Raw genomic sequence first — 113454 nt, 5'->3', positions numbered from 1 at the left:
CGTCCGACCCGGACTGCAGGGCGCGCAGGGACACCAGGTAGCTGTCGCCCACGGGCGTGCGCTGCAGCACGCGGGCCCGCACCCAGGAGACGGCGCCGTCGATCACGGGTTCGCCCGAGGGCAGGGCGGTCCACCCGCCGGCCGCGAAGCGGTCGATGCCGCTGGTGGCGAACCGGGCGGAGAGGTCGTCCTGGTGGTCGGCGAGGAAGCTCACCGCGAGGGTGCTCGCCCGGGAGACCGCAGGCCACGACGACGAGGTGGACGCGAGCGAGAACGCCAGGAGCGGCGGGGCGGCGGACACGGAGATCACCGACGTGGCGGTAAAACCGACGGGGCGGCCCTCGTGCGCGAGCGCGACGACGGCGACGCCCGCGGGGTGCTGGCGGAACACCGTCTTGAAGGCGTCGGGCGACAGCTGGGGCTCGTCCTGCTGGGACAGCAGCTCCTCGATCCCGGAGAGCGCGGACAGGTCGGTGTGCAGGTCGGTGTGCTCCGTGGTCACAGGACGGCTCCCGTCAGCTCGGGGGTCTCGGTGGGCGTGGCGGTCGTCGCCGCTCCGGCGGCTCGCCGCAACGGCGTCGCCCAGCGGGCGAACCAGGGGTCGAGGGCCGCGCCGAGCTCCGGCAGCTGCGCCTCGGTGAGGGCGAGCGTGCGGGTGGGGACGACGGCGCCGAGCTCCACCAGGACCGGACGGAGGTGGACCTCGCCGGCGAGGGCGTGCGCCGGGTTGCCGGACACGACGAGCGGCACGACCACGACGCCGGCCAGGCCGTCCGGCCCGTACAGGTCGAGGAACGCCTTGAGCAGGCCGGTGTACGAGGCCTTGTAGACGGGGGTCGCGACGACGGCGACCGTGGCACGGGCCAGGCGCTCCTTGGCCTCGTCGGCCTCGGGGTGCGTCGCGGTGAGGAGCTCGCCGGCGAAGGCCGCCAGCTCGATCGTGCCGATGTCCGGTCCGGGTGCGCCGAGCAGCTCGGCGATGCGGCGTCCGGCGGCCTCGGCCGCCGCGAGCGTCCGGGAACCCTCGCGGGGGTTGCCGGAGACCACCACCACGGAGGGGGTGGCGGGGCGGGTGGGTGCGGTCATGGGTCGTACCTCGCAGTCCGTCGATCACGCTTGCCGCGCGGCGTCTCGGCCCGCGTGCGCGGGCCGGCCGGCGGCCAGGTCATCTCCCGGAGCACCCCGCCGTGACGTGGGGGTTGCTGCCCAGCCAGCCGGGGCTTCGCACTGGGGCTCGTGACCTGGGCGGAGGTATAGCAGCGGATCGTCGGAACGCCAGGCCGCTCCGGAGACTTCTCACGATCCGGACGCCGGTCCGGACGCACGGGAGCCTCCGGCCGGGGGACGGCCGGAGGCTCCGTGGTGGTGGTGCGGGTACGGGTGAGGCGCGGCGTCAGGCTTCGAGGCGGAGCCGGGCGCCCAGGGCGACGGCGGCGACGACCGAGGCGCCCGCGACCAGGACGACGTCCTTGAGCACGTACTGCCCGAGCAGGCTCATGCCGTGCCCGAACAGCTCGTCGCCGAAGAGGGCGACGGGGGACAGGATCCCGACCATCGCGACGGCGAGGACGACCAGCCCGACCCGCAGCAGGCGGCCGGAGATGAGGGTGAGGCCGATGAAGGTCTCCATGACCGCCACCAGGATCACGGCCGTCGTGCTCGGGACGAGGCCGAGCGTGAGCGTCTCCACGGTGCGGCCGGCGATCTCCTCGGCGGGGCTGGCGCCGGGGAAGAACTTCAGGACGCCGAAGCCGAGGAACACGAGGCCGAGCGCGACGCGCAGCGCGGGCACGGACCACCGGGTGAGGAGCTGGGCGAGTGCGGTGACGGCGACGTCGAGCCGCGGCGCGACCTGCTCGGCGAGCGCGTTCGGGAGGCGACGGGTGGCGGGGACGTCCGGGGCGCGGGTGCCGGCAGTCGTGCGGTGGGTCGGGGCGGAGACGGACATGGTGGTGCTCTCTTCCAGGGGGAGGTGCGACCCGGGGGTGGTCGCCCTGGGAGAGAGGCCCTCCGGCGCTCTCCGATGCGGGCTCGGCGCGTTTTCGCCCGGTCCTCACCCGCTCGACCCCGCACTGCCGACCGCCTAGCGTGCGGGCATGGATCATGAGCCGATGCGCCGGGTCGCCGAGTTCCGCGAGGCGTTCGACCTCGAGGCCGACCCCACCCGCCCCGGGCTGGCGGAGCACCGCCGGGCGTTGCTGACCGAGGAGGCGGGGGAGGCGGCGGAGGCCCTCACGGACCTGGCGACGGCGCTGGCCGAGGGCGGTGACACGGCCGCCGCCTACCGGGCGTCGGCGAAGGAGCTCGCCGACGTCCTCTACGTCACCTACGGGGCCGCGGACGCGCTGGGGATCGACCTGCCGGCGGTCTTCGTCGAGGTCCACCGGTCGAACATGAGCAAGGTGGACGCCGACGGCCGGGTGCTCCGACGTGCCGACGGCAAGGTGCTCAAGGGGCGGGGGTACCGGCCGCCGGACCTGGACGACCTCGTCGTGCCGCCCTCCGCCACCGCCTAGGCACGCGGCCGTGCGGACCCGGCGGGCGCGCCGCCCCCGCGGGTCGTCGGGCTACGTCGGGGCCCGCGGGGTCGCGAGCATCCGCGACGCCTTGACACGGGCGGGGGCCGGTGCCAGAGTGACGCCATCCGGAAACGTTTCCAGCGGGTCGCCGAGACCGGGCTGGAAACGTTTCCAACGCCGTCGACGATGAAGGTGGAGCGACAGTGACGTCATCACGCGCCACGTTGATCGAGGTGGCCCGGCACGCCGGGGTCTCCCTCGCATCGACGTCGCGGGCCCTGCACGGCACCGGGGCCAGCCCGGCCATGGTGGAGCGCGTGCGCGCCGCCGCCGAGGAGCTCGGGTACAGCCCCGACGTGACCGGCCGGTCCCTGCGGATGAAGAAGACCTTCCAGGTCGCCTTCGCCGTCGCGGACATCGGCAACCCGGTCTACGTCGAGATGCTCACCGCCATCCACGAGGTCCTCTCGCCCCACGGGTACCGGGTCGTCGTCATGACCACCGGCGACACCGCCGGCGCGGCCACCGACCTCGTGCGCAGCCTCGGCAGCGGCTTCGTGGACGCCCTCGTGATCAGCCCGCTGCGCGCCGACGACGCGCTGGCGGACGAGATCCGCCGCGCCCCGGTGCCGGTGGTCGTCGTCGGCCGTTCGCTCGACGACGGGGCGATCGACTCGGTCTCCACGGACTCCGCGGACGGCATCGGCCAGGCCGTCGACCACCTGGTGCGGTCTGGCCGGCGGCGCATCGGGTTCCTCAACGGTCCGCTCGACACGACCCCGGGCCGGGCACGGCAGCGGGGCTTCGACGCCGCGGCCCGGGCGAACGGGTTCCCGGCCGAGCGCACCACCGTCGAGGTCGCCGACGACTTCACCGTGGCGGCCGGGCTGCGCGCCGCGCGGGCCCTCTTGGCGCCCGCTGCGGACGGCTCGCGGCTCGACGCGGTCGTCGCCGCCAACGACCTGCTCGCCATCGGCGCCGTCCGCGCCGCACGCGAGGCAGGCCTGACCGTCCCGGGCGACGTCGCCGTCACGGGGATGGACGACACCGAGCTCGGTCGCGTCTACGAGCCGAGCCTCACGAGCGTGTCGCTCGGCTCCTCCGAGCGTGGGGCCGCCGCGGCGCGTGCCGTGCTCGCCCGCCTGGAGGACGGCGAGGCGCCCGCCCAGCACGTCGTCATCGGCCCGCGCCTGCTCGTGCGTGAGTCCACCGCCGCCGAGGGGAGCTCGCGATGAGCGCCCCCACCGCGCCCGCGGCCGGGCCCACGACGTCCACCGCCGGTCGTCCGGCGCGTCCGCTGCGCCACCGCGGCGGCCTCGAGCGAGGGCGTCGCCGCGAGGCCGCCGCCCTGGTGATGCCGTCGCTGCTGCCGATCCTGGTGCTCTCCGTGGCGCCGCTCGTCATGGGCATCGCCCTGGCGTTCACCGACGCCCGCCTCGTGCGGCACCCGGACTACCAGTTCGTGGGCGTCGACAACTTCGTGCGGCTCGCCGACAACTCGTTCTTCTGGGACTCGTTCCGCATCGGCATGATCTGGGCCGTCTCGGTGACGGTGCTGCAGCTCGTGCTGGCGCTCGGGCTCGCGCAGCTGCTGAACTCCGGGCTCCGGCTGCAGGGGCTCACCCGTGTGCTGGCGCTGATCCCCTGGGCGATGCCTCCCGTCGTCGTGGCGATCATGTGGAAGATGATCTACTCGCCCAACGCGGGGCCGCTCAACGCGTTCCTCGGGGCACTGGGCCTGCCGGACGACATCAACTGGCTCGCCGACTTCTCCACCGCGCTGCCGGCGGTCATCGTCGTCGGAGTCTGGGTCGGCATGCCGCAGACCACCGTGACGCTGCTCGCGGGCCTGCAGCAGATCCCGGGAGAGCTGCACGAGGCCGCATCCATGGACGGGGCGAACGCGTGGCGCCGGTTCACCGCGGTGACCTGGCCGAGCCTGCGCCCCATCGTCGCGTCGATCACGTCGCTGAACTTCATCTGGAACTTCAACTCGTTCTCGCTGGTCTACGTCCTTACCGAGGGCGGGCCGGGCGGCCGCACCATGCTGCCGATGCTGTTCACCTACCTCGAGGCGTTCAAGAACCGCAACATCGGGTACGCCGCGGCGATGGGCGTCGTCCTCGTCGTGGTCGTGGTCCTGCTCCTCGCCGTCTATCTGCGGTCGCAGTTCCGCGACGACCGCGCCGTGAAGAAGGGCTGAGCCGATGCGCGTCCTCGTCCGCCCCGCCCAGTACGTGGCGCTGGCCGGCTACATCGTCTTCCTGGGCTTCCCGCTGCTGTGGCTGATCTCCGCGTCGGTGAAGTCCTCCGCCGAGCTCAACTCCCTCACGGTCAGCCTCCTCCCGTCGCAGTGGCACTGGGACAACTACGCCCAGGCGCTCGCGCGGCAGGGCCTGATGAGCTCGGCGGCGAACAGCCTCGTGGTGGCGCTCGCCTCCACCGTGCTGGTCATCCTCATCGCGATGCCCGCGGCCTACGTGCTCGCCCGGCTCAAGGGGGCGATCCGGGTGGCCGGCGTCGGATGGATCCTCGTGAGCCAGGTGTTCCCGGTGATCCTCATCATCCTGCCGCTGTTCCTCATCCTGCGGACCATGAACCTCACCGACAGCCTGGTGGGGCTGACGCTGGTGCACACCACGTACACGCTGCCGTTCGCGCTGTGGATGCTGCAGGGGTACGTCGTCGGCATCCCGACCGAGCTCGAGGAGGCCGGGTCGATGGACGGCGCGACGCGGCTCACCGTGCTGCGCCGCATCGTGTTCCCGCTGCTCGCGCCGGGCATCGTCGCCACCGCGATGTTCAGCTTCGTCTCGTCGTGGAACGAGTTCTTCTTCGCCCTGGTGCTGCTCCAGTCGCCCGAGAACTACACCCTGCCGATCACGCTCACGTCGTTCATCGGCGGCGAGGGCAAGGTCGCGCTGGGACCGCTCGCGGCGGGGTCGTTCCTCGCCGCGATCCCCAGCATCGTCTTCTTCTCGATCATGCAGAAGAAGCTCACCGGGGGCCTCATGGCGGGGGCGGTCAAGGGCTGACCCGACCTCGCTCCACCGCATCTGACACATCGCCCACCGACTCACGAAAGGCAGACCCATGAAGACTCGTGGAGTGTCCACCGCCGCATGCCTCACGGTCACCGCCCTGCTCGTCGCCTCCTGCAGCGGCGGGGGCGGCGACGAGGGCGGGGACGGCGGCCCGGTCACGCTGAAGTTCCAGTCGCTGTCCGACCAGCCCGCGGCCATCGAGGCCACGGAGAAGATCGTCGGCGAGTGGAACGACGCGCACCCCGACGTGCAGGTCGAGATCGTCCCGACCGGGTGGGACGGCGTCTACGACAAGCTCATCACCCAGTTCAACGGCGGCGCCGCGCCGGACGTCATCCACTACGAGGCCGCGAGCATCGTGCCGTTCGCCCGCGACGGCTACCTCGCGGACCTGTCCGAGTACATGTCCGACGAGCGCAAGCAGGACATCCCCGAGGGCGTCCTGGACTCGGTGACGGTCGACGACCAGATCGTCGCCTACCCGACCGAGCTGCAGTCCTACATGGTCTTCGCGAACAAGAAGCTCCTCACCGACGCGGGCGTCGAGATCCCCACGGGCGACACCATGACGTGGGACCAGCTCCGGGAGATCGCGAAGGCCACCACGAAGGGCAAGACCTACGGCCTCGGCTGGGGCCTTTCGAGCCCGACCGCCGCGTTCATGACGCTGGCGCCGGGCTTCGGCGGCGAGTACTTCTCGGGCACCGGCCAGGACGCGCAGATCACCGTCGGCGACGGCGAGATGGCCCTGCCGGAGCTCGTGGACGCCATGGCCTACCAGGACAAGTCGATCCTGCCGGTCACGCTCACTCAGTCCGGGTCGGAGGCGATCGCGTCGTTCTACGCGGGCCAGACGGCGATGACGGTACAGGGCTCCTACCAGGCGGCGAACATCGCCAAGGACGCGCCGAAGGACCTCGAGTGGGTGGTGCTGCCGCCGCTCGCCGGGCCCGAGGGCGCCGGCCAGGCCGCCAACCCGCAGACCCTGTCGGTGAACATCGACTCCGAGCACGTCGAGGAGTCGGCCGAGTTCATCGAGTTCTTCACGGAGGCGGACAACCTGGCCGCGCTCAACGAGGCGGACGCCCTGATCCCGGCGACGACGTCGGCCCAGAAGGTCATGGCCGACAAGCTCGGCGACGAGAACGGGTGGAGCACCATCCTCGCCTCGGGCCAGCACTTCGTCTCCGCGCCGTACCTGTTCGCCGACGCGTACGCGCAGTGGAAGGACACCGTGGCCACGCCGGCCTACCAGCGGTTCCTGGCGCAGGAGACCGACGCCGCCGGGCTGCAGACGCAGCTCACCGACGGGTGGGACGAGATCACGCAGTGACCGTCGTGCGGGCGGCACGCCGCCGCCCGCACGACCGCCCGCTCGCGGGCAAACCGGGGCGCGAGACACGTGCCCCGCAGGACGACGAGGGAGTGACCGTGACCTGGCTGGACGACCGATCGATGGCCGTGATCACCGGCGCGGCCGTGGGCGACGCGCTCGGCGGTGCCGTCGAGGGGTGGACCCCCGAGCAGATCGAGGAGCGCCACGGCGGCCGGGTGACCGGGATCGTGGGCCCCTGGTACCCGAACTGGCGCGACGCCCGCCCCATCGCGCCGTACCACAAGGGCGACGGGCACATCACCGACGACACCCTCATGACCCGGGCCGTCGTGGAGGTCTACGCCAAGCGCCGCGACCACCTCGACGCGTACGCCGTCGCGGAGGACCTGGTGCCCCTGATGATCGGCGAGCCGCGCTGGATCCCCGAGCTCGAGTCGACGGCGCTGCTGCTGCAGCGGGTGTTCCTCGCCGAGAAGTGGATGGTCGCGCGCCTGCACTACGGGCACGTGGACCCGCGCGAGGCGGGCGTCGGCAACGTCGTCAACTGCGGGGCCGCGATGTACGTCGCGCCCGTCGGCCTCGCCAACCCGGGCGACCCCCGCGGCGCGTACGCCGAGGCGATCGACTTCACGGGCGCCCACCAGTCGAGCTACGGGCGCGAGGCCGCGGGCGTGTTCGCCGCCATGGTCGCGGCGTCGGTGGCGCCCGGAGCCACGCTCGACGACGTCGTGCACGCGGCGCTGGACGTCGCGCACGACGGCACGGCCGACGCCCTGCACGCGATGGTCGACGCGTTCGACGGGTGGACGACGGCGCCCACGACGGACGAGGAGGAGCGCGAGCTCGGCCGCCTGGTGCGCGACACCGTCGCCCCGTTCGACTCGGTCGGGCCCGCCTACCGGCAGATGTCGATGGACGCGCGCCGCCCCTCGCGGACCAAGTCGATCGAGGAGCTGCCGGCGGCGCTCGGCATGCTGCTCGGGCACCGGGGGGACTTCCGCGGCGCCGTGCTCGCCGCCGTGAACTACGGGCGGGACGCCGACTCGATCGCCGTCATGGCCGGCGCGGTCGCGGCCGGCCTCGGCGGCACCGGCGTGGTCCCCGCCGAGTGGCTGGACGAGATCGAGGAGGCGAGCCGCACCGACGTCCGCGAGACGGGGCGCCTCATGGCCTCCGCGGCGGCGGACATCGTGCGCGCGGACGCCGAGCGGGCGCGCGCCCGCCTCGCCGGGATGGACGCGCTCGACGCCGCGGAGCCGGCCGGGTACGACGCGGCCGGACGCGGCGCCGTGGGGGAGCCGGCGTGAGGCTGACCTGGGCCCAGCCGGAGGACCTGCTCGCCCACGAGCTCGTGCAGTCCGCCGCCGAGGGCAAGGAGACGGCCGACGTCCGCGAGCGCTGGACGGCCGCCGGGGGAGACCCGGTGCCCGCGGTGAGCGGCGCCGGCCCGGTGCCCGCGACGCCCGAGCTGCGCGCGCTGGCCCGCGAGCTGCTGGACGAGCTCGACGCCCGACCCGCTGCCGCGGCGCCGCAGGAGCCGGACGGCTGGGACGCGATCGTCGCCCTGCTGCCGCCCGCGCCGCGGCTGCCCCGCCCCGGCGCGGACCTCGACGCCCGCGTCCTCGGCGCCTGGACGGGCCGCGCCGCCGGCTGCCTGCTCGGTAAGCCCGTCGAGAAGATCCCGCGCGAGGGCATCGAGGAGATCCTGCGCGCCACGGACCGGTGGCCGCTGGATCGCTGGTTCACCGCGGTCGGCCTGCCCGACGACGTCGCGGCCCGCTGGCCGTGGAACCGCCGCTCCGCGCCGACCTCGCTCGAGGAGAACATCGACGGGATGCCGGAGGACGACGACCTCAACTACCCGATCCTGGCGCTCGAGCTCCTCGAGGCCCGCGGCCGCGGGTTCACCACCGACGACGTCGCGCAGCTCTGGCTCGACCTCATGCCCGCCGGCCGGTCGTTCACGGCCGAGCGCGCGGCGTACCGCAACATCCTCGACGCACGACCGGTGCCGGAGACGGCGACGCACCACAACCCGTTCCGCGAGTGGATCGGCGCGCTCATCAGGACCGACCTGCTCGGCTGGGTCAGCCCGGGCGACGTGCGCGGGGCCGCGCGCCTGGCGTGGACCGACGCCCGCCTCAGCCACACCCGCAACGGGGTGTACGGGGCCATGTGGGCCGCGGCCCTCGCGGCGGCGGCCGTCGTGGTGGACGACGTCGAGGAGGTGCTCGACGCAGCCGACGGCGTCGTGCCGCCGGGCAGCCGCCTCGCCGCGGCCGTCCGCCTGGGCCGCGAGCTGGGCGTGGCCTCCGACGGCTCGGAGCCGGCGGTCCGCGCCGACCTCGACCGGCTGCACACCGCCTACGGCGACCTGCACTGGGTGCACGTGCTGCACAACGCCGCCGTGATCGCCTACGCGCTCGCGGCGGGGCGCGGCGAGTTCGGCGCGAGCGTGTCGATCGCCGTGACGGCCGGCTGGGACACCGACTCCGCGGCCGCCACGGTCGGCGGCGTGGCCGGCGCCCTGCGCGGCGCGGACGGGATCGGCGAGCGGTGGGCGGCGCCGCTCGACGGGCGGATCGCGACGTCGCTGCCCGGCGGCGAGCGGAGCATCGCCGACCTCGCCGCGCGGACGACGGCGCTCGCGCGCCGCGCCCCCGCACCGCAGGCTGGCGACATGACCGACGAGGGAGGACGGGCGTGAGCACGGACGGGCGCGTGGTCGTGGTCGGGTCCGCCAACGTGGACCTGGTCGTCGACGTGCCCCGTCATCCGGCGGGCGGCGAGACCATCCTGGGCGGCGACCTGCGTCGCAGCCCCGGCGGCAAGGGGGCCAACCAGGCCGCGGGGGCGGCGCGCGCGGGAGCGGCGGAGACGTCGTTCGTGGGCGCCGTCGGTCGCGACGACTCCGCCGACCTGCTCCTCGCCTCGCTCCGGCGCGCCGGGGTGAAGACCGACCTGGTCTGGCGCCTCGACGTGCCCACCGGCACCGCCCTCATCACCGTCTCCCCGGACGGCGAGAACGCGATCGTCGTCGCTCCGGGGGCGAACTCCCACCTCGCGGTCGAGGCGCCGCAGGCCGAGCGGATCGCCGCCGCCGACGTCGTCCTCGCCCAGCTGGAGATCCCGCTCGACGTGGTGCGCGCCGCGGCGGCCGCCCGCCGGCCCGGCGCGCTCTTCGTGCTCAACGCGGCGCCGTCACGCCCGCTGCCCGAGGAGGTGTGGGAGGCGGTCGACGTGCTCGTGGTGAACGAGCACGAGGCCGCGGACCTGGCCGGGCCGTCTGTCGGCGTCGACACCGAGGCGCTCGCGGACGCTCTGCTGGAGCGCGTGCCCGCGGCCGTCGTCACGCTGGGCGGTCAGGGCAGCCTGGTGGCCCGCCGCGGCGAGCCTCCGGTACGCGTGCCCGCGCACCGGGTCGTGGCCGTCGACACCACCGGCGCAGGCGACACCTACTGCGGCGTGCTGGCCGCGGCCCTCGCCCGCGGGGAGGCCCTGCCCGAGGCGGCGCGGCTCGCCGCGGCCGCCGGCGCGCTCGCGGTGACCCGGCCGGGGGCGCAGGACGCCGTCCCCGCCGCGTCCGAGGTCGCCGCGCTCGCCGGCACCGCCTGAACCCCCATCCGACAGACCCGCGCGACCCCGTCCGCAGAGAGCAGCCATGACGTACACGTTCGACCCCCTCGTCCCGCGGCCCATCGACCGGCCCACCGACGTGCCGCTCGACGGCCCGCTCACCCCCGAGCAGAGCGTCGCGCTCGACGAGGCGAAGATCTTCGTCGGCCCTGCTGACCCGGCCGCCCGCCCGGAGTGGCGCGAGCGCCTGACGGCCTGGCGGTCGGACGCCCGGGAGCGCCACGGCTACACGGGCACCGCCTACGACCGGCCCGAGGCGGCGTGGGCGGCGGGCTGCCGGACCGTGGCACAGGTGTGGCTGTGGGACGAGCTGCTGTACTCGTTCGACGAGCGCCGATTCACCCCCGAGCGCTTCCTCGCCGACGCGCGCGAGCGGTTCGCGGGGCTGGACGCCGTCGTGCTGTGGCACGCCTACCCGGTGATCGGGATCGACGACCGCAACCAGTGGGACTTCTACCGCGACGTCCCCGGCATCGTCGACCTCGTGCAGGCGTTCCACGACGCCGGCCTGCACGTCTTCGTCGACTACAACCCCTGGGACACGGGCACCCGCCGCGGCGACGACGACCCCACGGAGCTGGCCGCGCTGGTGCGCGACCTCGGCGCGGACGGCGTCTTCCTCGACACCCTGAAGAAGGCGGAGCCCGAGCTCGTGGCCCGGCTGGAGGCCGCCCGTCCCGGCATCGTGCTCGAGGGCGAGTCGAAGCTGCCCGTCGAGCGCATCGAGGACCACTCGTCGTCGTGGGCCCAGTTCTTCGCCGACTCGCCGGTGCCGGGCGTGCTGCGCGCGCACTGGTACGAGCGGCGGCACATGCAGCACCACGTGCGGCGCTGGCACCGCGACCACAGCGAGGAGCTGCAGTCCGCGTGGCTCAACGGCGTGGGCGTCATGGTGTGGGAGGTCGTCTTCGGGGTGTGGGTCGGGTGGTCCGCCCGCGACGCCGCGACCGTGCGGCGCATGGTGACCGTGCAGCGTGCGGCGCGCGAGCTGCTCCTCGGCGGCGACTGGACGCCGCTCGCGGAGCTGGCCCCCGAGGCCGAGGCCGCAGGGGTGTACGCGTCCCGGTGGGAGGCCGACGGCGTCACGCTGTGGACCCTCGTCAACCGCGGCGAGGAGGACTACGCCGGGCCGGTGCTCGCCGACGGCGACGAGCGGGTCACCGTCCCCGCCCGGGGCGTCGCGGCGCTGCTGCGCACCGGCGCGGACGAGCCGTCGTGGGCGGCCGGGCTGCGCGCGGTCGTGGACGGCCTGGACGAGGGCGCCGACCGCCACGACCCGGACGCCCGCTTCCCGCACCGCATCGCCCGCCGGCTCAGGCCGGACGTCCCCGCGGATCTCGCGCCCGACGCGGGGCCCGACCGCGGCGCCGTCGTCGTGCCCCCCGGGGCGTACGTGCTCACGGTGCGGCACCGTGCGCGCGAGACCGGCATGTACCAGGGCGCGCCGTACGTCGACGAGTGGAAGCCGCTGCCCCCGCGCCTGCACGACGCCCGCACGCTGCAGCGTGACGGCGAGCTCGCCGCTCCCGTCGCCGTCGGCGCGACCGAGGTGACCAACGCGCAGTTCGCCGCGTTCCTCGACGCCACCGGCTACGCGCCGGCCGTGCACCACCGCTTCCTGGCGCACTGGGCGGACGGCCGCCCGGCGCCGGGTACCGAGGACGAGCCGGTGACGTTCGTCGACCTGGACGACGCGCGGGCGTACTGCGCCTGGCGCGGGGGGCGGCTGCCCACCGAGGACGAGTGGCAGCTCGCGGGGGAGTCGCCCGGCTTCCGCCGCGGCACGCCCGCCGTCTGGGCCTGGACCGACAGCGAGCACAGCGACGGCCGCACCCGGTACGTCATGATCAAGGGAGGCAGCGACTACCGTGCCGAGGGCTCGGACTGGTATGTCGAGGGCGGACGGCACGCGCCCGACTACGCGGTGAAGCTGCTGCTGCCCGGCCTGGGCCTCGCCCGCGGGGCGACGCTCGGGTTCCGGTGCGCCTGGGACCTGCCCGACGCGCTGGGCACCGTGGACTCGACGGAGGTGACTCGATGACCGTCTCCCGCGATCCGGGCGCCGGCGCGCTCTCCGGGCTGCGCGTCGTGGACGCGTCCACCCTGTTCGCCGGCCCGATGGCGGCCATGCACCTCGGCGACATGGGCGCGGACGTCGTCAAGGTGGAGCACCCGGAGAAGCCCGACCCGTCGCGCACGCACGGCGCGGCGAAGGACGGCGTCAACCTCTGGTGGAAGACGCTAGGGCGCAACAAGCGCACGATCACGGCGAACCTCGGGAGCGACGGCGGCCGGGAGGTCTTCCTCGCGCTGGCCGAGCGCTCGGACGTGGTCATCGAGAACTTCCGGCCGGGCACGCTCGAGCGGTGGGGGCTCGGCTACGACGAGCTGTCGGCCCGCAACCCGCGGCTCGTGCTGGCACGGGTCAGCGGCTTCGGCCAGGTCGGCCCGTACCGCACGCGCCCCGGCTTCGGCACCCTCGCGGAGGCGATGAGCGGGTTCGCCGCGATGACCGGCGAGCCCGACGGCGCGCCCACGCTCCCGCCCTTCGGCCTGGCCGACGGGGTCGCGTCCCTCGCGACGGCCTTCGCGGTCATGGTCGCCCTGTCCACGCGGGAGGCCACGGGCAAGGGGCAGGTGGTCGACACCGCCATCGTGGAGCCGATCCTCGCGATGCTCGGTCCGCAGATCACCCGCTGGGACCAGCTGGGCACGGTGCAGCCGCGCACCGGCAACCGTTCGGCCAACAACGCGCCGCGCAACACCTATCGCACCAGCGACGGGCAGTGGGTCGCCGTGTCCACCTCGGCGCAGTCGATCGCCGAGCGGGTGATGCGCCTCGTGGGCCGCCCCGAGCTGATCGACGAGCCGTGGTTCGCCCGCGGTGTCGACCGGGCGCAGCACGCCGACGAGCTCGACGAGGCGGTGGGCGGCTGGATCGCCCGGCGCACCAGGGACGAGGTGGTCGCGGCGTTCGAGGAGGCGCAGGCCGCGGTGGCACCGATCTACGACGCCCACGACATCGTGGACGACCCCCAGTTCCGGGCGCTCGGGACGATCCACGAGATCGACGACCCGGAGCTCGGGCCGCTGCTCATGCAGGGGCCGCTGTTCCGGCTGTCCGGGAACGACGGCGTCATCCGGCACACCGGCCGCGCCCACGGAGCCGACACCGACGCGGTGCTGGGCGAGCTGGGCTTCTCGCCCGAGCGGGTCGCCGCCCTGCGGGCCGAGGGGGCGGTGTGACGGCGCCCGCGGGCCCCGACATGCCGGGCGACGCGCCGGGCGCGCCGCCGCTCACGCTGCTGTACGTGCCCGCGGACCGGCCGGACCGCGTGGCCAAGGCGCTGTCCTCGGGGGCGGACGCGGTGCTGGTGGACCTGGAGGACGCCGTCGCCCCGGCGGCGAAGGACGCCGCCCGCGGACACCTGGTACGGCTCCTCGGCGGCGAGGGCGACGGACCGGCCGTGCAGGTGCGGGTCAACCACGCGTCCACGCCGTGGCACGCGGAGGACGTGGCCGCCCTCGCCGCGCTGCCGCGCGGCGTCGGCGCCCGGGTGCCGAAGGTCGAGTCGGTCGCCGAGGTGCGTGCCCTCGCCGACGCGCTGCCCGGCCGGCGACTGCACCTGCTGCTGGAGTCCGCGCTGGGCGTCGAGCGGGCGTTCGAGCTCGCGACGGCGTCGCCGCGGGTCGCGTCGGTCGGGCTCGGGGAGGCCGACCTGCGGTCCGACCTGCGGGTCGACGACGACGCGGGGCTGACGTGGGCGCGGGCCCGGGTCGTCGTGGCGGCGCGGGCCGCGGGGCTGCCCGCGCCCGCGATGTCCGCGTACACGCACGTGCGCGACCTGGAAGGCCTGGCCGCGTCCTGCCGCGCCGGCCGCGCGCTCGGCTTCTGCGGTCGCACGGCGATCCACCCCGCGCAGCTCGCGACCATCCGCGAGGCGTTCGCGCCACGCCCGGACGAGGTGGCCCGCGCACGCGAGGTCGTGCGCGTCGTGGCCGACGCCGCCGACGCCGGGACCGGCACCGTGGTGCTGCCCGACGGCACGTTCCTCGACGTCGCGATGGTCGAGCGTGCCCGGTGGACGCTGGCGCTCGCGGAGCGTACGGCGTCCCTCCGGGAGCCGTGAGGCGCCCGAGCCGCCGGTGAGCGTGGCCGGGGTGCCGTAGCGCAGACTCGGGGCATGGGCCCGCGCTCCTTCCGCTGGGTGTTGCATGTCGACCTCGACCAGTTCCTGGCCGCGGTCGAGATCCTGCGGCGCCCGGAGCTCGCCGGACGCCCGGTGATCGTGGGCGGTCGGGGCGACCCGAACGAGCGGGCCGTGGTGTCCACCGCGTCGTACGAGGCGCGGGCGTACGGCGTCGGGTCGGGGACGCCGCTGCGGGTCGCGGCCCGCAAGGTCCCGGACGCGGTCATCCTGCCGGTGGACCACCAGGTGTACGACGCGGCGTCCGCGCACGTGATGGACACGCTCCGCGGGCTCGGCACCGTGGTGGAGGTCCTCGGCTGGGACGAGGCGTTCCTGGGGAGCGACGCGCAGGACCCGGAGGCGTTCGCCCGCCGCGTCCAGCAGGCGGTGCTCGACGCGACCGCACTGCACTGCTCGGTCGGCATCGGCGACAACAAGATCCGCGCCAAGATCGCGACCGGGTTCGGCAAGCCCGCGGGCGTGTACCGGCTCACCGCGGACACCTGGTCCCAGGTGATGGGGGAGCGGCCGACGCTCGACCTGTGGGGCGTGGGCGCCAAGGTGTCCCGGCGGCTGGCGGCGCACGGCATCGACACGGTCGCGCAGCTCGCCGCCGCCGACGGCGCCGTCCTGGTCGGCGAGTTCGGGCCGCGGATGGGCGCCTGGTACGGGGAGCTGGGCCGCGGGCACGGGTCCGCCGTCGTCGACGACACCCCGTGGGTGGCCCGCGGGCACAGCCGCGAGACGACGTACCAGCGCAACCTCACGACAGCCGAGCAGGTCACGGCGGCGCTGCGGGAGCTGGCCGCGCAGGCGCACGCGGACACCGAGGCGGAGGGCCGGCCGGTGTTCCGGGTGGGGCTCAAGGTGCGCTACGCGCCGTTCTTCACGCGGACGCTCTCGCGGAAGCTGCCCGCGCCGACGCGCTCCCTCGAGGAGGTGACCGCGGCGGTGCTCGACCTCGCGGCCGGGATGGAGCCCGGCCGCGAGGTGCGGCTGCTCGGCGTCCGCGCCGAGATGGTCATGCCCGAGGGCGGCTCGGACGCCGAGACCACGCCGGTGCGCGGGCGGATCTGAGCCGGGTGGGCACGAGGGCTCAGCGCCAGTACCGCTCCGGCACCAGCCCCAGCCGGCGCAGCTCGCCAGCCACGAGGTCGGCGTACACCGTTGCGCCGTGCTCGGACGTGTGGGTGCGGTCGCCGTTCTCCCGGATCAGGTAGATCGGCTGGGCATCCACGGGTCCGAGTCCTTCGACCAGCTCCTCGCTCAGGGCGGTGAGGTCGATCAGGTGGACGCCGAGGTCGGTGGCGACGTCGCGCATGTGCCGCGGGAGGCTGCCGGCGGCGGTCTCGATCATGCCTGTCGAGTTCAGCTGGTCGCCGTCGAACCGGAGCCGGACGATCGGGGTCACCAGCACGGGCGTGGCTCCCGTGGCCCGCACCCGGTCGACGATCTCGGTGAGGTTGGCGCGGTACTGCTCGGCGGTCGTCTCCTTGTCGTTGTGCGCGAGCTGCACGAGGGCGAGGTCGCCGGGGCGCAGCTGGGGCACCAGGGCGTCGAACATCTCGGGTTTGGCCAGCACTGACACGGTGCTCTCGCCGGAGCCGGAGTGGTTGACGACGCTCACCCCGAGCCGGAAGTGGGCAGGCAGTCGCTGGCCCCAGCCGGTGTAGGGCGCCCCGCCCTGGTCGGTGACGGTGGAGTCACCGAGCAGCGCGAGGCGCGGGGTGCGCGCGTCGGCGGGCCGGATCCCGATCCCGGCCACGTGCGGCGCGTCGCCGGTGAACGTCAGGGTGAGGCCGGGGGTGCCCTCGCCGGCGGGCTGGTTCTACTGGCTCTCGGGGTCGCGCACGTCGACGGTGAACGTGCGCCGTGCGAGCTCGCCCTCGGCGGTGTCGACGGCGGCGACCATGAGGCGGCGGGCCTCGGCCTGCACCTCGGTGCCGGCGGGTCCGTGGCGGTCGCCCAGCACGACGGTCACGTCGTAGGGGCCGGGCGGCAGGTCGGGGTACGTGCACACCACGGGCGCGGTGCCGGTGCACCGCTCGAGCAGTGCCGCGTCCGGGCGGGGGCCGTCGAGCCCGGGGCTCGCGACGGCGCCGTGCGCGGCAGGGGCGACGACGCCGACGACGCCGATGACGGCGGCCGCCGCCGTCGCGCCGACGACGAGCGCCCGCCGCGGGCGGCGTGCGGCGCTCACGACAGCTTCTCCCCGATTAGGGCGAGGCACTGGATGGCGGCCAGGCCGTACTGCGCGGAGGCGTTGGAGGAGAAGCCCGCCTCGTCGACGGCGTGCAGCACCGCGGGCGGCTCGATGCGCCGCGTGCTCCAGTCCATGCCGTCGGGGTAGCCGGCGTGACCGGTCGCCAGCTCCTTCCAGGCGCGGGCGGCCAGTGCGTCGTCGTCCAGCCGGACGGCGGCGTACGCGGTGGCGCGGGAGTACGACTGCTTGAGGTTGAGGCTGCCCCAGTCCGAGCCGGTCGCCTCCTTCTGCTCGGCCTTGGAGCTGTTGTACAGGCGGCAGAACTCGACCCACCGCGCCTCGACCTCGGGCTCGTCGACGAGGTCGAGCAGCTCGGTCATCACCTCGATCAGGCCGAACACGGAGCTGAGGCTGCCGACCTCGACCGCCTTCTGGGGCCCCGAGCTGAAGGTCGCCGTCTCCAGGTCGTAGGTGGAGCCGGCCTGCACCCACGCGTTCGGCAGCGCCGCGATCGACCGTGCGCTCGCCAGCAGGCGCTCGCGGGCCCGGGGGTCGCCGCCCCGCTCCCACTCCGTGAGCCACGCCCCGGCGACGGCGCCCCAGTCGGTGGTCTTGCTCAGCGGGAGGGCCGTCGGGTCGGGGTCGTACTCCCCGGTGGAGCCGTCCACCTTGCGGCCGGCGTTGAGCACCAGGTAGGTGCGGTCCGAGTCGACGAGCTCGCGCAGCAGGTCGCCGGAGCGCTCGTCCCCGGTGAGGTAGTAGACGAAGCGCCGGTAGTTCGCGTTGCTGATGCGTACCTGCTTGGCGCTGTCGCCCCAGTGCAGGACGCCGTGCCGGGTGCCCAGGCCCTTCCACTCCCCGAGGTGGTACTGGTCGACCTCGCCGGTGTGCCGGCTCATCGCCTCCGCGAACCGGAACGCGGCGGCGTCGCCCGTGCGCAGGTAGTGGTACCAGAGCCACAGGTCCGTGGACAGCTCGGAGTTGTCCCACGCGTAGCCGCCGACGTCGTAGGACCACTGGTGCCGGTCCCGGTCGTAGGAGTGCATGACGTCGCCGTAGTCCCAGAACCCGTACCAGGACCGCTGGTCCACCTGCTCGACGTGGTAGCGGTGGATGGCGTCGAGCCGGTCCTCGATCGTGGCCCGCGCGGCGGTGGAGCGGTCGACCGGCGACCAGGAGCCGAAGACGCCGGCGGCGTGGTGGTGCCCGGGGCTGCCGGCCGGCAGCGGCGGGGTGGCGTTCGCCTCGGCGAGCTCGGCGAACCGGGCGGCCGTGGGCGTGGCGGCCAGCGCCCAGAACGTCAGCTCCGTGGTGCGCGCGACCCCGTACGGGGTGCCGAACCCGGGCTCGTAGTCCTCGTAGGTGATCTCGAGCGCGTCGAGCTGCTCCGGGTAGGTGTCCTGGTCCATGCCGTCGTGGTAGAAGCGCAGGTCCATCGCCTCGGCGCGCGGCGACCACATCCACACCGTGGCGTCCGCCTCGTCGGTCGCGGCGCCGGTGATCTCCAGCTCCGTGGGGTGCAGCTGCCAGAAGTTGCGCATCCCGAACGCCAGCCCGCCCGACGGCGAACCGACGTAGCCGAGCCCGGGGGCCCGCGTGCCGGCGTCCGACCGGATCCACGAGTGCCCCGCGCCCGTGCGCTTGCGGATCTCGAAGCCGTGCGCGTTGAGCTGGGCCAGGCTGTGGTCGCCCCAGGCCGGGATCCACTTCAGGCGCGTGGTGACGCGCTGGTCCCAGGTGGCCGGGTCGGGCAGCGCCCGACCCTCGACCTGGGCGGTGCGGACCGCGGCACCGGGGTCGCGGCGCAGGCCCGTCACGCCGCGCACCGCCTCCGCGAGGACGCCGCCGTCCGGGCCGGCGAAGCGCACGTGCCGGTCGTACAGCTCGCCGCGCATCGGCACGGTGAACCGCACGCCCAGGCCGGTGACGAAGTCGCTGTCCTCGTCGCCGTCGACGAAGAACGTGTGCACGAGCCGGATGCCGTCCGAGCCCGCGAACAGCGCGAACCGCAGCACGAACGGCAGCCATGCGCGGCGCCCCTTGCGGTGCGTGCCCTCGACCTTGATCACCGCGCGCACCGGCCCGGACTGCTCGACCGTCACCTTCCCGACGGTCCCCGAGAAGGACTCGACGCCGACCGTCGCGCCGCGGTCCGTGTCGGCGGAGTCCTGCCGGTGCGCGACGAGGCGGCCGTCCTTGGCGATCACCTGGCCCCCGCGCCGGATCGCGCGGACCACCTTGTCGCCCTGCCGGCCGAACTCGACCTGCACGACGCCGGTGTCCACGAGGACGCGTCCCGGGTTCTCCTGCACGCTGATCTCGTGCGCGCCGCGCGCCGGGGCACCCGGCGTGAGCCGGTACGACTCGTCCCGTGGGGCGGACTCGCTGACGGCGTGCGCAGTCCACTTCAGCGAGCCGTCGGGCCACCACGCGGTGGGCCACGTCTGCACGGGCACGGCCTCGCCGGCCGCGGTGGCGAGGGCGAACCGCTGGTCGCCAGGCAGCGCCCCGCGCGGCCAGGGCACGCCCCAGGTCGTGCCGCCGGCCAGGGCGGCAGGGGTGCCACCCTCCAGCCAGCGCACGTCGACCGGGTCGTGCCCGGTGAGGGCGAGGGGGACCGCCGACGGTGCGGCGGCGCTCGCGGTGCGTGCGCTGAGCGCGGCGGCAGCTCCGGCGGCGAGGGCGGAAGTGAGGACGGTACGGCGGCTGACGTCGACCACGATGGCCACTCCTTCGTGACGGTGGGGTGCGTTGTCCGTCGGTGGACGGCCCCATCGTGCGAGGAGTTCGAGCATCCGATCGTGAAACGTGCAAAACCGGACCCTCGGCGCGGCTCAGGCGGTGGTGCGCAGATCCTCGGCCCGGACCTCGTGCTCGAGCGGGGCCCCCGCCGCGAGCAGCTCGACCTCGCGCACGGCGAGGTCGCCCAGCCGGCGCAGCTCGTTGCCGAGGGAGCCGGCGACGTGCGGCGTCAGCAGGACCCCGGGGGCGTCCCACAGGGGATGGTCGGCGGGCAGCGGCTCAGGGTCGGTGACGTCGAGGACGGCCCGCAGCCGGCCCGAGACCACCTCGCGGGTGAGCGCCGGGGTGTCGACGAGCCTCCCGCGCGCCGTGTTCACCAGCGTGGTGGCGTCACGCATGAGGGCGAGCTGGCGCGGCCCGATCATCCGGTACGTCTCCGGCAGGTCGGGCGCGTGCACGGTGACGACGTCGCTTGCGCGCGCGAGGTCGTCGAGCGTCACGGCCGCGGCGCCGAGGGACCGCGCCTCGTCGTCGTCCACCCACGGGTCGTGCAGCAGGATCTCGACGTCGAACGGCTGCAGCAGGCGCATCACCTGCCGGCCGATCCGCGAGGCCCCGACGACGCCGACCGTCAGGCCGTGGTTGCCGCGCGGCTCCGGCAGCGCCCAGCCGCCGAACGCGCGGTGCGCCGCGAAGGCGTCGGCGGCCTCGAGCACCCGCTTGCCCGCCAGCAGCACCATGGCCAGCGTGTACTCCGCCACCGGCCGGGCGTTCGCGCCGGCGGCGCTGGAGACCTTCACGCCCCGCTCCCAGAGCGCGGGCGTGACGAGGGGCTTGACCGAGCCGGCGGCGTGCACGACGGCGCGCAGCCGCGGCGCACGTGCCAGCAGCGCGTCGTCGAGCCGGGGCGCACCCCATCCGGTGAGGAGCACGTCCACGTCGGCCAGGGGGTCGAGCGTCGCGTGAGACGTCGCGTCGCCACGGTGGGGCTCGGCCAGGTGGGGCTCGGCCGAGTTGAGCTCCGCCGGGGTGAGCACGTGGTCCGTGACGTCGGCGACCGCCCGCAGGCGCGTCAGCGCCGCGTCGTCGAACAGGTCGGGCCGCAGGGCGGCGTCGCGCATGACGAACGCTGCGCGCAGCCGGCTCACTCCGCGGTCCCGGTCGGTGCGCCGGTCGGCGCGTCTGTCGCTGCATCTGTCGGCACGATGTCGACGCGGCCGTCGGGCCACCGCACCTCGACGCCGCCGAGCCCACCGTCCGCGGTGCGGCGCAGGTGGACCGCGGGTGCCGGGCGACGGTGCGCGCCCTCCTCCGCCGTGAGGACGACGAGCGCCGCGACCACCTCGGCCGGGCCGACGGGGGCGGACGTGCGCAGCCAGGGGACGGCGGACGCCGGGCCGAACGGGTCCGCACCCCGCCGGCGCCCCGCCCCCGCCCTGTCGAGCGGCACGTCGAGCGGCACGTCGGCCTGCGCGTCCGGCCGTGCGTCGGCGTCGGTGCGGACCGGCAGGGCGCGCACGTGGGACGTCGTCCCGTCGTCGCGCACGACCCGGACCCGGTCGTCGGAGCGCTCGACGTGCAGGGCGCCGTCCCGCGCCGCCGCGAGCGGCCACCCGCCCACGTGCAGCGTCCACGGGCCGGTGTCGGCGGGCCAGGCGGCGTCCTGGTCCAGGTCGGCCGCCGTGGTGCCGGGACGCGGTGCCCGGCCGGGTACCGCGCCGGCGACGGGCGTCCACCAGGCGAGGCGGACCTCGTCGGGGCCGTGCACCACGGACGCGGTGGTGAGCACCGGGCCCCGGCGCAGCCCGGCCCAGCCGGCATCGTCCCCGTGTCTGTCACCGCGCCCGCCAGTGCTCCCGTCTGGGCCGGGGACGTCGAGCCAGCAGACCCGGGACCGGGACACGGCCACGGCGTCGTCGAGGTGGACGCGCTCGACGGTGTCGCGGTGCGAGGGCACGCCTCGGGCGTCGAGGAGGGCGGTGTGCGAGTCCAGCGGGGCGGCGACGTCGCCGGGCGCCAGCTGGGGCGACGTCGCGCCGGAGTAGCCGAGGCGGCGGTAGAACGGGTCGTCCGCCCGGGGGGCGAGGGCATGCTCGATGGCGCGGTCGGAGCCGTGGTTGAGCAGGCGCACGATCCCGTCGGCTGGAGTCGCGCTCACGAGCCACCCCGGGGCGCGCAGCGCCAGGGAGCGGGGCTCGCGCCAGGCCTCGGGCAGCTCCGGTGCCGCCGTCCAGACGGGATGGTCGGCACCCAGGAGCAGGCCGAGGAAGCCCTTGCTCGCCCAGTACGGCGACGACCCGCCCGTGTAGAGCTGGCGCACGCGGTCGTACGGGCCGTGCCAGCCGACGGGCAGCAGGCCGCGGTCGTCGACGGCGCCTGCGGCGTCGAAGTGCTCGGCGACGGCGGCGGCGAGGGCGCGGGTGGCACCGGGGGACAGCGGCGTGGCGTCGGCGATCGCACCCGCCCAGAACGGGGCGAGCACGGCGTGCCGGTAGGTCACCGACCGGCCCTGCAGCATCGGCGCGCCGCGCGAGCCCACCAGGTGCCGGGCCTGGTCGAGGTAGGCGCGCAGGCGCTCGGCGTGCACGGGCTCGAGCGGACGCCCCAGGATCCGGGCGTGCAGCAGCGGGTAGACGTGCCAGGCCCAGCCCGCGTAGTGGTCGAAGTTCTGCCGGCGCCCCCCGCGGCCGCGACCGTCGGAGTACCAGCCGTCGCCGACGTACAGGGCCTCGGCGGTCTCGGCGTTGTGGTCCAGGTCGGCCTGCTCCCACGGGCCGCCGACGGAGGCGAGGAACGCCTCGATCACGTTCTGGAACCACAGCCAGTTGTTCGTGTACCCGCGGGTGCCGACCACGCCCGCCAGCCAGTCGACCGTCCGTCGGCGGGTGCCGTCGTCGAGCCGGTCCCACAGCCAGGGCCGCGTCTCGGACAGCGCGATCGCGACCGACGCGGCCTCCACCACGGCCTGTCGCCGCTCGTCGACGCGCGGCCAGCGCTCGTCGCCCGCCGGGTCGGTGCCGTGCCGCAGCCCGTCCGCGTACCGCTCGAGGAGGCCGTGCGGGTCACGACCGTCCTCGCCGCGCAGGCGGAACGCCGCGAGCAGGAACGTGCGCGCGTATCCCTCGAGGCCGTCGCTCCAGAGCCCGGAGCCGCTGACCGGGCCCGGCAGCGTGATCAGCGAGCCGCCCGGGGAGGCGAAGGGGCGGACCGCGTCGAGCAGGGCGTCGGCGGTGGCGAGCCAGCGATCCCGCGTCCAGCGCCGCGCGGGGGCGAGGCGAGGGTCGCTCGCGGGGCCTCCCGCCGCGGCGAGGTGCGTGCTCGAGGTGGGGGGTGGCGTCGTCGCAGCGGGTGTCACCCCGGCATCCTCGCCCGGCGTCCGGCGGCGGGGGAAGGTCCGAGCATTTCCGATCATCCCCGGACATCGTCCGCTACGGTGCTGCCTCATCGAGCGGTCGACGACGACGGAGGACGCATGCACCTGCCCACGGCCCGGCACGAGTACCTGCTGCGCGAGCTCGAGCTGCGGGGGAGCGTCCGCTCGGCGGAGGCCGCCGCGATGCTCGGGGTGGCGGAGGTGACGATCCGCCGCGACATCGTGGAGCTGGACCGCGCGGGCCGGCTGGCGCGTGTGCACGGCGGCGCGGTGGCGCTGCGCTCGGCCCGCGAGCCGCGGGCCGCCCGGGTCCTGGTCGGGGTCGTCGTGCCGAGCTCCACGGTGCACTTCCCGCCGCTGGTGCGGGGCATGGAGGCGCTCGCCCCCAGCCTGCACGTGCGCCTCGTGCTGGGGGTCTCGCACTACCGGCCGGACGTGGAGGCGGCCCAGGTGGACCGCCTCGTGGGGCTGGGCGCGCAGGGGATCGTCGTCGCGCCCACGACCAGGGACCGCTCGCCCGAGGAGCTGGCGGCGTGGCTGCGGTCGGTGCCCGTGCCGGTCGTCGTGGTGGAGCGCCGCGTGCACGGCCTGACCGCGCTGAGCGAGCTCGACCAGGTGCGCTCCGACCACGCGCACGGAGCCGTGCTCGCGGTGGAGCACCTCGCAGGCCTCGGGCACCGGCGGGTCGGGCTGGCGGTCTACGACCGGACCCCGACCGCCCCGCACGTGCGGGAGGGGTTCGCGACGGCGGTCGCCCGGCTGGGCGTCGCGGCCGGACCGGACGTCTCGCTGCCGAAGGGTGAGGGCGACCCGACCGGTCTGGGGCGAGAGCTCGCCGCGTTCCTCGACCGGTGCCGCGAGACGGGCACGCGGGCCGTGCTGGTGCACACCGACGACCATGCCGCCCGTCTCGTCGAGGCCGCCCTCGACCGGGGTCTGCGGGTGCCCGAGGACCTCGCGGTCGTCGCGTACGACGACGAGAACGCCGAGCTCGCCGTCGTGCCCCTGACGACGGTGACGCCGCCGCGCCGGGAGCTGGGCCGCGAGGCGCTGCGGATGCTCGTGGGCCGGATCGTCGGGGACGAGGGCGGCGAGGTGCCCGGGGTGCTGGGCGCGCCGCGGCACGTGGCCCTGCTGCCCCGTCTCACCGTCCGCCGCTCGTGCGGGGCGGCCTGACCCGGCGGCGTGCCCGGCGCCGCGCGCTACAGCTCCTTGGGGAAGGTCAGCACGACCACGGTCGAGACGACGAACAGCACGACGGCGACGCCCAGCAGCCCGCGCCGGGCGGTGCGATGCACGAGCTTGGTGCTCAGCGCCGCGAACAGCGCGACGGACGCGAACAGGATCGACGTCAGCACGTAGTTGTCGCCCGTCTGGTTGGCCTGCCGTGCCGTGGCCGAGAGGTCCTCGGCGCGTTCCAGGCCGGCGTCGGCCCGCTCCTGCGCCTCGAGCCGGTACTGCGGCATGAGGAACGGCGTGCGTGGTGCCGAGTCGTCGTGCAGCGGGTCCGCCGCGAGCCAGGCGTCGAACGCGGGGACCATCTCCGGCCGGAACCGTGTGTACAGGAACTCCGACCCGGTACCGTCCACGGGTTCGTACGACCCGTCGTCGCCGAGTCCCGAGTCCTTGCCCGCCCGGGTCTCGGCGGCCACGGCGTCGATCCAGGACGCGAACGCCGTGACGTCCATGATCGTCAGCTGGCCGGCCTCCGTCGAGGCCCGCGTCGACTCGGCGCGGGCCGCGCCCGCGGCGGCGTAGCTGTTCGCCTGCACGCCCGACCACTTGGTGCTCTGGAACGCCGACCACGCCGTCACGACGGTCGCGAGGGCGAGCAGCACGGTGGCCACGAACTCGACCCGACGGCTCACCGTTCCCGTGGCCGGCCCGATCTCGTCCCGTCTGCCGCTTCGCGTCATCGCGCCACCCTCCCGTGCCCGGACGCCTGTGCCGGTCACCGCACATCGTGTCCGATGACCTGCGACTTCGCCTGCCGAGCGGGGCCGGAGGACGACATGTGCCGTCCCGCATGCGGACCGCTCCGAGCGATGCCAGAGTGTGCCGCAGGACGGGCTCAGGACGGCAGCTGCGCACCGTCCGCACCCCGCCGGAAGCCGACTGAGAGGCAGGACATGCGACCCACCGGACCCGTGGAGCTCGTGCTCATCGAGTTCCCCCGGAGCGACTTCAAGGGCGAGATCGTCGCCGAGCTCGGGCGTCTCGTCGATGCCGGCACGATCGACGTGCTCGACGCTCTGCTCATCCGCAAGGCCGACGACGGCTCCGTCGAGTGGCTCGAGGCCACGGAGGGCGGCGACGCCGAGCTGGCACGCATCGTCGGGGAGCCCGCGGGCCTGCTCGCGACGGAGGACGTCGACGACATCTCGGCGGAGCTCGCGCCGGGCGCGGCCGTCGGCATGATCGTGTTCGAGCACGTGTGGGCGCGCGGCCTCACCGGCGCGGTGCGCGGCGCCGGCGGACAGGTGCTCGACTGGACCCAGGTGCCGCCGGCAGCGCTCGAGGCCCTCGCGGCCGAGATCGAGGAGGAGAACTGAGATGCCCCCCATGCGACGGATGGGCCGACCCGGCCTGATCGGCACGATGGCACGCACGGCCGTGATCACCGGCACCGCGAACGCGACGAGCCGGGCGATGAACCGCCGTGCCACGTCCCGCGACGAGCAGCGCTACGCCGCCGACCAGTACAACGCCCAGCAGGAGCAGCAGGCCCAGCTGGCGCAGCAGCAGGCGTACGCCCAGCAGCAGGCGCAGCTGCAGGCCCAGCAGCAGGCGCAGGTGACGGCAGCTCCCGCCGAGGACGACCTCATCTCGCAGCTCAAGCAGCTCGGTGACCTGAAGGCGGCCGGCGTCCTGTCCGACGCCGAGTTCGCGGCCGCCAAGGCCAAGCTGCTCGGCTGAGCATTCCGCGCGCGGGGCGGGTGCGGGCACACACGGATGTCCGGGCCCGCCCCGCGGCGCGAGCGGGCGTACGCACCCATCGAGCGCGCGACGAGGAGATGCCGTGGCAGGAGCAGCACCGCAGGAGGTAGCGCAGACCCCGACGTGGCGTCCGTACGTCGCGCTCCTCGGTACGTCGGCGGTCCTCGGCGTCGTCGTCTCGGTGGTGGCGTTCGCCTTCCTCGCGCTCCTGCACGGGCTCACGCACGCGGTGTGGGAGGAGCTGCCGCAGGCGTGGGGGTTCTCGGACGTGCCGTGGTGGTGGCCGCTCCCGTGGCTCGCCGTCGCCGGCGTGGTGGTCGGGCTCGCGGTCCGGTCGCTGCCGGGCCACGGCGGGCACGTCCCCGTCAAGGGGTTGAGCATGGGCCCCGTCCCGGCGTCGTACGTGCCCGGCGTCCTGCTCGCGGCGCTGGCCGGCCTGCCGCTCGGCGTGGTCCTGGGCCCGGAGGGGCCGCTGCTCATGCTCGGTTCGGCCGTCGCGCTGATCCTGGTGCGGCCATGGGGCGCCTCGCTCGGCGACCCGGCCCGCCACGTGCTCGCCCTGGCCGGTGCGGCGGCCGCGGTCTCCGCGATCTTCGGCAGCCCCGTCGTGGGTGCGGTGTTCGTCGTCGAGGCGACCGCCGTGTCCGGCGTCGCAGGACAGGCGCTCGTACGCGCCGTGCTGCCGAGCGTGCTGTCGTCGGGCATCGGTGCGCTCGTCTTCACCGGGGTCGGCAGCTGGACCGGGTTGGAGATCTCCTCCCTGACCCTTCCCGACCTCGACGTCCCCGCTCGTCTCGACGTGCTCGACATCGTGTGGACGGTCCCGCTGGCGGTGCTGGTCGCGGTCGGCATGCGGCTCGTGCACGGGCTGGGCTTCGCCGTGGCCCGTCAGGCGGCGACCCGGCCCTTCTGGACGGCCGTGGTCGGCGCGCTCGCCGTGGGGGTCTGCGCGTCGGCGTACGCCCTCCTGACCGGGCGCTCCCCGGAGGACGTCGCGCTCTCCGGGCAGGCGCTCCTCGGCACGTTGGCCGCCGACCCCGAGGCCTGGGGCCTCGGCGCGCTCGCCGCCCTGCTGCTCCTCAAGGGGCTGGGCTACGGGATCTCGCTCGGTTCCCTGCGCGGTGGCCCGATCTTCCCGGCGGTGCTCCTCGGGGCGGCGGCCGGGGTCCTCGTCGGGGGGCTCCCGGGGTTCGGGGCGGTGCCGGCGCTCGCGGCGGGCATGGCCGCCGCGACCGCGGCCACCCTGCCGTTCCCGATCTCCGCGGCCGTGCTCGTGGTGCTCCTGATCGGGCCGTCAGCGCCCGCGATGGCGCCGATCGTGCTGCTGGCTGCCTCGGTCGGCTACGTCGTGGAGCACTACGTGCTGGCTCCCCGGCGGGACGCCGACCACGTGCCGGCCGGTTGACCGGACGGCGGTCACTCGCCGGTCGCGCCGTCGATGGCCTCGCGGATCAGGTCGACCTGCCCGTTGTGCCGCGCGTACTCCTCGATCATGTGCACCAGGATCCACCGCAGGCTGAAGGCCCCCTCGCCTGGGCGGTTCGACTCCGTGCGGCTGAGCCGGTCCAGGCCCTCGCCCGCGGCCACGGCCGCGTCGACGCGGCGGTCGGAGTCGGCGACGGCGGCGTCGAGCAGCGCCCGCAGTTCCTCCGGGGAGTCGTCGGCCGCGGAGTGGAACTCCCAGTCGCGGTCGGCGTCCCAGTCCGCCGTGTCGAACGGCGCCATGGCGGTGTCGCCGTCCAGCTTCACCGCGAACCAGTCCGTCTCGACCAGGGCGAGGTGCTTGAGCAGGCCGCCGAGCGTCAGGCTGCTCGGCGGGTGCACGGCGTTCAGCTGCTCGGCCGTCAGCCCGGCCGTCTTCCATCGCAGCGTGTCACGGTGGAAGTCGAGGAACGCGCGCAGCGTGGTGAGCTCGTCGGCACGCAGCGGCGGGTCGACGCGCCGGTCCTCCTCGGCCTCCGGAGCGGGCGTGGGGAGCCGGAACGCGCCGTCGTCGAGAGCGGCGCGGACCGCGGTCGCCGTGGCGGCGGGCTCCTCGTCGGTGGTGTCGCGGGCGTGCGGCTCCAGCTCGCCGAGGTCGGCGAACGCGGCGTGCATGCTGCGCACGGCCGCGGGGTCGCGCAGCTCGGCATCGGCCCGGCCCGTGGCGCGGGCGAGCGTCGCGTCGAGGCCCGGGCGCAGGACGACGTACGCGAGGTCCCAGTCCTCGCGCGCCGCGGCGGCGCGGAACCGGGGCAGGAACCACGGCCCGACGACCCCGTCGAGCACGACGTCGTAGCCGCCGCGGGCGTACGCGGTCGTCGCCGCGACGATCGCGTCGGCGACGACCTCGTTCTGCCGTTGCGACCCGGCGAGGTAGGGCGGCACGAAACCGGTGCTGATCGACCGGTAGAACGTGTCGGTGGTGAGGGTCACGGTGGGCCGCTCGGCGTCCGCGGCGAGCAGCACGGCCACGGTCGTCTTCCCTGCGCCAGGCGGTCCGGTGAGGAGGGTCACGGTCATCGGGCGACAGTATCCGGGCCCACCCACACGGCACCCGTCATTTCCTGCCGCCGGGAGATCGCGCTCAGCCGCGGGCGAGCTCACGGGCGCGCAGCAGGACCGCGTCGAGCATGGGGGGCGTGAGGCGGCCGGTGAAGGTGTTCTGCTGCGACACGTGGAAGCAGCCGAGCACCGTGAGGGTGGGCGCGGCGGCGGCGCCGGCGGCCTCCGTGACGCCGTCGTCGCCGGGGCCCGACCGCGCGAGGGTCACCTCCGCCCCGTGCGCGAACGCCGGACGCGGGCGCGGCACCTCCCAGCCCTGCTCGGCGAGCGTCGTGAGGAGCGCCTGCCAGCCGATGCCGCCGAGGGCGACGGCCACGCGGACGCCGGAGCCGACGAGCTCCAGCTCGCGCGCCAGGTAGGGCGCGCACCGACGGCGTTCCTCGGGCGTGGGCTTGTTGGCCGGCGGGGCGCAGCGCACGGGTGCGGTCACGCGGATCCCGCGCAGCTCCAGGCCGTCGTCGGCCGCGACCGACGTCGGCTGGTTGGCGAATCCCGTGCGGTGCATGGCGGCGAACAGGAAGTCGCCGCTGCGGTCGCCGGTGAACATCCGCCCCGTGCGGTTCGCGCCGTGCGCGGCCGGGGCGAGGCCCACCACGACGACGCGGGCGGCGGGGTCCCCGAACCCCGGGACCGGACGCCCCCAGTAGTCCTCGTCGCGGAACGCGGCGCGGCGCTCGCGGGCGACGTCCTCGCGCCAGGCGACGAGGCGCGGGCACGCGCGGCACCCGACCAGGTGGGCGTCGAGCGCCGTCATGCTCGGCGCGGTCCGTGCGGCGGCCGGGTAGTCGGGGGAGTCGGGCGGCGGGGCGGCGGGCACGTGTCCATGGTGGCTCATGCCCGGGCGCCGGGCGCGCAGGCCGTCCCGCGGCGCACGACGGCCCGCCGTCCCTGGGTGCCGGGAGGGCGGGCCGTGGGCGAGGCGGTGTCAGACCGCCGGGTTGAGCCGGCCGCGTGCCGGGGTCGCGGTGGTGGCCGGGACCGTGGTGGTGGCGACGGCGGGCTCGACGGCGAGGCGGCGCAGCGACCAGCCCATGAGGCCGAACAGGACGCCGAGGCCCATGACGAGAGCGCTCACGCCGTACGCGACGACAGACGTGAACAGCGACGCCCGCAGGAACGAGGCGTTCATCGCGGTGGCCCGCAGCGGGTCGTCCTGCTCGAGCTGGGCGTACGTCTGGCCGCCGGTGGCCTCGAGCGCGTGCTTGTCGATGACCTGTGCCTGGGCGTAGGCGGTGAGGGGCCCGTCCACCGTCGCCCCGCCGAGGAACGCGGCGTCCTCGGAGACGGCGATGTCCTGGGCGGCGAGCTGGGAGCCCACGGTGGCCCAGGTGGCGGCTCCGGCACCGATCATCAGGATGCCGGCGATCAGCGCGACGAGTCCGACGATGCGAACCGGTCGCTGCGTGGTGCGGGTGGTGGTCATGGTCCCCTCCGGGTCCGGGTCGCGTGGTGTGCGGCCGGGTGCTGGTGGCTCCGGGTCCGGCGCCGTCTCTATGGTAAGACCACACCGCCTGACCTGCGCCGTCGATCCTTGTGAAGTCCTTCACAAGAGTTCTCGGGGCGACGGTCCGGCAGCCGGCCGGTGCCTCCCGGTCGCGCGTGCGTGGTGGCCGTGGTGGTCTGGACGACGGTCGGTCGGCACAGGGCCGGCCGGCACCGGAGGGGGAACAGCATGAGCGAGAGCTCAGGTCTGGGCGGACTGTTCGACAAGGCCAAGGAGAAGGCCAAGGAGCTCGCCACCGACGAGAACATCGACAAGGCCGCGGAGCAGGTCAAGAAGGCGACGCCGGACAACGTGGACGGCTACGTCGACAAGGCGGCCGCGGAGGCCAAGAAGCGCAACGACGACGGTCCCGCCGCCCGGCCCGGCGGCGGCCCCGGCGCCTGACCGGGTCGCCCGCGTCCGCCCGGCGGCGCGTGGCGCGGGCCCGGGCCCGACGGATGAGTACGATCGTGGGGCGTCACCCCAGGGTGGCGCCCCACGACCGTGCCCGGAGCGCCTGCCCCGGGCGGTCCCGCCCAGGCGCTGCCCCTGCTCGACCGCAGCGCTCACGACCCGCAAGGAGCAGCACGTGTCCGACGTCGCCTCGCCGATGCCACCGAACCCCGACGACGCCGACCAGGACACGGTGACGGTGCAGACGCCGACGACGGGCACGGAGCTGTTCGCCGACCGCAAGGACGTCGTCGTGATGCGCGTCGCGGGCGAGCTGCTCGACCTCTCGCGCGACCTGGCGCCCGGTACCGTCGTCGAGCCCGTGACGATCGGCTCGCCCGACGGCCTCGCCGTGCTGCGCCACAGCGCGGCGCACGTCCTGGCCCAGGCCGTGCAGCAGGTGAACCCGGACGCAAAGCTCGGCATCGGCCCGCCCGTGACCGACGGCTTCTACTACGACTTCGACGTCGCCACGCCGTTCACCCCCGAGGACCTCAAGTCCCTCGACAAGGCGATGGCGCGGATCATCCGGGAGGGGCAGACCTTCCGGCGCCGCGTCGTGACGGAGGACGAGGCCCGCGCGGAGCTGGCCGACGAGCCGTACAAGCTGGAGCTCATCGGCCTCAAGGGCGGCTCGTCGGACGACGACGGCAGCTCGGTCGAGGTGGGCGCCGGCGAGCTGACCATCTACGACAACGTCCGGGGTGCCGGCCGCGAGAGCGAGACCGTGGTCTGGAAGGACCTGTGCCGCGGGCCGCACCTGCCCAGCACGAAGCTGATCGGCAACGGTGTGCAGCTGATGCGCAACGCCGCGGCGTACTGGCGCGGCAGCGAGAAGAACCCGATGCTGCAGCGGGTCTACGGCACCGCGTGGCCCAGCAAGGACGAGCTCAAGGCGTATCTCGAGCGCCTGGCCGAGGCCGAGCGCCGCGACCACCGTCGCATCGGCGCCGAGATGGACCTGTTCTCGTTCCACGACGAGGTCGGCTCGGGCCTGCCGCTGTTCCACCCCAAGGGCGGGGTGATCAAGCGGGTGATGGAGGACTACGTCCGCCAGCGCCACATCGAGGAGGGCTTCTCCTACGTCGGCACGCCGCACATCACCAAGGAAGAGCTGTTCTACACGTCGGGTCACCTGCCGTACTACGGCGACACGATGTTCCCGGCGCTCGACCTCGAGGACGTCGGGGACCACGGGCGCTATCGCCTCAAGGCGATGAACTGCCCGATGCACAACCTGATCTTCTCCAGCCGGGGGCGCTCCTACCGCGAGCTGCCCATCCGCCTCTTCGAGTTCGGTTCGGTGTACCGGTACGAGAAGTCCGGCGTGGTCCAGGGGCTGACGCGCGTGCGCGGCCTGACCCAGGACGACTCCCACTCCTACGTCACGCCGGAGCAGGCCCCCGCGGAGGTCAAGCACCTGCTGGACTTCATGCTGTCGGTGCTGCGCGACTTCGGGCTCGACGACTTCTACCTGGAGCTGTCGACGCGGGACGACAAGAAGACGGACAAGTTCGTCGGCACCGACGAGGACTGGGCCAAGGCCACCGCGGTGCTCGAGGAGGTCGCGGTCTCCTCCGGCCTCGAGCTGGTCGCCGACCCGGGCGGCGCCGCGTTCTACGGCCCCAAGATCTCGGTCCAGACCAAGGACGCGATCGGCCGCACCTGGCAGATGGGCACGGTCCAGTACGACTTCAACCAGCCCCAGGGGTTCGGCCTGGAGTACACCGCGGCCGACGGCACCAAGCAGCAGCCGGTGATGATCCACTCGGCCAAGTTCGGCTCGATCGAACGGTTCATGGGCGTGCTGATCGAGCACTACGCGGGGCTGTTCCCGGCCTGGCTCGCACCCGTCCAGGTGCTCGCTGTCCCCGTCGCCGAGGCCTTCGACGACTACCTCAAGGACGTCGTGGCCCAGCTCGCGGCGCGCGGGATCCGCGCCGAGACCGACCTGTCCGACGACCGGTTCGGCAAGAAGATCCGCAACGCGTCCAAGGAGAAGGTGCCGTTCGTCCTCATCGCGGGCGGGGACGACGTCGAGGCGGGGGCCGTGTCGTTCCGGTTCCGCGACGGCACCCAGGAGAACGGGGTGCCCGTCGCCGACGCGATCGAGCGCATCGTCGCCGCGGTGCGCGACCGCGCCCAGGTCTGAGCGGGCGGGCATGTCGGGGAACGACGCGGAGCACGGCCCGACGACGGCGGGCGCGGGCGAGTTCGGCCCGCCCGAGGACGGGCTGCAGCGCTTGTGGACGCCGCACCGCATGGTCTACATCGGCGGGCAGGACAAGCCGGCCGACGGGTCGGTGGCGCAGTGCCCGTTCTGCCGCATCCCCGCCGGCGACGACGAGGAGGGCCTCGTCGTCGCCCGCGGGGAGGAGTGCTACGTGGTGCTGAACCTGTACCCGTACAACTCCGGGCACCTCATGGTGCTGCCGTACCGGCACGTGTCGGGTTACGTGGAGCTCACGGAGCCCGAGACGGTCGAGCTGGCCGCCATGACCCAGACCGCGGTGCGCACTCTCGGCGCGGTCTACGCCCCGGCGGGCTACAACATCGGCATGAACCAGGGTGAGGTCGCGGGCGCCGGCATCGCCGCGCACCTGCACCAGCACGTGGTGCCGCGCTGGCTCGGTGACGCGAACTTCCTGCCCGTCGTCGGCCAGACCAAGGCGCTGCCGGAGCTGCTGTCCGACACGCGCGCCCGCCTCGCCGCGGCGTGGCCGTCGGGCGGGGCCACGTCCGAGGGAGGCCGCTGATGCTCGGCGGGCTCCGCGCGGCGATGCAGCGCCTGTTCACCCCGCTGGCGCGGCTGCTCCTGGGCTGGGGCGTGTCGCCGGACGCGGTGACGATCGCCGGGACCGTGGTGGTGTCCGTCCTGGCGCTCACACTGCTGCCCACCGGCCACGTGCTCCTCGGCGGACTCCTCATCGGCCTGTTCGTCCTCACCGACTCGCTCGACGGCGTCATGGCGCGCCTGTCGGGGCGTTCGGGGCCCTGGGGGGCGTTCCTCGACTCGACCCTGGACCGGGTGTCGGACGGTGCGGTGTTCGCGGGCATCACCCTGTGGTTCGTGCTGCACCCCGACCTCCCGTACGCCACGTGGGGCGTGGTGGCGTCGCTGGCCTGCCTCGTGCTCGGCTCCGTCGTGCCCTACGCACGGGCGCGGGCGGAGAGCGTCGGGGCCAGCGCGGCGGTCGGGATCGCCGAGCGCAGCGACCGGCTGCTGGTCGCCCTCCTCGCGGTCGTGGTCACCCAGGTCGGGGTGCCGATGGTCGTCGCCGAGGTCATGCTCACGTTGCTCGCCGTCGCGAGCCTCGTCACGGTGGTGCAGCGGGTCGCGACGGTGCGAAGGCAGCTCGCACCGGCGGGGGCCGTCCCGCCCCGTCCTGACAGCACCGACACGGAGGCCTGATGCGGATCGACGTCGCCCGCCTGTACACGTTCGCGTGGCGCCACGCGCCGAAGATCCCGGAGCCGGTGCTGCGTGCGGCGTTCACCGCCGTCGCGGACGTCACCTGGCTGCGGCGCACCGAGGGGGTGCGCCGGCTCGAGGCGAACTACGCGCGGGTGCGGCCCGACCTGGACGGCCCCGAGCTGCGCCGGCTGACACGCGCCGGCATGCGCTCGTACATGCGGTACTTCCGGGAGGCGTTCACCCTGCAGGGCGCGACGCCCGAGCAGGTCGCCGCGCGGGTGCGCGTCGACGGCTACGAGCACGTGGCGGGCCCGGTCGCCGACGGGCAGGGGGTCTCGCTCGCCCTCGCCCACCTGGGCAACTGGGACCTGGCGGGCGCGTACGCGACCCCGCACATCGCTCCGGTGCTCACCGTGGCCGAGCGGCTGAAGCCGGAGCAGCTGTTCGTCGAGTTCGTCGAGTTCCGGCGCTCCATCGGCATCGACGTGCTGCCGCTCGGCGACGCCGACGTCTTCCGCAACCTGGTGCGCGGCGCCACGAGGGGCGGCTGCATCATCCCGCTGCTCGCGGACCGCGACCTCACGTCGTCCGGCGTCGAGGTGGACCTGTGCGGCCACCGGGCGCGCGCGGCCGCCGGCCCGGCGGCGCTGGCGCTGGTCGCCAAGGTGCCGCTGATCCCGGCCGGCATCGCGTACGAGCGTCTGACCGGCGAGCGCCGGCGCGCCGCGGGGACGCCGTGGGGCATCGTGATCCGGTTCTACCCGGCGGTCCCGGTGCCCGACGACTCGGGCCTGCACCGCAAGGAGCGCGTCGCGCGCATGACCCAGGGCTGGGTGGACGCCGTCGCGCGCACGCTGCAGGAGTCCACCGAGGACTGGCACATGCTGCAGCGCGTCTTCGTCGACGACCTCGATGCCGAGCGGTACGCCCGCACCAACGCCGAGGCGGGCGAGGGATGAGCGCGGCGCCCGTGGCCGCGCCGTCGCGCCCCCTGCGCGTCGGGATCGTGTGCCCCTATTCGTTCGACGCCCCCGGCGGCGTGCAGTTCCACATCCGCGACCTCGCGCAGGCGCTGCAGCGCGCGGGGCACGAGGTGTCCGTGCTCGCCCCGGCCGACGACGACACGCCGGTCCCGGAGGTCGTCACGGCGGCGGGCCGGGCGATCCCCGTGCGTTACAACGGCTCGGTGGCGCGGCTGACGTTCGGCCCGCGGGCCGCCTCCAGGGTGCGGCGGTGGATCGAGGCGGGCCGGTTCGACGTCGTGCACGTGCACGAGCCGATGGTGCCCAGCCTGTCGATGCTCGCCCTGTGGCTGGCCGAGGGGCCCGTCGTGGCCACGTTCCACACGTCCCAGGAGCGGTCGCGTGCGCTGCAGGTCGCGTACCCCCTGCTGCGCCAGTCGCTGGAGAAGATCGCGGCGCGGATCGCGGTCTCCGAGGACGCGCGCCGCACGCTGGTCGACCACATGGGCGGCGACGCCGTCGTCATCCCCAACGGCGTGTACGTGGACACCTTCGCCGCGGCCGAGCCGGACGACCGGTGGCGCGGCACGCCCGAGGCGCCCACGATCGCGTTCCTCGGCCGCCTCGACGAGCCCCGCAAGGGGCTGGAGGTCCTGGCCTCCGCCGCCCCGCGGGTGCTGGAGCGCCTCCCCGGCGCGCGCTTCCTCGTGGCGGGCAAGGGCGACGACGGCCGGGACGCGGCTCTCGAGGCGCTCGGCCCGCACGCCGGGTCGTTCGAGTTCCTCGGCGGCGTGAGCGACGAGGACAAGGCGTCGCTGCTCGCGTCGGCGGACCTGTACGTGGCGCCGCAGACGGGCGGCGAGAGCTTCGGCATCGTGCTCGTCGAGGCGATGAGCGCCGGCGCGGGCGTGGTGGCCAGCGACCTGGGCGCGTTCCGCCGGGTGCTCGACGAGGGGGGCGCGGGGCGTCTGTTCCGGACCGGTGAGCCCGACGACCTGGCCCGCGCGGTCCTCGCGGCCCTCGACGACCCCGCGGGCACCCGGGAGCGGCGCGAGCGGGCCACCGCGTTCGTGCGCCGGTTCGACTGGTCGGCAGTGACCGCGCAGGTCCTGGCGGTGTACGAGATGGCCGTCGCCGCGGGGGAGGCGCTGGGCTCCCCGGTCGCCCCGTCGCGGACGGAGAGCGCCGTCGGCTGGTTGCGCACCCGGCGCGCCGCGGGGGGTGAGGGCGCATGACCTGGTCGGAGCTCGCGCTCGTCGTCCTCGTCGTCGCGGCGGTCGTGGTCTGGCTCGCCTGGATCTCGGCGTCGCGCCTCGACCGCCTGCACCGCAAGGTCGTCGCGTCGCGCATCGCCCTGCAGGCCCAGCTCGCGCGGCGCGCCGGCGCGTCCATCGACCTGGCGTCCTCGGGCCTGCTCGACCCGGCCGGGGCGGTGCTGGTCGCCGACGCTGCGTTCGCCGTCGTGGAGGACGTCGGGCCCCCGGTGACCCCGGGCGCGGAGCTCGCGCTCGTCGGCATGGGCCAGGACCGTGAGCGCGCGGAGAGCGACCTGTCCGCGACGCTGCGCTCCGCGCTCGGCGACGACGAGGCGCTGCGTGAGCTGCGCGCGACGTCCGCAGGGGCCGACCTCGTCGGCCAGCTCGGCGCGGCCTGGTACCGGGCGCAGCTCGCGCGCCGGTTCCACAACGAGGCCGTGGCGCAGGCCCGCCGGGCCCGGCGCACCTGGTACGTGCGCCTGCTGCGCCTGTCCGGGCACGCGGCGCTGCCGCGCACGGTCGAGCTGGACGACCAGATGCCGGCAGGGCTCACCGGGTCGTGAACACCGACCGTAGGATGGGAAGTGGCGTGACAGCGGTCACGCCTCCGGCCGCGACACGAGCGAGGTTGCATTGAGCGAGACCACCGGCAACGGCCAGATCACCGCGGGTGAGGTGGGCACGGCCCGCGTCAAGCGCGGCATGGCCGAGATGCTCAAGGGCGGCGTCATCATGGACGTCGTCACGCCCGAGCAGGCGAAGATCGCCGAGGACGCCGGCGCCGTCGCCGTCATGGCCCTGGAACGGGTGCCGGCCGACATCCGCTCGCAGGGCGGCGTCGCCCGCATGAGCGACCCCGACATGATCGACGGCATCATCGACGCCGTCTCGATCCCCGTGATGGCGAAGGCGCGCATCGGGCACTTCGTCGAGGCGCAGGTGCTGCAGTCCCTGGGCGTCGACTACATCGACGAGTCGGAGGTGCTGACCCCCGCCGACTACGCCAACCACATCGACAAGTGGCAGTTCACCGTGCCGTTCGTGTGCGGGGCGACCAACCTCGGTGAGGCGCTGCGCCGCATCACCGAGGGCGCCGCGATGATCCGCTCGAAGGGCGAGGCCGGCACCGGCGACGTCTCGAACGCGACCACGCACATGCGCCAGATCCGCGGCCAGATCCGCCGGCTGACGTCGCTCCCGGAGGACGAGCTGTTCGTCGCCGCCAAGGAGCTGCAGGCCCCGTACGAGCTGGTCGCCGAGGTGGCGCGAGCCGGGAAGCTGCCTGTCGTGCTGTTCACCGCGGGCGGGATCGCCACCCCGGCGGACGCGGCGATGATGATGCAGCTGGGCGCCGAGGGCGTGTTCGTGGGTTCCGGCATCTTCAAGTCGGGCGACCCCGTCGCGCGTGCCAAGGCGATCGTGCAGGCCACCACGTTCCACGACGACCCCGACGTCGTCGCCAAGGTCTCCCGCGGTCTGGGCGAGGCCATGGTCGGCATCAACGTCGAGGCCGAGCCGGCGCCTGTGCGGTTGGCCGAGCGCGGCTGGTAGACCGAAGGCGAGGCGTGCTGCTGCCTGAACCGTCGGTGCCAGGTGCGGATCTGCCTGTCCGGGCGGTCCTGCCTGCCACCGTCGATGCGGTGCGGTCCCGCGGCGCCGCGGTGCTGGTCGCGCCGCCAGGGTCAGGGAAGACCTCCTTGTTGCCGCTTGCTCTGGGCGACGCGCTCGGGGGCACGATCATCGTCGCCGAGCCGCGACGGATGGCTACCCGCGCGGCTGCGACCCGGCTGGCGATGCTGGCAGGCGAGCCGCTCGGACAGCGGATCGGCTACGCGATGCGAGGTGAGCGCACCGGCGGCAAGGGACTCCGCGTCGAGGTGGTGACGACAGGGCTCCTCGTGCGACGGCTGCAGCAGGACCCGGAGCTGCCAGGTGTCACGGCGATCGTGATCGACGAGTGCCACGAGCGGCACCTGGATGCCGACCTGCTGCTCGCGCTCTGCGTCGACATCCGGGCGAATCTTCGGGACGACCTGGCCATCGTCGCGACCTCGGCCACGGCGGACACGGCCAGGCTGAGCCGCGCACTCGGCGCGGACGTACCCGCACCCGTGATCACGGCGTCCGCCGCGCTGTTCGACGTGGCGACCGAGTGGGCTCCACCACCGTTGCCCACGCCGCTGCTTCCCGGTGGTCGCGTCGACCCGCGCCTGCTGGATCATGTCGCGACCGTCGTCCGGCGCGCACTGACGGAGAACGACGGCGACATCCTCGTGTTCGTCCCGGGGGAGGCCGAGATCAACGGCATGACTCGCCGGTTGGCCGGTCAGAATGTCCTGCCGTTGTTCGGTCGCCAGTCGAGGGCCGAACAGGAGCGCGCGTTGGCGCCGTCCGCCGTGCGTCGGATCGTGGTGACGACGTCGGTGGCGGAGAGCTCGCTGACCGTGCCCGGGGTCAGGGTCGTGGTCGACGCGGGTCTTGCCCGGGAGCCGCGGACCGATCAGTCCCGTGGTCTCGGGACGTTGGTCACCTGCCGGGTCTCGAGATCGTCGGCCGACCAACGAGCAGGTCGCGCCGGGCGGGAGGCGCCCGGCCGGGTCTATCGGTGCTGGTCCGTCACCGACCACGCGCGTCTCGACGATCATGCGGCGCCGGAGATCGCGATCGCCGACCTGGCAGCCTTCGCCCTCGACCTCGCGGCGTGGGGTGCCCCTGCTGGTGCCGGTCTGACGTTGCTCGAGGCGCCGCCGGCGCCGGCGATGACCGCGGCCACCGAGCTGCTGCGCCGCATCGATGCCCTGGACGACGGCGGCCGGATCACCGAGCGGGGCCGGCGGATGAGGGCGATCGGGGCGCATCCTCGCCTGGCGCGTGCGCTGCTGGACGGGGCCCCGCGGGTCGGCGCCGACCGGGCACGCGAGATCGTCGCGATGCTCTCGGACGACGTGGGCCGCAACGTCGGCGATGATCTGCCGGCCCGCCTGCGGGCCCTCCGCCGTGGTGAGGACCGCGGCGCGACGGCCCGCTGGCGAGAAGAGACGAAGCGCCTCGGCCGAGGAACGACGACCGGCGGCCCGTCGGGTGGGCGTGGGGCGCACGGAGTACCGGACGATCTCGCGGTGGGGATCGTGGCGGGGCTGGCGTACCCGGATCGGATCGCGCGGGCCCGGGGGACCGACTCGGCGACGTACCAGATGTCGGGTGGTACGGGTGCCGCGCTGGATCTGCACTCGCCGTTGCGGAACACGACCTGGCTGGCGATCGCGGTCGCTGACCGGGCTCCCGGTCGCGCCGACGCCAGGATCCGTGCCGCGGCGCCGATCGATGAGCGGACCGCGCGAGACATCGCAGGCGACCTCGTGTCGACCACCGACCAGATCCGCTGGGACGACGGCCGGATCGTGACGCGGCGTGTCGAGGCGCTCGGCGCGATAGTGCTGGGCGACGTCCCGCTGGCGAACCCCGACCGGCTGCTCCTCCAAGCGGCCGTCCGCGACGGTGTCCGGCGCAGCGGACTGTCCGTGCTGCGCTGGCCAGAGGCAGCACTCGCCCTGCGGGAGCGGCTCGCGTTCTGTCACGCCCACCTCGGGGCCCCGTGGCCTGCGGTCGACGACGAGGCGCTGCTGGCCGATCTCGACGGATGGCTGGGTACCGAGCTCGCCTCGGTGCGAGGCTCGCGCGATCTTGCCCGCATCGACGTGGCATCGGCGCTCCGGCGACTCCTGCCTTGGCCCACGGCAGCCCGGTTCGGTGAACTGGCACCGGAACGGCTCCAGGTCCCGTCGGGCTCCGAGGTCCGACTCGCGTACGACGGTGTCGAGCCGCCGGTCCTTGCAGTGAAGCTGCAGGAGGTCTTCGGCTGGACCGTGACTCCGGCCGTCGCGGACGGTCGTGTCCCGGTCGTCCTGCACCTGCTGTCGCCCGCACGACGTCCGGTCGCGATCACGAGCGATCTCGCCTCCTTCTGGAGGCAGGGCTATCCCCGGGTCCGAGCCGACCTGCGAGCCCGCTACCCTCGCCATCCGTGGCCGGAGGATCCACTCACCGCCCTCCCGACCAAGCGAGTGAAGCCTCGCCGGTGAGAGCGGGGCTCCCTTGGTCCCGTGGCTACCATGGGCACCATGGATGCACGTTCCCCGTCAGCCGTGAACCACGGCATCGTCGTCGAGGCCGAGCCGGCGCCCGTGCGCCTGGCGGAGCGGGGCTGGTGACCCCCGCCCTCGGGGACGACTGGGCGGTAGGGCCGGACGGGCTGCGCCAACGGCGCGCCGCGCGCGTCATCGTGCTCGACGACGCGGACCGGGTGCTCCTGGTGCGCGGGCACGACGCCGACCAGCCCGAGCGGTCGTGGTGGTTCACCGTCGGCGGCGGCATCGACGCCGGCGAGAGCGAGGTCGACGCCGCGCTGCGCGAGCTGCGCGAGGAGGCGGGACTCGTGCTCGCGCCCGACGACCTCGTGGGCCCCGTCCTGACCCGCGACGCGTTCTTCCACTTCTTCGCGGAGACGTGCCGGCAGCAGGAGGTCTTCTTCCTCGCCCGCGTGGACGGCGGCCACGAGCCGACGGACGCCGGGTGGACCCCTGAGGAGCGGGACGTGCTCGACGAGATGCGCTGGCTGACCGTCGCAGAGCTGCGGGCCGAGACGCGCGAGGTGTTCCCGACCGTCCTGCCGGACGTCGTCGACGCCCTCGTCCGCGGGTGGGACGGCACCGTGCGCCACCTCGGCACCCAGCACGACGACGAGCCCTCCGACCCTGAGGAGCTGGGCACCGCTGCCCGCTGACCCTGCCCGCTGACCCTGCCCGCTGACCCTGCCCGCTGACCCTGCCCGCTGACCCTGCGCGCACGACGCGCGCCCAGGGCATCCGTTGGTTACCGTCGGCGTGAGACGCGTCACGCACATCGGCGTGCGGGCGCGCGACAGACCCGGGGGGGCATGGACGTGAACCGACTGACGAAGGCCGCGATCGCTGTGGGAGGTGCCGCCGTCCTGCTGGTCGGCGGGGCCCAGACGATCGCCTACTGGACCGCGCAGGGGACGGCCACCGGGCCGGACGTCACCGCGGGGACACTGACGATGAGCGACGGCGCGTGCGGGGAGTGGACCCTCGACGGAGGCGGCGCCGTGACGGACGGCATCGTGCCGGGCGACACGGTCACGACCACCTGCTCCCTGGCGATCGGGGGCACCGGCGACCACCTCGCGCTCGGCGAGATCACGGTCTCCTCTCCGACGTGGACCGCGGAGAACGCCCTCACCGGCGCTCTCGACCTGAGCCTGACCTCGGCGACCCTGGGGGATGAGACGCTGACGCTCCCGCTCACCGATCCCGTCCCGGTCGGCGAGACGGACTCGCTCGTCGTGAACCTCGAGGCCGCCTTCGACACGGCCGCGACGAACGACACCCAGGGGCTGACGGCCGCGCTCGACGACGTGACGGTGCAGGTCACGCAGGCGCACGTCGTCCCCACGCCCTGAGCCCGCCGTGGACCCGGCACCCACGCGGCCGGTCCGCAGCGCGCGGCGCGTCCTCGGGCGGGTGCTCGCCGGGCTCGTCCTGCTGGTCGCCGGCGGCGCGCTGCTGCTCGTCGTCGTGGTCCCGCGCCTGGGTGGCGGCGTCCCGTACGGGGTGGCCACGGGCTCGATGAGCCCGGCGCTGGCCGTCGGGACGCTCGTCGTCGTGCGCCCCGTCGCCCCCGACGAGATCGCGACCGGAGACGTGGTCACCTACCAGCTGCGCTCCGGCGACCCGACGGTCGTGACCCATCGCGTCGTCGGGCTCGGCACGACGGCCGACGGCGAGCGCACCCTGGTGACGCGGGGCGACGCCAACGAGGTCGCCGACCCCCGGCCGGTGCGCGCCGTGCAGGTGCGGGGCGTGCTCTGGTACGCCGTGCCGCAGCTCGGACGCGTCATGGGCCTGGGGTCGCCGCAGCTGCGGCAGGCGATCACGACCGCCGCGGCCGTCCTCCTGCTCGGGTACGCCGGGTGGCTCGTCGCGGGGGAGGTCCGGGAGCGGCGCTCCCGGAAGGGAGAGGAGCCGTCGCCGGGCCTGGAGACCTGGTGGCCTGAGCAGGAGTCGCCGCCCGGCGCGACGAGTCCCACGGTGCCCACCTCGGACCGGGAGCCGGTGCGGTGAGCGCGGCGCGCGCAGTCCCGTCCCCGCCGCGGCCCCGTCATCGCGGGCGCGGGGCGACGTCCGCGCGGACCCTGGCCGCGGTCGTGGCCTCGGGCGCGTTCCTCCTCCCGGTGGCCCCGGCCGCAGCCGGTGCCGTCCCGTCCGCGGGAGGGGACCCCGACGGGGGCGTCGCGCTCAGCGTGGACGGCCGCAGGTGGTCGGACGACCTGGAGGTGGCGCTGTTCGAGGCCTCGCCGTGGGTGCCGGGGGAGACGCGGAGCTCGGTGCTGCTGGTGCGCAACGACAGGCGCGGCACGGCCAGCGGCCAGGTGGCCGTGGCCCTGGGGGCGGGGGCGGGCGACGCCGCCGGGGCGCTCGCCCGCGCCCTGCGCGTCCGGGTGCGACCCGGCGGCGACCCGTGGACGGCCGCCGGGCGGCCGGTGCCCGTACGGCTCGCCGAGTCCGAGGTGCTCCCGGTGGCGCTCGAGGTGACCCTCGCCGCGTCGGCGGGCGACGACACCCAGGGCGCGACCGTGCCCCTCGACGTCGTGGTGACCCTCGTGGGCGAACAGCCGGCAGCGGGCGAGCGCCCGCGCGACGAGCCGGCGCCGGGCGACGGCGCGCGCGCCGCCGTCCTCCCGCGCACCGGCGGGTCCCCGGCGGTGCCGCTCCTGGTCGCGGCCGGCGCGGTCCTGCTGGGCGCGCTGCTGCGGTGGGCGGTCGCGGCGAGGGAGGGACGCCGTGGCTGAACGGTCCGGCCGGCGCCCTGCGCGGATGCGCCGGGTCGCGGTCCTGGCGGTGGTGGCGCTCGTCGGCGTGCTCGCGGGCGGCGGGGTCGCGTGGGCCTGGTGGCAGGGCGAGGCCACGGCGACGGCCCCGACCGCAGCCGTCCGGGCCGGCACGGTCGACGTCCAGGTCGTCGGCCTCGGCAACGAGCTCGTCGGTCGCGGCGGCAGCGTCACGGCGCCCGCACTGGGGCTCACCGGGGCCGTGCCGGGGTCCGGGGACTCCGAGATCATCACGGTGCGCAACGGCGGCTCGCGGCCGACGACGGTGACCGTCACTCCGACGCGGACCGGGAGCCTGGGCACGTCGTTCACCACCAGCGCGTCGTTCGGCGCCGCCGACACCGGGACCGGGTGCGGCGCGGGCAACGGCACCTCCACGACCATCCCCGCGGGCGGGACGGCCGCGCTGTGCGTGACGGTCGCGCTCTCCGCGTCGGCACCGTCGACGGTGCAGGGGCAGGCGGGCGGCGTGTCCGTGGCGCTCGCGGCGTCGCTCGGGGGCACGGCGTGGACCGACACGGGCACCGTCGTGAGCGGTGCGGTGAGCGCGGGGACCGTCCCCGCCCCCGCTCTCTCGTGCGGCGCGCTCGGTCTGGTGTCCGTCACCTTCAACTGGACGGCGGTGCCCAGCGCGAGCCGGTACCAGTTCACCTTCGGCCCTGCAGCCACACCCGCCACGGTGCAGGTCCCGGCGGGCACCACGACCTACCAGGTGACCGGCGTCGCGGCGAACGCCTCGGCACGGGTGCGCGCCGAGCGGGTCTTCACGGGCGGCGTCGTCTGGACGTCGGTGCCGTCGGACCCCCGCACCTACAGCATCGCCCTGGGCCTGATCGGCACGTGCAGCTGAGCGGCCGCCGGGCGGGCAGACCCGGGGCCCTACACTGCCCCGGTGACCACGACGATCGGCGTCCTCGCCCTGCAGGGCGACGTGCGCGAGCATGCCGCGGCCCTCGAGCAGGCAGGGGCGCGTGCCGTGGCGGTGCGCCGCCCCGCCGAGCTCGACGCGGTGGACGGGCTCGTCCTGCCCGGCGGGGAGTCGACGACGATCGACAAGCTGCTGCGGCTCTTCGAGCTGGCCGACCCGCTGCGGGGCCTCATCGGCGAAGGGCTGCCCGTGTTCGGCTCGTGCGCGGGCATGATCCTGCTCGCCGACCGCATCGAGGGCGGCACGGCCGACCAGCGCACGCTCGGCGGCATGGACGTCGTCGTGCGTCGCAACGCGTTCGGCCGCCAGGTGGACTCCTTCGAGGCGGACCTGCAGGTGGCGGGGGTCTCCGACGTCCCAGGCGGGCGCCCGGTGCGCACCGCGTTCATCCGCGCCCCGTGGGTGGAGGAGGCGGGCCCGGGCGTCGAGGTGCTCTCCCGGATCCCCGACCGCTGGGCGGACGGATCCGCGGTGGGGCCGGCCGCCGGTAAGATCGTCGCAGCACGTCAGGGACGGCTGCTCGCCACCGCGTTCCACCCGGAGATCACGGGGGACGCGCGACTGCACGGGTTGTTCGTCCGGATCGTCCAAGCATCGCGAAGGAGTTAGGAAGCGCATGTCAGGTCACTCCAAGTGGGCCACGACCAAGCACAAGAAGGCCGCGATCGACGCCAAGCGCGGCAAGCTCTTCGCGAAGCTGATCAAGAACATCGAGGTCGCCGCGCGCACCGGGGGCGGTGACCTGGCGGGCAACCCCACGCTGTTCGACGCCGTCCAGAAGGCGAAGAAGTCGTCGGTCCCGAACGACAACATCGACCGCGCGCTCAAGCGCGGCTCCGGCGAGGGCGCCGACGCCGTCGACTACCAGACGATCATGTACGAGGGCTACGGCGCGAACGGCATCGCGGTCCTCGTCGAGTGCCTCACGGACAACAAGAACCGGGCCGCCTCCGAGGTCCGCCTCGCGTTCAGCCGCAACGGCGGCAACCTGGCCGACCCGGGTTCCGTGTCGTACCTGTTCTCCCGCAAGGGCCTCGTCGTCGTGCCCAAGGCCGACGGCGTGACCGAGGACGACGTCATGCTCGCGGCGCTCGACGCCGGCGCCGAGGACGTCAGCGACGAGGGCGACGCCATCGAGGTCCTCTGCGAGGCCACCGACCTCGTCGCGGTGCGCACCGCCATCCAGGAGGCGGGCATCGAGTACGACTCGGCCGACTCCATCTGGCACCCGTCCATGGAGGTCGAGGTCGACGTCGAGGGCGCGCGCAAGATCCTGCGCCTCATCGACGCGCTCGAGGACAGCGACGACGTGCAGAACGTCTACGCGAACTTCGACGCCTCCGACGAGGTCATGGCGGCGCTCGACGAGGAGTGACCGTGCGCCTCGGACGTCATCGGCCCACGGCGTGAGAGGGTGACGACGTGCGCGTGCTGGGGGTGGACCCGGGGCTGACCCGGTGCGGTGTCGGGGTCGTGGACTCGTTGCCCGGCCGGCGCGCGCGACTGGTCGACGTGGGCGTGGTCGGCAGCGACCCTGCCACGAGCATCGACCTGCGGCTCCTGCACGTCGCCTCCGGGCTCGACGAGTGGCTGGACCGCCACGTCCCCGACGTCGTGGCCGTCGAGCGGGTCTTCGCCCAGCACAACCTGGGCACCGTCATGGGCACGGCCCAGGTGGCCGGGCTGGCGATGGTCGCGGCCGCGCGGCGCGGGATCCCCGTCGCCATGCACACGCCCAGCGAGGTGAAGGCCGCCGTGACGGGCTCCGGCCGGGCGGGCAAGGAGCAGGTGCAGCGCATGATCGCCCGGATCCTCGGTCTCGACGACCTGCCGCGGCCCGCCGACGCCGCGGACGCGCTCGCCCTGGCGGTGACGCACCTGTGGCGCCCGGCGGGCGCCCTGCAGGGTGGCGAGCGCCACGAGCTCACCCCCGCACAGCGGGCATGGGCGGCGGCGGAGCAGAGCGCACGTCGGGGCAAGCACCGCGGAGCGCCGTCCCGGACCTCTCGCTGACCGGACGGGCGACGTCGACGGCGATCGCGAGCCGGCGCTCGTGTCGCGCCCGGCGGCGTCGGCGCCGGTTGTTACAGTGACGCCTCGTACGGGTGTTCGACCGAAGGCCCGCCCGACGAAAGGACGACGGTGATCGCCTCTCTGACCGGCACGGTCACGCATGTGACGCTGGAGCGGGCCGTGCTCGACGTCGGCGGGGTCGGCTACCTCGTCCACGCGACCCCCGGCACCCTCGCGGGGCTGCGGGTGGGGGAGCGGGCGCAGCTGCACACCACGCTCGTCGTCCGCGAGGACTCGATGACGGTGTTCGGGTTCGCGGAGGCCGACGAGCGGGAGGTCTTCGAGACCGCGCAGTCGGTCTCGGGCGTCGGCCCCCGTATCGCCTTGGCCATGCTCGCCGTGCTGACCCCCGACGCGCTGCGCCGCGCCGTCGCGGCCGAGGACCTCGCCGCGCTGCGCCGCATCCCCGGCGTCGGCCCCAAGAGCGCGCAGCGCCTGGTGCTCGAGCTCAGCGGGAAGCTGGGCGCCCCCGGGGTCGCGGGCGCCGACGACGCCGTGCCCGACGTCGCGCCCACGCACGGCGGCGACCCCGCGCGCGACCAGGTGGTCGAGGCGCTCGTGGGACTGGGCTGGGCGACGAAGGTCGCGCAGGACACGGTCGAGCAGGTGCTCGCGGACCGGAGCGACGGCGACGGGGCGATCGACGTGGCAGCGACGTTGCGGGCGGCCCTGCGATCGCTCGGCGGCCGCCGTGGCTGAGCCGGTGGAGCCGGAATACGGCGGCGAGCGGCTCGTGACGTCGTCCGCCGACGACGTCGAGCGCGCGGCCGAGGCGGCGCTGCGGCCCAAGAAGCTCGACGAGTTCGTGGGCCAGCGCGTGGTGCGCGACCAGCTCTCGCTGGTGCTGCAGGCGGCGCTCGCCCGCGACGCGTCCCCCGACCACGTGCTGCTGTCCGGGCCTCCGGGGCTCGGCAAGACGACGCTCGCGATGATCATCGCCGCGGAGCTCGGCACGTCGCTGCGCGTCACCAGCGGCCCGGCGATCCAGCACGCGGGCGACCTGGCGGCCGTCCTGTCTTCCCTCGAGGAGGGCGAGGTGCTGTTCATCGACGAGATCCACCGCCTGGCCCGGCCGGCGGAGGAGCTGCTGTACGTGGCGATGGAGGACTTCCGGGTCGACGTCGTGGTCGGCAAGGGTGCCGGCGCCAGCGCGATCCCGCTGGCGCTGCCGCCGTTCACGGTGGTGGGGGCGACGACGCGGTCCGGGCTGCTGCCCGCGCCGCTGCGCGACCGCTTCGGCTTCACCGGGCACCTCGACTTCTACGACGCCGCCGAGCTGGAGCGGGTCATCACGCGCTCGGCCGGCCTGATGGGCGTGGACATCCAGCACGCCGCAGCCCACGAGATCGCCGGGCGCTCCCGGGGCACCCCGCGCATCGCGAACCGCCTGCTGCGCCGCGTGCGCGACTGGGCGCAGGTGCGCGGGGACGGCCGGCTCGACCTGAAGGCCGCACGCGCCGCGCTGGAGGTCTACGAGGTCGACCCGATCGGGCTCGACCGCCTGGACCGGGCCGTGCTGGCGGCGGTGTGCCGACGGTTCGGTGGCGGGCCGGTGGGTCTGAGCACCCTGGCGATGACCGTGGGGGAGGAGCCGGACACGGTCGAGACCGTCGCCGAGCCGTACCTCGTCCGCGAAGGCCTGCTGGGCCGCACGCCGCGCGGCCGCGTCGCGACGCAGGCGGCGTGGGAGCACCTGGGCCTGGAACCGCCGCCCGGGGCGTGGGGCGCGCCGCTCGGCGGGACCCTTTTCGACGGGGCCGACGGCGACGCGGGCACACCCCAGTAGACTGGGATCACCTCGGGCCGTCGACGGCCCGAGTGCGGAACTCGACGGGTGCCGTGCTCGTTGGGGCCCGTACGCACAGGTTCGCCGACAGGCATCGCCTGTGCGCGGTGCGCCGACCGGCGTGCCCGACCCCGGCCGTCGTCAACGACCGCCGGACAGCGACAGACAAGGACGCTCCGTGGAACTCATCATCCTCTTCGTGGTCCTCGCCGGCCTCATGTTCTTCATGAGCCAGCGGACGCGCAAGCAGCAGAAGCAGCAGGCCGAGTTCCGGTCGCAGCTCGAGCCGGGCCAGGAGGTCATGACCGGTTCGGGCCTGTTCGGCACGGTCGTGGAGGTCGACGAGGCGAACGACACCGTCACCATCGAGTCGACCCCCGGATCGCAGACCCGCTGGCTGCGCGCGGCCATCGCCAAGCGCATCGACACGCCGGCCGACGAGGCCGCCCTCGCGACCGACGAGACCGACGTCACAACCGACTCCGCCGAGACCGGTACGATCACCTCCGGCGACGCTCACGTCGACGTCCCCGACGACCTGTCGAGCCTGGACACCGCACAGCGGGAGTACCGGGACCAGCAGCGTCGTGACGAGGGCGAGGCAGGCAGCGCCACCAAGTGACAGCAGTGACAGGGGACGGCGGGCGGCCTCGCCCGCTCGACTGACACCGCGCCGGTCGGGGTGATCCCGGCCGGCGCCATCACGCGTCGGCACTCCGACGACGCGCAGACGGGAAGAGACAGAAGTTGGCGAACTCACGCACGAAGCGGTCGCGTCCGGTACGCACCCTCGTGGTCTTCACGATCCTGACGATCGTCCTGCCGTTCCTCGCCCTCGGCATCGGCGTCTTCACCGACGCCAAGTCGGAGACCAACCCGGACGGCGCGAGCTGGGCACCGGGCCTGGCGCTCGACCTGCAGGGCGGCACGCAGCTGATCCTGAAGGCGGACACCACCGACGGGTCCCAGGTCACGTCGGAGACGATCGACGAGTCGATCAACGTCATCCGGCAGCGCATCGACTCCTCGGGCGTCTCCGAGGCGGAGATCACCGCCCAGGGCTCCCAGAACATCGTCGTCGGGATCCCCGGTGAGGTGTCGCAGGAGACCATCGACCTCATCTCGCAGCCCGCCCAGATGCGCTTCCGCCCGGTGCTGACGTACGCCGCCGGGACGCCGACGCCCGAGCCGTCCGCCTCGCCGAGCACCGACGCCGGTGACGCGGCCGACGACGCACCTGCCGACGACGCCGCGGGCGACGGCGAGAAGGCCGACGAGGCCGACACCAGCCCGAGCGGCAAGAGCGCCGGTGCTCCGCTGTCCGTCGACACGGACACCGACCCGTCGGCGACGCCGACCGCGACGGCGACGTCCGGCGACGGCGCCGCCCCGTCCCCGTCGGCGACGCCGGAAGACGACGCCGCCGCGGCCTCGGACCCGAGCGACCTGGCGCAGATCACGCCGGAGATCCAGCAGCAGTTCGAGCAGCTCGACTGCACCGACCCCGCCAACCTCAAGGGCGGCGGCGGGGACGACCCGGACAAGCCGCTGGTCACCTGCGGCGAGGGCGACGGGATGAAGTACATCCTCGGCCCGATGGAGGTGGACGGGGTCCACATCTCCTCGGCCAGCTCCGGCCTCGTCCCGGGGGCGAACGGCACCACCACCAACGACTGGGGCGTCTTCCTCAACTTCGACGCCGTGGGTACGAAGGAGTTCCGCGAGACCACGACCCGTCTGCAGGGTCTCGAGCCCCCGCGCAACCAGTTCGCCATCGTCCTCGACGGCCTGGTCGTCTCGGCGCCGTCCCTGGACCCGGGCGTCATCATCTCCAACGGGCAGGCGACGATCTCCGGCTCGTTCACCCGCGACACCGCGGCCACGCTGGCCAACCAGCTGAGCTTCGGCGCGCTGCCGGTGCAGTACACGGTGGAGAGCCAGGAGGTCATCTCCGCGACCCTCGGCTCCGAGCAGCTGCGCAACGGCATGATCGCCGGCCTCATCGGCCTGGCACTGGTCGTCGTGTACTCCCTCATGCAGTACCGCACGCTGGGCCTGCTGACCGTCGCGTCGCTCGTGGTCGCCGGGGTGATCACCTACGTGTCGATCGCCCTGCTCTCCTGGGGGATGGGCTACCGGCTCTCGCTCGCGGGCGTCGCCGGCCTGATCGTCGCGATCGGCTTCACCGCGGACTCGTTCATCGTGTACTTCGAACGCATCCGTGACGAGCTGCGCGACGGGAGAACTCTGGCCTACGCCGTCGAGCGTGGCTGGGCCCGCGCGCGGCGCACCGTGCTGGCGGCCAAGGCCGTCAACCTGATCTCCGCCGTCATCCTGTACTTCCTCGCCGTCGGCGGCGTGCAGGGCTTCGCGTTCACGCTGGGCCTGACGACGATCATCGACGTTGCGGTCGTGTTCTGGTTCACGCACCCGATGATGGAGGTCATCACCAAGATCCCGTTCTTCCGCGACGGCCACCTCTGGTCGGGCCTGTCGCCCGAGCGGCTGCGCGCGGGCTCCGGACCGCGGTACGTGGGCGCCGGGCGGGTGCGGACGCCGGAGCCCGCCCTGGCCGGCTCCGCGAGCGGGGGCGGCGTCGCCGAGCAGGCCCCAGCGCCGGTCGAGGCGGATGCCCCGAGCGGCCGCGAGGCCGCGGAGCCGGTGCACAGCGGTGCGCGGTCGGCGCCCGCAGCCCCCGTGACCGACGCCTCCGGGCGCCGGCTCACAATCGCCGAGCGTCGCGCGGCCGAGCGCCGGGCAGCGGCCACCGAGCAGCCGGACACAGGACCCGACGTGGGGCCGGACGACGGGACGTCGCCCTCGGCGACCGGTGAGAACGAGGAGAGCCGCTGATGGCCGGCATGCATTTCGCCCAGTGGGGCAACGACCTGTACACGGGCCGCCGGTCGTACCCGATCGTGCAGCGCCGTCGGCGCTGGTTCACGGTCGTGGGCATCCTCGCGATCGCCTCGATCGCCGTGATCCTGATCAAGGGACTCACCCTCGGCATCGACTTCCGTGGCGGCACGGAGTTCACGGTCAACAACGTGACCTCGACCGAGCAGCAGGTGGCCATCGACGTCGTGCACGAGGTGCTCCCGGACGAGGAGCCCCGCGTGGCGATCGTGGGCGGCTCGTCGGTGCGCGTGCAGACCGAGGAGGTGTCCGAGGCGCAGGAGGCCGAGATCGTCACCGGTCTTGCCGGTGCGTACGACGTGGACGAGTCCGCGGTGACGACGTCGTTCGTCGGACCGACGTGGGGTGCCGGCGTCTCGATGCGGGCACTGTGGGGCACCGTAGTGTTCATCGTGGCCGCTGCGCTGTTCATGGCCGTGTACTTCCGTGCCTGGCGGATGTCCGTCGCGGCGATCGTCGCGATGCTCGCCGACCTGCTGATCTCGGCCGGCGTGTACGCGGCGATCGGCTGGGAGGTCACGCCCTCCACGATCATCGGCTTCCTGACCATCCTCGGCTTCTCGCTGTACGACAAGATGGTCGTGTTCGACAAGGTGCGCGAGAACACGGCGGACGTGCTCACGCAGACGCGCAGCACCTACGCCGAGCGCGCCAACCTCGCGGTGAACCAGACCCTGGTGCGGTCGATCAACACCTCGGTCGTGGCGCTGCTCCCCGTGGCGAGCATCCTCTTCGTGGGTGCGTTCCTGCTGGGCGCGGGCACGCTGCGGGACCTGTCGCTGTCGCTGTTCGTCGGTATCGCCGTCGGGGCGGCCTCGTCGCTCTTCCTGGCGACGCCGCTCGACGTCTCCCTGCGCGAGCGGGAGCCGCGGATCGGCGCGCACACGAAGGCGGTCCTCGAGGAGCGGGCGGGCCTGGTCGCCGAGGGCGGACACGAGGCCGAGGTCGCCGCGTACACGACGGGCTCCGCCCAGCTGATCCCGGGCCAGCACCAGGGCAACCGTGCCCAGCCGCGCCGCAAGCGCGGCTGAGCCGGGGGTGGTCACGATGGACGAGAGGACCGGCCTGGAGCCGGCGGACGACATCGTCGTCGACGGGCTGCGGGGGCTCGGCGCCGAGCGCGCGGCGGAGATCCGCGCGCTGATCCGGGACGTGCCGGACTACCCGCACCCGCCCGTCGTCTTCCGCGACATCACCCCGCTGCTGGCGGACGGGCCGGCCCTGGGGGACGTCGTAGAGGCGTTCGCCGGGCTGGTGGACGCGGACGGCGGCGTGGACGTCGTCGCGGGCATGGAGGCGCGCGGCTTCCTGCTGGGCGCGCCGCTGGCGACCCGCCTCGGCGTCGGCTTCCTGCCGCTGCGCAAGGCGGGCAAGCTGCCGCCCCCGGTGGAGCGGGTGTCCTACGACCTCGAGTACGGCTCCGCTGCGATCGAGCTGCGCACGGGAACACTCGAGGCGGGCGCGCGTGTTCTTCTGGTCGACGACGTGCTCGCGACCGGCGGCACGGCGCGGGCGGCGGCCGAGCTGGTGGAGCGGTCGGGCGGCCAGGTGGTCGCCCTGGCGTTCCTGCTCGAGCTCGCCGGCCTGGGCGGACGCGACAGGCTGACCGGCCGGGCGGTCGAGGCTCTGCTCCGCGTGGAGTCGTAGACTTGCCGTCCCGGCCGACGGCGACCCCGCGGTGGATGCGGAAGGAGGCGCAGATGAGCGACGAGACCAAGGTCGCGCGCGCCGACGCGACACCGGGGCCCGCGGCGTCGGGACGGGGCGGCGGCTCCGGCCTCCGCGTGCGCAACCGGCTGGTCCGGCTGGGGGTGCGGGGCGCCCCGCCCACGACGCCCGCCCTGGAGCCGGTGCTGCAGGCCGTCCGCACCAACCACCCGAAGTCCGACCTGTCCGTGCTCGAGCGCGCGTACGCGACCGCGGAGCGGTGTCACCGGGGCCAGGAGCGCAAGTCCGGCGACCCGTACATCACGCACCCGGTCGCCGTGGCGACCATCCTCGCGGAGCTGGGCTTCGACGGCGCGACGCTGGCGGCGGCGCTGCTGCACGACACCGTCGAGGACACCGACTACGGGCTCGACGAGCTGACCCGCGAGTACGGCGAGGAGATCGCCATGCTCGTCGACGGCGTCACCAAGCTGGACAAGGTGACGTACGGCGACGCCGCCCAGGCCGAGACCGTGCGCAAGATGGTCGTCGCGATGGCCAAGGACATCCGGGTGCTCGTCATCAAGCTCGCGGACCGGCTGCACAACGCCCGCACCTGGAAGTACGTGTCGGGGAACTCGGCGCAGCGCAAGGCGCGCGAGACGCTGGAGATCTACGCCCCGCTGGCGCACCGGCTGGGCATGAACACGATCAAGTGGGAGCTGGAGGACCTGTCCTTCCAGACCCTGTACCCGAAGGTGTACGACGAGATCGTGCACCTCGTGGCCGAGCGCGCCCCGGCCCGCGAGGAGTACCTGTCGGTGGTGCGCGAGCAGATCTCCGCCGACCTGCGCAGCGCCAAGATCAAGGCGACGGTCACGGGCCGCCCCAAGCACTACTACTCGATCTACCAGAAGATGATCGTGCGCGGCCACGACTTCGCGGAGATCTACGACCTCGTCGGCACGCGCGTCCTCGTGGACACGGTGCGGGACTGCTACGCGGTGCTCGGCGCGCTCCACGCGCGCTGGAACCCGGTCCCGGGCCGGTTCAAGGACTACATCGCGATGCCGAAGTTCAACATGTACCAGTCGCTGCACACGACGGTCGTGGGTCCGGGCGGCAAGCCCGTCGAGATCCAGATCCGCACCCACGACATGCACCGCCGCGCCGAGTACGGCGTCGCCGCGCACTGGAAGTACAAGCAGATGGCGCCCGCCGGGAAGACCACGACGGACGACCCGCGGGCCAACGACATGGCGTGGCTGCGTCAGCTCGTGGACTGGCAGCGCGAGACCGCCGACCCGAGCGAGTTCCTCGACTCGCTGCGCTACGAGATCGGCGGCGCGGAGGTCTACGTCTTCACCCCGAAGGGCGAGGTGATGGCGCTGCCCGCCGACGCGACGCCGGTCGACTTCGCGTACTCCGTGCACACCGAGGTCGGGCACCGCACGATGGGCGCACGCGTCAACGGGCGGCTCGTGCCGCTGGACTCGACGCTGCAGAACGGCGACACGGTCGACATCCTCACGTCGAAGGCGGAGTCGGCGGGCCCGTCGCGCGACTGGCTCGCGTTCGTGAAGTCGCCGCGCGCCCGGAACAAGATCCGCCAGTGGTTCACCAAGGAGCGCCGCGAGGAGGCGATCGAGCAGGGCAAGGACGCCATCACCAAGGCGATGCGCAAGCAGAACCTGCCGATCCAGCGCCTGCTCAGCCACGAGGCGCTGGTCGGCCTGGCGAACGACATGCGCTACGCCGACGTCTCGGCGCTGTACGCCGCGGTGGGTGAGGGCCACGTGTCTGCGCCGCACGTCGTCGACATGCTGGTCAAGTCCCTGGGCGGGGAGGAAGGTACCGAGGAGGACGCCGCTGAGGTCGCCAGCCCCGGCCGGCCCTCACGCCGCACCCGCACGGGCGACCCGGGCGTCGTGGTCAAGGGCGTCGAGGACATCTGGGTCAAGCTCGCCAAGTGCTGTACCCCGGTGCCCGGCGACTCCATCGTCGGGTTCGTCACCCGTGGGGCGGGAGTGAGCGTGCACCGCGCCGACTGCGCGAACGCCGAGCAGCTGAGCAAGGCCCAGCCCGAGCGCATGGTGGACGTCGGCTGGACGACCGGCGCCAACACGATGTTCCTGGTGCAGATCCAGGTCGAGGCGCTCGACCGCTCGCGCCTGCTCTCCGACGTCACGAAGGTGCTGTCGGATTACCACGTCAACATCCTGTCGGCGTCCGTCTCGACGTCGTCCGACCGGATCGCCCTGTCGAAGTTCGTCTTCGAGATGGCGGAGCCCGGGCACCTGCAGCAGGTGCTCACGGCGGTGCGCAAGGTGGACGGCGTCTTCGACGTCTACCGCATCACGGGGACGAAGGCCGCCGACGTGCACCAGGAGTCGGCGGGCGCCTGAGCGCCGCTACCAACCCGCGGGGAACCGGCGTGAGCGTGACGCGCCGCAGTCCGGCGTCCACGCCGCACCTCAGGGAGAAAATCGCATGCCGAGCCTGGCCTCGCCCCGCGCCCGCCGCTTCGTCACCAGGTTCAACAGGGGGGTGCTCGCCTGGCGCCGCTCGCCCCGCTGGGGCGGCCCGCTTCGTCGTACGCTCACGATCGTCCGGTACACCGGGCGACGGTCGGGCCGCGCCTTCGCGATCCCCGTCGGGTTCCGCCGCCGGGGCGACGAGGTCGTCATCGGGGTGGGTATGCCCGACGCCAAGAGCTGGTGGCGCAACTTCCTGGGCGAGGGCGCGCCGCTGACGGTCGAGCTCGACGGCGACGAGCGCCAGGGACACGGTGTCGCGCACCGGGACGAGGCCGGGAAGGTGACCGTCCGGGTGCAGCTCGAGGCCGACCGTGCCCGTCGCGCGGAGGTGCTCGACCCCCTCCCGGAGTAGGTTCGCCAGCATGACGCTGCCGCTCTCGCCGCCGGTGCTGCCCATGCTCGCCAAGTCGGTGCCGGACGTGCCCGACCAGCCCGACGACGGTGCCACCTGGGTGTACGAGCCGAAGTGGGACGGCTTCCGGGCGCTCGTGTTCCGCGACGGCGACGAGGTGCGGATCGACTCCCGCAACGCCCGGCCCATGCAGCGCTACTTCCCGGACGTGGTCGACGCGGTGCGCGCGGCGCTGCCGGAGCGCTGCGTGGTCGACGGCGAGATCGTCGTGGCGCGGCCCGGGGACGGCGCGGACGGAGCGGCGGCGCACCTGGACTTCGACGCGCTGGGGCAGCGGATCCACCCCGCCGAGTCACGGGTGCGCCTGCTCGCGTCGGAGACGCCGGCCAGCCTCGTCGTCTTCGACGTCCTCGCCCTCGGCGACGACGACCTGTCCGGTCGGCCGCTGCGCGACCGCCTCGCCGCGCTCGACGGGCTCGGCCTCGACGGGCCGCAGGTGCACGCCACGCCCCGTACCCAGGACGCCGCGGTCGCGCGCGGCTGGTTCCGGACCTTCGAAGGGGCTGGTCTCGACGGTGTGGTGGCCAAGCGGCTCGACGACCCGTACCAGCCGAACAAGCGCGCCCTGCTGAAGATCAAGCACGCCCGGACGGCCGACGTCGTCCTCGCCGGCTTCCGCCTGCACAAGACCTCGACGCCCGAGCAACCGCTGATCGGCTCGCTGCTGCTCGGGCTGTACGACGGCGACGGGCCCTCCGGTCGCGACCCCGGCCGTCTCCAGTTCGTCGGGGTCTCCGCGTCGTTCCCGGCGGCCCGGCGGGCGGCGCTGCACGCCGAGCTCGCCCCGCTCGTCGTCGAGCCCGGCACCGACGCCGCCGCCGCGCACCCGTGGGCCGACTGGCAGGACCCGGCGGCCGCCGACGGCGGCGCGGGGGAGCGGCGCCCGGGCGCGCAGTCGCGGTGGAGCGCCGGGAAGGACCTGTCGTTCACGCCCCTGCGGGCGGAACGGGTGCTGGAGGTCGGGTACGACCACATGGAGGGCACCCGGTTCCGGCACACGGCGCAGTTCAAGCGCTGGCGGCCCGACCGCGAGCCGTCGTCGTGCACGTACGCCCAGCTCGAGGAGCCGGTCGGCTACGACCTGGCGGGCCTTCTGCCGGGGGCGCCGGGGACGGCCTGACCCGGGGCGGCGGGTCGCCGGCCGATGAGTCGAGGTCGCGAGGGAGGTCTGGGGAGCATGGGCACACTGAGGTACGGACTGATGAGCTGTTCGCTCGACGGCTACGTGGCCGACGCGACGGGCGACTTCGACTGGGGCGCCCCGGACGACGCCGTCCACGCGTTCATCAACGACCGGGTCCGGGACGTGCGGACCTTCGTCGTCGGGCGGCACATGTTCGACACCATGCGTGTGTGGGACACGTGGGCGCCGGGACAGAGCGACGCCGCGGACGAGTTCGCCGAGATCTGGCGCGGGATCGACAAGATCGTCTGCTCAGACAGCCTCGGCGCCGTCGATGCGCCCCGCACCACGTTCGAGCCGCGGCTCACGCCGGACCGCCTCGCCGAGATCGCGGCGGCGACCGACGGCGTCGTGGAGGTCTCCGGGCCGACGACTGCCGCCGGGGCGCTGCGGGCCGGGCTCGTCGACGAGATGACGGTCCGCGTGGTGCCGCACGTCGCCGGCGGCGGGCTCCGGCTGCTGCCCGACGGGATGCAGGCCGACCTCACCCGGGCCGAGTGCGTCCCGCTCGACGACGGGTCGGTCTTCCTGCGCTACACCCTTCCGTGAGGATCGTAGGCGGGTGCCTCAGGAGCGTTTGCGGTCGGTGTCCCGGCTGGGCTGCACGCGCTTGGGCTCGCCCGGCATCTTGGGGTACTCCGGCGGGTAGGGCAGGTCGCCCAGGCCGTGCTCCTCCTCGTCGCGCCGGGCGAGCGCGAGCGCGGCGTCGAGCGAGCAGTCCAGGGCCGGGTCGCGGTCCGCGCGCAGGGCGGCGAAGAGGTCGCCGCGCTCGGCGAACCGCGCGGGAACGGTCGTGACGTCGAAGTCGTCCGGGTGTGCCTCGCCCACCTCGTCCCACTCCAGCGGGGTGGAGACGGTGGCGCGCTTGTTGGCTCGCACGGAGTAGGCGGACGCGATGGTGCGGTCGCGCGCCATCTGGTTGTAGTCGACGAAGATCTTCTCGCCCCGCTCCTCCTTCCACCACTTCGTCGTGACCTGGTCGGAGAGGCGGCGCTCCAGCTCGCGCCCGATCGCGATCGTGGCCCGCCGCGCCTGCTGGAACGACCAGCGCGGCGCGAGCGGCACGAAGACGTGCAGGCCGCGCCCGCCCGACGTCTTCGGGTAGCCGGTGAGGTCCAGCTCGGCGAGCAGGTCGCGCAGATGGGGCGCCACGGCCGCGGCGTCGTCGAAGCTGGTGCCGGGCTGGGGGTCGAGGTCGATGCGCAGCTGGTCCACCGCCTCGACGTCGTCGCGGCGCACCGGCCACGGGTGGAAGGTGATCGTGCCGAGGTTCGCGGCCCACGCGACGACGGCGAGCTCGGTGGGCGCCACCTCGTCGGCGGTGCGTCCGCTGGGGAAGGCGATGGTCGCCGTCTCGACCCAGTCCGGCGCACCCTTGGGCAGGCGCTTCTGGTAGAAGGCGTCGCCGCGGTTGTCGGCGCGCGTGGCCATCACGGCCTCGGGCCACCAGCCCTTGGGCCACCGCTCGAGCGTCGTGGGGCGGTGCAGGAGCGCCCCGAGGATCCCGTCTCCGACGCTCAGGAAGTACTCCACGAGCTCGCGCTTGGTGATGCCCGGCCGGCCGGGCTGTTCGGGGAAGACGACGCGGTCGGGGCTGGAGACCCGCACGGGGCGGCCAGCGGCGTCGAGCTCGACGGCGGGTGCGGCGGAGGCCATGCGGCTCAACCTAGGGCAGCGGGGCGGGCGGCGCACGGAGGACGGGCGCCGTCGCGCGGTCGTGGGCCGCCCCCGGCTGGGGGAGCTGGGCGGCCCGGGCCAGCACCCGGCGCGCCCGTGGCCGGCCGACGACCCGCGCCCGGCGCTCCAGCAGCGCGGCCGCGTCGGGGAGACGGACACCGCAGGCGTCCGCGACGACGCGGGCGAGCAGGGCCGCGTCGTCGTCACCGGGGACGTGCACCGCCACGTCCACGACCGTCCGCAGCGGGGCGGTGACGCGCGCCCCGCCCAGGGTCACGGTGTCGTCGCGCAGCAGCGGTGCCTGCCACACGAGCCCGGCGCCCCAGACCTCGGGCCGGTGCCCGCCCGCCGGGTACGTGAGGTCGAGGCCGTCGGTGGGCCGGGCGCACGCCGCGCGACCGGCGTGCACCCATGCCGCGGTGCGCCCGGCGATCACGGCCCCCGTGGGCAGCGCGCCGGCCAGGAGCGTGGCCCGCAGCGCCGGGGGCACGGCGGTTCCCGCGACGACCGCGGTGTCGCCGCGGACGACCTCGAGGGCGCCGTCGGCCACCAGGACGTCCCACGCGGCGCGGCCGCCGACGTCGTCGGGGTGCACCAGGGGACCTGTGGTCCGGGCGGCCGGGGCGAGCAGGTCGCCGAGCCGGCGCGCTCGCGCCGGGGCGAGGTCGCGCGCCGTGCGGCGCAGGGCTGGCAGAGGGGCGGGCACGGTGGCGAGGACGGCGAAGGGGCTCACGACGCGGAACCTATCCGCTCGTGAGCCCCTCCGGCTCGTGCCTGTGGATCGCCGCGCGTGCGCGACGTCCGGCGCGGGTCAGCCGCGGGTCTCCTCCGCGGCACGGACGACCTGCTCCAGCCAGGTGCGCCGTGCGGCGAGCGCCGTCTCGGCCTCCTCGACGCGGCGTGCGTCGCCCGACTCGCGAGCCTCGGCGAGGTCACGCTCGAGCCCCTCGATCGCCGCCTCCAGCTGGGCCGCCGCACCCTCGGCCCGCGCGCGGGTCTCGGGGTTGGTGCGGTCCCAGCGGGCCTGCTCGGCGCCCCGGACCGCCGTCTCGACGGCGCGCATGCGGCCCTCGACGCGCTGCACGTCCGCGCGCGGCACCTTGCCGGCCTCTTCCCAGCGGTCCTGGAGGTCGCGCAGCTTCGCCTTCGCGGCGGCGAGGTCCGAGACGGGCAGCAGGGCCTCCGCCTCGACGAGCAGCGCCTCCTTGACCTCGAGGTTCTGCGCGTACTCCTCGTCGATCGCCGCGTTCTCGGCGTCGCGGGCACCGAAGAACGCGTCCTGCGCCGCCCGGAACCGGGCCCACAGCGCGTCGTCGTCCTTGCGGCTGGCCCGTCCGGCGGCCTTCCAGCGCGTCATGAGGTCGCGGTACGCGGCGGCGGTCGCGCCCCAGTCGGTGCTCGTCTGCAGGGCCTCCGCGTCCACGACCAGCTTCTCCTTCTCCGCCTTCGCGGAGGAGTTGCGCTGCTCGAGGTCGGCGAAGAAGTGCCGACGCTCGCGGTCGAACGCGGTGCGGGCGTGGCTGAACCGCTTCCAGAGCGCCTCCTCGGTGGGCCGGTCGATGCGCGGCCCGCTGCGCTGCGCCTCCTTCCAGCGGTCCAGGAGTGCACGAAGCTCCTCGCCGGCCGGGCGCCACTGCATCTTCGCCGGGTCGGTGGCGGCGATCTTCTCGGCTGCCTCGACGATCGAGGTGCGACCGGCGACGGCCTCCGCCTTGGCGGCGGAGCGCTCCTGCTCGAGCGCCGCACGACGCTCCGCCGCGTGCGACCGCAGCCCGTCGACGCGGGCTCGCAGGGCGTCCAGGTCGCCGACCGCGGCCGGCTCGCCGGTCTCCTCCGCGAGCTTCGTGAGGGTCTGGTCGATCTCGCGCACCGACAGGTCGGCGCTGTCGAGACGGGTCTCGAAGAGCGCGACCTTGGCGTCGAGGTCGAGGTAGCGCCGCACGTACAGGCTCATCGCCTCCGATGCGGAGACCCCGGGAAACTGCCCGACCTGCCGCTCCCCGGTCGACTCGCGCACGTAGACCGTGCCGTCGTCGTCCACGCGCCCGAACGCCTCGGCCGCGGCAGCCGCCGCGGCGTCGAGGGCCGGCGGCACCACCGGAGCGGCGGGGGTCGTGGAGGGCTCGGCGGGCGGGACGTCCGCCGGGGTCGGGGCGGCGGGGCGGCGCAGCGCGGACGGCTTGGGGGCCCCCGCGAGCCGCGACGGCTTCGGCACGGCCGACGGCTTCGGCGCCGCGGGCTTCGCCTCGTCCGGGGCAACCTGGTCCGGAGCAGGTGCGGGGTCGGGCGCCGCATCGTCCGCCGCGGGGACGGTCTCCACAGGCGCCTCCGACGTGACGGTCGGTGCTGCCTCGTCTGCCGGTGCCTCGTCTGCCGGAGCGTCGGCGTCCGGGGTCGGCTGTGCCGCCTCGTCCGGTGTCGTCTGCGATGGAGTCTCGGCCGTCTCCTCGGTGCCGGCCGGGGTCTCCTCGGGGCCGGTCGAGCCGGGGGTGCTCTCGCTCACTGGGTCTCCACTCCTTCGATGATGACGGGGCTCGTGGGGGAGCCGTCGCCGGCCCCTCCCTCGACGCCCGCGTCAGCGACTGCCTGGACGGCGTCCAGGCCGGACGTGACGGTGCCGAGCACCGTGTACCCGCCCGCGTTGTCGGACGGGATGGTCGAATCCTGGTACACGATGAAGAACTGCGAGCCCATCGACTCGCCGTCGTCCCCTCGGCGGGCCATCGCGATGGTCCCGGCGGGGTACACGTCGTCCTTCGGGGCGTTCTCGATCGGGCCGTACGAGTAGCCGGGGTCACCGGTCCCGGTCCCCGTGGGGTCGCCGCACTGCAGCACGTAGATGCCCGAGGTGGTGAGGCGGTGGCAGGACGTGCCCTCGAAGTACCCCTGCTTCGCGAGGGACACGAAGCTCGCGACGGCCTGCGGGGCGGCGGCGCCGTCCAGCTCCACGACGACCTGCGAGTCGCCGGCCCCGGTGCACAGGTCGAGAGACGCGGTCCACGTGCGGTCCTCGGCAGCCGACGGGTCAGGCCGCTCGCCGCCCGAGCGGGCGCCGGTCTCGGCCGCGGGGCAGTCGCCGGCGGCCAGCGCGGCCGGGGTGTCCGCCGGGTTCCCCGCCGTGCCGAGGTTCGCGACGACGAGACCGCCGCCGACCAGTGCCAGGACCGCGACGATCGCCACGATCGCGAACGTCCGCTGCCGCCGGGCGCGCGCCTGCACCCGCCGCTGCTCCCATTTCTCCTGCCGCTTGCGGGCGTAATCCCGCTCGCGCTTGGTGGCCGCCACCGTGGGGGACCTCCTCGCCTCGTCCCGGTCACCGCGCGGGAACTCCCGCGCGCGGAGGACAGTCTAGAGGCCGGGACGCAGGTCACACCCGCAGGGCGTTCCGCGCCGACGGACCCGCCGGGCGGGCCGCTAGCGTGGCGCCGTGCAGATCCTTCTCGTCGTCGCCCCCGTGTTCGCCACCAACTGCTGTGTCGTGGTGGCCGGGCCGACGGGGCGGGACGCGGACTGCGTGGTCGTGGACGCGGGCGCCGGCGTCGCCCCCGCCGTCGAGCGGCTGGTCGGGGAGCGCGGCCTGGTCCCGCGCGCCGTCGTCGCCACCCACGGCCACGTCGACCACACCTGGGACGCGGCGGCGCTCTGCGCGCGGTAAGACGTGCCGCTGCGTATCCATCCCGCCGACGCCTACCGGCTCGAGGACCCGTTCGGCTCGCTCGGCCTCGCGGCCCCGGGGCAGGACGTCGGCGACCCGGGCGTCAGCGGGGCCCTGACGCAGGCGCTCGCGGGCACGGGCCGCAGGCCCGCGGACTATCGTGCGCCCGTCGTCGTGCGGGACCTGGACGACGGCGACGGTGAGCTCGTCGCGGGCGCGGTGCGGCTGCGAACCCTGCACGCGCCGGGCCACACGGAGGGCTCGACGCTCCTCGTCGCCCAGGGCGTCGCCCAGGGCGTCGCCCAGGGCGTCTCCCGGGACGGCACCCCCGACGGCTCCCACGGCGTGGTCCTGGCGGGCGATGTGCTGTTCGCCGGCGGGGTGGGGCGCACCGACCTGCCCGGTGGGGACGCCGCGACGATGGCGCGGACCCTGCGCGACGTGGTGGGCCGGCTGGACCCGGCCCTGAGCGTCGTCCCCGGGCACGGCCCGACCACGACCGTCGGCCGGGAGCTCGCGACCAACCCGTACCTGCGCTGACCGGCGGCGGGACGGGTGGTCGACGCGCTCCAGTCGTCTGGGAAGATGGGGCCCATGGCACGCCCCACCCCGCTCTCCGGCTTCCCCGAATGGCTCACCGACGGTCGCGTCGTGGAGCAGTACGTCCTGGACACGCTGCGCCGCACGTTCGAGCTGCACGGGTTCGCCGGTATCGAGACGCGGGCCGTCGAGCCGCTCGACCAGCTGTTGCGCAAGGGCGAGACCTCCAAGGAGGTCTACGTGCTGCGCCGGCTCCAGGAGGACGCCGACGGGGAGCCGGCTGTCGACCGGTCCGAGAAGCAGCTGGGCCTGCACTTCGACCTCACGGTCCCGTTCGCCCGCTACGTGCTCGAGAACGCCGGCCGCCTCGCCTTCCCGTTCAAGCGCTACCAGATCCAGAAGGTGTGGCGCGGCGAGCGCCCCCAGGACGGCCGCTTCCGCGAGTTCGTCCAGGCCGACATCGACGTCGTCGGCGCGGGCGAGCTCCCGTACCACTACGAGGTCGAGCTGCCGCTGGCCATGGCCGAGGCGCTCGGCGCCCTGCGCGACGTCGGCGTGCCCGAGGTCCGCATCCTGGTGAACAACCGCAAGGTCGCCGAGGGCTTCTACCGCGGCCTCGGCCTCGACGACGTCGAGGGCGTGCTGCGGCAGGTCGACAAGCTCGACAAGATCGGGCCGGACGCCGTCGCCGAGCTGCTGAGGGCCGAGCAGGGCGCGACACCCGAGCAGGCGAAGGGCTGCCTCGAGCTCGCCGCGATCTCCGGCGAGGACGTCGCCGTCGTCGAGCGGGTCAGGGCGCTCGCGGCGTCCTACGACGCGGTGACGGAGCTGCTCGAGACCGGCCTGGGCGAGCTCGCCGCGCTGATCGAGGCGGCCGCCCGCCGGGCGCCGGGCGTCGTCGTGGCGGACCTCAAGATCGCGCGCGGGCTGGACTACTACACCGGGTCCGTCTACGAGACCGTGCTCGTGGGGCACGAGCAGCTCGGCTCGATCTGCTCGGGCGGCCGCTACGACACCCTGGCCTCCGACGGGAAGAACACCTATCCCGGTGTCGGCCTGTCGATCGGTGTCTCCCGGCTGGTGTCCCGGCTGCTGTCCGCCGGCCTGGTCACCGCCACCCGCGGCGTCCCGACCGCCGTGCTGGTCGCCGTGACTGACGAGGCGCACCGCGACCGCTCCGACGCGGTGGCGGCCGCGTTGCGCGCCCGCGGGGTGCCGGCGGACGTCGCCCCGACGGCGGCGAAGTTCGGGAAGCAGATCAAGTTCGCCGACCGGCGCGGCATCCCGTTCGTGTGGTTCCCGGGACAGGCGGAGGAGGACGGGACCGTCGGGCCCGACCAGGTGAAGGACATCCGCTCCGGCGACCAGGTGGACGCCGACGCCGCGTCCTGGGCCCCGCCCGCCGAGGACCTGTTCCCGCGGGTGGTCCCGGCCGCCGCGGAGTGAGCCGGGCACCGTCGTCCCCGCCGACGTTCCTGCTGGCGCCGGCCGGGGAACGCGCACTCGCGGGGAGAGGGCCGGTCGTTCACTCCTCGATGAGCGCGACGACGTTGCGCGCCGGGTCGCGGAACCATCCGATGGTCGGGCCCTGGCGCGGGTCGCCGCTGCGCACGACGCCGTCGGCGTCCTGCGCGAACCCCGGGTAGCGCACCAGCTCGACGCCGGCGGCGTGCAGGTCGGCCGCCGCGGCGGCGACGTCGGGCACCACGAGGTTGAGCACGGTGTGGCTCGCGGGCTGGTGCGCGCCACCCTTCGGGTAGACGAAGACCGGGGCGCCGCCGGTGACGTCCAGCTCCAGGCCCATGGGCGTGCGTCCCACCCGGAGCCCCAGCACGTCGCGGTAGAACGCCTCGGCGGCGTCGAGGTCGTCGACGGAGTAGCTGCTGAAGCCGCGGTGCACGGTGATCACGGGGTCTCCTCGGGCGGGGGACGGCCCGGCGGACCCGGGCCTGCGGGGTGGACCGCGCGTGCCGGCCGAACTGATCGGGGGGTATCTCGCGGGGGATGTCCCCCGCACACCCTGAGGCCTCCCTGAGATTCACCCTGATCTCCTGACTGACCTGGCCTGACGACGCCCTCGGGGCGGTACGGTGACCGCCGTGAGCATCTACGTCGTCCTGTCCCGCAGCAGCACCGTCCTGTCCCGGACGATCCGCCTCGCGACGCGGGACGAGTACACCCACGCGGCCCTGGCGCTCGACGCCGACCTCGAGCTCATGTTCAGCTTCGGTCGCCGCCGGGCGTCCAACCCCTTCGTCGGGTGCTTCAAGCGGGAACGGCTCGACGACGACCTCTACCGCGGGATGGACCGCCTCCCGGGCGTCGTGATCGAGGTCCCCGTGACCCCGCAGCAGCGGGACGCCGTGGGGGCGTCCGTCGCGGAGTTCCTGCTCGACGGCCACCGGTACGCCTACAACGCCCCCGGCCTCGTGACCGGGCTGCTGGGCCGCGGGTCCGAGGACGACCGGCGGTTCTTCTGCTCGGAGTTCGTCTACCACGTGCTGCGGGACGCGGGGGTGTGCGACCTGGGCGTCCCGCGCTGGAAGGTGCGCCCGCAGTCGCTGCTGAGCCTGCCGGGCACGGTCGTCTTCCGCGGGGACCTCAAGCGGTACCGCGCCGCGGACCTCGCGCAGGCGCCTGTACCGGCGCTCGCGCTCCAGGGGGCCGGCGGGCTGTTCACCCTGGCGCGACCGGGGGTGTCGCTGGCCTCGTGAGGTGCCGGCCGGCGTCGACCCGGGCCGGTCGCTCCTCGACGGGTCCAGGGCGCGCCCAGGCCCGCGTGCCACGCTGAGGTCATGCCGAGACGAGTCTTCCTGCACGTCGGTACGCCCAAGTCAGGCACGACCTACCTGCAGTCGCGCCTGCACGCGAACCGCCGCGAGCTCCGACGGCACGGCGTGCTCTACCCCACCGGTGCGCTGGGTGAGCCCCGGCTGCACTACTGGGCGGCGCTGGACCTCACCGGCACCGACCACGGCGTCGACCGCGGACGGGTGGAGGGTGCCTGGGACCGCCTGCTGCGGCAGGTGCGCCGGGCGCGGGGCGACGTCGTCGTCAGTCACGAGGTGCTGGCGAAGGCCACCCCGGACCAGGCGGCCCGCGCGCTCGCGGACCTCGGCTCCACGGGCGCGGAGGTCCGCGTGGTGCTCACCGCGCGCGACCTCGCGCGCGAGCTCGCGAGCGGGTGGCAGGAGACGCTCAAGTTCGGGTCGCGCACGACCCTGCGCGCTTTTCTCGACCGCGCCCGCGAGGGCCGTTCGGCGTTCCTCGAGTCCTTCGACCCGACCCGCGTCCTGACCGTGTGGGGCGCGGGGCTGCCCGCGTCCAGGCTGCACGTCGTGACGGCGCCGCCGCCGGGTGGCTCCGGGGGCCTGCTGTGGCTGCGGTTCCTGGACGTGGTCGACGTCGACCCCGCATGGGCGCCGAGGGAGGCCGAGCGGGCGAACACGTCGGTCGGCGTGCCCGAGGCGCAGGTGCTGCGTCGGCTCAACCGCCGGCTCGGCGACGACGCGCGGCGGGGCGGGGAGCTCTCGCCGATCGTGGACGGGATCGTGGTGGGGGACGCGCTCGCGCCCCGGCGCTCCGCGCCCATCACGCTGGGCCCCGACGACCACGCGTGGACGACCGGGCTCAGCGCGACGTGGATCGCCTGGCTGGAGGGTCGGGGCGTCTCCGTGCACGGCGACCTGGACGACCTCGTGCCCGTCGCGCCGGCCGAGGACTGGACCGACCCCGACGTGCCGATGCCGCGTCAGGTGACCGCCGCCGCCCTGGACGCCGTCGAGGTGCTGCTCGCCGAGGTGCGCGACCGGCCGCTGCCGTGGCGGGAGCGGGCACGGCGCGCGCTCGCCCGCGTCCGCGGCTGAGCCCGCGCCGGCCGGCGCTGGACACGCACATCGAACGCATGTTCGAATGAGCGCGTGAGATGGGATGGACAGGCGGTCTCCGCGGACGACGGTGCGCTGCCCGGGCTCGACCGGCCCGGGCTGGCGCGCCTCGGGCTCGTGCGCACCGTGCGGACACCGGAGTTCGCCGGCGTGGCGTTCCACGAGGTGCTGGCCAAGAGCGCGCTGTCCAAGGTGCCCACCGCCTCGCGCATGCCCTTCGGGTGGACGGTCAACCCGTACCGCGGATGCAGTCATGGGTGCCGTTATTGCTTCGCCCGCCCGACCCACGAGTACCTCGACCTCGACGCGGGCCGGGACTTCGACTCGCAGGTCGTGGTGAAGACGAACGTGGACACGGTGCTGCGCGCGGAGCTGGCGAGGCCGTCATGGAAGCGGGAGCCGGTGGCGCTGGGCACGAACACCGACCCGTACCAGCGGGCGGAGGGCAGGTACCGGCTCATGCCCGGCATCATCGGGGCGCTCGCGGACTCCGGCACACCGTTCTCGATCCTCACCAAGGGCACCCTCCTGCGTCGCGACCTGCCGCTGATCGTCGACGCAGCGCGGCGCGTGGAGGTGGGGATCGGGGTCTCGCTCGCCTTCGCGGACTCGCCCCGCGACGAGGAGCTGCAGCAGGCGGTCGAGCCGGGCACACCGACGCCCCGCGCCCGGCTCGACCTGATCCGCGCGGTGCGGGCCGCCGGGCTGCCCTGCGGCGTCATGGTGGCCCCGGTGCTGCCGTGGCTCACCGACTCCCGCGACCACCTGCGCCGCCTTCTGGACGCGGTCGCCGAGGCGGGCGCGACGGGGGTCACGGTCGTGCCGCTGCACCTCAAGCCCGGCACGCGCGAGTGGTACCTCCAATGGCTGGAGCGCGAGCACCCGCACGCCGTGGCCGGGTACGGGCGGGTGTTCGCCCGTGGCACCTACGCCCTCGAGGCGTATCGGCAGTGGCTGTGGGACCGCGTGGAGCCGCTGCTGGACGAGCGCGGCTTCCGCTCGTCCGGGCACCGCTCCCGGTCCGGCGCGACCGGGCGCTTCCCCGACGAGCTGCGACCGCACGACCAGCGTCCTCACGACGAGGGCGACTACCCGGCGGGCGCGCTGGCCGGGATGCCCCGGGACGGCGGCGGGCTCGAGGTGGCAGGCGGGGGCGTCGAGCAGGTGCTCTTCTGAGCCGCCCGTGCACGGCGGGTCAGCGCAGGAACGAGAACCACAGCACGAACACGCACAGCAGGAACATGCCGGTGGCGTTGACGAAGAAGTTGCGCCCGAAGTCCCGTGCCCGCACGTGGAAGGTGAGCGCGAGCGCGAAGTACACGACGAGGCAGACGGACGTCACCAGCCCGAGGTACGGCACCCAGAGCCCCGCGATCAGCCCGGCGGTGGCCGCGGCCTTGATCCACGGTGTGACCCACCACCAGCGCTCGGGGAAGTTCACGTCGCGGAAGCACTGCGCGATGAACGCCACCGGCTTCACGCACAGCAGCGCGTCGCCCGCCGAGATCACTGCGAGCACGAGCACGGGCCACACCGGGTCGGGCAACGTCGCCATGGGGTCGACGCTACGGCCAGGCAGGCTTCCGTGCGTCGAGTGTGTCCAGGCTCTCAGGCGCGGTCCCCGGCGTGCTCAGGCGTCCTCGACCAGGCGCGCGGGGAACCCGCCGGTCGCGACGGGGCCCCACCGCCCGACCGTGATCCGCACGACGCTCTTGCCCTGGCGCAGCATCGCCTCGCGGTACTCCTCCCAGTCCGGGTGCTCCTTTCCCGCCGCGGCGCGGTAGTACTCGACCAGCGGCTCCACCGAGTCCGGCGCGTCGATCACCTCGGCCGTCCCGTCCACCTGCACCCAGGCGTCGTCGAAGTCGTCACCGAGGGCGAGGAACGAGGCCCGCGGGTCCCGCCGCAGGTTCACCGCCTTCGCGCGGTCCGGGTAGGTGGACACCACGACCCGGCCGGCGTCGTCCACCCCGAACGTCACCGGGCTCAGCTGTGGGGACCCGTCGCGCCGGGTGGTGACGAGCACGCCGTGCCGGCGCGCCCGCAGCACCTCCAAGAGCTCCTCGCGGTCGACGGTGGTCGTGGTGGCGACGCGTGGCGCCATGGGAGTCTCCTCGCTGAAGGGGTCCGGCCACCGACTAGACTCGCACGGGCGCGTTCGCGTGCCTGAACGCCGCCACCGGCGGTGTCGTCCCTACCCCGTTCGAAAGGAACACTCCGTGCTCCGCACCCACACGGCCGGCTCACTGCGGGCCGAGCACATCGGTCAGACCGTCACCCTCACGGGGTGGGTCGATCGGCGCCGGGATCACGGGGGAGTGGCCTTCATCGATCTTCGCGACGCCTCGGGGATCTCGCAGATCGTCATCCGCGACGAGGCCGTGGCGCACCCGCTGCGGGCCGAGTTCGTGCTCCAGGTCACCGGTGAGGTCGGGCGACGGCCCGAGGGCAACGCCAACCCCAACCTCGCCACGGGCGAGATCGAGGTCGTGGCGAAGGACGTCGTCGTGCTCAACGAGTCCGCGCCCCTGCCGTTCCAGGTGTCCACGGCGCTCGCGGACACCGAGGTCATCGGCGAGGAGGCGCGTCTCAAGCACCGCTACCTCGACATCCGCCGCCCGGCGCCGGCGCACGCCCTGCGCCTGCGCGCCAAGGCGAACCAGGCCGCCCGCCGGGTGCTCGACGAGCACGACTTCGTCGAGGTCGAGACGCCGACGCTGACGCGGTCGACGCCGGAGGGTGCGCGCGACTTCCTGGTCCCGGCCCGCCTGGCGCCCGGCTCCTGGTACGCGCTTCCGCAGAGCCCGCAGCTCTTCAAGCAGCTCCTCATGGTGGGCGGACTGGAGCGCTACTACCAGATCGCCCGCTGCTACCGCGACGAGGACTTCCGGGCCGACCGCCAGCCCGAGTTCACGCAGCTGGACGTCGAGCTGAGCTTCGTCGACCAGGACGACGTCATCGCGCTCGCCGAGCAGGTCCTCGTCGCCCTGTGGAAGCTCGTCGACGTCGAGATCCCCACGCCGATCGCCCGCATGACGTACGCCGAGGCGATGCGCCTGTACGGCACGGACAAGCCGGACCTGCGCTTCGGCAACCCGCTCGTCGAGCTCACGGACTACTTCGCCGAGACCCCGTTCCGCGTCTTCCAGGCGGAGTACGTGGGTGCCGTCGTCATGACCGGGGGCGCCTCGCAGCCGCGCCGCCAGTTCGACGCCTGGCAGGAGTGGGCGAAGCAGCGCGGCGCCAAGGGCCTCGCCTACGTCACCTACGGCGAGGACGGCACGCTGGGCGGCCCCGTCGCCAAGAACCTCTCCGACGCCGAGCGGGAGGGCCTCGCCGCCGCCACCGGCGCGCAGCCCGGCGACGCCGTGTTCTTCGCGGCCGGCAGGACCACCGAGGCGCGCGCGCTGCTCGGCGCCGCCCGCCTCGAGATCGCGCACCGCACCGGGCAGGTCGACGACGACGCGTGGGCTTTCGTCTGGGTCGTGGACGCGCCGCTGTTCAAGCCGACCGGCGAGGACGATGACGTGGACCTCGGTCACTCCGCGTGGACCGCCGTGCACCACGCGTTCACGTCGCCGAAGCCGGAGTGGCTGGACAACTTCGAGTCCAATCCCGGCAACGCCCTGGCCTACGCCTACGACATCGTCTGCAACGGCAACGAGATCGGCGGTGGCTCGATCCGTATCCACCGCCGTGACGTGCAGGAGCGCGTCTTCGACGTCATGGGCATCGGTCCCGCCGAGGCGCAGGAGAAGTTCGGCTTCCTCCTCGACGCCTTCAAGTTCGGTGCCCCGCCGCACGGCGGCATCGCGTTCGGCTGGGACCGCATCGTGTCGCTGCTGACGAAGTCGGCGTCGATCCGCGACGTCATCGCGTTCCCGAAGTCGGGCGGCGGCTACGACCCGCTCACGGACGCGCCCGCGCCGATCACGACGGAGCAGCGCAAGGAGGCCGGGGTCGACGCCGTCCCGCAGGACGACACCGTCGCCTCCGCCGCGGGGGCGTGACCCTCGCCCTCGACGGGCACGTGCTCGCCCCGGTCACCGAGGTGGCCGGGGCGCGCCTGCCCGCGCGTTGGGCGCACCACCCCGTGGTGGTCGCCGAGACCGCCCACGGCGGGTGGGACGCCAGTCATGCCTGGCACGACGACGACGCGTTCGTGGTGCGGCTGCGCTGGCGTGAGCGCATCGACGGTGGGCGCCCGCTCGCCGTCGACCACGACGCGGCCGGCGTGAGCCTCCTGGGGGTGGGCAGCGCGGCCGGCGCGGCACGCCTCCTGCTCGCCGCCGAGGCGGAGCTGAGCCCCGGCGGGATGGGTCCCGTGGTGCGGGCGTCGATGCCGCGCGGCACGTACGCGGCGGTGTCGGGTGCCGACCTCCCTGACGGCCTCGTCGTGCCGGCGCCGTTCGACCACGCCCCGTTCGATGCCTGGGACTGGTACGCGGCCACGGCGCCGCCCGCCGTCCGGGCCGGCGAGGAGCGGGTCGAGGAGCTGCACGACGACGCCGGGCGGGCCGCGGCGGCGGCCTGCCTCGCCGTCGCGAACCCAGAGGGCGAGCTCCCCGTCGACGAGCCGCGGTCCCGCTGGTGGGGCTGGCGGGACGACGACGGTGTGGTGCGGGCCGTGGCGGGCGCGTCGCGCCGTGTCCCCGGTCGGCCGTGGTCGCTCGGCTCGATCGGGACCGATCCCGCGTGGCGGGGCCGGGGCGCCGCGGTCGCGGTGACGGCCGTGGCCATGCGCGCCGGGCTCGCCGAGGCCCCGATGGTCACGCTGGGCGTGTACGCGCACAACGTCGCCGCGCGGCGCGTGTACCGGAAGCTCGGCTTCGTGCTCGGCCAGGAGTTCGAGAGCTCGCGCCCCTGACGCGGCGCTCGTGACGTCGTGCTCGCGGCATCGCCGCGCGACTACTGCTCGCGGCCGTCGGTGACCGCCCCGGGCGCCCGGGCGTCGGCGAGGTAGCCGTCCGGGCGCACGAGGAGCGTCGCGTCGCGCCCGTCCGCGCGGCGGACGACCACCCGGTCGACCGCCGCGAGCTCGCCGCCTGCCAGCGGGATGTCGGCCGGTGGGCCCGCGGCCGGGGCGACGAGCACGAAGCGCCCCGCCCGCAACGCTTGGGCGAGACGTCGTCCCGCGCCCTCCGGCACGAGGGGCAGGTCCGGCACCCGGCGCCCGGCTGCGGGGTGTGCACCAGGAGGGGCCGGGTACCGCACGCCGAGTGCCGAGACGGTCGCCGCGGCGCGGCGTCGCGCGGGTGCCGCCCGGGCCAGAAGGGTGGCGCCGGCCGCGCGCAGGACGGACGCGCCGGGCCCCCGGCGGGTGGCGAGCCGCAGGATCGTGCCGCTCGTGCGCAGCACCTGCGCTCCGACCGGGTGCCGTTCCGCGGAGTACCCGTCCAGCACCGTGTCGTCCGCGCCCCGCAGCACCGCGGCGAGGCGCCACGACAGGTTCGCGGCGTCCTGCAGGCCCGTGTTCATGCCGAGGCCGCCCGCGGGGCTGTGCACGTGCGCGGCGTCGCCCGCCAGCAGCACGCGGCCCGACCGGTACCGGGTGGTCTGGCGCTCGTCGGCCGCGAACCGGGTAGCGAACCGCAGCTCCTGCATGCCGTGGTCGTCGCCGAGCGTGGCCCGCGCGACGGCCCGGACCTCGTCGAGCCCGACGGGCCCGTCGTCGCCGGGGTCCAGAGCCTCGTCCCAGCCGATGAACCGGAACCAGTCGTCGCCGAAGGGCGCCAGGAAGCCCAGCGCCCCGCCCGACGACGCCACCGTCAGCGCGTCCTCGGGTGGGCGTGCGAGGCGCACGTCCGCCAGCACCATCGCGCGGATCACCGTCTCACCCGGGAACGGGAGGCCCGCCGCCCGGCGCACGGTCGAGCGCACGCCGTCCGTGCCGACCACCCAGGGTGCCCGCCACCGCAGGTCGGCGCCGCCCGTCCCGCCGATCGTGTCGTCGACGGCGGCGAGGGTGACCGCGTCGTCGTCCTGGGTCAGACCGGTGACGCGCACGCCGTGCCGGAAGACCGCCCCCGCCCCCTCCGCCCGGCGGCGCAGCAGGCGCTCCACCTCGTACTGCGGGGTGACGAGCACGAACGGGAACCGGCCGGGCAGCAGGTCGAGACGTACGTCGACCCGGCCGAAGACCTGGATCCGACGCACGCGGCGGCCGGTGGCCTCGAGCTCGTCGGCCAGCCCTCGCGCGTCGAGCGTCTCGAGGCTGCGGGCGTGCACGGCGAACGCGCGGGTGAGGTTGCTCAGGCCGGCCGGCCGCTTCTCGACCACGGTCACCCGCGCGCCGGCCAGGGCCAGGTCTCCGGCCAGGAGCAGGCCGGTGGGCCCGGCCCCGACGACCACGACGTCGGCGTCCATGCGCCCACCCTAGGGCGAGGCACGTCACAGCATCGCGGGAGGGCGGACGGCCGGGCGCGTGGGTGGCGCTCCGTAGGCTGAGGAGCATGGACCTGTTCGACGCCGCGCTCACCGGCACCCGCGGCACGCCGGTGACCGGCCGCGCCGGCCCCAGCGCCCCCCTGGCCGTGCGCATGCGGCCGGCGACCCTCGACGAGGTCGCGGGCCAGGCGCACCTGCTCGTGCCCGGTTCGCCGCTGCGCCGGCTGGTGGAGCCCGACGACGAGTCGGCGCGCCGCGCCGCGCCGGGGTCCGTGATCCTCTGGGGCCCGCCCGGGGTGGGCAAGACCACCCTCGCGTACCTCGTGGCGACGGTGTCCGGGCGGCGCTTCGTCGAGCTCTCCGCGGTCACCGCCGGCGTCAAGGAGGTGCGCCAGGTCGTCGAGGACGCCCGCCGCCGCCTCGCGACCGGCGGCGAGGAGACCGTGCTGTTCATCGACGAGGTGCACCGGTTCTCCAAGACGCAGCAGGACGCCCTGCTCCCCAGCGTCGAGAACCGGTGGGTCACGCTCGTCGCCGCCACCACGGAGAACCCGTCGTTCTCGGTCAACTCCCCGCTGCTGAGCCGGTCCCTGCTCCTGACGCTCAAGCCGCTCACCTCCGGGGACGTGCGCGCCCTCGTGCGCCGCGCCGTCGCTGACGACCGGGGCCTGGACGGCGCCGTGGAGCTCGCGGACGACGCCGAGGACCAGCTCGTGCGGATGGCGGGTGGCGACGCACGCAAGGCGCTGACGATCCTCGAGGCGGCGGCCGGCGCGGCCCTCGCGGACGCCGACCCCGGCCGCGCACCGGACGACACGGTGGCCGTGGACCTCGACACCGTCGAGCGCGCCGTCGACGTCGCCGCCGTGCGGTACGACCGTGACGGCGACCAGCACTACGACGTCGTCTCCGCGTTCATCAAGTCCATCCGCGGCTCGGACGTCGACGCCGCCCTGCACTACCTGGCCCGCATGGTGGCAGCGGGCGAGGACCCGCGCTTCATCGCGCGACGGCTCGTGATCTCCGCGGCGGAGGACGTCGGGATGGCCGACCCTTCGGCGCTCCAGACGGCGGTCGCGGCCGCGCAGGCCGTGCAGCTCATCGGGATGCCCGAGGGGCGGATCGTCCTGGCCGAGGCGGTGGTGCACCTGGCGACCGCCCCGAAGTCCAACCGGGCGTACCAGGGGATCGACGCCGCGCTGGCGGACGTACGTGCCGGTAAGGTCGGCGTGGTGCCGCCGCACCTGCGCGACGCGCACTATGCCGGTGCGGAGGGCCTGGGTCACGGCAAGGGGTACCGCTACGCGCACGACGCGCCGCACGCCATCGCCGCGCAGCAGTACCTGCCGGACGAGCTCGCCGGGCGGCGCTACTACGCGCCGAGCGACCGCGGGTTCGAGAAGCAGGTCACCGACCGGCTCGACCGGATCCGGCAGATCCTCGACGACGCGTGACACCCGGGGAGCGGTGAGCGGGCAACCGCGGGAAGCGGCCCTGTGGGATGCGGTAAGATATTGCGGTTGCCGTTTCCGGCGACCGCCTGGGACCTCGGCCCCGTGAGCGCTCCGTCACCACTGGTGCAGGACGCTCCATCGGCTGGTCCCGCACCCGACCTCCCCCGTGGGTGGTACCGGGTGTGACCTCATCCATCACCACAGGACAGGAAGCAACAGTGACCGCTGTCACCAAGTCGCGCCGCCAGGTGCGCCTGAGCCGCAAGCTCGGCATCGCGCTGACCCCCAAGGCCGTCCGCCACTTCGAGAAGCGCCCGTACCCCCCGGGTGAGCACGGCCGCGCCCGTCGTCGCACCGAGTCGGACTACGCGGTCCGCCTCCGCGAGAAGCAGCGGCTGCGCGCCCAGTACATGCTTCGCGAGAAGCAGCTCCTCAAGGTCTACGAGAACGCCCGCAAGCACCCGGGCCTGACCGGTGAGGTCATGGTCGAGGACCTCGAGACGCGCCTCGACGCGCTCGTGCTGCGCGCCGGCTTCGGCCGCACCATCCTGCAGGCCCGCCAGGCCGTGACCCACCGTCACATCCTGGTGGACGGCAAGATCGTCGACCGTCCGTCGTTCCGCGTGAAGCCGGGCCAGACCATCCAGGTCAAGCCGAAGTCGCAGACGACCACGCCGTTCCAGGTCGCCGCCGCGGGCGCGCACCGTGACGTCCTGCCGACCCTCCCGGGCTACCTCGAGGTCAACCTCGAGAAGCTGTCGGCCACGCTGACCCGCAAGCCGAAGCGCGCCGAGGTCCCCGTGACCTGCGAGGTGCAGCTCGTGGTCGAGTTCTACGCGCGCTGACCCCGCGCTCGCCGTACCGGACGCCCCGTCACCCGCTCGCGCGGGGGGCGGGGCGTCCGCCGTATCACCGGTGGTCACCCGGGATAGGGTGACGACCGACCGTCTGACGCCTGTGCGAGGAGAGATCTGATGTCGATGGGTGACGTGGCCGGGCTCATCGCGGCCGTCGCGTTCGTGCTGCTCGTGGGCCTGCTCGCGATCCCGCTCGTCAAGCTGGGACGCGTGCTCGACGAGGCCACGCGCTCCATCCGCGAGGTCACGGAGCACTCGGTGCCGATCCTCGACGAGGCCGCCACCACGGTGGCGTCGACGAACGACCAGCTGGTCAAGGTGGACACCATCACGACGTCGGCCGCCCAGGTGAGCGAGAACGTCTCGGCGCTGGCCGGCCTGTACGCCTCGACGCTCGGCCGGCCGTTGGTCAAGGTCGCGGCGTTCTCCTACGGCGTGCGCCAGGCGTTCGCCCGGGCGTCGCGCTCGAGCCGCGACGACGCCTCGAAGGCGGCCCGCTGATGCGTCGGCTGTTCTGGGTGGGCGTCGGCGTCGCGGTGACCGTGGTCGTCATCCAGCGCGGACGCAAGATCGTGGCGCAGTACGCGCCGGAGGCGGTCGTCGACCGCGCGGGGCGCGCGGCGCAGGACGCCGGGCGGCGGGCGGAGACGTACGTGGCCACGTTCCGGCGCGAGTTCACGCAGGCGCGCAGCGCCCGGGAGGCCGAGCTCACGGCCGCCCTCCTCGCCGAGGGGCAGCCGGACCCGGACGACGTGCGCGCGAGCGGGCTGCGTCCCGCGGACCTGCGCCACGGCAGGCCCGGGCACGCCCGGCACGCGGCGCCCGCACCGGACCCGGAGGCGGAGATCGCCGCCGACGAGGCAGACCTCGGCTACTCGTTCTGAGAAATCCCGTTCCGACCATCCCCCGACGGGCGGGAGAATAGGGGACGGCCGCCCGTGGCGGGTGGCTGCCCGCCCGTCACACCCGTCACCACGACACATCGAAGGACACCATGCGCACCGCCGAGATCCGCAAGCGTTGGCTCGACTACTTCGCGTCGAAGGACCACGCGATCGTCCCCAGCGCACCCCTCGTCTCGCCGGACCCGTCGATCCTTTTCACGATCGCCGGCATGGTGCCCTTCATCCCGTACATCCTCGGCACCGAGCCGGCGCCGTGGCCGCGCGTCGCGAGCGTGCAGAAGTGCATCCGCACGAACGACATCGAGAACGTGGGCCGCACGACGCGGCACGGCACGTTCTTCCAGATGAACGGCAACTTCTCGTTCGGCGACTACTTCAAGCGCGAGGCGATCGACTTCGCGTGGGAGCTGCTCACCGGCGGGCAGGAGTCCGGCGGGTACGGGCTCGACGGCGACCGCCTGTGGGTGACGATCTGGGAGCAGGACGCGGAGGCCTACGAGGCGCTGACGAAGGGCGTCGGGCTGGACCCGAAGCACGTGGTGCGCCTGCCGCGCGAGGAGAACTTCTGGGACACCGGCCAGCCCGGCCCGGCCGGCCCGTGCGCGGAGTGGCACTACGACCGCGGCCCCGCGTACGGCCCCGACGCCGTCGGCGGCACGGTGGACCCGGGCGGCGACCGCTACCTGGAGATCTGGAACCTGGTCTTCGACGAGTTCGTGCGCGGCGAGGGCCAGGGCAAGAACTACCCGCTGCTGGGCGAGCTCGAGCACAAGAGCATCGACACCGGCGCGGGTCTCGAGCGGATCGCCTACCTGCTGCAGGGCAAGGAGAACCTCTACGAGATCGACGAGGTGTTCCCCGTCATCACCCGCGTGGAGGAGATGACCGGCAAGCGCTACGGCGCCGACCCCGAGGACGACGTGCGGATGCGCGTGGTCGCCGACCACGTCCGCTCGTCCCTCATGGTCATCGGCGACGGCGTGCGCCCGTCGAACGAGGGCCGCGGCTACGTGCTGCGCCGCCTGATCCGCCGTGCGGTGCGCGCGATGCGCCTGCTCGGCGTCGACACGGTCGCGATGCCGTCCCTGCTGCCCGTGTCGAAGGACGCGATGCAGGCGTCCTACCCGGAGCTCGAGGCCGGGTTCGGCCGCATCAGCGACGTGGCCTACGCCGAGGAGGACGCCTTCCGGCGCACCCTGGCCCAGGGCACGACGATCCTCGACACCGCCGTGGGCCGCGCGAAGACCCGCGCGTCGCAGGGGTCGGACGGCAGCACCCCGCTGTTGGGCGGCGCCGAGGCGTTCCAGCTGCACGACACCTACGGCTTCCCGATCGACCTCACCCTCGAGATGGCGGCCGAGCAGGGTGTCCAGGTGGACGAGAAGGCGTTCCGCGACCTCATGGCGGAGCAGAAGCAGCGTGCGCGCGCGGACGCGCTCGCGAAGAAGACGGGGCACGCCGACCTGCGCTCGTACGAGTCGCTGTCCAAGGAGCTCACCACGCCGGTCGAGTTCCTCGGCTACACCGACGTCGAGGCCGCCGTCTCCGTGGCTGGGCTTCTGGTGGACGGCGTGCCCGCCCCCGCGGCGACGGCCCCGGCCGATGTCGAGGTCGTGCTCGACCGCACGCCGTTCTACGCCGAGGCCGGCGGACAGCTCGCCGACCAGGGCACGATCGTGCTCGACGGCGGCGCGACCATCGAGGTGGACGACGTGCAGCGCCCGGTCAAGGGTCTGTCCGTGCACCGCGGCCGCCTGGTCGAGGGCACGGTGGCGCTGGGCGACCCGGGCACGGCGACGATCGACGTCGCGCGCCGCGTCGCGATCAGCCGCGCCCACTCGGCCACGCACATGATCCACAAGGCGCTGCACGAGATGGTCGGTCCGGACCGCACCCAGGCCGGGTCCGAGAACGCCCCGAGCCGTGTGCGCTTCGACTTCCGGTCCCCGTCCCCCGTGCCTTCGGACGCCCTGGGCGAGATCGAGGAGCGCGTGAACTCGCGGCTCACCGAGAACCTCGAGGTCATGGACGCGACGATGCCGATCGAGCGGGCGCGCGAGCTGGGCGCCATGGCGCTGTTCGGCGAGAAGTACGGCGACACGGTGCGCGTGGTGTCCATCGGTGGCGACTGGTCGCGCGAGCTCTGTGGCGGCACGCACGTGAAGGCCACCGGCGAGGTGGGTCGTGTCGCGCTCCTCGGCGAGGCGTCCATCGGCTCCGGGGTGCGTCGCGTCGACGCCCTGGTGGGGGACGGCGCGTACGGCTTCCAGGCCAAGGAGCACGCCCTCGTGGGGCAGCTCACCGGCCTGCTCGGCGCGCGCCCGGACGAGCTCACCGATCGGGTGGGCTCGCTGCTGACGCGGCTCAAGGAGACGGAGAAGGAGCTGGCCGGCCTGCGCCAGGGGCAGCTGCTCGCCGCGGCGGGCACGCTCGCCGCGCAGGCCCCGCGGGTCGACGACGTCCGCGTCGTGACCCACGACGCCGGCGAGGTCGCCTCGGCGGACGACCTGAGGGCCCTGGCGCTCGACGTGCGCGGGCGCCTCGGCGACGCCGAGCCTGCGCTCGTCGCCGTCGGTGGTGTCGCGGGCGGCCGCCCGCTGGTGGTCGTGGCCACGAACGCGGGCGCCCGGGATGCCGGCCTGCGGGCCGGGGACTTCGTCAAGGCGGCCGCGAAGACCCTTGGCGGCGGGGGTGGCGGCAAGCCGGACCTCGCCCAGGGCGGCGGCTCCGACGCGACCGCGCTGCCGGGTGCGCTGGCCGGCGTGTCCGACGGCGTGCGCACGGCCCGGGCCGGCGCGTGACGATGCCCGCTTCGGGGCCGGGGGAGCCCCGCGGGCTGCCGCGGGGCGCCCGGCTCGGGGTCGACGTCGGCAAGGCGCGCATCGGGTTGGCGGGCAGCGACCCGGACGGCCTCGTCGCGACGCCGGTCGAGACGGTGCCGCGCGTGCTGGAGGTCCCCGCCGGCGCGGACGGCGCGCCGGCGGTGACGGCGGACGTCGCGCGCATCGCGGCCGAGGTGGACGAGCGGTTCGCCGCCGTGGTCTACGTCGGCCTGCCGCGCCACCTCTCGGGCGCGGAGGGCGCGGCGACCGCCGACGCGCGGGACTTCGCGGCCCGGCTCGCCGCCGTGGTCGCCCCCGTCGAGGTACGTCTGGTGGACGAGCGGATGACGACCGTTACCGCGCACGCGCAGCTCCGCTCGGCCGGGCGACGCACCAAGACCCACCGGTCTGTCGTCGACCAGGCCGCAGCCGTTATCATTCTGCAATCTGCACTCGACGTGGAGCGGTCGGCGGGGGAGCGCGCCGGCGAGCTCGTCGAGCAGCGGCCGCCGGGCGCCTGACCTGCCCGGACAGCAGCACCCGACCATCGAGCCCACCCCAGGCCCAGCCAGAAGGAAGAACTCGGCGTGACGGACCTCTTCGAGCACCCCGCCCTCCAGGAGGCGCCGGCGGCACCCACGCGGCGCCGCTCGGCCGCCAGCCGGAGGGCCGCCGCCAAGCGCAAGCGCCGGCGTCGCCAGCGCACCGCGGTGGTGCTGGTCGTGGTGCTCGGCTTCGTCGGGGCGGGCGCCTACCTGCTGTGGGACCGGATGGACTCCCTCGTCGGCGGCCTCCCGTTCATCGGGTCCCAGGCCGAGGACTACCCGGGCCCGGGCGGTGACCCGGTCGAGGTCGTGATCCCCGAGGGCGCCACCGGCAACCAGATGGCGACCGTGTTGCTGGACGCGGGTGTCGTCGCCAGCACCGGCGCGTTCACCCAGGCGTTCGGCGAGAACCCGGCTGCGGCGGGCATCCAGCCCGGCACCTACCAGCTGCAGGCCGAGATGAAGGCCTCGGACGCGGTCGCCGCGCTGGTGCGCAACGAGAAGCTGCAGACGAACGTGACGATCCCCGAGGGGTACACGGTCGCGCAGATCGTCGAGCGGGTGCCGTCGGTGACGACCATCACCAAGGAGGAGCTCGAGAAGGCGTTGGACGACCCGGCCTCCTTCGGGCTGCCGAAGCAGGCGGACGGCAATGCCGAGGGCTGGCTGTTCCCCCAGACGTACAGCGTGCAGCCGGGCGACGACGCCACGAGCCTGCTGACGGACATGGTGAAGCAGACCACCAAGGAGCTCGAGTCGGCGGGGGTGGCCAAGGAGGACTGGGAGTCCACCCTGATCAAGGCGTCCCTCGTCGAGCGCGAGGCGAAGCACGACGAGGACCGCCCCAAGATGGCACGGGCCATCGAGAACCGGCTGGACAGCGACATGCCGCTCCAGATCGACGCCACGAGCGCCTACGGCCTGGGCAAGCCGGGCACCCAGCTCTCCTCGGACGACGTGCGGAACCCGGACGACCCGTACTCCACCTACGCGCACGTCGGCCTCCCGCCGACCCCGATCGCGAACCCGGGCGCCGCGTCGATCGACGCCGTGGGGCACCCCGCCGACGGTGACTGGCTGTTCTGGATCACCGTGAACTTGGACACGGGCGAGACCAAGTTCTCCTCGACCAACGAGGAGCACGAGAGGTACCGCGCCGAGCTGAAGAAGTGGCAAGAGGAGAACGCCGGCTGACATGACCGTCTCCCGACGTGCGGCGGTGCTCGGTCACCCCGTCGCACACTCCCTCTCGCCCGTGCTGCACACCGCCGCGTACGACGCTCTCGGCCTCGAGGGCTGGGAGTACTCCGCGATCGACACCACCGTGGCGGACCTGCCGGACCTGGTGCGCGGTCTGGACCTCGCCTGGGCCGGCCTGAGCGTCACGATGCCGCTCAAGCAGGCGATCATCGACCTGGTGGACCACGTGGACCCGCTCGCGGTCGCCGTGGGCGCCGTGAACACGGTGCTGGTGGCGCCCGCCCAGTGCGGCGTGACCCTCACGGGCACCAACACGGACGTGTACGGCCTGGTCACCGCGCTGCGCGAGGGCTTCGCCGTCCAGGGGCGCGGCCGGGACGCCGGGGCGGCCTCGGCCGTCGTCCTCGGCGGCGGCGCCACCGCGGCGTCGACCCTCGCCGCCCTCGGCGAGCTCGGCTGCACGACGCCGCGGGTGCTGGTGCGCTCGCTCGGCCGGTCGTCCGGGCTGCAGGAGGCCGCGGCCCGCATGGGGGTGACCCCGCGCTTCGAGGTCCTGGACGCGTCGGCGTCCCTCGGCGCGCTGCTGGACGCCGACGTCGTCGTCTCGACGATGCCCGCGTACGCGGCGGACCCGGTGGCCGCCGCGATCGCCGCGCACGGCGGGACCCCGGCCGGGGTGCTGCTCGACGTCGTCTACGACCCGCGCCCCACCGCGCTCTCGACCGCCTGGTCGGCCGCCGGCGGCACGGTCGTCGGGGGCGAACGGATGCTGCTGCACCAGGCCGTGGAGCAGGTGCGGCTCATGACCGGGCGCACGGCCCCGGTCGCGACCATGGACGCCGCGCTCGCCCGGGTGCTCGACGCCCCGGCGTCCGCACGCTGACCACCGGACCGACCCCGGCTGCAGGCGTGGAAGAATCGCAGGCATGCTGCGCTGGATGACGTCGGGGGAGTCGCACGGTCCGTCACTCGTCGGGATGCTGGAGGGGCTGCCGGCGGGCGTCGAGGTCGTGACGGCGGACATCCAGGCGGCGCTCGCCCGCCGCCGCCTGGGCTACGGCCGCGGCGCCCGCATGAAGTTCGAGCAGGACGCCGTGCGCGTGCTGGGCGGCCTGCGCCACGGCGTCACGCAGGGCGGCCCGCTGTCCTTCGAGATCGCCAACAGCGAGTGGCCCAAGTGGACCGAGGTCATGTCGCCGGACCCGGTGCCGCGCGAGGCGCTCCTCGTCGACGCCGGCACCGGCGACGAGCGCGAGATCGCCCGCAACCGTCCCCTCACCCGCCCGCGCCCGGGGCACGCCGACCTCGTCGGGATGCGCAAGTACGGCTTCGACGACGCCCGCCCGGTGCTGGAGCGCGCGTCGGCGCGGGAGACCGCGACGCGCGTCGCGCTGGGCCTGGTCGCGGCGAAGTTCCTCGAGCAGGCCGTCGGGGTGCGGCTCGTGTCGCATGTCGTGGCGATCGGCCCGGTCGAGGTCCCCGAGGGGGCCGACCTGCCCGCCCCCGACGACGTCGCCGGGCTGGACGCCGACCCGGTGCGCTGCTTCGACGCCACGACGAGCGCGGCGATGGTCGCGGAGATCGACGAGTGCCGCAAGGACGGCGACACCCTCGGCGGCGTCGTCGAGGTGCTCGCCTACGACGTGCCCACCGGTCTCGGCTCCTACGTGCAGGGCGACCGGCGCCTGGACGCCCGCCTGGCGAGCGCGCTCATGGGCATCCAGGCCATCAAGGGCGTCGAGGTCGGCGACGGCTTCCGCACCGCCCGCCGGCGGGGCACGGCAGCGCACGACGAGATCGAGCGCGGCGGCGACGGCCACATCCACCGCCGCTCCAACCGCGCGGGCGGCATCGAGGGCGGCATGTCGAACGGCGAGGTGCTGCGGGTGCGTGCCGCGATGAAGCCCATCTCCACGGTGCCGCGCGCGCTGGCGACCGTGGACGTCGCCACGGGCGAGGCCGTCACCGCGCACCACCAGCGCTCGGACGTGTGCGCCGTGCCGCCCGCCGCCGTCGTCGCCGAGGCGATGGTGGCGCTGGAGCTGGCGCAGGCCGTCGTCGAGAAGTTCGGTGGCGACTCGGTGGCCGAGGTACGGCGCAACTCCGAGGCGTACCTCGCGTCGATCCCCGAGCTGCTGCGATGACGGCGGGGGTGCCCCGGGTGGTCCTCATCGGCCCGCCCGGCAGCGGCAAGACGACGGTCGGACGGCTGCTCGCGCAGCGGCTCGGGGTCGCGTTCCGGGACACCGACGCGGACGTCGAGGAGACCGCAGGCAAGGCCGTCGCGGAGATCTTCGTCGTCGACGGCGAGCCGCACTTCCGCCAGCTCGAGCGCGAGGCGGTCACCACGGCGCTGGCGTCGCACCCGGGCGTGCTCGCGCTCGGCGGCGGCGCCGTGATGGACGAGCACACGCAGCGGGCGCTCGAGGGCTATGTCGCCGGCGGTGGCGCGGTCGTGTTCCTCGACGTCTCGCTGGCGCACGCAGCACCGCGCGTCGGCTTCAACCAGTCCCGCCCGCTGCTGGTCGGCAACCCCCGCGCGCGGTGGGTCGAGCTGATGCAGCTGCGCCGACCCACCTACGAGCGGCTGGCCACGGTGCACGTCGTCTCGGACGAACGCCCCCCGCAGGAGGTCGCCGCGCAGGTGCACGCCGGCGTCGTCGGCGCTCCGGCGGGTGGCGGGGAAGACCCATCAGCACAGGAGGTCCAGGCATGACGGTCCGGGTGACCGTGAACGGCGCGCAGCCGTACGACGTCGTCGTGGGACGGCACCTGCTCGGTGAGCTGCCGGTGATGCTCGGGGACGCGGTGCGCCGCGTGCTCGTCATGCACCCTGCGTCCCTGCAGACCACGGGCGAGGCGGTGCGCGAGGACCTCGTCGCCCAGGGCTACGAGGCGTTCGCCGTGGAGCTGCCCGACGCCGAGGAGCAGAAGACGGCGCAGGTCGCGGCGTTCTGCTGGCAGGTGCTCGGCCAGGCCGACTTCACCCGCTCCGACGCGATCGTGTCGGTGGGCGGTGGCGCGACGACGGATCTCGCCGGGTTCGTCGCCGCGACGTGGTTGCGCGGCATCAAGGTCGTGCACGTGCCCACCACGCTGCTGGCCATGGTGGACGCCGCCGTGGGCGGCAAGACGGGCATCAACACGGCCGAGGGCAAGAACCTCGTGGGCGCGTTCCACCCGCCCGCCGGGGTGCTGTGCGACCTGGCCGCCCTCGAGTCGCTCGACCGGTGGGACCTCGTCGCCGGGATGGCGGAGGTCGTCAAGACCGGCTTCATCGCCGACCCGCGCATCCTGGAGCTCGTCGAGGAGCACGCCGACGACCTGCGCGGGTGGAAGGGCGCCGACGCCAGCGAGGCGACCTGGGCCGTGCTGGCCGAGCTCATCGAGCGGTCGGTGCGGGTCAAGGCGGGCGTGGTCGGGGAGGACCTCACCGAGCAGGGGCTGCGCGAGATCCTCAACTACGGGCACACCCTGGGCCACGCCGTCGAGCTCACCGAGCGCTACCAGTGGCGGCACGGTGCGGCCGTGGCGGTCGGCATGGTCTTCGCCGCCGAGCTCGCCCGCCTGGGCGGCAAGCTCGACGACGCGGTCGTGGACCGCCACCGGGCGATCCTGGACTCCCTCGGCCTGCCCACCACGTACCGCGGCGACCGCTGGGACAAGCTCCTCGCCGCCATGCAGCGCGACAAGAAGACGCGCGGCAACCTGCTGCGCTTCGTCGTGCTGGACGACGTCGCGAAGCCCACCCGCCTCGAGGGCCCTGACCCGACGCTGCTCGCCGCCGCGTACGCGGAGGTCTCGAAGGAGCCGCCGGCCGGCCGGCCCGGGGTGACCGTCCAGCTCGGCCTCTAGCCCGCCCGGCGCACGGCCTCACGGTCGGCGCCCCAGGCGCTCACGACGTCCCGGCACGCCGGGAGGTCGTCGTCCGCGACGAGCAGCACGAGGTTGCCGTCGTGGTCGCTGTACAGGTGCTGGACCGCGACGCCCGCGTCGCCGAGCCGTCGCCCGAAGGCGCCCATCTGCCCGGGGACGTCCTGGGCCAGGCGCGTCGTCACGACGTCGCGGGCGACGGCGGGGCCGAGACCCGTGGCCGCGAGGGCGGCCAGCGCACGGGGCCCGTCGTCGACGAGGAAGTGCGCCACGGTGCGGCCGGCCACGGTGGTCACGCCGCCGCCCTCCAGGCTGACGCCGGCGCGGCCGAGCGCCTCGCCGAGGTCTGCCAGCGCGTCGGGCCGGCGGGGCAGGACGACCTCGAGGTCCTGCGGGGCGGGCGTGGGGTGCGTGGGTGTGCTCATGCCGGGACGCTAGGCCGGGGACGTTTCGGTGCGCGCCGAACCGTCGTCGCCGTAGGGTCGGCACGTGGACGCGAGCACGGGAAGGGACCGGGACTTCACGGTCGTCGGGCGGGCACTGGCGGCGCCCGCGCGCTCGGCGATGGTCGGCCTGCTCATGGACGGCACGGCGCGCCCGGCGGGCGAGCTGGCGCGGGCCGCCGGGGTGGGGGCGCCCGCCGCGTCGGAGCACCTGGCGGTACTCGCCGCCGCCGGGCTCGTGACGGGCCGGGCCCGAGGGCGGCACCGGTACTACGCGCTCGCGGGGCCGGAGGTGGCCGACGCCCTGGAGGCCCTCGGCGCCCTGGCGGTCCCGGTGCCCGCGGTGGGGTTCCGCCGCACCCGGGAGGCGGACCGGCTGGCCGCGGCGCGGTTCTGCTACGACCACCTGGCCGGGCGGCTCGGCGTCGGCCTCGCCGAGGCCTGGGTGACCGCGGGCTGGCTGGCCGACCCCGAGGACCTCGCGCTCACCGGCGCCGGCGCCGACGGCCTCCGCGGTCTCGGCGTCGATGTCGACGGTGCCGTGGCCGCCCGGCGCCCGACGACGCGGGCCTGTCTCGACTGGACGGAGCGGCGGGTGCACCTGGCGGGCTCGCTCGGCGCGGCCGTCGGCGCGCGGTTCCTGGCGGCGGGGTGGGTGGCACGGTCGAGCGGCCGCGGGCTGCGGCTCACCGCGAGCGGGCGCGACCTGGTGCGCGACACCTGGGGCGTCGAGCCCGTGGGCGGGACAGGGATCGGGGGGACCGGCGCACCGACGGTCGTGAGCGCCGCCTCCGGCCGGGCCTGACCGCCGCCCGGGCGGCTCAGCCCCAGAGGCCGCGAGCGACGAGCACGTCGCGCAGCAGGTCCGCGCGGTCCGTGACGATCCCGTCGACGCCGAGGTCCAGGAGCCGGCCCATCTCCCCGGGGGTGTTGATCGTCCACACGTGCACCTGCCGTCCGGCGCGGTGCGCGGCCGCCACGGAGACGGCGTCGACCACCCGCACGCGGCCCTCGGTGACGGGTACCTGCAGGGCGTCCACCTCGCGCAGCGCCCGGCGGGCGAGCGCGTCGGCCCGCAGGCGGGCACCCGCCAGGAAGCCCACCACCTCGCGGCGGCCCGCCGACGTCGTGACCGGGCGGGACAGTCGGGCGAGGGTCGCGCGGCGGCGGCCGACGTCGAACGAGGTGACGCACACGCGGTCGTGCGCGCCGGTGCGCTCGATCGCGTCCGCGGTGGGCCCGACCCCGGAGTCCTCCTTGACGTCGATGTTGACGCGCAGGTCGGGCCACGTGCCGAGGACCTCGTCCAGGCGAGGGACCGGCTCCGTGCCGCCGATGCGCGCGTGCCGCACCACCGACCACGGCAGCTCGGCCACCCGCCCCGTCGCGTCGGTGGTGCGGTCGAGGGACGCGTCGTGCAGGGCGACGGCGACGCCGTCGGCGGTGCCGTGGGCGTCGGTCTCGACGTACCGGAAACCCAGGTCCACCGCCGCGCCGAACGCCGCCAGCGAGTTCTCCAGGTTCGACCTGCCGTAGGAGAACCCGCGGTGCGCGAGTGCGACCACCTCCAGGGGCGCGCCGTCCGGCCCGCGCGGGTCGAGGTAGGGGTGCGGGGGTGCGGGTCTCATGGTCGCTCCTCGTCGTCGCGGGGTCGGTCGTCGCGGGGACGATCGCTGCGGGCGTCCGGGGCCTGGACGCCCGGCAGCCGGGAGCCGAGCCAGGACAGGAGGCCGTCGAGGTAGGCGCGCCGGGGCCCGTCCGCGGAGAGCGCGAGGTCGTGCACGCCGCCCGGCACGGCGAGCTCGGCCACGTCGGGCCCGACGCGGTGCGCGAGGGCGGCGATCCGCCCGACGTCGAGCACGGTGTCCTGGGCGTCGAGGCGCGGGTTGTCCGGTCGGTCGGGGCCGGAGGAGTCGCTGCGCGCGACGAGCACGGGGCCCGGCACGGCGAGGCCGCGGGCCAGGCGGGCCTGCGCCCGGGTCACGGTGCGCAGCCAGCCGGCGCGCGCCGGCAGTCCTTCGGGGCGCTTGAGCGTGGTGTCGAACTCCCACCGCCCACCGTGGGAGGCGTGCTGGTGCGCGGCGTACACGGACGGGTGGGCGCTGACGACGGCGAGCGGGTGGCGCCGCCCGAGCACCTCGAGCACCGCCGACCGGCCGGCGACCTGCAGGCGCGTGCCGCTGAGGGACAAGAACGGGGAGTCGAGCACGAGCAGGTCGGGCCGGTGCTGCGGGTCGTGGCGCGAGGCGTGCGCCCAGAGGGCGGCGGTGAGCCCGCCCGTGGAGTGCGCGTGCACCACGAGCGGCAGGCCGGGCTCGAGAGCCCGGGCGGCGCGCGCCGCGGCGGACAGGTCCGCGCCCGCCTCGCGCAGGCTCGCGACGTAGTGCGGGGGCAGCGGGTCGCGGGCGGCGGGGCCGCCGTCGAGCAGCGACCGCCCGGCCCGGCGCAGGTCGACGGCGCAGAACGTGTACCCCGCGGCACGGAACGCCTGCGCGAGAGGGGACTGGAAGAAGTAGTCGTTGTACCCGTGCACGTGCAGCACCACGGCGCGGGGCCGGTCGGGCCGGTCGACCGCCCGCACCAGGGTGGCGGCGCCGAGCGACCGCTCCTCGAACGCGGGACCCAGGAGCCGGTCGGCCCGCCAGGCGCCGGCGGCAGTCGGCTGCCGGGGCGGTGGAGGGGCCGGGTCGTGCACGTCGCGATCGTATCCGCAGGTCCGGAGCGCGGCGCGCGGTCGCGCCCCTCCCGCCGGGCGCCGGCGTCCGGCAGACTGCAGCCTCATGAGCGACCGCCCGGCAGTGCCGGACCCCACCGGACACCGTGCCGGCACCCATGCCGCCCCCGGCACCCCGCAGCCGCACGGCTCCCGGCACGACGACGCGACGCCGCCGGCCGCCGCCGCGGCACCGGTGCCGCGACGTCAGGTGGTCTCCTGGGCGATGTGGGACTGGGCGACGCAGCCGTTCAACACGGTGATCGTCACGTTCGTCTTCACGGCGCTGTACCTCACCAGCGACGACTTCCTGCAGGCCGAGGTGGCGGCCCTCCCGGCGACGGACCCGGTGCACGAGCGAGCCCTCGCCGGCCTCACGAGCGGGCTGGGACTGTGGATCACGATCGGTGGCCTCCTCGTCGCCGCGCTCGCGCCCGTGCTGGGGCGCCGCGCCGACGTCGAGGGCCGCCGCAAGGCGTGGGTGGGCGGCGCGACCCTGCTGATGGTCGCCTGCATGGCCGCCCTGTTCGCGGTCCGCGCGGACCCGGCGTGGTTCGTGCTGGGCGCGGCCCTCGTCTCCCTCGGCAGCGTCGCGAGCGAGATCGCGGGCGTGAACTACAACGCCATGCTCGTGCAGGTCTCCACGCGGGCCACCGTCGGCCGGGTGTCCGGCCTCGGCTGGGGGCTCGGATACCTGGGCGGGATCGTCGCGCTCGTGGCCGTCGTGGTCGCGACGACGTTCGACTGGTGGGGCATGCCCACCGACGACGGGCTCGCCTACCGGGTGATCGCCCTCGGCTGCGCCCTGTGGGCCGTCGCGTTCGCCTGGCCGCTGTTCCGCTACGTGCCCGAGGCCCCGCCCGCGACCGACCGCCCGCGGGTCGGTTTCTTCGCCGGGTACGCCGTCCTCGTGCGCGACGTCCGGGCCCTCTACCGGCACGAGCGGCCCACGTTCTGGTTCCTGCTCGCGAGCGCCGTCTACCGCGACGGGCTGTCCGCCGTCTTCACCTTCGGCGCCGTCATCGCCGCGGTGTCGTTCCGGTTCGGCGACAACGCCGTGATGGTGTTCGGCATCGCCGCCAACCTGCTCGCCGGCCTGAGCACGATCCTCGCCGGGCGGCTCGATGACCGGTTCGGCCCGCGGGCGGTCATCGTCGGCGCCCTGAGCGGCCTCGTGGTCTGCGGCCTGCTCGTGGTGGGGCTGCACCCGCTCGGGCCGGCCGTGTTCTGGGCGGCCGGCCTCGCCCTCACGTGCTTCGTCGGCCCCGCGCAGGCGGCGTCCCGCTCGCTGCTCGCCCGGGTCGCCCCGGTCGGTCGCGAGTCGGAGATCTTCGGCCTCTACGCGACGACCGGCCGCGCGGTGTCGTTCCTCGCCCCGTCGATGTGGACGCTCCTGGTCGCCCTCACGGGCGCCACCATCTGGGGCACGCTCGGCATCGTCGCGGTGATCCTCGCCGGCCTGCTGCTCATGCTCAAGGTGACGGTGGGACGTCGGGAGCCTGCGCGGCCCGACGGCGCCGCCCCGCGCCCTTGAGCGCGGCGGCCACGGCCTCCAGGTCGGCCAGCGGCGCCAGGTGTCGCAGCTTCTCCGGGTTGATGACCCCGTCGATCCGTGTGATGCGGCCGTCCGCGACCTGCAGGGCGTACGTGCCGATGACGCCGCCGCCCACGGACGCGTCGGCGTACGCGATCATGCCCGGCCCGCCGTTGACCACGGCTGCCTCGATGCGCGCCGGCGCGGACCGGCGGGCGAACCCCGACAGCAGCCGGGCGACCGCCACGTTCCCCGAGACCGGGCGCGACACCGCCAGCCCCACCGGGACGTTGCCCCCGCTGTCGCCGGTGAGCGCCACGTCGTCCGCGAGCAGCTCCACCAGGGCATCGACGTCGCCCTCCTCGGTCGCCGCGATGAACCGCCGCACCAGCTCCTGGGCGTGCGGGTCGGGCCGGACCGCCCGGCCCTCCGCCGCAGCGTCCTGCCGGGCCGCGACCCTGCGCCGGGCCCGCGACGCGAGCTGCCGGGCCGCCAGCTCCGTCGTGCCGATCACCTGCGCCGACTCGCGGTGCGGGTAGCCGAACACGTCGTGCAGCAGGAACGCCGCCCGCTCGGCCGGCGTCAGGGTCTCCAGCAGCACGAGGAACGCCGTCGACAGGTCGTCGGCCAGCTCCGCGTGCGCGGCGGCCTCCCGGCCCGCCGACCCCGCGGCCACGACGTCGCCCACGAGGGGCTCGGGCACCCACTCGCCCACGTACGACTCGCGCCGCACCCGTGCCGAGCGCAGCACGTCCAGCGCGATCCGCGTCGCCACCGTCGTGGTGTACGCGGCCGGATTCACGACCGCCGCGTCGACGACCCCCACGGGGGCGACGCGCAGCATGGCCTCCTGCGCGACGTCCTCGGCCTCCGTGACGCTGCCGAGCATGCGGTAGGCGGCGCCGAACGCGACGCGGCGCAGGTCCTCGAGGTCGGTGGTCGCCTCCGTCGCACGCGCGGGGCGTCGGCGTGCGGGGCTGTCCGTGCGTCGCATGCTGCCATCCTTCCGCGGGGCGGGCTCTCCGCCCCGTACTCCGACGACGCGGCGTGGCGCGACGTGACGTCGGGACGCACGATGGGTCGGTGGGAGACGTCGAGGACTACCTGACCACCCTGTCCGGGCCGGAACGCGACGCGGTGGCGCGCGTGTACGAACGCGCCCGCGCGCTCGTGCCCGGCGTCGAGGAGGGGCGCAGCTACGGCATGCCCGCCCTGCGCTACCGCGGCAGCCCCCTGGTGAGCGTGATGGTGACCCGCACGCACCTGGGCGTCTACCCGTTCAGCCCGGACGTGATCACGGCGCTCGCGGACGAGCTGCAGGGCTTCCGCACCACCAAGGGGTCCGTCTCCTTCCAGCCCGACTCGCCCCTGCCCGACGACGTCCTCGACCGGATCGTGGCGGCCCGCCGCGACGAGATCGACGCGCGGGCGCGCTGACGACCGCCGGCTAGGCGGGAGGCACGTTGACGTTGCCGCGGAACAGGTTCTGCGGGTCCCAGCGCCGCTTGACCGCGCGCAGCCGGTCCCACGTGGCGCCCGGGTAGGCGGCCCGCGCGGTGTCGAGGCCGCCGTCGAGGCTGAAGTTCACGTACGCGCCGTCGCCGCCGCGCAGCCGGTCGGCCAGCGCATCCACCCAGGGGCGGTAGCCGCGGGCGGTCGCCGCGTCCGGCGCCACGGCCGCGACGTTGCCGACGACGCGAGCGGCGCGGTGCGCGTACGCCGTCGCGTCCGAAGGGACGTCCGCCACCGCGCCGCCCAGCACGCGCAGCTGCGCCGCGCGCATCATCGCGTCGGAGCTCTGCAGCTGCTCCAGCAGGTGCGCGGCCGCTGCCTCGTCGACGCCGTCGGCGAAGAACGTGCGCCCCGTCGCAACGACCGGCCCGCCGGGCGGCCCGCCCTCCAGCAGGGTGGAGTAGGGCGCGGTCCGCAGGCCGTCGAGCAGCGCGCCGCCCGCGCGGGCGGCGACGTCGCGCAGGGGCGCGAGGGCCGTGTCGGCCTCGTCGAGCGGGCCGGACCAGCAGGTGTTGGCCATCACGACCACGCGCCCGTGCCACTCGGCGGGGACCATCGGCATCGGCGGCGCCGTCATCACCATGGCGATGACGGTCAGCCCGGCCGGGGCGGCGTCGGCCGCCGCGACGACGCCGGCGATGCTCGCCGCGGTGGCCGGCATGAGGAGCACCCCGCCCACCACCTGCGACACCTCGTGCAGGGCGAAGCGGAACCGGGTCACGACACCGAAGTTCCCGCCTCCGCCGCGCAACGCCCAGAACAGGTCGGGCTCGCGGTCGGCGTCCGTGAGGACCACCTGGCCGTCGGCGGTGACGACCTCGGCGCCGAGCAGGCTGTCGATGGTCATGCCGAGGGAGCGCGAGAGCAGCCCGACCCCGCCGCCCAGCGTGATGCCGCCGACGCCCACCGTGCCGGTGTCGCCGAACGGGGTCGCGAGGCCGTGCTCGCCGGCGGCGCGCGAGTACGCTCCCGCCGTGATGCCGCCGCCGGCCCAGGCGGTCCGCCCGTCGACGTCGAGCTCGATGCCGTCCAGGCCGCGCAGGTCGAGCGTGACGGCGCCGTCGGCGGCGCCCAGGCCGAACACCGAGTGCCCGCCCGCCCGTACGGACACCTCGGCCCCCGCGTCGTGAGCGAGGTGCACGGCGCGGGCCACACCCTGGGTGTCGGCCGGGCGCACGACGGCCGCGGGGCGGTGGTCGACGCCGCCGGGCTCGATCGCCCGGGCGGCGGCGTAGCCCTCGTCCTGGGGGGTGACGACGGGCGAGGACTCGCCGAGCGCGGCGCGCAGCCCGGCGGGTGAGACGGAGGACGTGTGGGGATTCGAGGACAGGGACATCGGGGCTCCTCGTCGGGGGGACGACCGTGCAGGGGGGTGGGGTGCGGGCCGACGTGCAGGCCCGGTGCGTGCGGACGTGCGGGTGCTGCTCTCAGGTGGACCGTGTCTCAGGTGGACCGTGCCGGGACGCCGTCCTCATCGGCAGCATCCCGTACACCCGACGGGAATGCGAGAGCATTCGTGACCGGTCCGCGCCCGGCACCTGCGACGGCGGTCACCCGAGGACGACCTTGCCCACCGTGCGGCGCTCCTCGAGCTCCCGGTGCGCCCTGGCGGCCTCCGCGAACGCCACCCGGTGGGTCAGGACCCGCCACGAGCCCGACGCGGCACGCTCCAGGGCCCGGCGCTGGTACTCGCGCAGGTCGCCGAACCGCGGCCCGCCCGGGCCGACGACGGCGCGCACCTCGACCGGGTCGCCGTCCGGTGTGACGGCGCTCGCGGCCACGGGGTTGGGGAGTCCCGACGCCCAGCCCTGCACGACGAGCCGCCCGCCGGGGCCGAGCAGCGCGGCCGCCTCGGCGCCCAGCTCACCGCCGACGCCGTCGATCAGGATGGTCGCGGCGCCGGCGTGCAGCCGACCGAGCGCGGTGCGTGCGTCGGCAGGCCAGCCGGGTGCGTCCACGTCGACGACGGCGACCCGGTGCCCGGCGTCGGGCACGAGCCCGCGCACGGCCCGGACCTTGCGCGGTCCGCCGGCCAGCGCGAGCACGCGTGCGCCGGCGCCGAGGGCCGACTGCACGAACAGGGAGCCGAGCCCGCCGGCTGCGGCGGTGAGCACGACGACGTCGTCGGGGCCCGGCTGCGCGACCTCCAGCGTCATGAGGGCCATCCGGCCGGTGCCGATCATGGCGACGGCCTCCGCGAGGCCGAGCCGCTCGGGCAGCCGGTGCAGCGACCCCACCGGCGCGGCGGCGAGGCGCGCGTACCCGCCGCCGTCCGGGATGGCGCCGAGGTGTGCGGCGACCCGGGCGCCGAGCCACGACCCGTCGACGTCCGGTCCGACGGCGACCACCGTGCCGGCGACCTCGCGCCCGGGGATCGCAGGCAGTGCGGGCAGCGGCAACGGGCCGGAGTCCTCGCCGCGGCGCAGCGTGGTGTCCAGCAGGTGCACGCCGTGCGCGCGGGCGGCGACGAGCACCTGGCCCGGACCGGGTTCGGGGTCGGGGACCTGCTCGAGGACGAGGGTCTCGGGCGGGCCGAAGCTGTGGTGGCGGATGGCGTCCATGCCGCCATGCTGGGACCTGAACTATGGTTCAGGTCAATAGGTCGACGGAAGGACGAGCACCGTGCCGGAGCAGGCGCCCGAGAGGGTCGCGTGGGACCACGTCGAGCTCACCGTGGGGGAGGTGGCCGCGCGCAGCGGCGTCGCCGTTTCCGCGCTCCACTTCTACGAGCGGCGCGGGCTCATCGCCAGCCGTCGCACGTCGGGCAACCAGCGCCGGTACCGGCGCGACGTCCTGCGCCGGGTGTCGTTCATCCGGGTCTCGCAGCGGGTCGGGATCCCGCTCGCGCGGATCGCCGAGGCGCTCGGGACCCTGCCCGCCGACCGCGCGCCGAACGTCCGCGACTGGGAACGCCTGTCCAAGGCCTGGCGCACGGACCTCGACGCGCGGATCGAGCAGCTCGAGCGCCTGCGCGACGACCTCACCGACTGCATCGGTTGCGGGTGCCTGTCCCTGAGCCGGTGCGTGCTGGCCAACCCCCACGACGCGCTCGGCCACGACGGCCCCGGTCCGCGCCGGCTGCTCGTCGACGAGCCGGAGTAGGAGGCGGCCAGGGCGGTCTCGTCCGGCGCGGCCCGGCATGGCCGGCGGGGCGGACGCCGGGGACGCCGGCGCGGGTGCCGCCGTACCCTCGGGCCATGACTCACGTCCTCGTCCTCAACGGTCCCAACCTCGGTCGGCTCGGCGTGCGCGAGCCCGAGATCTACGGCCACGCGTCCATGGCCGACCTCGAGCGCGAGGCCGCGGTCTGGGGGAGCGAGCTGGGTGTCACGGTCGACGTGCGCCAGACGGACGACGAGTCCGAGCTCGTGGGCTGGCTGCACGAGGCGGTCGACGCCCGCGCGCACGTCGTCCTGAACCCGGCGGCGTTCACCCACTACAGCTACGCCCTGCGCGACGCGGCCGCGCAGGTCACGACGTCGGGTCTGCTGCTGGTCGAGGTGCATCTGTCGAACCCGGCCTCGCGGGAGTCGTTCCGGCACTACTCGGTGGTCGCCGGGATCGCGACGGGGACGGTCGCCGGCTTTGGCTTCGACTCCTACCGACTGGCCCTGAGCGCGCTGAAGCACAAGCTGCAGAGCTGAAGAGCGCACCGTCCAGCGTGAGGCCTTGAGGAAAAGCAAGGGCGGAGCGTTGAATTGGGCATCACAAGCGTCTAGCCTTGAGCGATGATCGTCGTGACAGCGGACCAGCGAGGGAGCCGGCGCGGTGTCGACCGCGTGCCCGAGGCCCTCGCGATCGTCGCCGCACGGTCGGCCGCGCGGCCGGGGGTCGTGCTCCCGTTCGACCGCACGGTCGGCGACGAGGTCCAGGGGGTGCTCGACGCCACCGACGACGGCGCCGCGCTCACCGTCGACCTGGTGCTCGAACTCGTGCGGGACGGCGGCTGGTCCGTCGGGATCGGCCTCGGCGGCGTCGTCCGGCCGCTCCCGGCCGCGTCGCGGGCGGCGTCTGGGCCGGCGTTCGTCCGGGCGCGGACCGCCGTTGAGCGGGCGAGGCGGCGTGGGCGGGGGAGCGTGCCCGTCGCCGTGGTGGGCCCGGACGAGGAGCCGCGAGCCACGGTCGCCGCCGACGCGCAGGCGCTGCTGCACCTGTTGGGGGCAGTCGTCGCGCGCCGATCCCCGGCCGGGTGGGAGGCGGTGGATACGCTCGTCGCTCAGCGGGGCCCCGCCCCGCAGCGCGCGTCGGCGGCGGTGCTGAGGGTGAGCGAGCAGGCGGTGAGCCAGCGGCTGCGAGCGGCCCTGTGGGCCGAGGATGCGGCGGTCCGTCCGCTGGCGGCCCGGCTCCTTCGCGCTGCGGGGGCGGAGCCGGTGAGCGATGACGACATGGACGACGCGGACGACGCGGACGGTGTGGACGAGAGGGACGGTGCGGCCGGCGACGGGTCGCGGGACGTCGGGGAGGAGCGGGGACGATGAGCTTCGCGGCGGTGGCGGCAGATGTCGCGGTCTGGGTCGTGGGGCTCGCGGCGAGCGTGGGTGGCGGCGCCGGGCTCGTCCCGTGGGTGTTGCGGCACGCGGAGCGCGAGCCGCAGGTCGCGGCCGAGGCGGTGGCCGTCCTGCGCGGGGGTACCTGGATCGGGCTGCTCGAGCGGCTGTGCGTCACGGGGTCCCTGCTCGCCGGCTACCCGGAGGGCGTCGCCGTGGTCGTCGCGGTGAAGGGGCTCGGGCGGTTCCCGGAGCTGCGCGAGCACCCCGTCGCCAGCGAGCGGTTCGTGGTCGGCACGCTGGCGTCGCTCGCGTGGTCGGCGGCGCTCGGTATCGCGGGACACACGCTGCTCGGGGCGCTGTAGAATGTCCCGGGCCCTCTGCGGCCCGGAACGTCGACATCTGCTCCGTACCCCGACCCCGAGGACGAACAAGAATCGTGGCTACCTCCAACGACATCAAGAACGGCACCGTGCTCCGCATCGACGGTCAGCTCTGGACGATCATCGAGTTCCAGCACGTCAAGCCGGGCAAGGGTGGCGCGTTCGTCCGCACCAAGATGAAGAACGTCCTGTCGGGCAAGGTCGTCGACAAGACCTTCAACGCGGGCACCAAGGTCGAGACCGCGAGCGTGGACCGTCGCGACTTCCAGTACCTGTACATGGACGGCGCCGACTACGTGTTCATGGACACCGACACCTACGACCAGATCACCGTGCCCGCCGCCACGGTCGGCGACGCGAGCAACTACATGCTCGAGGGCATGAACATCATGGTCGCGTCGAACGACGGCACCCCGCTGTACGTCGAGCTCCCGTCGTCCGTGGTCCTCGAGATCACCTACACGGAGCCGGGCCTGCAGGGCGACCGTTCCACCGGCGGCACCAAGCCCGCCACCCTCGAGACGGGCGCGGAGATCCAGGTCCCGCTGTTCCTCGAGCAGGGCACCAAGGTCAAGGTCGACACGCGTGACGGGTCGTACCTCGGCCGCGTGAACGACTGACGGGCCCGCTGACATGGGCGCACGGACCAAGGCGCGCAAGCGCGCCGTCGACATCCTCTTCGAGGCGGAGCAGCGCGGGCTGGACCCGCAGGTGCTGGTCGCCGACCGCGTGATCGAGCCGCACACCGAGGCGGCGGTGCCGCAGTACACGGTCGACCTCGTCGAGGGTGTCGTCACGCACCGCGAGCGGATCGACGAGCTGCTGGCCACCTACTCGCAGGGGTGGACGGTGGACCGCATGCCCGCGGTCGACCGCGCGCTGCTGCGCATCGGCACCTGGGAGCTGCTGTACAACGACGACGTCCCCGACGCCGTCGCGGTGGACGAGGCGGTCGACCTCGCAGGCCAGCTCTCGACGGACGACTCGCCGTCGTTCGTCAACGGCCTCCTGGGTCGCCTCGTCGACATCAAGCCGACGCTGCTGATCTGACGCTGCTCCGCACCGGCTCACCGCACAGGCGGCTGCCCGCACACCCGGCCGGGTGCGCGGGCAGCCGCCTGTGCTGCGTCGGGGGCGTGGCGGGGATGTGACGCACGCCGCGCCCGCATCGTGAGCAGCCCTTCGGGCCCGACGGCGCGCACGGGATACAGTGGGCGATGTCGGTAACGGCACCTCTGGACACCGGTTCACGGGGCGTCGGGATCGACGACAGACACCCTTTAACACCGTCCCGTGAGGCGGAGAAGGAGGTCGCCAGTGACTGCTGGCACCGGTATGCCCGGAACACCTGACCCGCGCGACGTCCCCGAGGGGACCGTCGTGCTCGGCGCGAGCGACGTCGCCCGCGCCCTCACCCGCATCGCGCACGAGATCGTCGAGCGCGCCAAGGGTGCCCAGGACGTCGTCCTGCTCGGCATCCCCACCCGCGGGGTCACTCTCGCCGCCCGCCTCGCGCAGCGGCTCGCGAGCATCGACCCGGCGTTCGACCCCGAGCGCGACCTCGGCGAGCTCGACGTCACCATGTACCGCGACGACCTGCGTCGTCAGCCCACCCGCGCCGTCGGCGTCACCCGGCTGCCCGCCGCGGGGATCGAGGGCAAGACCCTCGTCCTCGTCGACGACGTCCTCTTCTCCGGACGGACGATCCGCGCGGCGCTCGACGCCATCGGTGATCTCGGCCGGCCGCAGGCCGTGCGCCTCGCGTGCCTCGTGGACCGGGGCCACCGCGAGCTGCCCATCCGCCCGGACTTCGTCGGCAAGAACCTCCCCACCGCGCAGAGCGAGCGCGTGCGCGTGCTGCTCGCGGAGGTCGACGGCACCGACGCTGTGGTGATCAGCGGGCGCGAGCCCGGAGCTGTCGTCCCGGGCGAGGGGGGCGAGCGATGAAGCACCTGCTCTCCACCGCCGACCTCGCCAAGGACGAGGCGATCGAGCTCCTGGACACCGCCGCGCAGATGGCCGCGACGCAGTCCCGCGAGATCAAGAAGCTCCCGACGCTGCGCGGCCGCACCGTGGTCAACCTCTTCTTCGAGGACTCCACCCGCACCCGCATCTCGTTCGAGACGGCCGCCAAGCGGCTGTCGGCGGACGTCATCAACTTCTCGGCCAAGGGGTCGAGCGTCTCCAAGGGCGAGTCCCTCAAGGACACGGCGCTCACCCTGCACGCCATGGGGGCCGACGCCGTGGTGGTGCGCCACTGGGCGTCGGGTGCCCCCTACCAGCTCGCGCACGCGGGCTGGCTCGATGCGGCAGTGCTCAACGCCGGCGACGGCACCCACATGCACCCGACGCAGGCGCTGCTCGATGCGTACACGATCCGCCGGCACCTCGGCGGCCACGGCGGCGGCCTGCGCCGCGGCGGGGACGACGGCGTCGGTGCGGACCTTGTCGGCGTCAAGGTCGCGATCGTGGGCGACGTCCTGCACTCGCGCGTCGCGCGGGCGAACGTGTGGCTGTTGCGCACGCTCGGCGCGGAGGTGACGCTGGTCGCGCCGCCCACGCTGCTCCCGATCGGGGTCGAGGCCTGGCCGTGCCGCACGTCCTACGACCTGGACGCCACCCTCGCCGACTGGCAGCCCGACGCCGTGATGATGCTGCGGGTGCAGCGCGAGCGGATGTCAGGCGGCGCGGGCGCGTTCTTCCCGAGCCCGCTGGAGTACACCCGCTACTTCGGCCTCGACGCCCGCCGCTTGGCCGTGCTGCCGGCGCACTCGATCGTCATGCATCCCGGACCGATGAACCGGGGTCTGGAGATCTCCGCCGAGGCGGCGGACTCCGACCGCGCCGTCATCGTGGAGCAGGTCGCGAACGGGGTCGCGGTGCGCATGGCCGCGCTCTACCTGCTGCTGTCCGGCTCCACCACGCCCGCCACCGAAGGGACCGCCCTGTGACCACCACCTATGTACTCCGCGGACCCCGACCCCTGGGCGGCGAGCCCGCCGACGTCGTCCTCGCGGACGGCGTGATCACCCAGATCGCCGCTCCCGGGACGGCCGACGTGCCGGACGGGTCGGACGTCGTCGAGGTCGCCGCCGACGGGTACGTGCTGCTGCCCGGCCTGGTCGACCTGCACACCCACCTGCGCGAGCCGGGCCGCGAGGACGCCGAGACGGTCGCGTCCGGCACGCGTGCCGCGGCCGCGGGCGGCTTCACCGCCGTGCACGCCATGGCGAACACGTCGCCGGTCGCGGACACCGCGGGCGTCGTCGAGCAGGTCTGGCGCCTCGGCCAGGAGGCGGGCTGGGTGGACGTGCACCCGGTCGGCGCGGTGACGGTCGGCCTGGGCGGGGAGCGCCTCGCGGAGCTCGGCGCGATGGCCGACTCGGCCGCCCACGTGCGCGTCTTCTCCGACGACGGCAAGTGCGTGCACGACCCGATCCTCATGCGCCGCGCGCTGGAGTACGTCAAGGCGTTCGACGGCGTCGTCGCGCAGCACGCGCAGGAACCGCGCCTCACCGAGGGCGCCCAGATGAACGAGGGCGTCGTCTCGGCGGAGATCGGCCTGGCCGGCTGGCCCGCGGTCGCCGAGGAGGCGATCATCGCCCGCGACGTGCTGCTCGCCGAGCACGTCGGCTCGCGCCTGCACGTGTGCCACCTGTCGACCGCCGGGTCGGTGGAGATCGTCCGCTGGGCCAAGGGCCGCGGCATCGACGTCACCGCCGAGGTGACGCCGCACCACCTGATCCTCACGGACGAGCTGGCGCGCACCTACGACCCGACGTTCAAGGTGAACCCGCCGCTGCGCACGGCCGCCGACGTGGAGGCCGTGCGCGAGGGCCTCGCCGACGGGACCATCGACATCGTCGCCACCGACCATGCTCCGCACACCCGCGAGGACAAGGACTGCGAGTGGGGCGCCGCCGCGTTCGGCATGACCGGGCTGGAGACGGCCCTGTCGGTCGTGCAGTCCACGATGGTCGACACCGGCCGCCTGACCTGGTCCGACGTCGCGCGCGTCCTGTCCGCCAACCCCGCGCGGATCGGGCGGATCGACGGCACGCAGGGACGTCCGGTCGCCGTCGGCGAGCCGGCCAACCTCACGCTCGTCGACCCCGCCGCGACCCGCACCGTGGACGGCCGGGCGCAGGCTACGGCGAGCGGCAACACGCCGTTCGCCGGCCGTGAGCTGCCCGGGCGCGTCGTCGCGACCTTCCTGCGCGGGCGCGCGACCGTCCTCGACGGCGCCCCGGTGCAGGCCCCGACGGGATCGACCGCCGTGGGCGGAGGCGTGCGATGAACCTGCCCATGCCCGTCGCGGTGGGGATATGGGTCGTGATCGGCGTCCTGCTGCTGCTCGTGATCCTCACCGGCCGGCGCCGGCTCGCCGCCCGCACCCGCGACACGGTGCCCGTCCCGCCCGCCGTGCCCGAGGAGCTCGGCGCCCTGCGCCTGGGCCCTCTCGACGCCACCTACGTCTCCTCGACCCTCGCGGGCGACTGGCTGGCCCGCGTCGGCGCGCACCACCTCGGGGACCGCTCCACCGCCCACGTGTCCGTGCACGACGCCGGCGTCCTGGTCGAGCGTGACGGCGCACCCGACGTGTTCGCGCCGGTGGCCGCGCTGCGCGGCGTCGGCCTCGCCCCCGGCATGGCCGGCAAGTACGTCGGCGCCGACGGCCTGGTCGTCGTCACCTGGGAGGACCCGGAGGCGGACGGCGTGCCCGCGGTCGCCCTCGACACCGGCCTGCGCACGCGCCACGCGCCCGACCGCTCCCGCCTGGTCGACGCCGTGCGCCACCTCATGACCTCCGCCCCCGCACCGAAGGACGAGCAGTGACCTCCAGCTCCCTCCCCAGCACCGCCCCGAGCGCCGCCGCGGCTCCCGCCGCCGACGTGGCGCTCCTCGTCCTCGAGGACGGCACGGTCGCCCGCGGACGCGCCTACGGCGCCCGCGGGGCGACCTTCGGCGAGATCGTCTTCTCCACCGGCATGACCGGCTACCAGGAGACCCTCACCGACCCCTCGTACCACCGGCAGATCGTCGTGATGACGGCGCCCCACGTGGGCAACACGGGCGTCAACGACGAGGACCCGGAGTCGGGCAAGATCTGGGTCTCCGGCTACGTGCTGCGCGACCCCGCCCGCCGCGTGTCCTCCTGGCGCGCCGACCGGTCCCTCGAGGACGAGCTCGTCGCCCAGGGCGTCGTGGGCATCAGCGAGGTCGACACCCGCAAGCTCACCCGCCACCTGCGCGAGCTCGGCGTCATGCGCGCCGGCGTCTTCTCCGGCGACGCGCTCGTGCGCGACGGGCTGGCGCGCCCGGTCGCGGAGCTGGTCGCGCAGGTGCAGGCGTCCCCGGCCATGGCCGGGGCCAACCTGGCGCCGGAGGTGACGACCACGGAGGCCTACGTCGTCGAGCCGGCCGGCACGTTCGCCGGCGCGGAGCCGGTCGCGACCGTCGTCGCGGTCGACCTCGGGATCAAGGCGATGACGCCGGCCCGGCTCGCCGAGCGAGGGGTGCGCGTGCACGTGGTGCCGCAGTCCGCGACGATCGACGACGTCGAGGCCCTGCTGCCCGTCGACGGTTCGCCCGCCGGCGTGTTCTTCTCCAACGGCCCCGGCGACCCGTCGTCGGCCGGCCACGAGATCGAGCTCCTGCGGGGCGTGCTGGACCGGGGGATCCCGTTCTTCGGCATCTGCTTCGGCAACCAGCTGCTGGGCCGGGCCCTCGGCTACGGCACCTACAAGCTCGGGTACGGCCACCGCGGCATCAACCAGCCCGTGATGGACCGCACGACGAACAAGGTCGAGGTCACGGCGCACAACCACGGGTTCGCCGTCGACGCCCCCGTCGACGCGGTGTCCACCGCCCCGTACGACGCCGAGCGCACCGACGGGCGCGCGTACGGACGCGTCATCGTGTCGCACGTGGGCCTCAACGACCGCGTGGTCGAAGGGCTGACGGCGCTCGACGTGCCCGCCTTCTCCGTGCAGTACCACCCCGAGGCCGCCGCCGGCCCGCACGACAGCGCCTACCTGTTCGACCGCTTCGTCGAGCTCATGACCACCCGTGAGCCCGTGACCGTCCCCGCCGAGGCGATCCACGCCCTCGCCGGCGAGAAGGAGAACTGATGCCCCGCCGTTCCGACCTCTCCTCCGTCCTGGTCATCGGCTCCGGCCCGATCGTCATCGGCCAGGCCTGCGAGTTCGACTACTCCGGCACGCAGGCCTGCCGCGTGCTCAAGGAGGAGGGCCTGCGCGTCATCCTCGTGAACTCGAACCCGGCCACGATCATGACCGACCCGGAGTTCGCCGACGCCACCTACGTCGAGCCGATCACCACCGAGGTGCTCACGACGATCATCGCGAAGGAGCGCCCGGACGCCCTGCTGCCCACCCTCGGCGGGCAGACGGCCCTCAACGCCGCCATCGCCCTGGACGAGGCCGGCGTGCTCGCGAAGTACGACGTCGAGCTCATCGGCGCGAACATCCCCGCCATCCAGAAGGGCGAGGACCGCCAGCAGTTCAAGGACGTCGTCGCCAAGTGCGGCGGGGAGTCCGCCCGCTCCGTCATCGTGCACACCGTCGAGGAGGCCGTCTCCGCGGCCGCCGACCTCGGTTACCCGATGGTCGTGCGCCCGTCCTTCACCATGGGCGGCCTCGGCTCCGGCTTCGCCTACGACGAGCCCGAGCTGCGCCGCATCGTCGGCCAGGGCCTGCACTACTCGCCGACCACCGAGGTGCTCCTGGAGGAGTCGATCCTCGGCTGGAAGGAGTACGAGCTCGAGCTGATGCGCGACAAGGACGACAACGTCGTGGTCGTCTGCTCGATCGAGAACGTCGACCCGGTCGGCGTGCACACCGGCGACTCCGTGACCGTCGCGCCCGCGATGACGCTCACCGACCGCGAGTACCAGAGGCTGCGCGACATCGGCATCGCCGTCATCCGCGAGGTCGGCGTCGACACCGGCGGCTGCAACATCCAGTTCGCGGTCGACCCGGACACCGGGCGCATCATCGTCATCGAGATGAACCCGCGCGTCTCGCGCTCCTCGGCCCTCGCGTCCAAGGCGACCGGCTTCCCGATCGCGAAGATCGCCGCGAAGCTCGCCGTCGGCTACACGCTCGACGAGATCCCGAACGACATCACGCGCGTCACCCCGGCCAGCTTCGAGCCCACGCTCGACTACGTCGTCGTCAAGGTGCCCCGCTTCGCCTTCGAGAAGTTCCCGGCCGCGGACCCGACGCTGACCACGACCATGAAGTCGGTCGGCGAGGCGATGGCCCTCGGGCGCAACTTCACCGAGGCGCTCGGCAAGGCGCTGCGCTCCATCGACAAGGGCGGCGTCACGTTCCACTGGGACGGCGCCGCGCCGTCCGGGGCGGACCTCGACCAGCTCCTCGTCGAGATCGTGCGGCCCACCGAGCACCGCATGGTCGGCGTCCAGCAGGCCCTGCGCGCCGTCGTCGCCGGGCACACCACCCTCGAGGCCGTCTTCGACGCCACGAAGATCGACCCCTGGTTCCTCGACCAGATCCTGCTCATGAACGAGGTCGCCGCCGAGGTGGCCGCCAGCGCGACCCTCACCGAGGACGTGCTGCGCCGCGCCAAGCGGCACGGCCTGTCCGACGGGCAGGTCGCTCGCCTGCGCGGCATGGGCCCCGCGGGGGAGGCCACCGTCCGCGAGGTGCGGTACGCGCTCGGCGTCCGGCCCGTCTACAAGACGGTCGACACCTGCGCCGCCGAGTTCGCCGCCAGCACGCCGTACCACTACTCGTCCTACGACGAGGAGACCGAGGTGGCGCCCCGCGACCGCGAGGCCGTCATCATCCTGGGCTCCGGCCCGAACCGGATCGGCCAGGGCATCGAGTTCGACTACTCGTGCGTGCACGCCGCACTGACGCTCTCCGAGCGGTACGACACCATCATGGTCAACTGCAACCCCGAGACGGTCTCGACGGACTACGACACGTCCGACCGCCTGTACTTCGAGCCCCTCACCTTCGAGGACGTGCTCGAGGTCTACGCGGCCGAGCTCGCCGCCGGTCCCGTCAAGGGCGTCATCGTGCAGCTCGGCGGACAGACGCCGCTCGCGCTCGCACAGCGGCTCGCAGACGCGGGCGTGCCGATCCTCGGCACCTCGCCCGAGGCGATCGACGCCGCCGAGGACCGCGGCATCTTCGGGCAGGTCCTGCTCGACGCCGGCTTGCCGGCCCCCGCGTTCGGTACGGCCCGCTCCCTCGGGCAGGCCCGCGAGGTCGCCGAGACCATCGGCTACCCGGTGCTGGTCCGCCCGTCGTACGTGCTGGGCGGGCGCGGCATGGAGATCGTGTACTCCGTCGAGCAGCTCACCGAGTACGTCGAGCGGGCGCTCGAGGCGGCCGCCGCGGACGAGCGCACGGCGGGCGGGCTGCTGCCGGCGCCGCTGCTCATCGACCGCTTCCTCGACGACGCCATGGAGATCGACGTCGACGCCCTGTACGACGGCGAGGAGATGTTCCTCGGCGGCGTCATGGAGCACATCGAGGAGGCGGGGATCCACTCCGGCGACTCGGCGTGCGTGCTGCCGCCGGTGTCGCTGTCCGCCTCGGAGATCGAGCGGATCCGCCGCTCGACCGAGGCGATCGCGAAGGGCGTCGGCGTGCGCGGCCTGCTCAACGTGCAGTACGCGCTCGTCTCGGACGTCCTGTACGTGCTCGAGGCCAACCCGCGCGCGTCGCGGACCGTCCCGTTCGTGTCGAAGGCGACGGGCACCTCGCTCGCCAAGGCCGCGGCCCGGGTGATGGTGGGGGAGTCGATCGCGGATCTGCGCGCCGAGGGCGTGCTTCCCGCCGACGGCGACGGCGGCACGCTGGACCTCGGCGCGCCGCTGGCCGTCAAGGAGGCCGTGCTGCCGTTCAAGCGGTTCCGCACCGCCGAGGGGCAGGTCGTGGACACCGTGCTCGGCCCGGAGATGCGCTCCACGGGCGAGGTCATGGGCTTCGACAAGGACTTCCCGCACGCGTTCGCGAAGTCGCAGGCGGCCGCGTTCGGCGGGCTGCCCACGACGGGCCGGGTGTTCGTGTCAGTCGCCGACCGGGACAAGCGCTCGATCGTCTTCCCGGTGAAGCGGCTCGCGGAGCTGGGCTTCGAGGTGCTCGCGACCTCCGGGACGGCGCAGGTGCTGCGCCGCAACGGCATCGGCAGCACGGTGGTCCGCAAGTTCTCCGAGGGCCGCGGCGCGGACGGGGAGCCGACGATCGTCGACCTCATCAGCGACGGCGAGGTGGACCTCGTGGTCAACTCGCCGTCGGGCCAGGGCGCGCGCGCCGACGGCTACGAGATCCGGGCGGCCACGACGGCGGCCGACAAGCCGATGATCACGACGGTGGACCAGCTCGCCGCGGCGGTGCAGGGTATCGAGGCGGTGCGCGGCGGCCCGTTCGACGTCGCGAGCCTGCAGGAGCACACGGCCGCCACGCGCGAGCGCCTCGGTGCCGGTTCGACGGCGTCGGTGCCGGCATGAGCGCGCCGCGGGCCGCGGGGGGCCGGGTGCCGTTCGGCGCGCGGCTCGCGGCGGCCATGGACGCCCACGGGCCCCTGTGCGTGGGCATCGACCCCCACGCGTCGCTGCTCGACGCGTGGGGGCTGGGCGACGATGCCGCCGGGGTGCGGGAGTTCGGGCTGCGCGTCGTGGACGCGCTCGGTGGGCGGGTGGCGGCGTTCAAGCCGCAGGCTGCGTTCTTCGAGCGACACGGGTCGGCCGGCGTCGCCGCGCTGGAGGACGTGATCGCCGCGTCCCGCGCCGTGGGCACGCTGACGGTCGTCGACGCCAAGCGCGGCGACATCGGCTCGACGATGGGCGCGTACGCGGACGCCTTCCTGGCGGACGGCTCGCCGCTCGCCGGGGACGCCGTGACGGTGTCGCCGTACCTGGGCTTCGGCTCGCTCGCGCCCGCGGCCGAGCTCGCCGCGCGCACGGGCCGGGGGATCTTCGTGCTGTGCCTCACGTCCAACAAGGAGGGGCACGAGGTGCAGCACGCCGTCGGGCCCGACGGCGTGAGCGTCGCCGCCGCGGTCGCCGCGCAGGCGGCGGTGCTGAATGCGGGGGCGGAGCCGATGGGCTCGGTCGGCCTCGTCGTGGGCGCCACCGTCGGGGACGCCGCGCTCGAGACCGGCACGGACCTCGTGGCGGTCAACGGCCCGCTGCTCGCCCCGGGCGTGGGCGCGCAGGGCGCGGGGGAGCGGGAGCTCGCCGCGGTCTTCGGCGCCGCGCGCCGTCACGTCCTGGCGTCGTCGTCCCGCGGCGTCCTCGCTGCGGGCCCGGACGCCGACGGGCTCCGTGCCGCCGCGGCCGCCGCCGCCGCGGACGCGCGGGCTGCGCTGCGAGCCTGAGGACAGGGCACGAGCAGAGGGCACGAGCAGGAGGGCCGCACCCGACCGGGTGCGGCCCTCCTGCTCGTCCGCGCGCGGGCGCGCCCGTCAGCTGGCCGGCGGCACCTGCCAGACGGAGACGTGCCGCTCGCTCTCGGCCGTGAAGGGGGTGCGGTCCCAGTCCTCCCACCGGTGGGTCAGGCGCATCCCGGCGATACGGGCCATGAGGTCGAGCTCGGCCGGCCACACGTACCGGAACGGCAGCGAGCGGAACCGCCCTGTGCCGTCGGGACCGACGGTCACGTGGTTCGAGGTGAACCCTTGTGTCACCACGTCGAGGCGGTCGAAGCCCACGTACCCGCCGCCCGCCCCGTCGGGCGCGACCGTGTAGGGCACGGTGTCCTGACCGGGCGGCAGCCTGCGCAGCGGCGGCACACCGACCTCGACGACGAAGTGCCCGCCCGGGCGCAGGTGTGCGGCCGCGGTGCGGAAGCAGTCGACCTGCCCGTCCTGCGTCGTGACGTTCCCGATCGTGTTGAAGACGAGGTAGGCGACGGCGAACTCCCCGGGCACGCGGGTCCGGGTCATGTCCCCGATGGTCACGGTCACCCGCTCGCCGCCGGGCTTGCCCGCGATGCGCGCCGCCATCGCCCGCGAGAGCTCGATGCCGGAGGTCGGCACCCCGCGCAGCGCGAGCGGCGCGGCGACGCGACCGGTGCCGACGGCCAGCTCGAGGGCGGCACCGTCCCCGGCGAGGTCGGCGAGCACGTCGACGGTGCGCGCGACGACCGCCTCGTCGAACTCGCGGTCGGTGGAGGAGTCGTAGGAGGCGGCGACGCTCTCGGGGAACCAGCCGTCGTGGGCGGCGTCCGCCACGGTCTTGTCGGGGGTGGTCCGGGCGGAGGTGTCGTCGGTCGGCATGCGCCGAACGTAGGCTGCCACGCACCCGGGCGGGGAGGCCTTTTTGCCGCACGCACGCGACCTGCGACGATGTGCTGACCCGAATGCCGCTTTCCTCCCGGTCGATCGCCGACTCGCCCCGCGCTACGGATTGCCGCCTTCGCAGGTCGTGGCTACTTTCGAGGGAGCAGTTCCTCATCAAGCGGACCGACAGAGTAGGTGACTTGCGTGGCTCTCCCCCCTCTCACCCCGGAACAGCGTGCTGCGGCCCTGGAAAAAGCGGCCGAGGCTCGGCGCGTCCGCGCGGAGATCAAGAACCGGTTGAAGTACTCCCAGGGCTCCCTCAAGGACGTGATCGAGAAGGGGCAGAAGGACGACGTCGTGGGCAAGCTCAAGGTCGTCTCGCTGCTCGAGTCGCTCCCGGGGGTCGGTAAGGTGAAGGCCCGGGCGATCATGGAGGAGATCGGGATCGCCGAGACCCGCCGTGTCCGTGGCCTCGGGCCGCACCAGGCTTCGGCGCTCATCGAGAGGTTTGGCTGACATTTCCGCACCACCCGCCGGCAGTCCGGCACCGCACGAACCTTCCGTCACCGCCCCCGTCGGCGCGGCCGCGGAGCCGGTGCCGGCCCGGCTGACCGTGCTCGCCGGGCCCACGGCCGTGGGCAAGGGCACCGTCTCGGCCGACATCCGCGCGCGCTACCCGCAGGTGTGGTTGTCGGTCTCGGCGACGACCCGACCCGCACGTCCGGGCGAGGTGCACGGCGTGCACTACCTGTTCGTCTCGCCCGACGAGTTCGACCGGATGGTCGCCGAGGGCGAGATGCTCGAGTGGGCGGTCGTGCACGGCCGGCACCGGTACGGCACGCCGCGCGGGCCGGTCGAGGAGCATCTCGCGGCCGGTGTGCCGACGCTCCTGGAGATCGACCTGCAGGGGGCGCGGCAGGTGCGGGAGGCCGTGACGTCGAGGGGCCTGGCGGCGCAGTTCGTCTTCCTCGCCCCGCCGAGCTTCGACGAGCTCGTGCGGCGGCTGGTCGGCCGGGGCACGGAGGACGCCGAGGAACGGGAGCGGCGCCTGCGCACCGCGCGGACCGAGCTCGCGGCGGAGCCCGAGTTCGACGTGACGATCGTCAACGGCGATGTCACGCACGCCACGGACGAGCTCGCACGCGTGATGGGCGTGACGTCGCCGGCGCCACAGGTCACGGGGTGAACGCAGGTAGGATGGGCTGCTGACCCCCTGACGTCTCGTCACCCACACCGTCACCGAACTTTGTCTGGAGTGTGACCCATGGCCGGAACCGTGGCCCAGCCCATCGGCATCACCGACCCGCCGATCGACGAGCTGCTCGAGCGCACCGACTCGAAGTACGGCCTCGTGCTGTACGCGTCCCAGCGCGCGCGCCAGATCAACGCCTACTACTCGCAGCTCAACGAGGGCCTGCTGGAGAACGTGGGCCCGCTGGTGGAGACCCGCAACCAGGAGAAGCCGCTCTCCATCGCCATGCGCGAGATCAACGCCGGCCTCCTCGTGTCCACGCCGGTCGAGGAGAAGCCCGCGGACGCCGCGGAGCCGGTCGCCGAGCCCGGCGACGAGATCACCTTCTGACGGCCCCTGCGGCCTGATGACCCTCGGGACGAAGTAGACCCGCGATGAGGATCCTGCTGGGCGTCAGTGGTGGCATCGCCGCGTACAAGGCGGTGCTGCTGCTGCGCCTGCTGCGCGAGGAGGGGCACGCGGTCCGCGTGATCCCGACGGCGTCGGCCCTGCGGTTCGTCGGCGCGCCGACGTTCGAGGCCCTGTCCGGCGAGCCCGTCACGGACGAGGTGTTCGAGGACGTCGCGCACGTGCCGCACGTCGCGCTCGGGCAGGGCGCCGACCTCGTGGTCGTCGCCCCCGCGACGGCGGACCTCCTCGCCCGGGCGGCGGGCGGCCGCGCCGACGACCTCCTCACCTCGACGCTCCTCACCGCGCGGTGCCCGGTCGTGATGGCACCCGCGATGCACACCGAGATGTGGGAGCACCCCGCCACCCGCGCCAACGTGGCGACGCTGCGCGCACGTGGCGTCACGGTGATCGAGCCGGAGAGCGGTCGTCTCACCGGTGCCGACACCGGGCCGGGCCGGCTGCCCGAGCCGGAGGAGATCGCTCGCGTGGCCCTCGCTGCCGCGGCCTCGGACGTCGGCGACCCGCGGCACGGCGACCTGGCGGGCCGCACCGTCGTCGTGTCCGCCGGCGGCACACGCGAGCCCATCGACCCGGTGCGCTTCATCGGCAACCGGTCCAGCGGCCGACAGGGCGCGGCGCTGGCCGAGGCCGCCCGCGCGCGCGGCGCCGACGTGACGCTCGTGGCGGCCAACCTCGACGCCGCCGTGTGCGCCGCCGCGCTGGCCGCGGGGGTCGTCGTCGTCCCGGTGGAGACCACCGCCGAGCTGCGGGACGCCGTGCGCGCCGCGGCCGCGGCATCGGACGTCGTCGTCATGGCCGCTGCCGTCGCGGACTTCCGGCCGACGGACGTCCCCGACGCGAAGATCAAGAAGGTGCCCGGCGCGGGCCCGGACCCGATCGCCCTCGTGGAGAACCCGGACGTGCTCGCGGAGCTGGCCGCCGACCGGCTGCGGCCCGGGCAGCTCGTCGTCGGCTTCGCCGCCGAGACGGGCGACGCCGACGGATCGGTGCTCGACCACGGGCGCCGCAAGGCCCGGCGCAAGGGCGCGGACCTCCTCGCGGTCAACGCTGTGGGAGCCGGGCGCGGGTTCGGTGCCCCGACCAACGCCGTCACCGTGCTCGACGGGCAGGGGGATGTCGTGGCGGAGGCGTCCGGTACCAAGCGTGCCGTCGCCGACGCGATCTGGGACGCCGTGGCCAAGACGTTGCCCGCCATCTGAGATTCACCCCAGCATGTGAGACATTCCCTGCCCCGGAGACCTGGTCAGGCGGCCTGCTGCCCGTAGGCTGTGCGGCATGACCGATGCGCTGCGCCTCTTCACGTCCGAGTCCGTGACCGAGGGCCACCCGGACAAGGTGTGCGACCAGATCTCCGACGCCATCCTGGACGCGCTCCTCGCGCAGGACCCGCGTTCCCGCGTCGCCGTGGAGACGATGGTGACGACGGGCCTCGTGCACGTCGCCGGCGAGGTCACCACGGATGCGTACGTCGAGATCCCGCAGATCGTGCGCGAGGTCGTGCGGCGGATCGGGTACACCTCCTCGGCGATCGGCTTCGACGGCGACTCCTGCGGCGTGTCCGTGTCGATCGGGCAGCAGTCGCCCGACATCGCCCAGGGCGTCGACAAGAGCCTCGAGGACCGCGACGACGCGTCGGGCCCGGGGATCTCGCGCGACCCGCTGGACGCGCAGGGGGCGGGCGACCAGGGCCTGATGTTCGGGTACGCGACGGACGAGACGCCGGAGCTGATGCCCCTGCCGATCTGGACCTCGCACCGGCTGGCGGAGCGGCTCGCGGCCGTGCGGCGCTCGGGCGAGCTGCCCGGTCTGCGCCCCGACGGCAAGACGCAGGTGACGGTCGCCTACGACGGCGACCGCCCGGTGCGCATCGACACGGTGGTGCTCTCGACCCAGCACGACGCCGACATCGTGCAGGAGAAGCTGCAGCGCGAGGTGGCCGATCAGGTGATCGCCCCTGTCCTCGCGCAGATCGCCGAGCAGACCGGCGTCGAGACGGCGGACGCGCGTCTCATCGTCAACCCGACGGGCAAGTTCGTCGTCGGCGGCCCGCAGGGCGACGCCGGGCTCACGGGCCGCAAGATCATCGTCGACACCTACGGCGGCATGGCCCGCCACGGCGGCGGCGCGTTCTCCGGCAAGGACCCGTCGAAGGTCGACCGGTCCGCCGCGTACGCGATGCGCTGGGTGGCGAAGAACGTGGTCGCGGCCGGGCTGGCGCGCCGCTGCGAGGTGCAGGTGGCGTACGCGATCGGCAAGGCGCACCCGGTGGGCCTGTACGTCGAGACGTTCGGCACCGAGTCCGTGCCCACGGAGCGCATCGCGGCCGCCATCGAGGCGGTCTTCGACCTGCGCCCGGCGGCGATCATCCGCGACCTCGACCTGCTGCGCCCCGTGTACGCGGCGACGGCCACCTACGGCCACTTCGGGCGCGACCTGCCCGGGTTCACCTGGGAGCGCACCGACCGCGTGGACGCCCTGCGGGCCGCCGTCTGACCTGGCGGGCACGCCTCGGGTGCCCCGCGCCGTCGGCGGCGCATGATGGGATGAGCCCGTGACCGACACCCCCGAGCCCGAGCAGCCCGCGCTGCTCGGGCTCGACGACGTGCCCGCCCCGCGCACGTCGGGCGCGAAGCGGCGGAACGGCGGGCGCAAGGCGGCCCTGGGGGCGACGCCGGTCGCCGACGAGCTGCCCGTCGCCCGGGTGGTGCTGGACCTGCAGCCGGCGCACCTGGACCGCCCGTACGACTACCTCGTGCCCGCCCCCATGTCCGACGACGCGCGGCCGGGGGTGCGCGTGCGCGCGAGGTTCGGGCCGCAGGAGGTGTCGGGGTACGTCGTGGAGCGTCGGGAGACGTCCGACCACGAAGGCCGCCTCGTGCCCTTGAAGCGGGTCGTCTCCGCCGACCCCGTGCTGTCGGAGCCGGTGCTGCGGCTCGCCCGCGCGGTCGCCGACCGGTACGCCGGCACCCTTGCCGACGTGCTGCGGCTGGCCGTGCCGCCCCGGCACGCCCGGGTCGAGAAGGAGGTGCTCGCCGTCCTCGCCGAGGCCGCCGCGCAGGAGGAGCCGGTCGACCCCGCCGCGGGGTCCGAGCCCTCCACGGACGACGCCGGCGACGGTAGCGCGACGCCGCCCGCGGACGGCGCCACGTCGGCCTGGGCGTCCTACCTCGGCGGCGAGGCGTTCTGCCGCCACCTCCTGGCAGGGCAGGCCCCGCGCGCCGTCTGGACCCCGCTGCCGGGCCTTGCACCCCCGGTCGGGGACGGACCCGCGCACGTGCCGCACTGGGCCGCCGCCGTCGCGCAGGCGGCCCGCGCGACCGTCGCGGGCGGGCGCCGCGTCCTCGTCGTCGCCCCTGACGCCCGCGACGTCGAGCGCACGGTCACCGCTCTCGCCGAGGCCGGGGTCGACGACGTCGTGCGGCTCCTCGCCGACGACGGTCCAGCCCCGCGCTACCGCGCCTTCCTGCGGGCGAGGCACGGCCTCGCGGACGTCGTGGTCGGGACACGGGCCGCCATGTTCGCGCCCGTGCCCGACCTCGGGCTCGTCGTGCTGTGGGGGGACGGCGAGGACACCCTCGCCGAGCCGCACGCGCCCTACCCGCACGCCCGCGACGTGCTCGCGCTGCGCAGCGACCTCGAGGACGCCGCCTTCCTCCTCGCGTCCCCGGGGCGCACGGTCCAGGCGCAGGCGCTGCTCGCCTCGGGGTGGGCGCGCGAGATCGCGGCCCCCCGGGACGTGCTCCGCGTCCGTGCGCCCCGCGTCCGGGCCCTCACCTCCGTCGAGCTGGCCGCCGAAGGCCCGGGGGCGGCGGCCCGGCTGCCCACCGCCGCCTGGCGCGCGGCCCGGGACGGCCTCGCGCGCGGCCCCGTGCTGGTGCAGGTGCCCCGGACCGGCTACCTGCCCGTCGTCGCCTGCGCCCGGTGCCGCACCGCCGCACGCTGCGGCGCCTGCCACGGCCCCCTCGGCATGACGCGCACCGGATCCGCGCCCCAGTGCTCCTGGTGCGGCCGCCTCGCCGGCGGGTGGCGCTGCGAGGAGTGCGGTGACACCCGGGTGCGCGCCGTCCGCGTCGGCTCCGACCGCACCGCCGAGGAGCTCGGCCGCGCGTTCGCCGGCACCCCCGTGCGCGTGTCCGCGTCCTCGGCGCCCGGGGGAGTGCTCGACCGTGTCGGGCCCGAGCCGGCGCTCGTCGTGGCCACCCCGGGCGCCGAACCGGTGGCGGACGGCGGCTACGCCGTCGCGCTCCTGCTGGACGCCGCGGTGGCCACCGCGGGCACCGGGCTCGCCACCGCGACCGAGGCCCTGCACCGCTGGCTCGCCGCCGCGGCTCTCGTGCACCCCGCCCGTGCCGGGGGACAGGTGCTCCTCGTCGGGGACGCCGCGCCCGCCCCGACCGGCGCCCTCGTGCGCTACGACCCCGCCGGCCTCGCCGACCGTGAGCTCGTCGAGCGCCGCGAGCTCGCGCTGCCGCCCGCGGTCCGCGTCGCCGCGGTCACGGGCGACCGGGGCGCGGTGGACGCCGTCGTGGGGCGGCTCTCCCTCGCCGGCCCCGACAGCGTCCTCGGACCCGTCGAGCAGCCCGACGCCGACCCGCGCCGCGCGTCCACGCTCGAACCCCAGGTGCGCACCGTGCTGCGCGTCCCCCTCGCCCAGGGCGGCGAGCTCGCCGCGCAGCTGCGCGGATCCCTCGCGGTGCGGTCGGCGCGACGTGAGGGTGGCTCCGTCCGTGTGCAGGTGGACCCCAAGGAGATGCTCTGATGACCGACAGCAGCCAGCCCGTCGACACCGTGGTGTACGACTTCGGCAACGTCCTCGTCGCCTGGGACCCGTACGGCGCGTTCCCCCGGCGCTCCCGGGCGGAGGTCGACGCCTGGATGGCGGAGATCGACTTCCCCGCCTTCAACCACGCCCAGGACGCCGGCCGTAGTTGGGCCGACGCCCGTGCGAGCCTCACGGATCGCCCCCATCCGCTGCTCCTCCTGGACGAGTACGTCGCCGGCTTCGACGGCACCCTCACGGGCCCCGTGGAGGGGTCGGCGGAGCTCGTCGAGGAGCTGCGCGCCGCTGACGTCCGTCTCCTGGGGCTCACCAACTGGTCCGCCGAGCTGTTCGCGCACGCCGCCACGGCCGCGCCCGCCACGGCGCGCATGGAGCAGG

General features: G+C 74.5%; 112 protein-coding genes and 1 riboswitch (2 of these 113 running past the window's edge). Of the genes, 85 read left to right on the top strand and 27 right to left on the bottom strand.

Annotated elements, in window-relative coordinates; translation table 11 throughout:
- The 3 genes from B5Y66_RS15135 to B5Y66_RS15125 form a co-directional block, all read right to left on the bottom strand.
- Nucleotides 1-451, bottom strand: partial view of a flavin reductase family protein gene (locus tag B5Y66_RS15135; protein ID WP_407656399.1) — the 5' portion only. It extends 74 nt beyond the left edge of the window; 451 of the gene's 525 nt are visible here — the first part of the coding sequence; the start codon lies at nt 449-451; the stop codon falls past the left edge of the window.
- Nucleotides 452-498: 47 nt separating this feature from the next.
- Nucleotides 499-1086, bottom strand: coding sequence for an NADPH-dependent FMN reductase (locus B5Y66_RS15130; RefSeq protein ID WP_079575311.1), 588 nt, complete (start codon nt 1084-1086; stop codon nt 499-501).
- A 55-nt stretch (nt 1087-1141) separates the two neighbouring features.
- Nucleotides 1142-1242: riboswitch (SAM riboswitch) on the bottom strand.
- A 151-nt stretch (nt 1243-1393) separates the two neighbouring features.
- Nucleotides 1394-1948, bottom strand: a complete 555-nt coding sequence (locus B5Y66_RS15125) for a DoxX family protein (RefSeq protein WP_079575310.1) — start codon at nt 1946-1948, stop codon at nt 1394-1396.
- 148 nt (nt 1949-2096) lie between these two features.
- On the opposite strand from B5Y66_RS15125, the gene B5Y66_RS15120 reads away from it, so the two are divergent.
- From B5Y66_RS15120 to B5Y66_RS15065, 12 genes are all read left to right on the top strand, one after another.
- Complete coding sequence (locus B5Y66_RS15120; RefSeq protein WP_079575309.1) at nt 2097-2516, top strand: pyrophosphohydrolase domain-containing protein; 420 nt, start codon at nt 2097-2099, stop codon at nt 2514-2516.
- Between the two features lie 206 nt (nt 2517-2722).
- A complete protein-coding gene (locus tag B5Y66_RS15115) occupies nt 2723-3754 on the top strand; it encodes a LacI family DNA-binding transcriptional regulator (protein ID WP_176168885.1) in 1032 nt (343 codons plus the stop codon).
- Nucleotides 3751-4722: a carbohydrate ABC transporter permease gene (locus tag B5Y66_RS15110; RefSeq protein ID WP_079575308.1), complete on the top strand. Its 972-nt coding sequence runs from the start codon at nt 3751-3753 to the stop codon at nt 4720-4722. The genes B5Y66_RS15115 and B5Y66_RS15110 overlap by 4 nt, the downstream gene beginning before the upstream one ends.
- Nucleotides 4723-4726: 4 nt before the next feature.
- A complete protein-coding gene (locus tag B5Y66_RS15105) occupies nt 4727-5554 on the top strand; it encodes a carbohydrate ABC transporter permease (protein ID WP_079575307.1) in 828 nt (275 codons plus the stop codon).
- Nucleotides 5555-5627: 73 nt separating this feature from the next.
- Nucleotides 5628-6896: an ABC transporter substrate-binding protein gene (locus B5Y66_RS15100; protein WP_217700816.1), complete on the top strand. Its 1269-nt coding sequence runs from the start codon at nt 5628-5630 to the stop codon at nt 6894-6896.
- The gene (locus tag B5Y66_RS15095; protein WP_245807144.1) at nt 6893-8206 is read left to right on the top strand and encodes an ADP-ribosylglycohydrolase family protein; all 1314 of its coding nucleotides are present in this window, start codon (nt 6893-6895) and stop codon (nt 8204-8206) included. The genes B5Y66_RS15100 and B5Y66_RS15095 overlap by 4 nt, the downstream gene beginning before the upstream one ends.
- On the top strand, nt 8203-9606 hold the full coding sequence (locus B5Y66_RS15090) for an ADP-ribosylglycohydrolase family protein (protein ID WP_079575305.1): 1404 nt from the start codon (nt 8203-8205) through the stop codon (nt 9604-9606). The genes B5Y66_RS15095 and B5Y66_RS15090 overlap by 4 nt, the downstream gene beginning before the upstream one ends.
- Nucleotides 9603-10514 carry a ribokinase gene (locus B5Y66_RS15085; protein WP_079575304.1) on the top strand — a complete coding sequence of 304 codons (912 nt, stop codon included), beginning with the start codon at nt 9603-9605 and terminating at the stop codon, nt 10512-10514. Before B5Y66_RS15090 ends, B5Y66_RS15085 begins: the two co-directional genes overlap by 4 nt.
- Nucleotides 10515-10560: 46 nt before the next feature.
- Nucleotides 10561-12576 (top strand): formylglycine-generating enzyme family protein, encoded by a 2016-nt coding sequence (locus B5Y66_RS15080; RefSeq protein ID WP_079575303.1) that lies wholly within the window; start codon nt 10561-10563, stop codon nt 12574-12576.
- Entirely contained in the window at nt 12573-13781 is a 1209-nt protein-coding gene (locus B5Y66_RS15075) for a CaiB/BaiF CoA transferase family protein (protein ID WP_079575302.1), read from the top strand. The genes B5Y66_RS15080 and B5Y66_RS15075 overlap by 4 nt, the downstream gene beginning before the upstream one ends.
- A complete protein-coding gene (locus B5Y66_RS15070; RefSeq protein WP_245807143.1) occupies nt 13778-14665 on the top strand; it encodes an HpcH/HpaI aldolase/citrate lyase family protein in 888 nt (295 codons plus the stop codon). The genes B5Y66_RS15075 and B5Y66_RS15070 overlap by 4 nt, the downstream gene beginning before the upstream one ends.
- 54 nt (nt 14666-14719) lie before the next feature.
- Nucleotides 14720-15802 carry a DNA polymerase IV gene (locus B5Y66_RS15065; protein ID WP_176168884.1) on the top strand — a complete coding sequence of 361 codons (1083 nt, stop codon included), beginning with the start codon at nt 14720-14722 and terminating at the stop codon, nt 15800-15802.
- Between the two features lie 19 nt (nt 15803-15821).
- Here the strand turns inward: B5Y66_RS15065 and B5Y66_RS22755 are convergent, their stop codons facing one another.
- The 5 genes from B5Y66_RS22755 to B5Y66_RS15045 all read right to left on the bottom strand — a co-directional run bounded on the left by B5Y66_RS22755 (nt 15822) and on the right by B5Y66_RS15045 (nt 23025).
- Nucleotides 15822-16490, bottom strand: coding sequence for a rhamnogalacturonan acetylesterase (locus tag B5Y66_RS22755; protein ID WP_217700815.1), 669 nt, complete (start codon nt 16488-16490; stop codon nt 15822-15824).
- 63 nt (nt 16491-16553) lie between these two features.
- On the bottom strand, nt 16554-16925 hold the full coding sequence (locus B5Y66_RS22750; RefSeq protein WP_217700814.1) for a hypothetical protein: 372 nt from the start codon (nt 16923-16925) through the stop codon (nt 16554-16556).
- A complete protein-coding gene (locus B5Y66_RS15055; RefSeq protein ID WP_079575521.1) occupies nt 16922-19648 on the bottom strand; it encodes an exo-rhamnogalacturonan lyase family protein in 2727 nt (908 codons plus the stop codon). The genes B5Y66_RS22750 and B5Y66_RS15055 overlap by 4 nt, the downstream gene beginning before the upstream one ends.
- A 114-nt stretch (nt 19649-19762) precedes the next feature.
- Nucleotides 19763-20791, bottom strand: a complete 1029-nt coding sequence (locus tag B5Y66_RS15050; protein WP_176168883.1) for a hydroxyacid dehydrogenase — start codon at nt 20789-20791, stop codon at nt 19763-19765.
- Nucleotides 20792-20814: 23 nt separating this feature from the next.
- Nucleotides 20815-23025 carry a DUF2264 domain-containing protein gene (locus B5Y66_RS15045; protein WP_245807142.1) on the bottom strand — a complete coding sequence of 737 codons (2211 nt, stop codon included), beginning with the start codon at nt 23023-23025 and terminating at the stop codon, nt 20815-20817.
- Nucleotides 23026-23142: 117 nt separating this feature from the next.
- On the opposite strand from B5Y66_RS15045, the gene B5Y66_RS15040 reads away from it, so the two are divergent.
- Nucleotides 23143-24219, top strand: coding sequence for a substrate-binding domain-containing protein (locus tag B5Y66_RS15040; protein WP_079575299.1), 1077 nt, complete (start codon nt 23143-23145; stop codon nt 24217-24219).
- 26 nt (nt 24220-24245) lie between these two features.
- Here the strand turns inward: B5Y66_RS15040 and B5Y66_RS15035 are convergent, their stop codons facing one another.
- Nucleotides 24246-24959, bottom strand: a complete 714-nt coding sequence (locus B5Y66_RS15035) for a hypothetical protein (RefSeq protein ID WP_139820904.1) — start codon at nt 24957-24959, stop codon at nt 24246-24248.
- A 213-nt stretch (nt 24960-25172) separates the two neighbouring features.
- Between B5Y66_RS15035 and B5Y66_RS22575 the strand changes: the two genes are divergently transcribed.
- The 3 genes from B5Y66_RS22575 (at nt 25173) to B5Y66_RS15020 (ending at nt 27385) form a co-directional block, all read left to right on the top strand.
- Nucleotides 25173-25595 carry a DUF6325 family protein gene (locus B5Y66_RS22575; protein WP_176168882.1) on the top strand — a complete coding sequence of 141 codons (423 nt, stop codon included), beginning with the start codon at nt 25173-25175 and terminating at the stop codon, nt 25593-25595.
- 1 nt (nt 25596) lies between these two features.
- Nucleotides 25597-25959 carry an SHOCT domain-containing protein gene (locus tag B5Y66_RS15025; RefSeq protein WP_245807141.1) on the top strand — a complete coding sequence of 121 codons (363 nt, stop codon included), beginning with the start codon at nt 25597-25599 and terminating at the stop codon, nt 25957-25959.
- A 103-nt stretch (nt 25960-26062) separates the two neighbouring features.
- Complete coding sequence (locus tag B5Y66_RS15020) at nt 26063-27385, top strand: chloride channel protein (RefSeq protein WP_079575296.1); 1323 nt, start codon at nt 26063-26065, stop codon at nt 27383-27385.
- A gap of 11 nt (nt 27386-27396) precedes the next feature.
- Here B5Y66_RS15020 and B5Y66_RS23235 read toward each other — a convergent pair whose 3' ends face one another.
- From B5Y66_RS23235 to B5Y66_RS15005, 3 genes are all read right to left on the bottom strand, one after another.
- On the bottom strand, nt 27397-28482 hold the full coding sequence (locus B5Y66_RS23235) for a DinB family protein (protein WP_322788703.1): 1086 nt from the start codon (nt 28480-28482) through the stop codon (nt 27397-27399).
- Between the two features lie 64 nt (nt 28483-28546).
- A complete protein-coding gene (locus B5Y66_RS15010; RefSeq protein WP_079575295.1) occupies nt 28547-29359 on the bottom strand; it encodes a uracil-DNA glycosylase in 813 nt (270 codons plus the stop codon).
- 90 nt (nt 29360-29449) lie between these two features.
- Nucleotides 29450-29947: an aromatic ring-opening dioxygenase LigA gene (locus B5Y66_RS15005; protein WP_079575294.1), complete on the bottom strand. Its 498-nt coding sequence runs from the start codon at nt 29945-29947 to the stop codon at nt 29450-29452.
- Nucleotides 29948-30196: 249 nt separating this feature from the next.
- On the opposite strand from B5Y66_RS15005, the gene B5Y66_RS15000 reads away from it, so the two are divergent.
- The 27 genes from B5Y66_RS15000 to B5Y66_RS14870 all read left to right on the top strand — a co-directional run bounded on the left by B5Y66_RS15000 (nt 30197) and on the right by B5Y66_RS14870 (nt 57031).
- Nucleotides 30197-30412 (top strand): hypothetical protein, encoded by a 216-nt coding sequence (locus tag B5Y66_RS15000; RefSeq protein WP_079575293.1) that lies wholly within the window; start codon nt 30197-30199, stop codon nt 30410-30412.
- 205 nt (nt 30413-30617) lie between these two features.
- Nucleotides 30618-32612, top strand: a complete 1995-nt coding sequence (gene thrS, locus B5Y66_RS14995; RefSeq protein WP_079575518.1) for a threonine--tRNA ligase — start codon at nt 30618-30620, stop codon at nt 32610-32612.
- A gap of 10 nt (nt 32613-32622) precedes the next feature.
- Nucleotides 32623-33216, top strand: a complete 594-nt coding sequence (locus tag B5Y66_RS14990) for an HIT family protein (protein WP_079575292.1) — start codon at nt 32623-32625, stop codon at nt 33214-33216.
- The gene (pgsA, locus tag B5Y66_RS14985) at nt 33216-33872 is read left to right on the top strand and encodes a phosphatidylinositol phosphate synthase (RefSeq protein ID WP_079575291.1); all 657 of its coding nucleotides are present in this window, start codon (nt 33216-33218) and stop codon (nt 33870-33872) included. The genes B5Y66_RS14990 and pgsA overlap by 1 nt, the downstream gene beginning before the upstream one ends.
- Nucleotides 33872-34834, top strand: coding sequence for a phosphatidylinositol mannoside acyltransferase (locus B5Y66_RS14980; protein ID WP_079575290.1), 963 nt, complete (start codon nt 33872-33874; stop codon nt 34832-34834). The genes pgsA and B5Y66_RS14980 overlap by 1 nt, the downstream gene beginning before the upstream one ends.
- Nucleotides 34831-36072, top strand: coding sequence for a glycosyltransferase family 4 protein (locus tag B5Y66_RS14975; RefSeq protein WP_407656394.1), 1242 nt, complete (start codon nt 34831-34833; stop codon nt 36070-36072). The genes B5Y66_RS14980 and B5Y66_RS14975 overlap by 4 nt, the downstream gene beginning before the upstream one ends.
- Nucleotides 36069-36656: a hypothetical protein gene (locus tag B5Y66_RS14970; RefSeq protein ID WP_079575289.1), complete on the top strand. Its 588-nt coding sequence runs from the start codon at nt 36069-36071 to the stop codon at nt 36654-36656. Before B5Y66_RS14975 ends, B5Y66_RS14970 begins: the two co-directional genes overlap by 4 nt.
- Before the next feature lie 70 nt (nt 36657-36726).
- The gene (gene pdxS / locus B5Y66_RS14965; RefSeq protein ID WP_079575288.1) at nt 36727-37644 is read left to right on the top strand and encodes a pyridoxal 5'-phosphate synthase lyase subunit PdxS; all 918 of its coding nucleotides are present in this window, start codon (nt 36727-36729) and stop codon (nt 37642-37644) included.
- A 14-nt stretch (nt 37645-37658) separates the two neighbouring features.
- Nucleotides 37659-40175, top strand: a complete 2517-nt coding sequence (hrpB, locus tag B5Y66_RS14960) for an ATP-dependent helicase HrpB (RefSeq protein ID WP_217700813.1) — start codon at nt 37659-37661, stop codon at nt 40173-40175.
- 125 nt (nt 40176-40300) lie between these two features.
- Nucleotides 40301-40876, top strand: coding sequence for an NUDIX hydrolase (locus B5Y66_RS14955; RefSeq protein ID WP_245807140.1), 576 nt, complete (start codon nt 40301-40303; stop codon nt 40874-40876).
- 159 nt (nt 40877-41035) lie between these two features.
- Complete coding sequence (locus B5Y66_RS14950) at nt 41036-41572, top strand: alternate-type signal peptide domain-containing protein (RefSeq protein WP_176168881.1); 537 nt, start codon at nt 41036-41038, stop codon at nt 41570-41572.
- A 7-nt stretch (nt 41573-41579) separates the two neighbouring features.
- On the top strand, nt 41580-42233 hold the full coding sequence (locus B5Y66_RS14945; protein ID WP_079575286.1) for a signal peptidase I: 654 nt from the start codon (nt 41580-41582) through the stop codon (nt 42231-42233).
- An 83-nt stretch (nt 42234-42316) separates the two neighbouring features.
- Nucleotides 42317-42961 (top strand): hypothetical protein, encoded by a 645-nt coding sequence (locus B5Y66_RS14940; RefSeq protein ID WP_079575285.1) that lies wholly within the window; start codon nt 42317-42319, stop codon nt 42959-42961.
- Nucleotides 42954-43850, top strand: a complete 897-nt coding sequence (locus B5Y66_RS14935; RefSeq protein WP_139820903.1) for a hypothetical protein — start codon at nt 42954-42956, stop codon at nt 43848-43850. The genes B5Y66_RS14940 and B5Y66_RS14935 overlap by 8 nt, the downstream gene beginning before the upstream one ends.
- A gap of 42 nt (nt 43851-43892) precedes the next feature.
- Nucleotides 43893-44537 carry a pyridoxal 5'-phosphate synthase glutaminase subunit PdxT gene (pdxT, locus tag B5Y66_RS14930; RefSeq protein ID WP_079575283.1) on the top strand — a complete coding sequence of 215 codons (645 nt, stop codon included), beginning with the start codon at nt 43893-43895 and terminating at the stop codon, nt 44535-44537.
- Nucleotides 44538-44544: 7 nt separating this feature from the next.
- Nucleotides 44545-45303 carry a YebC/PmpR family DNA-binding transcriptional regulator gene (locus B5Y66_RS14925; protein ID WP_079575282.1) on the top strand — a complete coding sequence of 253 codons (759 nt, stop codon included), beginning with the start codon at nt 44545-44547 and terminating at the stop codon, nt 45301-45303.
- Nucleotides 45304-45350: 47 nt separating this feature from the next.
- Nucleotides 45351-45941, top strand: coding sequence for a crossover junction endodeoxyribonuclease RuvC (ruvC, locus tag B5Y66_RS14920; RefSeq protein ID WP_079575281.1), 591 nt, complete (start codon nt 45351-45353; stop codon nt 45939-45941).
- Nucleotides 45942-46070: 129 nt separating this feature from the next.
- Nucleotides 46071-46700: a Holliday junction branch migration protein RuvA gene (gene ruvA, locus B5Y66_RS14915; protein ID WP_079575280.1), complete on the top strand. Its 630-nt coding sequence runs from the start codon at nt 46071-46073 to the stop codon at nt 46698-46700.
- Complete coding sequence (ruvB, locus tag B5Y66_RS14910; RefSeq protein ID WP_079575279.1) at nt 46693-47787, top strand: Holliday junction branch migration DNA helicase RuvB; 1095 nt, start codon at nt 46693-46695, stop codon at nt 47785-47787. Before ruvA ends, ruvB begins: the two co-directional genes overlap by 8 nt.
- Nucleotides 47788-47965: 178 nt before the next feature.
- On the top strand, nt 47966-48409 hold the full coding sequence (gene yajC / locus B5Y66_RS14905; protein ID WP_079575278.1) for a preprotein translocase subunit YajC: 444 nt from the start codon (nt 47966-47968) through the stop codon (nt 48407-48409).
- 125 nt (nt 48410-48534) lie between these two features.
- Complete coding sequence (gene secD / locus B5Y66_RS14900) at nt 48535-50640, top strand: protein translocase subunit SecD (protein WP_245807139.1); 2106 nt, start codon at nt 48535-48537, stop codon at nt 50638-50640.
- Nucleotides 50640-51734 (top strand): protein translocase subunit SecF, encoded by a 1095-nt coding sequence (gene secF, locus B5Y66_RS14895; protein ID WP_079575276.1) that lies wholly within the window; start codon nt 50640-50642, stop codon nt 51732-51734. Before secD ends, secF begins: the two co-directional genes overlap by 1 nt.
- Nucleotides 51735-51750: 16 nt before the next feature.
- A complete protein-coding gene (locus B5Y66_RS14890; RefSeq protein ID WP_079575514.1) occupies nt 51751-52350 on the top strand; it encodes an adenine phosphoribosyltransferase in 600 nt (199 codons plus the stop codon).
- 53 nt (nt 52351-52403) lie between these two features.
- On the top strand, nt 52404-54755 hold the full coding sequence (locus B5Y66_RS14885; RefSeq protein WP_079575275.1) for a RelA/SpoT family protein: 2352 nt from the start codon (nt 52404-52406) through the stop codon (nt 54753-54755).
- An 85-nt stretch (nt 54756-54840) separates the two neighbouring features.
- Nucleotides 54841-55239, top strand: coding sequence for a hypothetical protein (locus B5Y66_RS14880; protein ID WP_079575274.1), 399 nt, complete (start codon nt 54841-54843; stop codon nt 55237-55239).
- Nucleotides 55240-55249: 10 nt separating this feature from the next.
- A complete protein-coding gene (locus B5Y66_RS14875) occupies nt 55250-56419 on the top strand; it encodes an ATP-dependent DNA ligase (protein WP_079575273.1) in 1170 nt (389 codons plus the stop codon).
- 57 nt (nt 56420-56476) lie between these two features.
- Nucleotides 56477-57031: a dihydrofolate reductase family protein gene (locus B5Y66_RS14870; protein ID WP_139820902.1), complete on the top strand. Its 555-nt coding sequence runs from the start codon at nt 56477-56479 to the stop codon at nt 57029-57031.
- A gap of 18 nt (nt 57032-57049) precedes the next feature.
- On the opposite strand, the gene B5Y66_RS14865 is transcribed toward B5Y66_RS14870, so the two are convergent.
- From B5Y66_RS14865 to B5Y66_RS14850, 4 genes are all read right to left on the bottom strand, one after another.
- Nucleotides 57050-58138, bottom strand: a complete 1089-nt coding sequence (locus tag B5Y66_RS14865; protein WP_079575271.1) for a DNA polymerase domain-containing protein — start codon at nt 58136-58138, stop codon at nt 57050-57052.
- A 10-nt stretch (nt 58139-58148) separates the two neighbouring features.
- Nucleotides 58149-58892 (bottom strand): hypothetical protein, encoded by a 744-nt coding sequence (locus tag B5Y66_RS14860; RefSeq protein WP_079575270.1) that lies wholly within the window; start codon nt 58890-58892, stop codon nt 58149-58151.
- A 78-nt stretch (nt 58893-58970) separates the two neighbouring features.
- Entirely contained in the window at nt 58971-60662 is a 1692-nt protein-coding gene (locus tag B5Y66_RS14855) for a DUF349 domain-containing protein (RefSeq protein WP_079575269.1), read from the bottom strand.
- Nucleotides 60659-61444, bottom strand: coding sequence for a peptidylprolyl isomerase (locus tag B5Y66_RS14850; RefSeq protein WP_079575268.1), 786 nt, complete (start codon nt 61442-61444; stop codon nt 60659-60661). The genes B5Y66_RS14855 and B5Y66_RS14850 overlap by 4 nt, the downstream gene beginning before the upstream one ends.
- Nucleotides 61445-61586: 142 nt before the next feature.
- Here B5Y66_RS14850 and B5Y66_RS23015 point away from each other — a divergent pair, with 142 nt between their 5' ends.
- The 3 genes from B5Y66_RS23015 to hisS are packed head-to-tail and all read left to right on the top strand — an operon-like array spanning nt 61587 to nt 63800.
- Complete coding sequence (locus tag B5Y66_RS23015) at nt 61587-61814, top strand: MBL fold metallo-hydrolase (RefSeq protein ID WP_245807138.1); 228 nt, start codon at nt 61587-61589, stop codon at nt 61812-61814.
- A 3-nt stretch (nt 61815-61817) separates the two neighbouring features.
- A complete protein-coding gene (locus B5Y66_RS14845; protein ID WP_245807137.1) occupies nt 61818-62354 on the top strand; it encodes an MBL fold metallo-hydrolase in 537 nt (178 codons plus the stop codon).
- A 54-nt stretch (nt 62355-62408) separates the two neighbouring features.
- A complete protein-coding gene (gene hisS / locus B5Y66_RS14840) occupies nt 62409-63800 on the top strand; it encodes a histidine--tRNA ligase (protein WP_079575267.1) in 1392 nt (463 codons plus the stop codon).
- A 79-nt stretch (nt 63801-63879) separates the two neighbouring features.
- Here hisS and B5Y66_RS14835 read toward each other — a convergent pair whose 3' ends face one another.
- Nucleotides 63880-64263, bottom strand: coding sequence for a VOC family protein (locus B5Y66_RS14835; protein ID WP_079575266.1), 384 nt, complete (start codon nt 64261-64263; stop codon nt 63880-63882).
- A 190-nt stretch (nt 64264-64453) separates the two neighbouring features.
- On the opposite strand from B5Y66_RS14835, the gene B5Y66_RS14830 reads away from it, so the two are divergent.
- From B5Y66_RS14830 to B5Y66_RS14820, 3 genes are all read left to right on the top strand, one after another.
- Nucleotides 64454-65068 carry a hypothetical protein gene (locus tag B5Y66_RS14830; protein ID WP_139820901.1) on the top strand — a complete coding sequence of 205 codons (615 nt, stop codon included), beginning with the start codon at nt 64454-64456 and terminating at the stop codon, nt 65066-65068.
- Between the two features lie 81 nt (nt 65069-65149).
- On the top strand, nt 65150-66220 hold the full coding sequence (locus B5Y66_RS14825) for a hypothetical protein (RefSeq protein WP_079575264.1): 1071 nt from the start codon (nt 65150-65152) through the stop codon (nt 66218-66220).
- A 54-nt stretch (nt 66221-66274) separates the two neighbouring features.
- Nucleotides 66275-67417 carry an Rv2578c family radical SAM protein gene (locus B5Y66_RS14820; protein WP_079575263.1) on the top strand — a complete coding sequence of 381 codons (1143 nt, stop codon included), beginning with the start codon at nt 66275-66277 and terminating at the stop codon, nt 67415-67417.
- Between the two features lie 19 nt (nt 67418-67436).
- Here the strand turns inward: B5Y66_RS14820 and B5Y66_RS14815 are convergent, their stop codons facing one another.
- Both B5Y66_RS14815 and B5Y66_RS14810 read right to left on the bottom strand, forming a co-directional pair.
- Nucleotides 67437-67796: a DoxX family protein gene (locus B5Y66_RS14815; protein ID WP_079575262.1), complete on the bottom strand. Its 360-nt coding sequence runs from the start codon at nt 67794-67796 to the stop codon at nt 67437-67439.
- A gap of 75 nt (nt 67797-67871) precedes the next feature.
- Nucleotides 67872-68345: a PPOX class F420-dependent oxidoreductase gene (locus B5Y66_RS14810; RefSeq protein WP_079575261.1), complete on the bottom strand. Its 474-nt coding sequence runs from the start codon at nt 68343-68345 to the stop codon at nt 67872-67874.
- Between the two features lie 115 nt (nt 68346-68460).
- Between B5Y66_RS14810 and aspS the strand changes: the two genes are divergently transcribed.
- Complete coding sequence (gene aspS / locus B5Y66_RS14805; RefSeq protein ID WP_079575260.1) at nt 68461-70251, top strand: aspartate--tRNA ligase; 1791 nt, start codon at nt 68461-68463, stop codon at nt 70249-70251.
- On the top strand, nt 70248-71108 hold the full coding sequence (locus B5Y66_RS14800; protein ID WP_079575259.1) for a GNAT family N-acetyltransferase: 861 nt from the start codon (nt 70248-70250) through the stop codon (nt 71106-71108). The genes aspS and B5Y66_RS14800 overlap by 4 nt, the downstream gene beginning before the upstream one ends.
- Nucleotides 71109-71149: 41 nt before the next feature.
- Here the strand turns inward: B5Y66_RS14800 and B5Y66_RS14795 are convergent, their stop codons facing one another.
- On the bottom strand, nt 71150-72607 hold the full coding sequence (locus B5Y66_RS14795; protein ID WP_079575258.1) for an FAD-dependent monooxygenase: 1458 nt from the start codon (nt 72605-72607) through the stop codon (nt 71150-71152).
- Between the two features lie 86 nt (nt 72608-72693).
- Here B5Y66_RS14795 and B5Y66_RS14790 point away from each other — a divergent pair, with 86 nt between their 5' ends.
- The 11 genes from B5Y66_RS14790 (at nt 72694) to aroB (ending at nt 84266) form a co-directional block, all read left to right on the top strand.
- Complete coding sequence (locus tag B5Y66_RS14790; protein WP_079575257.1) at nt 72694-74082, top strand: replication-associated recombination protein A; 1389 nt, start codon at nt 72694-72696, stop codon at nt 74080-74082.
- A 218-nt stretch (nt 74083-74300) separates the two neighbouring features.
- Nucleotides 74301-74927, top strand: coding sequence for a 30S ribosomal protein S4 (gene rpsD, locus B5Y66_RS14785; protein WP_079575256.1), 627 nt, complete (start codon nt 74301-74303; stop codon nt 74925-74927).
- Between the two features lie 129 nt (nt 74928-75056).
- On the top strand, nt 75057-75440 hold the full coding sequence (locus B5Y66_RS14780; RefSeq protein ID WP_079575255.1) for a DUF948 domain-containing protein: 384 nt from the start codon (nt 75057-75059) through the stop codon (nt 75438-75440).
- Nucleotides 75440-75823: a hypothetical protein gene (locus B5Y66_RS14775; protein ID WP_079575254.1), complete on the top strand. Its 384-nt coding sequence runs from the start codon at nt 75440-75442 to the stop codon at nt 75821-75823. The genes B5Y66_RS14780 and B5Y66_RS14775 overlap by 1 nt, the downstream gene beginning before the upstream one ends.
- 110 nt (nt 75824-75933) lie before the next feature.
- Nucleotides 75934-78645, top strand: coding sequence for an alanine--tRNA ligase (gene alaS / locus B5Y66_RS14770; RefSeq protein WP_079575253.1), 2712 nt, complete (start codon nt 75934-75936; stop codon nt 78643-78645).
- 2 nt (nt 78646-78647) lie between these two features.
- A complete protein-coding gene (gene ruvX / locus B5Y66_RS14765; protein WP_079575252.1) occupies nt 78648-79187 on the top strand; it encodes a Holliday junction resolvase RuvX in 540 nt (179 codons plus the stop codon).
- Between the two features lie 66 nt (nt 79188-79253).
- Nucleotides 79254-80405 (top strand): endolytic transglycosylase MltG, encoded by a 1152-nt coding sequence (gene mltG, locus B5Y66_RS14760; protein WP_079575251.1) that lies wholly within the window; start codon nt 79254-79256, stop codon nt 80403-80405.
- A gap of 1 nt (nt 80406) precedes the next feature.
- Entirely contained in the window at nt 80407-81294 is an 888-nt protein-coding gene (locus tag B5Y66_RS14755; protein WP_079575250.1) for a shikimate dehydrogenase, read from the top strand.
- 43 nt (nt 81295-81337) lie between these two features.
- The gene (gene aroC, locus B5Y66_RS14750) at nt 81338-82555 is read left to right on the top strand and encodes a chorismate synthase (RefSeq protein ID WP_079575249.1); all 1218 of its coding nucleotides are present in this window, start codon (nt 81338-81340) and stop codon (nt 82553-82555) included.
- Entirely contained in the window at nt 82552-83127 is a 576-nt protein-coding gene (locus B5Y66_RS14745; RefSeq protein WP_079575248.1) for a shikimate kinase, read from the top strand. Before aroC ends, B5Y66_RS14745 begins: the two co-directional genes overlap by 4 nt.
- Complete coding sequence (gene aroB / locus B5Y66_RS14740) at nt 83124-84266, top strand: 3-dehydroquinate synthase (RefSeq protein ID WP_079575247.1); 1143 nt, start codon at nt 83124-83126, stop codon at nt 84264-84266. The genes B5Y66_RS14745 and aroB overlap by 4 nt, the downstream gene beginning before the upstream one ends.
- Here the strand turns inward: aroB and B5Y66_RS14735 are convergent.
- Entirely contained in the window at nt 84263-84709 is a 447-nt protein-coding gene (locus tag B5Y66_RS14735; RefSeq protein WP_079575246.1) for a PB1 domain-containing protein, read from the bottom strand. The genes aroB and B5Y66_RS14735 overlap by 4 nt on opposite strands.
- A 64-nt stretch (nt 84710-84773) precedes the next feature.
- On the opposite strand from B5Y66_RS14735, the gene B5Y66_RS14730 reads away from it, so the two are divergent.
- Nucleotides 84774-85532 carry an ArsR/SmtB family transcription factor gene (locus tag B5Y66_RS14730; RefSeq protein ID WP_245807136.1) on the top strand — a complete coding sequence of 253 codons (759 nt, stop codon included), beginning with the start codon at nt 84774-84776 and terminating at the stop codon, nt 85530-85532.
- A gap of 16 nt (nt 85533-85548) precedes the next feature.
- On the opposite strand, the gene B5Y66_RS14725 is transcribed toward B5Y66_RS14730, so the two are convergent.
- Nucleotides 85549-86355: a glycerophosphodiester phosphodiesterase family protein gene (locus B5Y66_RS14725; RefSeq protein WP_079575245.1), complete on the bottom strand. Its 807-nt coding sequence runs from the start codon at nt 86353-86355 to the stop codon at nt 85549-85551.
- Nucleotides 86352-87422, bottom strand: a complete 1071-nt coding sequence (locus B5Y66_RS14720) for an alpha/beta hydrolase (protein WP_245807135.1) — start codon at nt 87420-87422, stop codon at nt 86352-86354. Before B5Y66_RS14720 ends, B5Y66_RS14725 begins: the two co-directional genes overlap by 4 nt.
- 85 nt (nt 87423-87507) lie before the next feature.
- Here B5Y66_RS14720 and B5Y66_RS14715 point away from each other — a divergent pair, with 85 nt between their 5' ends.
- Nucleotides 87508-88974 carry an MFS transporter gene (locus tag B5Y66_RS14715; RefSeq protein WP_079575243.1) on the top strand — a complete coding sequence of 489 codons (1467 nt, stop codon included), beginning with the start codon at nt 87508-87510 and terminating at the stop codon, nt 88972-88974.
- Here the strand turns inward: B5Y66_RS14715 and sigJ are convergent.
- The gene (gene sigJ / locus B5Y66_RS14710) at nt 88913-89968 is read right to left on the bottom strand and encodes an RNA polymerase sigma factor SigJ (protein WP_079575242.1); all 1056 of its coding nucleotides are present in this window, start codon (nt 89966-89968) and stop codon (nt 88913-88915) included. The genes B5Y66_RS14715 and sigJ overlap by 62 nt on opposite strands.
- An 89-nt stretch (nt 89969-90057) precedes the next feature.
- Between sigJ and B5Y66_RS14705 the strand changes: the two genes are divergently transcribed.
- Nucleotides 90058-90411 carry an iron chaperone gene (locus tag B5Y66_RS14705; RefSeq protein WP_079575241.1) on the top strand — a complete coding sequence of 118 codons (354 nt, stop codon included), beginning with the start codon at nt 90058-90060 and terminating at the stop codon, nt 90409-90411.
- A gap of 10 nt (nt 90412-90421) precedes the next feature.
- On the opposite strand, the gene B5Y66_RS14700 is transcribed toward B5Y66_RS14705, so the two are convergent.
- Both B5Y66_RS14700 and B5Y66_RS14695 read right to left on the bottom strand, forming a co-directional pair.
- Complete coding sequence (locus B5Y66_RS14700) at nt 90422-91822, bottom strand: FAD-binding oxidoreductase (protein ID WP_079575240.1); 1401 nt, start codon at nt 91820-91822, stop codon at nt 90422-90424.
- A 214-nt stretch (nt 91823-92036) separates the two neighbouring features.
- A complete protein-coding gene (locus B5Y66_RS14695) occupies nt 92037-93047 on the bottom strand; it encodes an alcohol dehydrogenase catalytic domain-containing protein (protein ID WP_079575239.1) in 1011 nt (336 codons plus the stop codon).
- A gap of 61 nt (nt 93048-93108) precedes the next feature.
- Between B5Y66_RS14695 and soxR the strand changes: the two genes are divergently transcribed.
- The 13 genes from soxR to pyrF all read left to right on the top strand — a co-directional run bounded on the left by soxR (nt 93109) and on the right by pyrF (nt 105730).
- Nucleotides 93109-93588 (top strand): redox-sensitive transcriptional activator SoxR, encoded by a 480-nt coding sequence (gene soxR / locus B5Y66_RS14690; protein WP_079575238.1) that lies wholly within the window; start codon nt 93109-93111, stop codon nt 93586-93588.
- Nucleotides 93589-93683: 95 nt separating this feature from the next.
- Entirely contained in the window at nt 93684-94130 is a 447-nt protein-coding gene (locus tag B5Y66_RS14685) for a type II 3-dehydroquinate dehydratase (protein WP_079575237.1), read from the top strand.
- An 84-nt stretch (nt 94131-94214) separates the two neighbouring features.
- Nucleotides 94215-94964, top strand: coding sequence for a SatD family protein (locus B5Y66_RS14680; protein WP_245807134.1), 750 nt, complete (start codon nt 94215-94217; stop codon nt 94962-94964).
- Nucleotides 94961-95338 carry a hypothetical protein gene (locus B5Y66_RS14675; protein WP_079575236.1) on the top strand — a complete coding sequence of 126 codons (378 nt, stop codon included), beginning with the start codon at nt 94961-94963 and terminating at the stop codon, nt 95336-95338. Before B5Y66_RS14680 ends, B5Y66_RS14675 begins: the two co-directional genes overlap by 4 nt.
- A 74-nt stretch (nt 95339-95412) precedes the next feature.
- Nucleotides 95413-95976 (top strand): elongation factor P, encoded by a 564-nt coding sequence (efp, locus tag B5Y66_RS14670; protein ID WP_079575235.1) that lies wholly within the window; start codon nt 95413-95415, stop codon nt 95974-95976.
- Between the two features lie 13 nt (nt 95977-95989).
- Nucleotides 95990-96406 (top strand): transcription antitermination factor NusB, encoded by a 417-nt coding sequence (gene nusB / locus B5Y66_RS14665; RefSeq protein ID WP_079575234.1) that lies wholly within the window; start codon nt 95990-95992, stop codon nt 96404-96406.
- Between the two features lie 267 nt (nt 96407-96673).
- The gene (gene pyrR / locus B5Y66_RS14660; RefSeq protein ID WP_407656392.1) at nt 96674-97303 is read left to right on the top strand and encodes a bifunctional pyr operon transcriptional regulator/uracil phosphoribosyltransferase PyrR; all 630 of its coding nucleotides are present in this window, start codon (nt 96674-96676) and stop codon (nt 97301-97303) included.
- Nucleotides 97300-98307: an aspartate carbamoyltransferase catalytic subunit gene (locus B5Y66_RS14655; protein WP_079575232.1), complete on the top strand. Its 1008-nt coding sequence runs from the start codon at nt 97300-97302 to the stop codon at nt 98305-98307. The genes pyrR and B5Y66_RS14655 overlap by 4 nt, the downstream gene beginning before the upstream one ends.
- Nucleotides 98304-99653 carry a dihydroorotase gene (locus B5Y66_RS14650; protein WP_079575231.1) on the top strand — a complete coding sequence of 450 codons (1350 nt, stop codon included), beginning with the start codon at nt 98304-98306 and terminating at the stop codon, nt 99651-99653. Before B5Y66_RS14655 ends, B5Y66_RS14650 begins: the two co-directional genes overlap by 4 nt.
- Nucleotides 99650-100192, top strand: coding sequence for a PH-like domain-containing protein (locus tag B5Y66_RS14645; protein WP_079575230.1), 543 nt, complete (start codon nt 99650-99652; stop codon nt 100190-100192). The genes B5Y66_RS14650 and B5Y66_RS14645 overlap by 4 nt, the downstream gene beginning before the upstream one ends.
- Nucleotides 100189-101487: a glutamine-hydrolyzing carbamoyl-phosphate synthase small subunit gene (gene carA / locus B5Y66_RS14640; protein WP_217700812.1), complete on the top strand. Its 1299-nt coding sequence runs from the start codon at nt 100189-100191 to the stop codon at nt 101485-101487. The genes B5Y66_RS14645 and carA overlap by 4 nt, the downstream gene beginning before the upstream one ends.
- Nucleotides 101487-104861 carry a carbamoyl-phosphate synthase large subunit gene (gene carB, locus B5Y66_RS14635; protein ID WP_079575229.1) on the top strand — a complete coding sequence of 1125 codons (3375 nt, stop codon included), beginning with the start codon at nt 101487-101489 and terminating at the stop codon, nt 104859-104861. Before carA ends, carB begins: the two co-directional genes overlap by 1 nt.
- The gene (pyrF, locus tag B5Y66_RS14630) at nt 104858-105730 is read left to right on the top strand and encodes an orotidine-5'-phosphate decarboxylase (protein ID WP_079575228.1); all 873 of its coding nucleotides are present in this window, start codon (nt 104858-104860) and stop codon (nt 105728-105730) included. Before carB ends, pyrF begins: the two co-directional genes overlap by 4 nt.
- Before the next feature lie 87 nt (nt 105731-105817).
- On the opposite strand, the gene B5Y66_RS14625 is transcribed toward pyrF, so the two are convergent.
- Nucleotides 105818-106630: a class I SAM-dependent DNA methyltransferase gene (locus tag B5Y66_RS14625; protein ID WP_079575227.1), complete on the bottom strand. Its 813-nt coding sequence runs from the start codon at nt 106628-106630 to the stop codon at nt 105818-105820.
- Nucleotides 106631-106837: 207 nt separating this feature from the next.
- On the opposite strand from B5Y66_RS14625, the gene mihF reads away from it, so the two are divergent.
- From mihF to B5Y66_RS14590, 7 genes are all read left to right on the top strand, one after another.
- Nucleotides 106838-107149, top strand: a complete 312-nt coding sequence (gene mihF / locus B5Y66_RS14620; RefSeq protein ID WP_079575226.1) for an integration host factor, actinobacterial type — start codon at nt 106838-106840, stop codon at nt 107147-107149.
- 79 nt (nt 107150-107228) lie between these two features.
- Nucleotides 107229-107819, top strand: coding sequence for a guanylate kinase (gmk, locus tag B5Y66_RS14615; protein WP_245807133.1), 591 nt, complete (start codon nt 107229-107231; stop codon nt 107817-107819).
- 78 nt (nt 107820-107897) lie between these two features.
- Nucleotides 107898-108215: a DNA-directed RNA polymerase subunit omega gene (gene rpoZ / locus B5Y66_RS14610; RefSeq protein ID WP_079575224.1), complete on the top strand. Its 318-nt coding sequence runs from the start codon at nt 107898-107900 to the stop codon at nt 108213-108215.
- Between the two features lie 44 nt (nt 108216-108259).
- Nucleotides 108260-109495, top strand: coding sequence for a bifunctional phosphopantothenoylcysteine decarboxylase/phosphopantothenate--cysteine ligase CoaBC (coaBC, locus tag B5Y66_RS14605; RefSeq protein WP_079575223.1), 1236 nt, complete (start codon nt 108260-108262; stop codon nt 109493-109495).
- 76 nt (nt 109496-109571) lie between these two features.
- Nucleotides 109572-110789 carry a methionine adenosyltransferase gene (gene metK, locus B5Y66_RS14600; RefSeq protein WP_079575222.1) on the top strand — a complete coding sequence of 406 codons (1218 nt, stop codon included), beginning with the start codon at nt 109572-109574 and terminating at the stop codon, nt 110787-110789.
- 58 nt (nt 110790-110847) lie between these two features.
- Nucleotides 110848-113055, top strand: coding sequence for a primosomal protein N' (locus B5Y66_RS14595; RefSeq protein WP_079575221.1), 2208 nt, complete (start codon nt 110848-110850; stop codon nt 113053-113055).
- Nucleotides 113055-113454: the 5' portion of an HAD family hydrolase gene (locus tag B5Y66_RS14590; RefSeq protein ID WP_079575220.1), read on the top strand. The gene runs 227 nt beyond the window's last position; the window shows 400 of its 627 coding nt (coding positions 1-400); it begins with the start codon at nt 113055-113057; its stop codon lies off the right edge, out of view. Before B5Y66_RS14595 ends, B5Y66_RS14590 begins: the two co-directional genes overlap by 1 nt.

Source organism: Krasilnikoviella flava (assembly GCF_900167525.1).
Taxonomy (GTDB): Bacteria; Actinomycetota; Actinomycetes; order Actinomycetales; family Cellulomonadaceae; genus Isoptericola; species Isoptericola flavus.
Note: the sequence above shows the minus strand (reverse complement) of the source record. Positions and strands in the feature narration are given on the sequence as shown.

Coding starts and splice junctions, on each gene's coding strand:
- B5Y66_RS15130 (WP_079575311.1), bottom strand. CDS start 1,086: ATGACCGCACCCACCCGCCCCGCCACCCCCTCCGTGGTGGTGGTCTCC.
- B5Y66_RS15125 (WP_079575310.1), bottom strand. CDS start 1,948: ATGTCCGTCTCCGCCCCGACCCACCGCACGACTGCCGGCACCCGCGCC.
- B5Y66_RS15120 (WP_079575309.1), top strand. CDS start 2,097: ATGGATCATGAGCCGATGCGCCGGGTCGCCGAGTTCCGCGAGGCGTTC.
- B5Y66_RS15110 (WP_079575308.1), top strand. CDS start 3,751: ATGAGCGCCCCCACCGCGCCCGCGGCCGGGCCCACGACGTCCACCGCC.
- B5Y66_RS15105 (WP_079575307.1), top strand. CDS start 4,727: ATGCGCGTCCTCGTCCGCCCCGCCCAGTACGTGGCGCTGGCCGGCTAC.
- B5Y66_RS15080 (WP_079575303.1), top strand. CDS start 10,561: ATGACGTACACGTTCGACCCCCTCGTCCCGCGGCCCATCGACCGGCCC.
- B5Y66_RS15075 (WP_079575302.1), top strand. CDS start 12,573: ATGACCGTCTCCCGCGATCCGGGCGCCGGCGCGCTCTCCGGGCTGCGC.
- B5Y66_RS15065 (WP_176168884.1), top strand. CDS start 14,720: ATGGGCCCGCGCTCCTTCCGCTGGGTGTTGCATGTCGACCTCGACCAG.
- B5Y66_RS15050 (WP_176168883.1), bottom strand. CDS start 20,791: ATGCGCGACGCCGCCCTGCGGCCCGACCTGTTCGACGACGCGGCGCTG.
- B5Y66_RS15040 (WP_079575299.1), top strand. CDS start 23,143: ATGCACCTGCCCACGGCCCGGCACGAGTACCTGCTGCGCGAGCTCGAG.
- B5Y66_RS15035 (WP_139820904.1), bottom strand. CDS start 24,959: ATGACGCGAAGCGGCAGACGGGACGAGATCGGGCCGGCCACGGGAACG.
- B5Y66_RS22575 (WP_176168882.1), top strand. CDS start 25,173: ATGCGACCCACCGGACCCGTGGAGCTCGTGCTCATCGAGTTCCCCCGG.
- B5Y66_RS15025 (WP_245807141.1), top strand. CDS start 25,597: ATGCCCCCCATGCGACGGATGGGCCGACCCGGCCTGATCGGCACGATG.
- B5Y66_RS23235 (WP_322788703.1), bottom strand. CDS start 28,482: ATGACCGTGACCCTCCTCACCGGACCGCCTGGCGCAGGGAAGACGACC.
- B5Y66_RS15010 (WP_079575295.1), bottom strand. CDS start 29,359: ATGAGCCACCATGGACACGTGCCCGCCGCCCCGCCGCCCGACTCCCCC.
- B5Y66_RS15005 (WP_079575294.1), bottom strand. CDS start 29,947: ATGACCACCACCCGCACCACGCAGCGACCGGTTCGCATCGTCGGACTC.
- B5Y66_RS15000 (WP_079575293.1), top strand. CDS start 30,197: ATGAGCGAGAGCTCAGGTCTGGGCGGACTGTTCGACAAGGCCAAGGAG.
- thrS (WP_079575518.1), top strand. CDS start 30,618: ATGCCACCGAACCCCGACGACGCCGACCAGGACACGGTGACGGTGCAG.
- B5Y66_RS14990 (WP_079575292.1), top strand. CDS start 32,623: ATGTCGGGGAACGACGCGGAGCACGGCCCGACGACGGCGGGCGCGGGC.
- pgsA (WP_079575291.1), top strand. CDS start 33,216: ATGCTCGGCGGGCTCCGCGCGGCGATGCAGCGCCTGTTCACCCCGCTG.
- B5Y66_RS14980 (WP_079575290.1), top strand. CDS start 33,872: ATGCGGATCGACGTCGCCCGCCTGTACACGTTCGCGTGGCGCCACGCG.
- B5Y66_RS14975 (WP_407656394.1), top strand. CDS start 34,831: ATGAGCGCGGCGCCCGTGGCCGCGCCGTCGCGCCCCCTGCGCGTCGGG.
- B5Y66_RS14970 (WP_079575289.1), top strand. CDS start 36,069: ATGACCTGGTCGGAGCTCGCGCTCGTCGTCCTCGTCGTCGCGGCGGTC.
- B5Y66_RS14925 (WP_079575282.1), top strand. CDS start 44,545: ATGTCAGGTCACTCCAAGTGGGCCACGACCAAGCACAAGAAGGCCGCG.
- secF (WP_079575276.1), top strand. CDS start 50,640: ATGGCCGGCATGCATTTCGCCCAGTGGGGCAACGACCTGTACACGGGC.
- B5Y66_RS14890 (WP_079575514.1), top strand. CDS start 51,751: ATGGACGAGAGGACCGGCCTGGAGCCGGCGGACGACATCGTCGTCGAC.
- B5Y66_RS14885 (WP_079575275.1), top strand. CDS start 52,404: ATGAGCGACGAGACCAAGGTCGCGCGCGCCGACGCGACACCGGGGCCC.
- B5Y66_RS14880 (WP_079575274.1), top strand. CDS start 54,841: ATGCCGAGCCTGGCCTCGCCCCGCGCCCGCCGCTTCGTCACCAGGTTC.
- B5Y66_RS14875 (WP_079575273.1), top strand. CDS start 55,250: ATGACGCTGCCGCTCTCGCCGCCGGTGCTGCCCATGCTCGCCAAGTCG.
- B5Y66_RS14870 (WP_139820902.1), top strand. CDS start 56,477: ATGGGCACACTGAGGTACGGACTGATGAGCTGTTCGCTCGACGGCTAC.
- B5Y66_RS14865 (WP_079575271.1), bottom strand. CDS start 58,138: ATGGCCTCCGCCGCACCCGCCGTCGAGCTCGACGCCGCTGGCCGCCCC.
- hisS (WP_079575267.1), top strand. CDS start 62,409: ATGGCACGCCCCACCCCGCTCTCCGGCTTCCCCGAATGGCTCACCGAC.
- B5Y66_RS14825 (WP_079575264.1), top strand. CDS start 65,150: ATGCCGAGACGAGTCTTCCTGCACGTCGGTACGCCCAAGTCAGGCACG.
- B5Y66_RS14815 (WP_079575262.1), bottom strand. CDS start 67,796: ATGGCGACGTTGCCCGACCCGGTGTGGCCCGTGCTCGTGCTCGCAGTG.
- B5Y66_RS14810 (WP_079575261.1), bottom strand. CDS start 68,345: ATGGCGCCACGCGTCGCCACCACGACCACCGTCGACCGCGAGGAGCTC.
- B5Y66_RS14795 (WP_079575258.1), bottom strand. CDS start 72,607: ATGGACGCCGACGTCGTGGTCGTCGGGGCCGGGCCCACCGGCCTGCTC.
- B5Y66_RS14790 (WP_079575257.1), top strand. CDS start 72,694: ATGGACCTGTTCGACGCCGCGCTCACCGGCACCCGCGGCACGCCGGTG.
- B5Y66_RS14780 (WP_079575255.1), top strand. CDS start 75,057: ATGTCGATGGGTGACGTGGCCGGGCTCATCGCGGCCGTCGCGTTCGTG.
- B5Y66_RS14775 (WP_079575254.1), top strand. CDS start 75,440: ATGCGTCGGCTGTTCTGGGTGGGCGTCGGCGTCGCGGTGACCGTGGTC.
- alaS (WP_079575253.1), top strand. CDS start 75,934: ATGCGCACCGCCGAGATCCGCAAGCGTTGGCTCGACTACTTCGCGTCG.
- ruvX (WP_079575252.1), top strand. CDS start 78,648: ATGCCCGCTTCGGGGCCGGGGGAGCCCCGCGGGCTGCCGCGGGGCGCC.
- B5Y66_RS14755 (WP_079575250.1), top strand. CDS start 80,407: ATGACCGTCTCCCGACGTGCGGCGGTGCTCGGTCACCCCGTCGCACAC.
- aroC (WP_079575249.1), top strand. CDS start 81,338: ATGCTGCGCTGGATGACGTCGGGGGAGTCGCACGGTCCGTCACTCGTC.
- B5Y66_RS14745 (WP_079575248.1), top strand. CDS start 82,552: ATGACGGCGGGGGTGCCCCGGGTGGTCCTCATCGGCCCGCCCGGCAGC.
- aroB (WP_079575247.1), top strand. CDS start 83,124: ATGACGGTCCGGGTGACCGTGAACGGCGCGCAGCCGTACGACGTCGTC.
- B5Y66_RS14735 (WP_079575246.1), bottom strand. CDS start 84,709: ATGAGCACACCCACGCACCCCACGCCCGCCCCGCAGGACCTCGAGGTC.
- B5Y66_RS14725 (WP_079575245.1), bottom strand. CDS start 86,355: ATGAGACCCGCACCCCCGCACCCCTACCTCGACCCGCGCGGGCCGGAC.
- B5Y66_RS14715 (WP_079575243.1), top strand. CDS start 87,508: ATGAGCGACCGCCCGGCAGTGCCGGACCCCACCGGACACCGTGCCGGC.
- sigJ (WP_079575242.1), bottom strand. CDS start 89,968: ATGCGACGCACGGACAGCCCCGCACGCCGACGCCCCGCGCGTGCGACG.
- B5Y66_RS14700 (WP_079575240.1), bottom strand. CDS start 91,822: ATGTCCCTGTCCTCGAATCCCCACACGTCCTCCGTCTCACCCGCCGGG.
- B5Y66_RS14695 (WP_079575239.1), bottom strand. CDS start 93,047: ATGGACGCCATCCGCCACCACAGCTTCGGCCCGCCCGAGACCCTCGTC.
- B5Y66_RS14685 (WP_079575237.1), top strand. CDS start 93,684: ATGACTCACGTCCTCGTCCTCAACGGTCCCAACCTCGGTCGGCTCGGC.
- B5Y66_RS14680 (WP_245807134.1), top strand. CDS start 94,215: ATGATCGTCGTGACAGCGGACCAGCGAGGGAGCCGGCGCGGTGTCGAC.
- B5Y66_RS14675 (WP_079575236.1), top strand. CDS start 94,961: ATGAGCTTCGCGGCGGTGGCGGCAGATGTCGCGGTCTGGGTCGTGGGG.
- nusB (WP_079575234.1), top strand. CDS start 95,990: ATGGGCGCACGGACCAAGGCGCGCAAGCGCGCCGTCGACATCCTCTTC.
- B5Y66_RS14655 (WP_079575232.1), top strand. CDS start 97,300: ATGAAGCACCTGCTCTCCACCGCCGACCTCGCCAAGGACGAGGCGATC.
- B5Y66_RS14645 (WP_079575230.1), top strand. CDS start 99,650: ATGAACCTGCCCATGCCCGTCGCGGTGGGGATATGGGTCGTGATCGGC.
- carB (WP_079575229.1), top strand. CDS start 101,487: ATGCCCCGCCGTTCCGACCTCTCCTCCGTCCTGGTCATCGGCTCCGGC.
- pyrF (WP_079575228.1), top strand. CDS start 104,858: ATGAGCGCGCCGCGGGCCGCGGGGGGCCGGGTGCCGTTCGGCGCGCGG.
- B5Y66_RS14625 (WP_079575227.1), bottom strand. CDS start 106,630: ATGCCGACCGACGACACCTCCGCCCGGACCACCCCCGACAAGACCGTG.
- rpoZ (WP_079575224.1), top strand. CDS start 107,898: ATGGCCGGAACCGTGGCCCAGCCCATCGGCATCACCGACCCGCCGATC.
- coaBC (WP_079575223.1), top strand. CDS start 108,260: ATGAGGATCCTGCTGGGCGTCAGTGGTGGCATCGCCGCGTACAAGGCG.
- metK (WP_079575222.1), top strand. CDS start 109,572: ATGACCGATGCGCTGCGCCTCTTCACGTCCGAGTCCGTGACCGAGGGC.